Genomic DNA, 115,343 nt, shown 5'->3' on the forward strand with positions numbered 1-115,343 from the left:
AGCCTGCTGTCGATCACGCGTCACTCCCCGGGATGCCGGTGCCCGTGGCCCAGACCGTAGTACACCGCGGCGGCGCGCACACGGCCCGGCACGGCCCGCCCCGCTAGCCGCAGTGGGACCAGCCGCTCTTCCAGGACGCCCCGCCGTACCCGCCGCCCCAGATCACGCACACCTTCTTGGCGGCCTGGCGCACCGGGCCGGCGTAGGCGGTGAAGCTCCCGGCGTCGGTCACGGCCGTGCCGCCCTTCACCTGGAGGGTCGCGCTCATCTTCACCTTCTGCGCCACCACGTACTTGGACAGGGTGACCACGCAGTTCTTCGCCGCGGTCGCGTTGTAGAGCAGGTAGGTGGTCGCCGCGCCGTAGGAGTGCGAGTCGATGACCTTGTACCCCGACCCGCACACCTGGGCCGCGGTGTACGGGTTCGGCTTGGGCGTGGCGGTGGGCTTCGGGGTGGGCTTCGGGGTGGGCTTGGCGGTCGGCTTCACCGTGGGCGTCGGCTTGACGGTGGGCGTGGGGGACGGCGCGGGCGTGCGGGTGGGGGAGGGTGTGGCGGTCGGGGTCGGCTTCGGGGTGCGCGACGGGCGCGCCGCCGGGGTCGGGACCGGCGTGGGCGTGCGCGCGGGCCGCGCCGCCGGGGTCGTGGCCCGCCGGCCGGGCGTCCTGGCCGGGCGCGAGGGCTCGTCCGGGGAGGGCACGGCCGACCAGGTGCCCTCGACCTGCCCGGACGGGCTCTGCGTCACCGGCGGGGCGGCCGAGGAGGACGAGGAGCCGAGCGACTGGGCCAGCACGACCGTGCCGCCGCCCAGCACGGCGGCGGCGACGCCCGCCGCGACCGGCAGCAGGACCGCGCGCCGGGCGCGCGACGCCCCCCGCGTGTCCTCAGGAGCCGGGGGCGGGGCGTGGGGACGGCCCATCAGGTGGGTGACCACGTCGTCGGCCGTGGGGCGCGCGGCCGGGTCCTTGGACAGGCACGCGGCCACGATGTCGCGCAGCGGCGGCTCCAGCGCGCCCAGGTACGGCGGCTCGTTGAGGATGCGGTTGATCACCGCGGGGATCGAGTCCGATCCGAAGGCCGCCCGTCCGGTGGCGGCGAAGACCATCGTGACGCCCCAGGCGAACAGGTCCACCGCCGGGGTGACGGCCCCGCCCCTGAGCTGCTCGGGGGCCAGGTAGGACGGGGTGCCGAGGGTGTCGTGGGTGACGGTCGCGCCGGGGGAGTCCAGCGCCTTGGCGATGCCGAAGTCGATGACGACCGGCCCCTCGGGGCCCATGAGCACGTTGGCGGGCTTGAGGTCGCGGTGCAGGACGCCCGCGCGGTGGATCGCGGCGAGCGCGGTCGCGGTGCTGATCGCGAGCCGGTCCAGGGCGGCGCCCTGGCGCGGGCCCTCGCGCTCGACGAGCTCGCGCAGCGAGGGGCCGGGCACGTACTCGCTGACGATGTACGGCCGGTCGCCGGCCAGGTCGGCGTGCAGCACCGAGGCCGTGCAGAACCGGGCGACCCGCTGCGCGACCGACACCTCGCGCAGGAACCGGCCGCGGGCCTCGGGGTCGCCGGAGAGCCGCGCGTGCAGCAGCTTGATCGCGACGTGCCGCCCGTCCGGGGTCCGGCCCAGGTAGACCACGCCCTGCCCGCCCTCGCCGAGGCGTCCGGTGAGGTCGTGGACGCCGAGGCGGCGCGGATCGTCGTCCCTGAGCGCCTGTACCACCTCGACCCCCGATATCGCCCTTTTCACGCCTTGTGGGATAGAACGCTACCAGCGGGACGACTGAGAGCGCGGGGTCGCGGTCAGATGGCCTTGCCGGGATTCAGGATGTTCAGAGGGTCGAAGACCTGCTTGATGCCCCGCTGCACCTCGTCGGTGACCGGCCCGCTCTCCAGGCCGAGCCAGCGCCGCTTCAGCAGCCCGACGCCGTGCTCGCCCGTGAGGGTGCCGCCGAGGTCCAGGGCGGCACGGAAGACCTCGTCGGCCGCGGCCCAGACGTTCTCCGGCGGCTCGGGCAGCCCCCGGTCGAAGATGAACACCGGGTGCAGGTTGCCGTCGCCGGCGTGGGCGACTGTGCAGATCAGCACGTCGTGCCGGGCGGCGCTCCGCTCGATCTCACTGATCATGTCGGGCAGCGCCGAGCGGGGCACGCAGACGTCCTCGACCAGGCACGCGCCGAGCCGCTCCTTGGCGGTGTAGGCCAGGCGGCGGATGCCGATCAGCTCCTCGGTCTCCTCGGGCGTGGAGGACACCGCGACGAAGCCCGCGCCGTTCTCCTCGCACAGGCGCGCCATCGCGCTCGCGTCGCCGGGCGCGTCGCCCTCGGCCTGCGCGATCAGCATCGCCTGCACGCCGTCCTCGAGGCCGATGTTCTTCCAGTCGTCGATGGCCTTGAGCGTGCCCCGGTCCATCAGCTCCAGCAGCGACGGGCGGCACCCGGCGGCGACGATGGCCGCGACGGCGTCCCCGGCGGCGCGCAGCGAGGGGAACTCGGCGGCGATCGTGACCGGCGGCAGGGCGGGAGCGCGGCGCAGGCGCAGCGTGGCCGCGGTGATGACGCCGAGCGTGCCCTCCGAGCCGACGAACAGGCCGGTGAGGTCGTAGCCCGTCACGCCCTTGATCGTGCGGCGGCCGGTGTTCAGCACCCTGCCGTCGGCCAGCACGACCTCGAGGCCCAGCGTGGAGTCGCGCGTGACGCCGTACTTCACGCAGCGCAGCCCGCCCGCGTTGGTGGCGAGGTTGCCGCCGATGGTGGAGATCTCATGCGACGAGGGGTCCGGCGCGTACATCAGGCCGTGCTCGCGCGCGGCGCGGTCCAGGTCGGCGGTGATCACGCCCGGCTCGGCGACGGCGATCTCGTCGGCGGGGGACAGCTCGCGGATGGCGGTCATGCGGGCGAGCGAGAGCGTCACGCAGCCGTCCACGGCCGTCGCGCCGCCCGCCAGGCCGGTGCCCGCTCCCCGCGGGACGACGGGCACGCGGTGCTCGGTGGCCCAGCGCAGGGTGGTCACGACGTCGTCACGGGTCTGCGCCGCCACGACGCACAGCGGCGTCCCCGGCCGGAGGAACGTCTGGTCGCGCGCGTAGGAATCGGTCACGTCGGGATCCGTCAGGACCCGTCCGTCCGGAAGGGCGTCGACCAGGGCAGGGAGAGCGTTCACGCCTGCGACTGTACGTGCTGTCCCGGCGTGCCGCCGACCCGGGCACGGGGGGATTCGCCCGGACGTATGCGCCGGTCAGGCGAGGTCATCGGTGTTCCGCAAGTACCGAAAATTCGGGCTTTTCCGGGATCATGATGACGATTTCGCAACATCCTTGGTTGGCTTTACTCTACCTTTACTTTTTCCTCTAACGTCCGCTTTGCCGATTCTTGGGGGTTCCGACGGAGCGCTCCAAGTCTCCACGTTGGCGCGTCCATCCCGGCGCGTCTAGGACGTCGCCCGGCGAACCCGGGTGAAGCCCGGTAAGGGCGGAGGAGGAAACCCTGTTGTCACGCAAAATCAGGCGGCTCATCGCTGTGCTGCCGGTCGTGGGGCTGGCGGTGGCCGGGCTCTCGGTAACGGCGGCAGCGGCACCGGGGGACACCACGGTCGCGCGGTACCAGCCGAAGCCGAGCGATTACTACATCAATTACGCCTCGCCTCGGGTGCAGAGCGACGTCGCGGCGAAGTCCACCGAGAAGGTGCAGACCAACGCCAGGCTGCGCGGCGCCCCGAACGCCCAGGAGTTCGACCGTAAGTTCGCCGAGGGCAACCCGGTCGCGGCGCGCGTGCTCGCCAAGCGCGAGCAGGAGGCCGTCCGCACGGGCAAGAACCCTTACGAGTGGCTGTACAAGAAGGCGAAGACCACGACGAAGGCCAAGCTGCTCACGCTGCTGGTCGAGTTCAACGAGAACGCCAACGACGACTTCTCCGGGTTCAGCCACCCGAAGACGATCAACGACGCGAACGACTGTGTCACCGAGCCCCCGGGCACCAAGATCAGCGGGCCGCTGCACAACCAGATCCCCGACCCCGCCAAGGCCGCGGGGGGTGGCAAGGACAACAACGCGATGTGGGTGAAGGACTTCAACAACGCCCACTACAACGACATGCTCTACTCCAGCAAGGGCATCACCAAGCGCGTCCGCACGGACCTGCGCGACCCTCGTGACGGCAAGCCGGGCATCGACATCGCCGGCTACACCATGAAGAACATGTACGAGGAGATGTCCAAGGGCGCCTACACCGTCAGCGGTGAGGCCCTCGGCTGGATCAAGGTCCCGCACTCCGAGGCGTGGTACGGCGCCGGCGCCTGCGGCGCGGCCGTCCAGGACACCTCCGGCCACCCCGACAACCCGCGGGGCGCCGCGCAGCTCGGCATCGACGCGGTGAACGAGCTGGTCAAGTCGAACCCCGGCTTCAACTGGGCCGACTACGACCAGGAGGACACCTCCGACGCCGACGGCGACGGCAACTTCAAGGAGCCGGACGGCGTCATCGACCACCTGGTGCTGGTCCACGCCGGTGAGGACAAGTCCGGCGGCGGCGGCGCGCAGGGCACCTTCGCGATCTGGGCCCACTCCAGCGCGATCCCCGGCGGCTACACCATCCCGGGCACCAACGTCAAGATCTCCAACTACATCGTGCAGCCGGAGAACTCGGGCGTCGGCGTGTTCGCCCACGAGTACGGCCACGACCTCGGCCTGCCGGACCTCTACGACGCGACCGGCGCCGGCGACAGCGACGTGGAGTTCTGGGACCTCATGTCCTCCGGCTCCCACGCCGGCCCGATCTTCCAGTCCATGCCGACCCACATGGGTCTGTGGGACAAGTGGGTGCTCGGCTGGGCCAACCCGAAGGTGCTCAAGCCGGGTGACGGCAGCAAGCTCGTCACCGTGGGCCAGACCTCGCGCACGCCCAAGCTGACCGAGGACGGCGTCCGCATCAGCCTGCCCGACAAGGACGTCACGCTCACCACGCCGCACAGCGGCGCCAAGGTGTGGTGGTCGGGCAACGACCAGGACTGGGCCGACGTCAAGCTCACCCGTGACATCGCCGTGCCCGCCGGGAACGACAGCAAGTTCTGGTTCTGGAACGACTACACGATCGAGGCCGACTGGGACTACGGCTTCGTCGAGGTCTCGGCCGACGGCGGGACCACCTGGTCGGAGCAGAAGGTCTACGGCGCGGGCGGCGAGCTCGTCTCCACCGACGACGGCTACGCCGACCCGAACAAGCGCATGAAGGACTACGGCAACAAGAAGTACGGCCTGACCGGCGACTCCGGCGGCTGGCAGCACTACTACGTCGACCTGGCGCCGTTCGCCGGCAAGAGCGTCAAGCTCCGCCTGCGGTACGCCACCGACGCCGCCGCCGAGGAGCGCGGCTGGTTCGCCGACGACTTCTCGGTCGTCAGCGGCGGCTCCACGGTGTGGAGCGACGACGTCGAGTCCGGCGCCAACGGCTGGACCGCCGTCAAGGGCACCTTCACCGACACCTCCGGCGTGGGCTGGACGCAGCACAGCGGCTCGCTGAAGAGCGCCCAGTACTACCTGGCCGAGTGGCGCAACCTGGACGGCTTCGACCAGGGCCTCAAGTACACCTACGACACCACCTGGAACCGCCAGGGCGCCTGGAAGGTCGAGAAGGTCCCCTACAACGCTCCGGGCCTGCTGGTCTGGCTGCGTGACGAGGCGATCCCGCTCAACAACCCGGCCTCCAACATCTGGACGCTCCCGTCGCCCGGTTCCAAGGGCAAGCTGCTCCTGGTGGACTCCCACTTCGACCCGCTGCGCCGCTCCGGCGAGGCGGCCACGGTGGACACCAGCGTGCTGAAGAACATCCCGTCCCGCCCGCAGGCCTCCAACGCGGCCTTCGGCTTCATCAAGACGTACTCCTTCAAGGAGTGCATCGAGGGCGCGGCGTTCACCGAGTACTGCACCCAGTTCAAGCCGCAGAACCCGGTGACGGCCTTCACCGACGCCAAGGGCTGGTACCCCGGCCTGGAGAACCGTGAGGACGGGCTGTACTACCGCTTCCGCGACGGCTCCGTGGTCGTCCCCTCCAAGGGCAACCAGCAGTACTCCCTCCGCGTGGTCAACCCCGACGGCACGCCGGCGACCGACCTGTACGGAGAGAGCGTCAACGGCTTCACCCTCGGCTCCGGCAACCCCGGCGACGAGGGCAAGGCGGTCGGCGCCAAGATCCAGCTCATCGCGCCTCTGCCGGGCAACCTCGGCGTGATCGCGCAGTTCACCGCACCGCCCGCCAAGTGATCGTGAGCCCGGCCGGCCCGTGACGGGGCGGCCGGGACACGCACCGCCGGAGCCCGCAGAGGCTCCGGCGGGGCACCGCGGGACTCCGGGACGGGTACGGCATGGCCGTGCCCGTCCCGTACGCTGTGCACGACCGTTGCGGCGAGCGCACGGCATGTCCCCCGCGACTTTCGAAGGACGGCAGATCGGTGAGCGAGCTGCGGAGCAAGGCGGAGCACACGGCGGCGATCCGCGAGCTGCGCCGCGCCGTCCTCGTCGTGAACACCCGGTCCCGCAAGGGCCGCCACAGCTACTTCGAGGCGCTGCGCCTGCTCGAGGCGGAGGGGTTCCGGCCGCTGCGGTCCTACGCCGTCATGGACCCGACCAGGCTCCCCCAGACCATCAAGGACGCCCTGGACCTCCAGCCGGACCTTCTGGTGGTCGGCGGCGGCGACGGGAGCCTCAGCGAGGCCGTCAAGCACGTCGCCCACCGCGACGTCGCCCTCGGCGTGCTCCCGCTCGGCACCACCAACAACTTCGCGCGCAGCCTCGGACTCCCGCTCGACCTGGCGCTGGCCGTCAAGGTGTTCAGCCGCGGCAAGGTCGCAGACATCGACCTCGGCATGGCGGGGGACCGCCCGTTCGCCAACCTGGCGAGCTTCGGGGTGTCGGTCGAGGTCGCGGGCCGGGTCAAGCCCTGGCTCAAGCGGGCCCTCGGCCGCGCGGCCTACCCCCTCACCGCGCTGGCCCTGCTCCCCGGGCACAAGCCGTTCCGCGCCTTCATCACCGTGGACGGCCGCCGCCACGAGCTGCTGACCCACCAGCTCAACATCGCCAACGGGCGCTACCACGGCGGCTGGCAGATCGCCAAGGACATCAGCATCGACAACCGCCGCCTCGTCGCCTACCAGCTCGGCTCGGGCAAGCGGCTGCGGCTGATCGCCGAGACCATGGTGCGGGCGACCAGCGGCCGGTGGCGCAGCCTCGCGGGCGGCCCGTTCGTGACCGGCGGCGAGATGCTGCTGGAGACCGAGCCGCCCATCGCCGCCGACGTCGACGGCGAGGTCCGGCTGCGCACCCCCATGACCATCCGCACCATCCCCAACGGCCTCCGCGTCATGGTCCCCCCACGCTTCGTCGACACCTGATCCCCCATCGCGCCGACGCCTGATCTCACGCCCGCGTTCCTCGTGGAGAGCTGATCGGCGCATGGCTTCCCGTCCCGCGTCCGGACCTGGGCCGGAGGCTGCGCCGGTAAGCCGTCGGTGATTTTTCATGATCTTGGGGGATGTGTAGGCGTTCGGGCCATCGCCCAGACTTATGCATTCATTTATGACCATCCGGTGAACGGCGCCCGCACACTCGGGCTGCGCGTCGCCGCACGGATGAGCGACGCGGGGCCGTCAAGGCCGGACGCCCCGCCAGAACGAGTTCCCCGGGGCGATCCCTTCCGGTCCGCGTGCCCGACCTCACGCCTGTTCCTCGAACACCCCCCGGAGGTTGTACGTGAGAATCACGAGTTTCCGCCGTCGGGCGGGCGGTCGCCTGCCCGCGACGGCCGCCGCCTGCCTGAGCCTGGGGCTCGCGCTCCAGGTGCTGGCGGGCACCCCGGCCGGCGCCGCGGAACCCCCGCCGTCCCCCGCCGCCCGCACCGCCACCCAGCCCCCGCCGGTCTCGCCGGGCTTCGTCAACGACGGCGCCGACCACGTCCGGCGCACCCCGAAGGCCGCCAAGGACCGCGCGCCGCTGCCCGCCGCCAGGGACGCGCTGCGCCAGGACTACGACCGCGCGCCGATCTCCGCCGAACACCCGCGGCCCTCGATGAGGGGCCCCGCCCTGGCCGGCGCGGCGGCGTGCGCGCCCGCCGACTTCGCGGGCGGCACGGCGGCCGCTCTGGCGGACCGGGTCAGGGCCGCCACCACCGACTGCGTCACCTCGCTGTTCTCGCTGAGCGGCGCCGACGCCCGCGGCGCGTTCGCCGAGCCCCGGATGGCCGCCGTCGCCGCCGCGCTGCGCGGCGACGCCACCGCCTACACCGGGGACGACGGCGCCGGCGCCGTCCGGCTCCTGCGCTACCTGCAGGCCGGTTACGCGGCGCAGCGCGCCCACCCCTCCGACGTCGGCGCCTACGGTGCCACGCTGCGGACCGCGACCCGCGCCGCGCTCGACGCCTTCTTCGCCAACCCGCGTTCCACGACGGTCGGCGACGCCGCCGGCGAGGTACTCTCCGAGGCGGTCACGCTGATCGACGCCGCCCGGGAGAACGCCCGCTACCTGCGTGTCCTCCAGCGCCTGCTCGACGGCTACGACGCCTCCTACGACGCGCACTGGTGGATGGTCAACGCCGTCAACAACGTCTACAACGTGCTGTTCGGCGGGCACTCCGCTCCGGGCTTCGCCGCCGCGGTCCAGGCCGACCCGGCCATCCTCGGCACCCTGCGGGGCTTCGCGGTCGAGCACCTCGGCCTGCTCGGCACCGACCGCGGCTTCCTGACCGCCAACGCCGGACGCGAGCTCGCCCGGTTCCTCCAGTACCCCGCGCTCCGGGACGCCGTCCGCCCGATGGCCAAGGACCTGCTCGGCCGCACCCGCCTCACCGGGCCGACCGCGGCCCTGTCGGTCGGCGTGGCGGAGATGGCGTCGTCCCTGGACAAGGCGTCGTGCGGCTACTACGGGGTGTGCGACCTGCGACAACGGCTCGCGGTGGACGTCCTCACGGTCACCTACACCTGTAGCTCGTCGCTGCGGATCCGCGCGCAGCAGATGACCTCCGCCCAGCTCAGCGGCACCTGTGCCAGCCTGGCCAACCAGGACGCCTACTTCCACTCCATCGCCAAGGACGGCAACCGCCCGGTCGCCTACGACTACAACACCACGCTGGAGGTCTGCGTCTTCGACTCCAGCACCGACTACCAGACCTACGCCGGGGCGATGTTCGGCATCGACACCAACAACGGCGGCATGTACCTGGAAGGCGACCCGTCGGCGTCCGGCAACCAGCCCCGCTTCATCGCCTACGAGGCCGAATGGGTGCGCCCCACCTTCGAGATCTGGAACCTCAACCACGAGTACACCCACTACCTCGACGGCCGGTTCAACATGTACGGCGACTTCACCGCCGGGGTGAGCACGCCGACCATCTGGTGGATCGAGGGCTTCGCCGAGTACATCTCCTACCACTACCGCGGCGTCCGCTACGACGCCGCCATGACCGAGGCCGGCTACCGGACGTACGCGCTCAGCACGCTGTTCGGCACCACCTACTCGCACGACACCACGCGCATCTACCGCTGGGGCTACCTGGCCGTCCGGTACATGATCGAGCAGCGTCCCGCCGACGTCGCCACCGTCCTCGGCTACTACCGGTCGGGAAGCTGGAGCACGGCCAGGTCGTTCCTGACCGGTAGCATCGGCACCCGCTACGACAGCGCGTGGTGGACCTGGCTGGCCGCGTGCGCGGCGGGCACCTGCCCGGGCGGCGGCGGCGACCAGGCGCCGACGGCCGGCTTCACCTACACCGCCAGCGGCCTGACGGCGAACTTCACCGACACCTCCACCGACGACGGCACGATCGCCGCGCGCCAGTGGGACTTCGGCGACGCCACCTCCTCGACCGCGGCCAACCCGTCGCACACCTACGCCGCGGCCGGCGCCTACACGGTGAAGCTGACCGTCACCGACAACAGCGGCAAGACCGGCACCGTCAGCAAGCAGGTGACGGTGAGCACCGGCGGGACGTCCCTGCCGGAGTGCGCCGCGGCCAGGACCGACGAACTCGGCCGCAACTGCCAGCGGGGCAACCTGTCGGCCACCACCGGGAACTACAAGTACTTCTACCTGTACGTCCCCGCCGGGGTGTCCCGGCTGACCATCACCTCCTCCGGCGGCACCGGCAACGCCGACCTGTACTACAGCTCCAGCTCCTGGGCCACCACGTCCGCCTACAGCCAGCGCTCGGCGAACGCCGGCAACGGCGAGAGCCTGGTCGTCGGCAACCCGGTGTCCGGCTACCACTACATCAGCCTGTACGCGACGCAGGGCTTCGGCGGCGCGGCCGTCCAGGTCCAGTACTGAGAGGAGACCGTGGGGGAAGACCGACGCCCTGACCGGGGATGATCGGAGAAGCCGGGGCCGGACCATGAGTCCGGCCCCGGCCTTGTGCCCGGTGCGGAGCCCGTCAGACCTCCGGGTAGTGACAGGCGACCTGCCGGCCCCGGACCGGTGTCAGCACCGGGGCCTCGGCACGGCACCGGTCCCGCGCCTTGTGGCACCGGGGCGAGAAGGCGCATCCCGGGGGCGGCGCCGCCGGGCTGGGCGGGTCGCCGCGCAGCACGATGCGCTCCCTCGTGGCCTCGGTGTCGGGGTCCGGCACGGGGATCGCCGATAGCAGCGCCTTGGTGTAGGGATGCGCGGGATCGCGGTAGATCGGCCCGCGGTCGCCGATCTCCACGATCCGGCCGAGGTACATGACCGCGATGCGCGCGCAGACGTGCCGCACCACCGCCAGGTCGTGGGCGATGAACAGGTAGGCGAGGCCGAGCTCCCGCTGGAGGTCCTTCAGGAGGTTGACGATCTGGGCCTGGATGGACACGTCCAGCGCCGAGACGGGCTCGTCGCAGACGATGAGCCTGGGCTTGGAGGCGAGCGCGCGGGCGATGCCGATGCGCTGCGCCTGCCCGCCGGAGAACTCGTGCGGGTAGCGGTCCACGTGCTCGGGGGACAGGCCGACCAGCTCCAGCATGTCGATCACCCCCGCGCGGTCCAGCAGCCGCAGGGGGCCGGAGACGATCTGCCGGACGGTCTGGCGCGGGTTCAGCGACGCGAACGGGTCCTGGAAGATCATCTGAAGGTCGCGGCGCAGCGGCAGCATCTCGCGCGGCCCGAGGTGGGTGACGTCCCGGCCGGCGAAGGTGACGGTCCCGCCGGTCGGCTCCAGCAGGCGCACGATCATGCGCCCGGTGGTGGACTTGCCGCACCCCGACTCGCCGACCATGCCGAGCGTCTCCCCGTGCCCGAGCCCGAAGCCGACGCCGTCCACGGCCCTGACGCGCGTCCCGCGCCGTCCAGGGAAGGTCATCCGCAGGTCGCGGACGGTGAGGAGAGCGTCGTCCGCGGCCTGCTCCCCGCGTTCGGTGGTGGTTCTCACTGGGCTCCTTCGGGGAAGTGGCAGGCGACCTTGTGCCCGGCGCCGCTCAGGCCGGGACGTTCGGTCGCGCAGACGGCCGGGCGCCGGGCGTCGGCGAACCGCGAGCAGCGCGGGTGGAACCGGCAGCCGGGCGGAGGGGTCATCGGGGACGGCGGCGCGCCCGCGATGGCCGGGAGCCGCTCGCCGCCGTCCGCGTCCACCCAGGCGGTGCCGGGGACCGAGGCGAGCAGCCCCTGGGTGTAGGGGTGGCGCGGCGTCTTGAAGAGGGCCCGCGCCCCGGCGTACTCGGCGGTGCGCCCCCCGTACATCACCAGGACGTCGTCGGCGACCTGCGCCACCACCCCGAGGTCGTGGGTGATCATGATGACGGCGAGCCCGCGCTCCTCCTGGATGCGGGCGATGAGCTCCAGGATCTGCGCCTGGACGGTCACGTCCAGCGCGGTGGTCGGCTCGTCGGCGATGAGCAGGTTCGGCTCGCACGCCAGCGCCATCGCGATCATGACGCGCTGGCGCATGCCTCCGGAGAACCGGTGGGGGTACTCGCGGGCGCGGCGGCGCGGCTCGGGAATGCCCACCTCGGCGAGCATCTCCACCGCGCGCTCCCGCGCCGCCCTGCGCGAGGCGCGGCGGTGCAGCCGGTAGGACTCGGCGATCTGCTCGCCCACGGTGTAGCAGGGATGCAGGGACGACAGCGGATCCTGGAAGATCATCGACATCCTGCTGCCCCGCAGCGTCCGCAGCCGCTCGGCCGGCGCGCCGACCAGCTCCTCGCCGTCGAAGACGATGGAGCCGGTGACGGACGCCGTGCGGTGCAGTCCGAGCACGGCCAGCGAGGACACCGACTTGCCCGATCCGGACTCGCCGACGATGCCCAGCGTGCGCCCCTGACGCACGCCGAACGACACTCCGTCGACGACCCGGACCGCGCCGAAGGAGACGCACAGGCCGGTCACCTCCAGCAGCGGGGCCGCGGCCTCCCTGGCGTGCGCGTGCGGCCGGGACGCGCCGGCCGGCGGGACATGGGCGTTCACGAGTACCTCACCCGGGGGTCGATCAGGACGTAGAGGAGGTCCACGACGAGGTTGGCGAACACGATGAAGAACGCCGCCAGCAGCGTCGTGCCGAGGATCACCGGCTGGTCGGACTTGACGATGCCGTCGTAGGCGAGCCGCCCGATGCCCGGCAGGCCGAACACGGTCTCGGTGATCATGGCCCCGGCGAGCAGCCCGCCCAGGTCCATGCCGAAGATCGTCACGATCGGGGTCATCGCCGCGCGCATGCCGTGCTTGACGACGACGGTCCGCTCGGGCAGGCCCTTGGCGCGGGCGGTGCGGATGTACGGCTCGGCCAGCGTCTCGATCATCTGCGCGCGGCTGAGCCTGGCGTACAGCGCCGCGTACAGGGCGGCGAGCGTCACCCACGGCAGCACGAGGTTGCTCGCCCACGCCGCCAGGTCCTCCCCGGGCGGGACGTAGGCGGGATAAGGCAGGATCCCGGTCACCCGGACGGCGACGAGCAGCAGGAGCATCGCCACGAAGTACACCGGCAGCGATGCCGAGGTGAGCGTGGCGACCATCAGGGAGCGGTCCAGCCGGGTACCCTGCCGCAGCGCCGACAGCACCCCGATGGCCAGGCCGGTGACCAGCCAGAGCAGGGCCGCGCCGATCGCGAGCGAGACGCTGGCGCCGAGCCGGTCGACCAGCAGGTCCCAGACCGGCAGCGAGTTCTGGTAGGAGAAGCCGAAGCACGGGAACCCGCACTCGACGCCGGACCCGAGCGTGCGGCCGGCGAAGACGCCTACCACGTACGCGCCGAACTGCTCGTGGATCGGCCGGTCCAGCCCCATCTGGGCGCGGACGTCGGCGACCCGCTCCGGCGTGCACGTCTTGCCGCACGCCTGCAGCGCCGGGTCGGCGGGGATCACGTAGAAGATGAGGAAGGTGACGGCGCAGATCACCAGCAGGATCCCCGCGGCGGCGAGGAGGCGCCGGGCGAGATAGACGATCACCGCGGTCCTCCGTACGACATCCCGGCCATCGCGCGGGCCTGGCCGGCGGTCATGCCCGGCCGCCCTTCGGGTCGATCGCGTCCCGCAGCGAGTCGCCGAGCAGCGTGAAGGCGAGCACGGTCAGGAACAGGCAGGCGCCGGGGACGATGAAGTACATCGGGTCGACCTCGTACCACATCATCGACTCCTGGATCATCTGCCCCCAGGAGGCCGTCGGCGGGCGCACCCCGACGCCGAGGAACGACAGCGCCGCCTCGGTGCCGATGTTGGCGGGGATCGCCAGCGTCGCGTAGACCAGGATCGGCGCGGTGATGTTCGGCAGCATCTCGCGGAACAGGATCGAGGCGCCCATCGCGCCGCCCACGCGGGCGGCGTCCACGTACTCGCGGTGCCTGACGGCCATGGCCTGGCCGCGGACGATCCGGCCCACGTACGGCCAGCCGAACCCGCCCATGACGGCGACCAGCAGCAGCACCCGGTCGCCCTCCGGCATGACCGAGATCAGGGCGATCATGAAGATCAGGGCGGGGAAGGACATGAGCAGGTCCATGAGCCTGCTGACGGCCGCGTCCGCCCAGCCGCCGAGGTATCCGGCGAGCAGGCCGAGCACCGTGCCGATCAGCACCGAGACGACCGTGGCGAGCACGGAGATGAGCAGCGAGATCCGCGCGCCGTACACGATCCGGCTGAAGACGTCGCGCCCGCTCACCGGCTCCACGCCGAGCCAGTGCTCGGCGCCGACGCCGCCGAGGGCGCCCTTGGGCACCCCGGCGAGCCTCTGGTCGACGGCGGAGGCGTCGAACTCGTAGGGCGACCAGCCGTTCAGCGCGGTGAGCAGCGGCGCCGTGACCGCGACCAGCACGAACACCGCGATGATCACCAAGCCGGTCATGGCCGTGCGGTCACGGCGCACCCGGTCCCAGACCAGCCGCGAGGGGGAGCGCCCGGCGGCGGCGTGGCCCGGTGGCCGTGCCGCCGCCGGGGCGGTGACCGAGGTCATCCCTGCTTCACCCCGAGCGCGGAGAAGTCGAGCTGCCCCGACCAGACGGGGTGGCCGAACGCCCCGGTCACGCCGGTGCCGACGAGCAGCGGCTTCTTGTCCCACAGGGTCGGCACGGCGGGGGAGGACCGCATGATCCGCCGGTCCAGCTCCGCCCACGCCGTGGCGGCGGCGCCGGTGTCGGTCATGGCCTGGATCTCGTCGATCCTCGCCTCGACCGCCTTGTCCTTGAACTGCCAGACGTTGCCGGAGTTGCCCTTCTCGACGATCGTGCGGCCGTCGAAGAGCATCGGCAGGAACGTCGCGCCCGAGGGGTAGTCGGGGCACCAGCCGTAGGTGAACATCTCGGGGCTCTTGGCGGTGTCGCCGATCGTGTCGTAGTAGACCGACGGGTCGACGGGGTTGAGCGTGACGTTGATCCCGGCCCGCTTGAGCGAGGACTGCACGGCCTCGCCGAGCGACTTCTCTCCCGTGGAGACGGTCATGGCGACGTCCAGCGTCCTGCCGCCGAGCAGGGCCTTGGCCTTCTCCACGTCGCCGGTGGGCGGCAGGCCGTAGACGTCCTGCGCCCGGCCGCCGGACAGGGCGGGCGGCAGGTAGGAGGTGGCGATCTCCGCCATGTCGGGCCCGCCCTGCGCGGTCTGCAGGGCCTGCTTGTCCAGCGCGAAATGGACCGCCTGCCGCATGCGCGGGTCGTCGAATGGCGCCTTGGCCGTGTTGAAGCCGATCATGTCGGTGCAGCCGGAGATCTCGCCGACCATGCGCGCCTTCACCTCCGGCCGGGGCAGCACCTTGGCGAGGCTGGCGGCGGTCACGTCCGAGTAGGTGACGGCCGTGGCGTCCTCGCCCCTGCTGTCGATGAGCCGGTCGTCGATCACGCTCTGCCGCAGGCCCTGCTTCATCACGATCTTGTCCGGGTAGGCCTTGCGCACCGGGTCGGTGGCCGGGTCCCAGTTGGCGTTGCGGACCAGCACCAGCTCCTTGCCCCGGTCGTAGCTCTGGATCTTGTAAGGGCCGGAGGAGAACGGCCGGTTGTCGTACTGCTCGCCCGCCTCCTTGGTCTTGGGCACGGGGGCGAACGTGGGGAGGGTGACGGTGTAGGAGAACTCGGCGACCGGCCGCTTCAGCCGGAAGACGATCGTCTTCTCGTCGGGGGTCTCGATGGACTTCAGCCGCTCGCCCTTGAGCGGGCCCTTGTAACCCTCGGCGTCCGCCAGGTAGAGCTGCGCGTAGTTGGGGCCGCCGGGCAGCTCGGGCGCGAAGGACCGCTCGACGTTGTACTTGACGTCGTCGGCGACGATCGGCGTGCCGTCCTCGTACTTCAGCCCGCTCTTGAGGGTGAAGGTCCACACCTTGCCGCCCTGGCTCGGCGTGCCGAGGTCGGTGGCGAGGTCGGGGACGATCCGCGTCCCGCCCGCGCCGGGCTCCGCCTTGAAGGTCGTGAGGGTGCGGTAGAGCAGGCGGATGCCGAAGTCCATGTGCGGCATCGTCCAGTTGCGGGCGGGGTCGAGGTGGGAGAAGTCCTGGTTGGACAGGATCGTCAGCGTTCCGCCCTTGCCGGCCGCGCCGGTCGCCGCCGTGCCACCGGAGGACGCCGGGGCGCCGCCCCCGCCGCACGCGCTCACCGCGATCGCCAAGGCGGCGGCGGACAGCAGGCCGCCGGCGGCCGTGAATTTTCCAGACATCATTCTCTCCCGCTTTTTGGGGCCGTGATGCCATGCAACTTAATTGTGTGCAATATTACCCACAAGAGGGTTTTCGCACGTGTTTCCATTCCGAGACTTGATGACGGTTAAAGGGCATGGCGGCGCCCGGAAAAGGGGAAAAGAATGGCCGGTGTGAATGCCGGTGAATCCATGGCGCGGCGCTTCGCCGGTCAGGGGTGATCGCCGTCCCGGCTTGTCAGGGATGTGCCGGGACGGCGTCGGACGGCGCTCGAACCACCCCAAGGCTCGGCGCGCCCCCCGGGCGTCGCGTCACCGGGCGGCCGGCGGGCTCGGCCGGCGGATCACCGGATCGGCGAGGCTGAATCACCATTCTGGAGGCGCGGCCCGCCGGTGGCGATAAAAGAAGTCATAAGTTTGGTTTATGCCCGGCGGAGGTCAGTGCGAGGCGGCGGCGCGGGGCCCGCCGGTCAGCGAGGCGGCCATCCGCTCGACCGCCTCGGTCACCCGGTCGCCGGAGGTGGCGAAGTTGAAGCGGGCGAACCCCCGCCCGGGCGCGCCGAACCTCGGCCCCGGGTACAGCGCGGTCCCGCCCCGCCGCAGGAACCACTCCGCGGGGTCGTCGCCGAGCCCGAGCGCGCGCAGGTCCAGCCACGCCAGGTAGGTCGCCTGCGGCGGCTGGTAGCCCACCTCCGGCAGCCGCCCGGCCAGCAGGCGGCCGAGCAGCGCCCGGTTGGCGTCCAGCCCGGCCAGCAGCTCTTCCAGCCAGGGCTCGCCGGAGGTGAACGCCACCTCGGAGGCGATCACGCCGAGCAGCCCCGCGCCCTCGCTGACCTCGGGATGGATGCGGGCGACGTCCGCGCGGGCCTCCTCGCCGGGGACGGCCAGCGCCGCCTTCAGCCCGGCGAGGTTCCACGCCTTGGACGCCGAGGCCAGCGTGATCGACCGGGCCGCGGCCGGGGCGTCCAGCCCGGCGAACGGCACGTGGCGGGCGCCGGGGAAGACCAGCGGCGCGTGGATCTCGTCCGTGACCACCCGCACGCCGTACCGGCCGGCCAGGGCGGCGACCGCCAGCAGGTCCTCCTCGCCGAAGACCACGCCCGTGGGGTTGTGCGGGTTGCAGAGCAGGAACGCCGCGGCCCCCGCGGCGAAGTCGCGCTCCAGCGCCGCGAGGTCGAGGCGGTGGCCGCCCGGGGTGAGCAGCAGAGGGTTCTCGACCAGCTCGCGCCCGATGCGAGGGATCCAGTAGAAGTAGGGCGGATAGGCGGGGGTGTTGACCACGACGCGGTCGCCCGGCTCGGTGACCAGGCTCAGCACCTCGACGATGCCCGCCATCACGTCCGGGACCAGGCGGATGGCCGCCGGGTCGGTCCGCCAGCCGAACCGCCGCGCGGCGAAGGCGGCGAAGGCGTCCGGCAGCCCTCCGGCGACGGCGTACCCGGTGTCGCCCCGGCCGACGGCCTCGACCAGCGCCGCCGCGATCGGCTCGGCCAGCGGCGTGTCCATCTCCGCCACCCACACCGGGAGCACGTCCTGCGGGTACTCGCGCCATTTGGAGCTGTGCCGGGCCCGCAGCTCGCCGAGGTCGAAGGCGTCCAGCGGGCCGCCGGTGCGGCCGTGCGTCGTGCCGGTCAAGCTACCCCCTCCAGTGGCCGGAACCTCCGGCGCCACCGCTTTACCTCGTCAATCACGTCATAGCACATCATTTCCGGCGTAACCGATTTCATCCAACCGAATCCGTCCGGAGCGGGCCAGGCCGGCCCTACCCGATCGGGTGATGTGGAAGATCACCGGGTGCGCCAGCATGGTCTGGACGGGTACGTGGCCCAGTGCCGTGGCCGGGGAGGGGGCCTGGAGATGACCGAGCAGCGGCCGGAGCTCGCGCGGGACCGATGGCACGACTTCTTCGACGAGATGACCCGCGACTACGAGGGCGCCGAGGTGACCATCGAGGAGTTGCGCGCCGACTTCGGCGACCTCCTGCAGGTGGAGAGGATCCCGCTGGCCTACCTGGAGTACGACCCCAAGGGCGACCAGTTCTCGGTCGGCGTCGGCGGGCGCGACGCGCGCTACCCGGTGATCCTGCGCCACGCGGTCGACCACCCGCGGGCGATCCTCGCCGACATCGTCGGCGAGGGAGGACGGTGGGCGTTCGACATCGTCGGCGCCGACGGCGGGGAGACGATCGTCACCGTCTACTTCGAGGACGTCCCGGAGGCCGCCACCGCCTGACCGCACCGCCGCGCGGACGTGGCACCATGGGCGCGGCGGGGGCCGCGCACGGCCGCCGCGGCGGCGAAAGGCGAGCAGAACGGACGGCCCCATGCGCTTCCCACCCGACCGGCACCGGCGGGCCCTCCGGCCCGTCCCGCACCGCGCCGTGCGGGCGGACCGGTGACGGCCCCGGCCGGGACCGAGCCCGGCTGCCCGTTCTGCGAGATCGCCGCCGGGCTGCTGCCCGCCCACGTCGTGTACGCCGACGACGTCGTGGCCGCGTTCCTCGACGCCCGCCCGGTGTTCAAGGGGCACGTCCTGGTCGTGCCGAAGACCCACGTCGAGACCCTCACCGACCTGCCCGTGGCGGCGGTCGGCCCGTTCTTCGCCCGGGTGCGGGCGCTGGCCGGGGCCGTCGAGGCGGGGCTCGGGGCGGCGGGCACGTTCGTGGCGATGAACAACCGGGTCAGCCAGAGCGTCCCTCACCTGCACGCCCACGTCGTCCCCCGCAACCGCAAGGACGGCCTGCGCGGCTTCTTCTGGCCGCGCGTCAAGTACGCCGACGACGCCGAGGCCGCCGCCTTCGCCGCCAAGATAGGCGCGGCGCTCGACCTTCCGGCGGACGTCCCGGCGGACGTCCCGGCGGACGTCCCGGCGGACGTCCCGGTGGACGTCTCGGTGGACGTCTCGGTGAACAGGGTGGCCGGCGAGGACGTGGAGTAGGCTGCGGCCGCGTGGAACCGCTGCTGGCCGTCCCCGTCCTGCTGGTCCTGCTGGGCGTTCCCTCGGTGGTGCTCTGGCGCCTGCTGCGCGGCCGCCGCGACCTCGGCACCGGCCCCGCCGAGCGCGCCACGTTCGAGACGCTGCACACCGCCTCCCTGGCGGCGCCGCCGCTGCGCGCCGGGCTCACCGCGGCCGGCGCGCTCAAGGCGTCCCGCTACCTACGCGAACTGCTCGGCTCGCCCGCCCTGGCGGTCACCAGCGGCGAGGAACTGCTCGTGTACGACGGCGCGGGGGACCACCACGCGCGCCAGGCGTTCGCCCACGCCGCCGAGACCCTGCGCGACGGCCGCATCCAGGTGCTCGGCCCCGAGGCCGTCGCCTGCGACGCGCCCGAATGCCCGATCCGTTACGCCGTGGTGGTGCCGCTGACCACCGACGAGCGCGTGGTCGGCTCGCTCGCCGCCTACGGCGACCACGCCTCCGCCGGTCTGGTGCGCGCCACCCAGGAGGTCGCCACCTGGGTGGACTCCCAGCTCGAACTCGCCGAGCTGGACCGCTCGCGCACGCTGCTCATGGAGGCCGAGGTCCGGGCGCTGCGCGCGCAGATCTCCCCGCACTTCATCTACAACTCGCTGACCACGATCGCCTCGTTCGTCCGCACCGACCCCGAGCGCGCCCGCGAGCTGCTGCTGGACTTCGCCGACTTCACCCGCTACTCCTTCCGCCGCCACGGCGAGTTCACGACGCTGGCCGAGGAACTGCGCTCCATCGACCGCTACCTCACGCTGGAGCGCGCCCGCTTCGGCGACCACCTGCTGGTCACGCTGCGCATCGCGCCGGAGGTCCTGCCGGTGGCCGTCCCGTTCCTGTGCCTGCAGCCGCTGGTCGAGAACGCCGTGCGGCACGGCCTGGAGGGCAAGCCCGGCGTCGGCCACATCACGATCATCGCCGAGGACGCCGGCGCCGAGTGCATGATCAGCGTGGAGGACGACGGCATCGGCATGGACCCCGAGCGGCTGCGGCGCATCCTGGCCGGCGCCCCCGACGAGCGCTCCGGCACCAGCGGCGTCGGGCTGGCCAACGTGGACGAGCGGCTACGCCAGGTCTACGGCGACGAGTACGGTCTGGTCGTGGAGACCGCGCTCGGCGCGGGCGCCAAGGTCAGCGTGCGGCTCCCCAAGTACCGCCAAGGCGTGTCCGCGCAGGCCGCGGGCGGGTGGTACTGACCACCGTCTCCGTATAGTTATCGAATAGGCGCAGGTCCGCGCGCCGATCGGTTGACTTCCGCTGCCTGATTCATCACGCTCAAGAACATTCCTCAGTTTGAACGGCGAATGGAAGTGACGTGACCGCGCTGCGCGTTCTGGCGGTGGACGACGAGCAGCCGGCGCTTGAGGACCTGGCGTATCTGCTGCGTGCCGATCCGCGAATCGGCGACGTGGCGACCGCGCGGGACGGCGCCTCGGCGCTGAAGATCCTCGACCGCGCCATGGCCGACGGCCGGCCGATCGAGGCCGTGTTCCTGGACATCCGTATGCGCGGGCTGGACGGCGTCGTGCTCGGCCGGCTGCTCACCCAGTTCGCCCGCCCGCCCCGCGTCGTCTTCGTCACGGCCTACGAGGACCACGCCGTGGACGCCTTCGAGATCAAGGCGGAGGACTACCTGCTCAAACCCGTGCGCCCCGAACGCCTCGCCGAGGCGATACGCCGGGTCTGCGCGGCCGTCCCCGACGCCGCGCCCGGCCTCCCGCAGGACGACCCCGCCCGGGCCGTCCCCGACGCCGACACGATCCCCGTCGAGCTGGCCGGCGTCACCCGGTTCGTCGCCAGCTCCGACGTCCGCTTCGTCGAGGCCCAGGGCGACTACGCCCGGCTGCACACCCCGACCGGCAGCCACCTGGTGCGCATCCCGCTCGCCGCCCTGGAGGAACGCTGGGCGGGCGCCGGATTCGTCCGCGTGCACCGCAGCCACCTGGTCGCCGTCAAGCACATCGACGAACTGCACATCGACTCGGGCCGCTGCACGGTCCGCATCGGCGAGACCGAGATCCCGGTCAGCCGCAGGCACACGCGCGAGCTGCGCGACCTGCTCGTGCGGCGCGCCAGGAAGGGCCGGCCCGAATGACCCCCTCCAGCGGCCGCGGGCGCGGCGGGCGGACGAGGAGCGAGACGCCGCGGGCCCAGGCACGCGAGCCCGCCCCCCCGCCGCCGCCGCGCCGCGAGGTCGTGACCAGCCCCCGCACCCGGGCCGCCCGCAGGCCCCGCTACCCGGTCACGATGGAGATCGACCAGCAGACCAGCCTCGGCGAGGTCTACATGCGCTCGCTGATCCGCACCCAGTTCCGCCTCGCGCTGTTCGTCTGCACCGTGCTCGGCTGCCTGGTCGGCGGCATCCCGATGCTGTTCATGCTGGTCCCCGCGCTGCGCGAGACCCCCGTGTTCGGGCTCCCGCTGCCCTGGGTGGTGCTGGCCGGGCTCGTCTACCCCGCGTTCGTGGCCGGCGCCTGGCTGTACGTGCGCGGCGCCGAACGCAACGAGCGCCACTTCGCCGAACTCGTCGAGCGCCGGTGAGGCCGGCGGCCGCGCGGTGACCGCCGGGCTCGGCCTCACCGCGGTGCTGGTCGTGGTGGTCGCCGCGATCCTCATCGGCGCCTTCGGGCTACGGCTCTCGCGCACGACCTCCGACTTCTACGTCGCCTCGCGCACGGTCTCGCCGCTGTGGAACGCCTCGGCGATCGGCGGCGAGTACCTGTCGGCCGCGTCCTTCCTCGGCATCGCCGGGCTGATCCTCGCCTACGGGGCCGACATGCTGTGGCTGCCGGTCGGCTGGACCGGCGGCTACCTGGTGCTGCTCGTGCTGGTCTCGGCCCCGCTGCGCCGCTCCGGCGCCTACACGCTGCCCGACTTCGCCGAGGCCCGGCTGGAGTCGATGGCCGTGCGCAGGACGGCCAGCGTGCTGGTCGTCCTCATCGGCTGGCTCTACCTGATGCCCCAGTTCCAGAGCGCGGGCCTGGTGTTCCGCGAGATCACCGGCGCGCCGCCGTGGGTGGGCGGCCTGCTGGTCGGCGTCGTCGTCGGCGTCAACGTGCTGTCGGGCGGCATGCGGTCCATCACCTTCGTCCAGGCGTTCCAGTACTGGCTCAAGCTGACCGCGCTGGCCCTGCCCGTGGCGTTCCTGCTGTTCGCCTGGCACCACGACGGGCGCCCGGCCCCGCACGGCGAGGTCCCGCCGTACTTCACCGCCCCGGTGACGGTGGCCGTCGGCACGGACGTCACCGTGCGCGTCCAGTGGCCGGTGACGGTCACCGCCACCGGGCGCGTGGACGGCCGCCCCGCGCGCGGCGAGCCGCTCACCCTGTCCGCCGGCCCGCACACCATCGCCCACGACACGACGATCATCTTCCCCGCCGGCGCGCCGGTCCCGCACGTGGAGAGCCTGCCCGTGCTCACCGACCACGAGTGGGCGCTGCCGCTGCACGGCCGCGAACACCCCGTCTACGCGACGTACTCGCTGATCCTGGCCACCTTCCTCGGCACCATGGGCCTGCCGCACGTGCTCGTCCGCTTCTACACCAACCCCGACGGGCGCGCCGCGCGCAGGACCACCCTGGTCGTGCTGACCCTGCTCGGCGCGTTCTACCTGCTGCCGGCCCTCTACGGCTTCCTCGGCCGCGTCTACACCCCCGAGTTGCTGATGACCGGCCGCACCGACGCCGTGGTGCTCACCCTGCCGGGACGGCTGGTCGGCGGCACGGCGGGGGACCTGCTCAGCGCGCTGGTCACCGCGGGCGCGTTCGCCGCGTTCCTGTCCACCTCCTCCGGCCTCGCGGTGTCGGTCGCCGGCGTCATCGGGCAGGACATCCTGCGCGGGGGAGTGCCGTCGTTCCGCGCCGCCACCATCATGGCGATCAGCGTGCCGCTCGTGCTCGCCGCCGTCGCGCGCTCGCTGGCCGTCGCCGACGTCGTGGGGCTCGCCTTCGCCGTGGCCGCCTCCTCGTTCTGCCCGCTGCTGGTGCTCGGCATCTGGTGGCGCAGGCTGACCACCACCGGCGCCATGGCCGGACTGCTCGTCGGCGGCGGGCTGGCCGGCGGCGCCGGCTTCGCGGTCATCGTGGGCGGCCCGGCCGGGGGATGGGCCGGGGCGCTGCTCGCCCAGCCGGCCGCCTGGACGGTGCCGATCGCGTTCCTGGTGATGATCGTGGTCTCGCTGCTCACACCGGGCCGCGTCCCGCGCGGGATCGCCCGCACGATGGTGCGGCTCCACACCCCCGAGACCCTGGACGTCAACCGGGGAGACTGGCGTCCCCGCTCCACCTGACGTGCGCGCGCGACCGCTCGTCGCATGGAACGCGCCTTTCGTCGCAGGCCATCCCCTGTGAGCGATGGGTCGGGGCGGCTTGGCGACAATGCCGGCCGGCCCCCTCCGCAAGCGCGCGCGGTCCTCCTACGGTGAGCGTGATCCAAGTCACCATGTGGGAGGTCACGTGACCACAAGACAAGACGAATCATCGGGATTCGAACAGTTGCAGGCCAGCGCCGAGTTCCAGGAGCTGCGCCGGCGCTACCGCTCCTGGGCCTTCCCGGTGACCGTCGCCTTCCTCGCGTGGTACCTGCTGTACGTAGTGCTGTCGGGCTGGGCGCGCGGCTTCATGGGCACCAAGGTCATCGGCGACATCAACGTGGCGCTCATCTTCGGGGTGCTGCAGTTCGTCTCGACGTTCCTGATCGCCTGGCTGTATTCGCGGCACGCCGGCCGGAAGCTCGACCCGCTGGCCGACAAGCTGCGCGGTGAGATCGAGGGGGGCGCGCGATGAGCAATCACGCCCTCTCCATCACCCTGTTCCTCATCTTCGTCGCCGCGACCCTCGGCATCACGTTCTGGGCCAGCCGCCAGAACAAGAGCGCCAGCGACTTCTACGCCGGCGGCCGGTCCTTCAGCGGCTTCCAGAACGGCATGGCCATCGGCGGCGACTACATGTCGGCGGCCTCGTTCCTCGGCATCGCGGGCATCATCGCCCTGTCCGGCTACGACGGATTCCTGTACTCGATCGGCTTCCTGGTGGCCTGGCTGGTGGCGCTGCTGCTGGTGGCCGAGCTGATGCGCAACTCCGGCAAGTACACGATGGCCGACGTGCTGGCCTTCCGCATGCGTCCCCGCCCGGTCCGCACCGCCGCCGGCGTCTCCACCATCGTCGTCAGCATCTTCTACCTGCTGGCCCAGATGGTCGGCGCGGGCGCGCTGGTCGGCCTGCTGTTCGGCATCACCTCCGACGCGGGCAAGGCCCTCACGATCGTGGTCGTCGGCCTCCTGATGATCGTCTACGTGGTCGTCGGCGGCATGAAGGGCACCACCTGGGTCCAGATCGTCAAGGCCGTGCTGCTGATGGTCGGCGCCGCGCTGGTGACCCTGCTCGTGCTCGGCCACTTCGGCTTCAACCTGTCCAACCTGCTCGGCACGGCCGCCCAGCAGAGCGGCAAGGGCGACGCCTTCCTCAACCCCGGCCTGAAGTACGGCGTCGAGGCCAAGGGGCTGGCGAGCAAGCTGGACCTGATCAGCCTCGGACTGGCGCTCGTCCTCGGCACGGCCGGCCTGCCGCACATCCTCATCCGCTTCTACACCGTGCCCACCGCCAAGGACGCCCGCAAGTCCGTCCTGTGGGGCATCGGCATCATCGGCGTGTTCTACCTGCTCACCCTCGTCCTCGGCTTCGGCGCGGCGGCGCTGGTCGGCAGCGGCGCCATCGCCAAGCAGAACAAGGCGGGCAACACCGCGGCGCCACAGCTCGCCCAGAAGATCGGCGAGCTGATCTTCGGCGACGTCGGGGGGACGATCCTGCTCGCCGTCATCGCCGCGGTCGCCTTCGCCACGATCCTCGCCGTGGTGGCGGGGCTGACGCTCGCGTCCTCCTCCAGCTTCGCCCACGACCTGTACGCGCACGTCTTCAAGCGCGGCACCGCGACCGAGCGTCAGGAGATCGCGGTGGCGCGGGTGTCGGCCCTGGTGATCGGCGCCGTCTCCATCGCGCTCGGCATCCTCGCCCAAAGCCTGAACGTGGCGTTCCTGGTCGCGCTGGCCTTCGCCGTCGCCGCCTCGGGCAACCTGCCGGCCATCCTCTACAGCCTGTTCTGGAAGCGGTTCAACACGGCCGGGGCGGTCTCGGCGATCTACGGCGGCCTCGCCTCCGCCGTGATCCTGGTGATCTTCTCCCCGGTGGTGTCGGGCTCGCCGACGGCGATGTTCCCCGACGCCGACTTCCACTGGTTCCCCCTGGAGAACCCGGGCCTGGTCTCGATCCCGCTCGGCTTCCTCGCCGGGTACCTGGGCACGGTCCTGAGCAAGCGGCAGGACACGGCCAAGTACGCCGAGATGGAGGTGCGGTCCCTCACCGGCGCGGGAGCCGAGAAGGCCGCCGGCCACTGACGTCTCCCTCGCCACGCGGCGGCGGCGGGCCCTGCGGGCCGCCGCCGGTCCGCGGCGGCCCGGTCGCGGCCCCCGCCCCGCCCCTCGGCGGGCGCCGCGACCGGGCCCCTTCGCCTCAGACCACCGTCACCGGGTGCCGCACCACGCCGCCGAACTGGTACCCCAGCGTGTTGAACGCCGCCGCGTCCGGCTGGCGCGCCCCGGTCTCGTCGGTGGCGCGGGCCATCAGCACGTAGGCCCCCGGGCCGGGCGGCGTCCAGGCGAACTCCCACCGGGTCCAGACGCCGGGCCGCCGGGGCACGCGGGCGCGGGCGCGCGCCCAGGTGCCGCCGCCGTCCGCGCTGACCTCGACCTCGACGACGCGGCCCCGCCCCGACCACGACCGGCCGTGCAGCACCTGCCGCCCCGCCGGCAGCGTCGCCTCCCACGGCAGCTCGAAGGCGCTCCTGACCCCCTGCACGGTGAGCGGGTCGCCGCCCTCGGCGTGGCCGGGGCCGAACAGGCGGTAGAACCGGGTGTTCCACGGCGAGGTGAGGGGAGTCGTGGACACCTCGATGTCGCCGAGCCACTTGATCGAGGCGATGCCGCTCCAGCCGGGCACCACCAGCCGGGCGGGGAAGCCGTGGTCGGGCGGCAGCGTCCTGCCGTTCATCTCGAAGGCGATCAGCACGTCGTCCATCGCCTTGGCCACCGGCAGCGGGCGCCGCACCCGCCCGTGGTCCACGCCGTCCTCGACGTAGGGGGCGTCGAGGCCGCGCGGCATGACGTCCACCGCGTCCTCGGTCACCCCGGCCAGCTCCAGGACGGTGCGCAGCGGGACGCCGTGCCAGCGGGCGACGCCGACGCCGCCGAGCCGCCACGGCACGCCCGGCGCGGGCGTGCCCTGCTGCGACGCGAACAACGACCGCCCGTTCCCGGCGCACTCGATGGCGACGTCCGCGGTCGCCGAGCCCAGGGACAGCAGGTCGCCGTAGGTCAGGGCCAGCGGTTCGCGCAGGCCGGAGCCGTGCAGGCGCAGCCGCCAGCGTTCGGCGTCGATCAGCGGGGTCCCGGTGTGGTTCCTGACGAAGAAGCGGTCGTTGGGGGTGTGGAGGCCCTGCCCGCGCATGGACTCCCACCGCGTCTCGGCCGTGGAGCCGTGTACGACGAACAGGTCCGGGGGTAGGGGTTTGACGATGGGGGTCAGCGGCTGCCGGCCGGTGGGCACGGCGTACTTGTCCTGGCGGAGGGGCTCGCCCTCCCGTGGGGCGGGAGTGTCGTGGCGGGAGCCGGGGCTCGCGGCTGGATCAGTGGCGGGTTCGGTCCTGGTCGGGTCGTCGAGGTCCATGGGGCCACCCCAGGCTTTAATCAGATATTACCTACCAGATTTACAGGCTATACCCGCCAGTCTACCCTTCGGGCCCGCCGGCCGCCCCCGGTCCCCGGACCGCCGGCGGCGTCAGGCGCGGCCGAGGAAGGCCAGCAGACGGTCCAGCGGCCAGGTGTTCACGACGTCCTCGCCGGTCAGCCAGGCGCGCTGGGCCAGGCCCACCCCGTAGCGCAGGTTGCCCAGGTGCGGCACGGCGTGCGAGTCGCTGTCGATGGAGAACTTCACGCCGTGGTGGCGCGCGAGCCGGATCAGGGGGGACGGCAGGTCCGCCCGGTCGGGGTAGGCGTCGATCTCCATCACCGTGCCCGTGCGCCCGGCGGCGGCGAAGACGGCCTCCCAGTCGGCGTCCACCGGCGGGCGCTTGCCGATCTTGCGCGTGGTCGGATGGCCGATGATCTGCACGCCCGGGTTCTCGCAGGCGGCGATCAGACGGCGGGTCATCTCGTCCCGCGACTGGGTGAAGTGGGAGTGCACCGACGCCACGCGCACGTCGAACCCCTCCAGGACCTCCAGCGGCCAGTCGACCGAGCCGTCCGGGCCGATGTTGAGCTCGGTGCCGTGCAGCAGCCGCATGCCGGGGTAGGCGGCCTGGAGCTCGCGCAGCCGCCCCCGCTGCTCCAGCGCCTTGTCCAGCGTCATGCGCTGCATGACCAGGTCCGGCGCGTGGTCGGTCACCGCGTAGTAGGCGTACCCGCGCGCGGCGGCGGCATCCAGCATCTGCTCCAGCGGCGCGATGCCGTCGGTCAGGTCGGTGTGGGTGTGGAGATCGCCCTTGATGTCCGCGAGCGTCACCAGCTCGGGCAGCGTCCCGCGCAGCGCCGCCTCGACCTCGCCGCCGTCCTCCCGCAGCGGCGGCGGCACCCACGGCATGCCCAGCGCGGCGTAGATCTCCTCCTCGGTCTCGGAGGCGATGACCTTCTCGCCCTCGAACAGGCCGTACTCGGAGAGCTTCCACCCGCGCTTCACGCACATCTCGCGCAGCCGCACGTTGTGCTCCTTGGAGCCGGTGAAGTATTGCATCGCCGCGCCCCAGGAGGCGGCGGGCACCACCCGCAGGTCCACCTGGAGGCCCACGGTGGTGCGCACCGAGGTCTTGTGCTCGCCGCTCGCGATGACCTCCGCGACGTACGGCTGCTCCTTGAACGTCTCCATCAGGCTCACCGGCCCGACGGCGAGGATGTCGATGTCGCCGATCGTGTCCTTCATGCGGCGCAGCGACCCGGCGTAGGCGATCTTCTCGGCCGGGAGGGAGGCGATGACCCGCTCGGCCAGGTCCATGGCGACGCCCAGATGCACCCGCTCGCCCGAGGTGCGCAACTGCTCGATGCCCTTGAGCAGGTTCTCCTCGGTCTTGGCCCCGAACCCCCTGACGCCGGTCAGCCGGCCCTGGTGGATCGCCTCGGCCAGGGCGTCGGGGGAGTCGATGCCGAGCTCGTGGAACAGGAACACCGCCTTCTTGGGGCCGAGCGAGGCGATGCGCGTCATCGCGCGCACCCCCTCGGGAACCTGGGCCCGCAGATCGTCGAGCTGGCGGAACGAGCCCCGCAGCAGGAACTCCTCGACCTTCTTCGCGATGGCCTCGCCGACCCCCGGCACCCGGCGGACGTCGCCGCCGGAGATGTCCTCGGGGAAGCCCGCTATCGCCTTGGCCGCCTTCTGGTAGCTGCGCACCCGGAAGGCGTCGCCGCCCGTCATCGCGAAGAGATCGGCGTACTCTTCGAGCGCCGCCGCCGCCTCGTCGTTCGCCCGTCCCATGAGGGCCAGCTTACGGAAGGCCCCCGACAATCCCGGGCCGAGGTGAGCCCGGGGATCGGAGGCCGACGGGCCGGGGCGGGTACGGCTCGGCGGGGCGGGCCGGCTCCTCGCCGGTCAGGACCGGCGCCTCAGGAGCAAGCGGCTTCGAGTAGGTGTGGCCATTGTTGTTAATATCAACACTCGGAGGTCAGTCGCTTCTCCAGCAGCACACCGGTCCAGCGGGGGCTGAACGTCCGTAGTCCGACCTCCAGGAACCCGAGGTCCGCGTAGTAACGGCGCAGTCGTGTGTTGTGCTCCACGCAGTCCAGGCGCACCAGATCGGTCCCGGCCCCCCGGGCCCGGTCCTCCACCCAGGCCAGCATGGCCGCGCCGACACCGCCCCCGGCGTGCCCACGGTCGATCATGAGGCCGTGCACGTACGCGGCGAGCGTGTCGCGTCCCTCCCAGACCCCCGGGTCCGACCACAGCAGGCGGAAGGCTCCGCACGGCACTTCCCCCGACCTGGCCATGTACCACTCGGACCTGTCGATCTGCTCCGCGATCCGCTCGGGCGCCACGTGGCCCTGCGGCCACTGCCGGATCCCCTGCGCGGCCAGCCAGTCCTCGGCATCCCTGCGCATGCGCGCGAGGGCCGGCACGTCCTGCGGCGTGGCCGGAAATATCACCATCTCCATGGCGAAAAACCGTAGCGTGTCCGTTAGGTGCCGCCGGTTGCAACACTGTGCATGCGGCGGCGAGCGCGCCGCCCAGTACATTCGACTGTTGATACTCACAACAGGTCGGCTGGTTGGGGGGGCTCTCCGCGGCGAGTTCCGTCCGCTGGTCAGGGGGCCATGCCGTCGGCGATCGTCCAGGTGGCCGCGAACGCGGGGCAGCCGGACGCGCCGGAGGTCTCCAGGTGGAACTCGGCCGAATACTCGCTGATCCGCCAGCGCCGGTCGCCCGCGTCGAACGCGGCGGCCAGGGGCTCCATCGTGAACCGCCACGTCATCTCGTCGCTGACGTCCTCGCCCGCGCACGTGAACTGCACCCCCGCGGGGGTGCCCGTCGCGGACCACGACCACGCGGGCTGGTCGGTGCCTTGGGAGAGGGGTGCGGGGCCGGTCAGCCACGTCTGCGTCAGGCACCGCGGGGCGCCGTCGCACGGCTCGACCTTCGCCGAGATGGTCGTGAAGTCCGAGCACGTCCAGTTGTCGAAGTCCGACACGCAGCTCGTCTGGCGCAGGGGGACGCTCAGCCCGCCCTCCGGGACGTCCGCCTCCAGCAGGTCCTTGCCGGACAGCCTGAGCCCGTCCCTGAAGATCTGCGTCACGTCCTTCAGCGACGTGCCGGCCTCCTTCTCCAGCGCGGCGATGTCCTTCCTCGCGGCGTCGCGCTCGCGACGGAGCTGGTCGGTCTCCTTGCCGACCGTGCTCACCTGGCTCTGCAGGGTCTGTAACCGGTCGGCCTGCGTGCGCGCCTCGTCCCGCAGCGCGGTGATCTTCATGCCCGCGAGCACGCCGCCGACGGCCGCGAGGATGAAGGTGAGCAGGAAGAGAACGGCGAAGAGGCGGACGCGCCCCGGCCCGGCTCGTGGCACGTGATCGGCCCCCTAGCGTCACCGACGGATGGTCCATGTGAGGGAAACGACGGGCAGCGCAATCATCACACGCCGGACCCCGTCAGGTCCCCTGTCCGGCACCGGTCCGTGCGGAGGCCGTCCCGATCAGAGCGCCGGATCCGTCACCGAGCGCAGCAGCCCGCGAAGGGCCTCCAGGTCGCCGGTCGCGGTGACGCGGCCGGACGACAGGGCGGCGTCCAGGCCGGTCGGCGCCGCGAGCAGGGCGTTCAGCGTCGCCGGGTCGGTGCGCAGGGCGGCGTCGGCCGCGGCGGGCTCCCCGGGCCGCACGGTCACGCTCCCGGCGGACGATTCGACCGTCCACACGTGGTCGTCCAGCTGCACGCGGAACACGGCCGGGGGAGCGCCGGGGGAGGGGCGCGCGGCGCCGCGCAGGTAGAGCAGGACGGCGGTCGCGCTCAGCGTGACCGCCCCCGGCGGCATCGGCGCGCGCAGGCCCCAGCCGCCCAGGGCGAGCACGATCGGCTCCAGCTCCCGTCCCCACGCGGTGAGCTCGTACACCCGCGAGCCCGCCGGGGGCGCCAGCTCGCGGCGCGCGACCACGCCGCGGGCCTCCAGCTCGCGCAGCCGGTCGCTGACCATGTTGGAGCTCGCGCCCGGCAGCGCGCGGCGCAGGTCGATGAAGCGCCGCGGGCCGAGCAGCAGCTCCCGCACCACCAGCAGGGCCCAGCGTTCCCCGGCGACGTCCAGGGCCCGGGCGATCCCGCACGCGTCCTGGTAGCTGCGGCTCGTCGGCATGTCGTCCGCCTCCTTCGCTCGAATGGCAATTTACAACCACGAGGTTGTTAATAACAATCAACGTGGCTACGGTGGGCTCTCCAGGCGGCTCCGCCGGGAAGGGGCTCTCCAGGGGCTCCACCCGAGCGGGGTCGCGGTGCGCACGGACGGGCGCGGGGAGCGCCGGAAGGGGACCGCCATGGGACGGCCAGTCGTGCACTTCGAGATCATCGGACGCGATCCCGCGGCACTGCGCCGCTTCTACGCCGCGCTGTTCGGCTGGGACTTCGACACGTCGGGCCCGGTGTCCGCGCGGATCTCCGACGCGGGCGACTACGGCTTCGTCGCCCCTCGCGAGGACGGCCCCGGCTCCCCGCCCGCGACCGCCGCGCCGGACGGACCCCGGACGTGGGAGGGGATCTCCTTTCCGGGAGGAATACCGGGCGGCGTGGGCGGCGGCCCGGGTTTCGAGCCGCACGTCCTGTTCTACGTCGGCGTCCCCGACGTGGAGGCCACGCTCCGCAAGGCGGAGAGCCTCGGCGGCACCCGGCGCCTCGGCCCCGACCCGCTGCCGGGAGGAGCCCTCGTCGTCGGCCACCTCGCCGACCCCGAGAACAACCTGATCGGCCTGGCCGCCCTCCCGTCCGGCGACGGCGACGAAGGGACCCTTCACTGACGCACCCCCCGCGACCGAACGTCGTCGCTGTCGTTGACGAAGTTAGGCGTGCCCGCTAATGTCGTCTACGTAAGAGACGATGTTCTGTGCATCTCGGGGCGCGCCCGGGCGTGGTAGTAATGACATCCGCGGAGGAGGCAGGGAAGACAAGAGGGTGCGCGCCATGACCGAGTCCTACCTCGGCGTTCTCGGTATCGCCCAGGTGCTCGGAGTGAGCCGGCACGCGGTGCACAAGTGGCGGGCCCGGTATCCGGCCGGTTCCGGCCACCCGTTCCCCGAACCCGACGTCGACGTCGACGGAACGCCGGGCTGGCGGCGCGACCGCCTGGAGGAGATCGTGCGCTGGCGTGCCAGCCTCCCCGGTCGCGGCGCGGGCGGAGGGCGTCCCACCGTCGCGCGTCAGGAATACCTCAAAGCGGCGACGGCGCGCGGCCTCGATCGCGACGAGGCGCTGCGGGCGCTCGCCGTGTTCGGCGAGGAGTTCCCCGAGATGACCGAACCGGAGATCTGCGCCTGGCTCGTCGAGCGCTGGCGCAGGTAGCCGATCACTGCCCCGGCTCTCGAAAGGCGATGACGCATGTCCGAAATCCACGGGGACACCGCACCGGGATTCGAAGCGGTACGGGAGGCGTTCGCGGCCTCCCGGGCCGCCGGCCCGCAGGGAGGCGCCGCGGTCAGCGCCTACCTGCACGGCCGGAAGGTCGTCGACCTGTGGGGCGGGACCGCCGACCCCCGGGACGGCCGTCCCTGGGACCGGGACACCGTGCAGGTCGTCTACTCCACCACCAAGGCCGTCACCGCGGCCTGCGCCCATCTGCTCGCGCAGCGGGGAGAGCTGGACCTCGACGCGCCCGTCGCCGAGTACTGGCCGGAGTTCGCCGCGCACGGCAAGGACCGCGTCCGGGTCCGCTGGCTGCTCACCCACCAGGCCGGGCTTCCCGTGCTCGACCGGCCCCTCACCCCGGCGGACGCGATCGCCTGGGAGCCGGTCGTGGCCGCGCTGGCCGCCCAGCGTCCCGCCTGGGAGCCGGGCACCGCCCACGGCTACCACGCGCACACGTACGGCTGGCTGGTCGGGGAGGTCGTCCGCCGGGTCTCCGGCCGAAGCATCGGAAGGTTCCTCGCGGACGAGATCGCCGCCCCCCTCGGACTGGACCTGTGGATCGGGCTCCCCGAGAGCGAACGGCACCGGGTCAGCCGGATCATCGCCCCTCCGCTGGACGCGCCGGCCGTGACCGACCTCGACGCCCTGCCGGAATCCGTACGCGAGGTGATGGCGGCCTACGCGGACCCGACGTCGACGACCGTACGGTCGATGATGCTCTTCACCCCGCCGCTGGACCACAACGACCCCGCCGAGCAGTCCGCCGAGATGCCCTCGACGGGCGGCATCTGCACCGCCCGTTCCCTGGCCCGGTTCTACGCCGCCCTCATCGGCGAGGTCGACGGGCACCGCGTCCTCACCCCGGAGACCTTGGCCGCCGCGACCAAGGAACAGACCAGAGGCGTCGACCGCGTCCTGCGCGTCCCCGTCCGCATCGCCACCGGCTTCGGCCTGCCGACCCCCGACGCCTTCTGGTACGGCCCGGCCGCCTTCGGACACCCCGGCTACGGCGGATCCCTCGGCTTCGCCGACCCGGCCACCGGCCTCGCCTTCGGCTACGTCATGAACCACCTCCAGGACGGCACACGCGACCGCAGAGCCGCCGTCCTCGTCGACGCCGTCCGGTCCGCGGCGCGCTGACGTCCCACGCGCGGGCCCCAGGCGATCAGGAGCGGTGCGGGCTGATCAGCCCGGACTCGTAGGCGATGATCACAAGCTGGGCCCGGTCGCGGGCGTGGAGCTTCGCCAGCAACCGTCCGATGTAGGTCTTCACCGTGGCCGGTGAGAGCCGGAGCCGCTCGGCGAGCTCGCTGTTGGACAGACCGCGCGCTGTCAAGGTGAGGACCTCGCGTTCCCTGTCGGTCAGGTGCCGCAGCTCGCGGGCCGGCGTGGGGGGCCGCTCGGGAAGGCGGGCGAACTCGGCGATCAACCGGCGGGTGACGGCCGGCGCGAGAAGTCCCTCTCCCCGGGCGACGAGGCGGATCGCGTCGCACAGCTCGGCGGGCCGGGTGTCCTTCAGCAGGAACCCGCCCGCCCCCGCGCGCAGTGCGGCGTACACGTGGGAGTCCAGGTCGCACATGGTCAGGATCAGGACCCGCACTCCCTGTGTCCCCGGCGTTCCGCAGATCAGCCGGGTGGCCTCGATGCCGTCCATGGCCGGCATGCGCACGTCCATGAGCACGATGTCGGGCAGGTGCGCGCGGGCGAGTTCGACCGCCTCCCCGCCGGTGCCCGCCTCGGCGACGACGGTCATGTCGGGCTCGTTCTCGATCAGCGCCCGGAAGCTGCCCCGCAGCAGGGCCTGGTCGTCGGCGATGAGCACCTGGATGGGTCCGCTCACGGCGCCTCACCCCCGACGGGCTGATAGGGCAGGGTCGCGCTCACCCGGAATCCTCCCTCCGGCAGCGGTCCGACGGCGAACCGCCCCTCGTACAGCGCGACCCGCTCCCGCATGCCGATGATGCCGTGTCCCGGGGAGCTCGCGGCGGAACGGGAACCGCGGCCGTCGTCGGTCCCCAGGTATGACGCGGGCCCGCCGGCGCCGGGCGCCGGGCGACCCTGGGCGGACCGGAAAGTGTCCACGGGAGGCCGATCCGTCCATGGCGGGCGCGGTGGAATCGTCGGGCCATGCCAACCGACCACAGCTTCCCCGGCCGCTGGACCAGCGCGGCCTCCATGATCGGCGGTCCTCTGCTCATGCTCGCGGGGACGTTGATGCGGGCGCCGTTCCCGTTCTTCTTCCCCGAGCAGCTGGCGGCCGTCCAACGGGCTCCCGGCCTGGTGATCGGCGGCTACACCGCCTTCCTGGCCGGCAACGTGCTGATGTGGCCCGCCGTCGTCACGCTGGCCCGCAGGATCGGGCGGACCCATCGCCTGTGGGCCGCGTGGGGCGGGGTCTTCGTCGTCGTCGGGCTCTTCGAGCGCACCTTCCACGCCGGGATGAACCAGACCGCGTTCCGTCTGGTGCTGCGGCGCGGCCTGGACTCGGCGACGGCCTTCGTCCAGGACTCCTACGCGGACGCACACCTGTTCAGCTATCTCTCCTTCACCATCATGTTCGGCTGGTACATCCTGGCCGTCGGCGCCTACCGCAGCCGGGTGCTCGGCCTGACCGGCTCGATCGCGCTCGCCGCGATGGGCCTGGTGCCGCTGGGGGTGCTCAAGGGGACGGACGTGTTCACGATCGCCGGCGCCCTGGGGGCGTGCGTCGCGTTCCTGCCGCCGGGGGTCAGGCTCCTGCGTGAGGGGCCGGCGCCGAGCCGCCGCTCGATCCTGCTCAGCCTGCTCGCGGCCCTGCTGGTCGCCCTGCTCGCCTACGCGAGCACCCTCGGCTGAGCACGCGGTTGTGTGCTCCGGGCGGGAAATCCGAGCAACAACGAGCAACATTGTTGCTGCGGGGGCCGTCGGATTTCTACCTTTCATGGTCATGAGGGTTGCTTTGCAGCCGTGGGGGGAGCGCCGTGACCGCTGATGAGCGGTCACGGCGACACCCCGCCGCGCTCGCCGCCCACCGGCTGAGCCATGCCTTGGAACGGCACGGGATCAACGGGCAGGTCCACGAAGGGCGCGGTCTCGCGCTGGTGAGCGTGTGGACGGACCTGGTAGCCTGGACGGACGGCTCGTGCTTCTGGTGGTCGGGCGCGGTGTCGGACTCCAACCGGAGGACCTACAGCTACAGCCCGGCCGACGATCCGGTGACCACGGCCCGCCGCGTGGCCGAGCGGTACGCCGAACTGCGTCGCCGGCCGCTGCCCCCGCCCGGCCCCGGCCCGTCCCCCGCGCCGTCCCTGACGGACGAGTGACCCCCGGGCGGCGTTCGAGCCGGCCGCGGGCGCGTCAGATCCAGTCCTTGAGGCGGAAGACGACGTAGAGGATCGCCGAGGCGAAAAGGATCAGCAGGGTGGAGGTCCAGAACCCCGCCGCGTGCGCGAACCCGGGGTAGGGGATGTTCTGCCCGTAGAAGCCGGTGATCATGGTGGGGACCGCGATGATGGCCGCCCAGCTCGTCACCCGCTTCATGATGTCGTTCATGTGGTAGCCCTGCAGGTTCAGGTGGGTCTCGTGGACGTTGCCCACCAGCTCGCGCAGCGACTCGGTCCACTCCGACACGCGCAGCACGTGGTCGTAGACGTCCTGGTAGTACGGCGCCATGTCCGCGTGGACCACGCGCAGGTCGGGCCGCATCAGGCCGTTCACCACCTCGCGCATCGGCACCACGACCCGCCGGAAGCGCACGGTCGTCCTGCGCAGGTCGAACACGCGGCGCTGGAGGGCCCGGCCGTTGCCGGGCCGGTCGGCGAAGAGCACGTCCTCCAGCGCCTCGACCCGGTCGTTCAGGGCCTGGGCGATGTCGTAGTGGCCGTCCACGATGCGGTCGAGCAGGGTGTACAGCAGGTAGGACACGCCGTGCTTGGCGAGGCCGGGGCTTTTGTCCCACTGCGCCGCCACCTGGTCAATGTCGAACCCCTCGCTGGAACGCACGGTGACGAGCGCGTTCCTCGTCACGAAGATCGCCAGCTCGCAGAAGTCCAGGTCGCCGGGCTCGTGCCCGAGGCGCGCGGAGTAGGCCACGATGAACAGATGGCTCTCGTAGACGTCGAGCTTGGGCCGCTGGTGCGGGTGCAGGACGTCCTCGACGGCGAGCGGGTGCAGGCCGAGTTCCTCGCTGATGACGTTGAGATGCTCGGGCGGCGGCGAGCACAGGTCGAACCATACGGTGGCCGAGGGGTCCTGCAAGTGATCGGATACCTCGGCGATCGGGAAACCCTCTGCCGCGAGGACACCATCGCGATAGAGCCGGGTGCGTACCATGTCCGCCAAGACTAGCCCGTGGTCAGGGGCGCGGGAACGCGCACGGCCGGGCGCCGGTCTCAGCCTGTGGCGAGGGTGGGGCGGCGGCCGTAGACGAAGTCGTGGTCGATCTGCTGGAGCAGGTCCTGGCCGGTGGCGCGGTTGGCCCAGGCGTGGGCGTTGCGGGTGTGGAACTCGATGGTCTGGCGGCCGAACTTGGCCCAGTCCTTGGGGGTGGCGTCCAGGTGGTCCTTCAGGATCGCCAGGGCGTGGTGGCCTTGGGGTTCCAGGTCGTCCAGGGTGAAGGGGTGGCCTTGTTCCATGGCGCGGATGGCGGGGGAGTGGGGGAGGGTGACCAGCAGGGCGTCGCCGACGTGGCGGCGTAGGAAGTCCACGTCTTCGGGGGTGTGGATCTTGTTGCCGATGACGGCGAGGGGGACCTGGTAGTCGCGGGCGTGTTCGGCGTATTGGTGGTAGACGCCGATGCCTTGGCGGGTGGGTTCGGCGACCAGGTAGGTCATGTCGAAGCGGGTGAACATGCCGGAGGCGAAGGAGTCGCCGCCGGCGGTCATGTCGACGATGACGTGTTCGCCGGGGCCGTCGATGAGGTGGTTGAGGTAGAGCTCCACGGCGCCGACCTTGGAGTGGTAGCAGGCCACGCCGAGGTCGTCTTCGTTGAAGGGGCCGGTGATCATCAGGGCGAGGCCGCCGAGTTCGGGCAGGGTGGTGGTGTGGTGGCGGGTGAAGTAGGGGTCGTCGATGGTGATCAGGCGGGAGCCGGAGCCGGGTGGGGTGGTCTTGACCATGGCGGCGGCGGAGGGGATGCGGGGGTTGTCGCCGCGCAGGTAGTCCTTGATCGCGGTGATGCCCGCGCCCAGGGGGGCGGGCAGCCGGGCGGGGCTCAGTCCAAGGGCCAGGCCCAGGTGCTGGTTGATGTCGGCGTCGATGGCCACCACCGGACCGCCGGCGCGCGCGGTGTACCGGGCGAACAGCGAGGACAGGGTGGTCTTACCGCTGCCGCCCTTGCCGACGAACGCTACCCGCACGGGTATCACTCCCTTTATTGATTATGAAAACCGTTGCTAGCATACTGAGGGCACGACGCCCCTGGGGTGGGAAGGCCCACCTGTCCCCAGGGGCGTCGTGCTGTCGTGCCGTGGTGCGACGGTGCCGGGCGGAGTCCGCTCAGACGGTGATGCTCCAGCTGTCCAGGAGACCGGTGTCCTGCGAGTACATGTCCGTCACCTGCAGCGTCCAGGTTCCGGAGGCCTGCTGGGTGACCGGGACCGAGTAGTTGCGGGTGCCGAGGTTGGTGCAGGACGTGCCACCGGCGTTCTTGAGGGTGTAGCTCGTCCCGCTGGGGCCGAGCAGGCGGATCCGCAGGTCCTCGGAGCAGGTGTGCGTGCCCTTGACGGTGACCTGGACCGGCGAGGCGGCGCTGCCGGAGGCGGTCGAGGTGATCGCGCTGTTGACGGTCACGTAGTCGTTGAGCGGGTAGTCGGTGTCGTTGGTGAACGACCGGTTGGTGCTCGTGCCGCCGACCGACAGCGTGTACGTCGCGTTGTGGCTCGCGGTCTCACCGGCTCCGGCGACGGTCACGGTGTAGGTGCCGTCGGGCGTCGTCGCGGAGGTGGCGATGCTCAGGGTCGAGGAGCTCCCCGAGTTGACCGAGGTCGGGTTGAAGGTCGCGGTCGCGCCGGACGGCAGGCCGGAGGCCACCGACAGGTTCACGCGCTGCGCGGTGCCCGAGGTCGTCGTGGTGCCGATCGTGGTCGTGGCCGTCCCGCCCGCCTGCACCGTGCCGGAGCCCGGGCTGGCGTTGATCGAGAAGTCACGCTGGGTGGTGCCGCCCACGGCCTGGGTCCAGATGGCGTACGCCAGGGCGTCGCCCGACCGGTCCAGGTGGGTGTCGCTGATGTTGGACGTCGTGTCGCACGAGGAGTGGTAGCACGAGTCGTACGCGCGTCCGGCCGTGCCGCCCCACTTCTGGGCCTGCGCGGTGGTCTTGGTCGCGCTCGCGCCGGCCGCCACGCCGGAGGTGGCGATGCCCGCGTTGCGGAACGAGGCGTCGTCGGAGCGGTTGGCGCCCTCGACGTTCTCCTCGGTCTGCACGTTGATGGAGGTGTAGTACGCCCTCAGGTCGGCGGCGGCCGCGGTGCTGATGTTGTTGATGAAGTAGCCGCCGTTGGTCGAGCCGACCATGTCGAAGTTCAGGTACTGCTTGATCTTGCTACGCTCGGTCGAGCTGAGCCCGCTGACGTAGGCGCGCGAGCCGAGGAGGCCCTGCTCCTCGTCGCTCCACCAGCCGAAGCGCACGTGCTTGGTCATCGTCGGCCGCTGCGCCGCCAGGGTCAGCGCGGTCTCCAGGATCATCGCGGAACCCGAGCCGTTGTCGTTGATGCCCGGGCCGGCCGAGACGCTGTCCAGGTGGGCGCCGGCCATGATGACCTGGTTCTCGTCACCGCCGGGCCAGTCGGCGATCAGGTTCGGCCCCGCGCCGCTGCTGCAGCCGGGCGTGCAGGCGACGCGCCGGGTGGTGTAGCCCGCGGCCTGCAGCTTCTGCTCGACGTAGGAGACCGAGGCGGTGTACCCGGCGCCGGTCGACCTGCGGGTGCCGCCGTTCTGGCTGGCGATGCTCTGGAACTGGCTCAGGTGCCCTCTGATGTTCGTCACGCTGACGTCCGGGGGCGCCAGGGCGGTGCGGGCGACGGCCTTCGCGCCGTGCCCGGCTCCCGGCGGTGCCTGGGCGATAACGGGGGTCGCGGCCGCCACCAGGCCCATAAGGGCCATGGCGGCGGTGGCCGCGAGCACAGCTGTGCGCCTCATGCGTGTTTTCCTTTCTCGGCGTCCCGCCGCCGCATTGTCCGACGTGAACGCGGGCAGCGCTCATCGCGCCGTCGCGAAACGCCGGACGGCGCGATGAGTGGGACTGGGGGGTGTGGAGAAATGAATGCTCACAGGCCGGATATGCGGCCGAGGGCCGAGGCGGGCCGTGGCTCATCCGGCACCGACATAACTCCCGTAGTGGGAGTCACGTTATACCTTTAGTACGGGTACGACATGATATGGCGCTCCTCGCTGCGTCGTGACGGTCGATCCGACTTGTGCGTGACGGTAGGGCCACGAGAAGGTGTCGTACATCCGTAGCGACATCCGTATATGTACGGAAAAGCTACGCGGTGGGGTTGGATACCGTGTATCCGGCATGTCAACCTCCACGCGCTTCCGAGCGAACTCGGTTTATGGACCGTTCCGCCACCAAGTGAGATCGGATTTCATTTGCGTCCCCGGCGGAAGACGCCACCGGCCGTGCCGGTCAGCCACAGATGACGGGGTTGCATCCCAAGCCATCACAGCAGTAGGCGGTGCACGGGGCGCCACCGCACTGCCAGCAGGAGGGGTAGCGGTTCCAGGCGCACGCGCCGGCGAGGCCCGCTGCGCGAATATTCGGGACGAACAGAGCGAGAAGGCCGGCTCCGAGCCGTTCGAGATTCCGGTGCATTAGCCACTCCGCGTTAGTCGGGAAGGCCCAACGCTACTTCCCGGCAAACCCGAAAGGCAGAGGGAGAGATGGGGATGCGCAAATGTGTGTAGCGCCGTGCGCCCCCGGCGTACACCATGGGGCGCATTTCGCCCGGGAGAGGTTTCGGTCAGCGGCGGCGGAGGTGGCGGGCGATCAGGATGAGGGCCAGGCCGAGGAGGAGCTGGCCGCCGAGAACGAGGCGGTTGACGTCCAGCGCGGGCTCCCACCGCACCTCGCCGTCCTTGATGACGTAGGCGCCCGCCGGGCGGGCGATCGCGCCGCCGCCGCCACCCGAGCCGCCGTCCTCCTTGCCCTGCTCCAGCCCGCGGCGCTCCCCGCGGCCGAAGCCGCCGCCCGCGGAGACGGACACGGCGGGGATCACGGTCACACCGTCCTTCTCGTACGGCTCGCCGTACACGCGCCGCGTCCCGGACAGATGCTCGAAGAACTCCCGCAGTTCCATGTGCCCGCCTCCGCGTGTGATGATCCGCCTTATGACGCAATCATGCCCCCCCGTGACCGCCCCGCGCGGGCCCGGCGGTACAACGGAAGGCGTGAACGCGCCCCCCGACTCCGGCGGCCTCCTCGGGTACGACGTCCGCCGCCCCTCCGCGCGCGACGTGCCCGCCCTCCACCGGCTGGTCGCCGCCTGTGACGCCGAGGTCCTCGGCCACCCCGACATGACCGAGGACGACGTGGCCGACGTGGTCGCCGACCCCGCGCTCGACGCCGCCCGCGACGCCTGGCTGGTCGGCGCCCCCGGCGGCGAGGTCGCGGGCTGGGGCTACGTCCTGCGCCAGGGCTCCGGCGTGGAGGTCGAGGTGTACGCCAGGGACGCCGCGGTCGCCGAGTGGCTGTGGGGCGCCGTGCTCGGCCGGGCCCGCGAGCTGGCCGCCGAACGGGAGCCGTCCCCGCTCACCGTCGACATCGGCGTCTACCGCCAGGACGCCGCCAAGCAGGCGTCGGCCGAGCGGCACGGGTTCGCGCCCGCGACGAGCTTCCACCGGCTCCACATCGCCCACGCCGTGACCGACCCCGGCGACCTGCCCGGCGTCACCGTCCACCAGGCCGGCGGCTCCGAGGAGCTCATGCGGGCCGCCCACCGGATCCACCAGGAGGGCTTCGCCGAGCACTTCGGCTTCGTGCCCAAGGGGTTCGACCGCTGGAAGCAGGACTTCGAGGCGTCCAGCACCCACGACTGGTCCCAGCTCCTGCTGGCCGAGGCGGACGGGCGCCCGGCGGGGATGCTGCTCGGCAGCGACATGTTCGCCGCCGACGAGAACCACGGGTACGTGCGCATCCTCGCCGTCCTCCCCGAGTTCCGCGGGCGCGGCATCGGCCGCCTGCTGCTGAAGCGGGCCTTCGCCGCCGACGCCCGCCGGGGGAGGGCCGGGACGTACCTGCACGTGGACTCCGGCAACACCACCCCGGCCCTGGACCTGTACCTGTCGGCGGGCATGCGGCCCGTCCTCGCCATCGACGTCTGGCGCCGCACCCTCTGACCCCGGCTCAGCCGCCTCGGCGCAGCAGAGGCAGCGCGCACGCCCCGGCCGCCACGGCGGTGACGGCCAGGCCGGTCGCGGTGACGTTCACCGCGTGCGCCGAGGGCGCCAGGCCGAGGAACAGCGACCCGAACGTCGCCACGCCCACGACCTGCCCGAGTTGCAGCATCGTGGCCATCAATCCGCTGGCGTCCGCCGCGTCACGGGGGGCGACGTTCTGCAGGGCCATGGTCATCAGCGGGCTGTAGGCCAGGCCGAGCCCGGCGCCCGCCACGGTGAAGGCCACCATGAACCACGGCATGCCGTCCCCGCCGGACGCCAGCGACCAGCCGACGCCCAGGTATCCGGCCGCCGACGCCGCGAAGCCCACGAGGATCATGGGCCGGTGCAGGCGGGCGGGGACGCGCCGCCAGTTGAGCCCGGCGATCGCGAACCCGGCCGCGCCCGGCACGAACGACACCCCGGCGGCCAGCGGGCCGTGCCCGAGGCCCGCCTGCAGGTGCAGGGCCACGCTGAACAGGAACCCGCCCCACGTCACCATCGCCCCGAACACGCCCAGCGTGGACGGCACCAGGCCGGGGGCCCGCAGCAGCCGCCCCGGGATCAGAGGGTGCCGCGCGCGCCGTTCCACCAGCACGAACACCACGGCGAGCACGGCGCTCGCCGCCATCGACCACCGGCCCCAGGCCGGCCAGCCCTGCTCGCGCCCGAGCACCAGCGGGACCACCAGCAGCGTGACCGCCAGCGACAGCGTGACCAGACCGGCCGGGTCCAGCCCCCGCTCGCCTGGGGTGTGCGCCCGCGGCAGGGTCAGGAGGCCGACGGCGAGCAGGGCCGCGCCGATCGGGACGTTGACCAGGAACACCGGGCGCCACGCCATGCCGAGCAGGTCCGCGCTCACCAGCGCGCCGCCCGCCACCTGGCCGGCGACCACGCCTCCGGCGAGGACGGCCGAGTAGGCGCCGATGGCCTTGACCCGCGCGGCGCCGGTGAAGTGGAGCTGGATGATGCTGAGCACCTGGGGGACCATGAAGGCCGACCCCACGCCCTGCGCGAGGCGGAAGGCGATCAGCGCGGCCTCCGAGCCCGCCAGGCCGCAGGCCAGCGAGGCCGCGGTGAACACGGCGAGGCCGATCAGGAACATGCGGCGCGGCCCGGCCAGGCCGCCGAGGCGGGCGCCGGTGATGAGCAGCATGGCGTACGCGATGGTGTAGCCGGAGATCACGAGCTGGAGCCCGGAGCCCGAGGCGCCGAGGTCGGCGCGGATCGTCGGGGCCGCCACGTTGACGATCGAGACGTCGAGGATCGCCATGAACTGGCCGGTCAGCACGATGCCCAGCAGCCACGCGGCCCCCCGCCCCGCGCTGGGGGCCGCCATGCCCGGCGCGGTGGGAGAGGATGTCGTCACAGAGGTCATGGCGACGATCGTCGTCGCGGCCGGATACCGGTAACGAGAGCCTGCCGATCCTGGTACCGGCACCACCTGGCAACCGCGCCGCGGACCGTCCAGGATGGAGTGCGGGTTCGAGACCTGGGAGGAGGGCGGGGACGTGACGCGGGACGTTGGGACGACGCGGCGGACAGCGCGCGAGCCGGCGGCAGGCCGGCCGGACGAGCCGGAAGCGTCCCGTCCGGGCGGCGGCGGCGACGTACGGCCGAGGCCGGGCGGGTCGCGGCGGTCGGAGCTGGCGGCGTTCCTGCGCAGCCGCCGCGCGCGCCTGTCACCCGCCGACGTGGGTCTGCCGCCCGGGCTGCGCCGCCGCACGCCGGGCCTGCGGCGCGAGGAGGTCGCGCAGCTCGCCGGGGTCGGGGTGACCTGGTACACGTGGCTGGAGCAGGGCCGCAGGATCAACGCCAGCGTGCAGGTCCTCGACGCCGTGGCGCGCACGCTCCGTCTCGACACCGCCGAGCGCGAGCACCTGTACCGGCTCGCCGACGTGCCCGAGGTGCGGCCGCTCCCCGGATGCGACGCGCTGGAGCCGGAGATCCACGAGATCCTCGCCAACCTGGACCCGCTGCCCGCGGCGGTCTACAACACCCGCTACGACCTGCTGGCCTGGAACGTCCCCTACGCCGCGCTGTTCCCCGGCCTGGTCCGCGGCGAGCCGCCCGGGCGGAACGCGATCTGGCAGTGCTTCACCTGCCCCACCTGCTGCAACCCCTTCGTGGACGCCGTGGACGAAAGGGCGCTCATGGTGGCCACGCTGCGCGCCGGGTTCGTCCGCCACCTCGGCGAGCCGTCGTGGGAGGACTTCGTGCGACGGCTGTCGAAGGAGAGCCCCACCTTCGCCGCGATGTGGGCCGACCACGAGGTGGCGCGGCCGGGCACCCGGATGAAGATCTTCCAGCATTCGGTGGTCGGCACGGTGCGCGCCAGATCCACGAGCATGGCCCTGGCGACGCCCCCGGAGACCCGCATGGTCGTCTACACCCCGATGGACGAGGAGAGCCGCGCCCGCATCACCTGGCTCATGGACCACCCCGAGGCCCGCCCCGACCACACCCACTGACCGCACCCACTGACCGCACGGCGAACGCCTCTCCGGTGACCGCCGGCTCTCTGTCCATGGCGATCTCCGCCAGGTACCGTCTTGGTCGACGATGACCGAGGGAGACCCCTGGGAGCCGACATGTCACCGCACGAGCTGCTGGGACGCCTCCTGCAACCGGCCTTCGCCCTCGGCGGCACGCCCACCACATGGGCGGAGCTGCTCGGTTTCGCGACCGGCGTGGTCACCGTGTGGCTCGTGGTCAGGCAGAACATCTGGAACTGGCCCATCGGCATCGCCAACGTGGTCCTCCTCGGAATGATCTTCCTGGACGGAGGGCTGTACGCCGACGCCGGTCTCCAGGTCGTGTACGTGGCGCTCCAGCTCTGGGGCTGGTGGTCGTGGCTCCACGGCGGTCAGGGCCGCGCTCACCTGGTCCCACGGCGCACCTCCCGGGCCGAGTGGCGCCGGCTGTCCCTCGCGGGGATCGCGGTCACCGGCCTGCTGACCTGGGCCCTCACCGTCCGGACCGACTCCGACGTGTCGTTCTGGGACGCGGTGACGACGACCCTCTCGCTCATGGCGACCTACGGCCAGAGCCGCAAGCTGCTGGAATCCTGGTGGCTGTGGATCGCCGCCGATCTGGTGTACATCCCCCTGTACGCCTACAAGGGGCTGTACCTGACGAGCGGCCTGTACGTCCTGTTCCTCGCGTTGTGCGTCGCGGGCCTGGTGACGTGGCGGCGTGACGTGCCCGTCCGGCCGGTGGTCGTTCCCGTGGAGGCCACGGGATGAGGCATCGGCATGGCCTGGTCGTCGGCAAGTTCTACCCCCCGCACGCGGGGCACCACCACCTGATCGACACCGCCGCCGCGGCCTGTGAGCGGCTGACGGTCGTCGCCGCCGGCTCCTCCGTGGAGAGCATCCCGATCGCGCTGCGCGCCGCCTGGCTGCGCGAACGGCATCCGCAGCCGGACGTGGAGATCGTCCCGGTGGTCGACGACGCCGAGATCGACCTGCACTCCGACGCGGTGTGGGAGGAGCACGTGAGCGCCTTCCGCGCCGGTCTCGCGCTGCTGTCGGGAGACGGCGCCGGCATGCGGGAGCTTCCGGCCGTGGACGCGGTCTTCAGCTCCGAGGACTACGGCGCCGAGCTGGCCCGCCGCCTCTCGGCCGTCCACGTTCCCGTCGACCCGCGGCGCCTGCGTCACCCGGTGAGCGGCACGGCCGTGCGGCTCGATCCCGTAGCGTGCTGGCAGTGGCTGTCCCCGCCGGTCCGGGCCCACCTGGCGCGGCGGGTGGTCGTGGTCGGCGCCGAGTCCACGGGGACCACGACGCTCGCCCGCGCCCTCGCCGCGCACTACGCGGGCCGCGGCGGCGTGTGGGCGGCGACCCGGTGGGTGCCGGAGTACGGACGGCTGTACTGCGAGGAGAAGGTGGCCGCGGCCCGCCGCGCGGACCGCGGCCGCGACCTGTGGATCGGCGACCTCGCCTGGTCGCCGGAGGAGTTCACCCTCATCGCCGAACGGCACCTGGCGCTGGAGGACGCCGCCGCCCGCGCCGGTTCGCCGCTGCTGATCTGCGACACCGACGCCTTCGCCACGTGCCTGTGGCACGAGCGCTACCTCGGCGCCCCGGCCCCCGACGTCGAGCGCGTCCACGCCCGCGCCCGGCACGACCTGTGGATTCTCACGGATCCGGAGGGGGTGCCGTTCCACCAGGACGGGTGGCGGGACGGGGAGCGGGTCCGGCGCCACATGTCCGGCCGCTTCCGGGAGGAGCTCGACCGGCGGGCTCTCCCGCACATCGTGGTGGCCGGCTCACACGAGCACCGCCTCGCGCGGGCCGTCGACGCCGTGGACGCGCTGCTGGCCGAAGGCTGGACGTTCACCGATCCGCTGTGATCGCGCGCGCCGTCCGGGAGGGGCGTCACCAGTTCGGCTGGCTCGGCACGGCCGGGGGCGGAAGCCTGCGGCCGGGTGGGTGGATGATGTAGACGACGCCGCCGCTGCCGGTGCTGCGGAGCCAGACCTTCTCGAAGGCGGCGCGTGGGTAGACGTGGCGTACCGCGTCGTCGGAGGGTGAGGCCGGGTCGTTGGCGATCACGTCGCCGGTCGGGGTGAAGCCGGCGACGACCATGAGGTGCCCGTTGGTGCTGTAGCCCGACCCGGGCAGTTCCTCCTCCTGGAACGACTGCGAGGTGACCACCGGGATGCCCGCGGCTACCAGACGCTCCAGCTCGGCCAGCGACCGTAGCCGGGTGACGAACCCGTCCATCCCGTACCGGCCGGCGTAGGCGGTGTTGAACGGCCAGTTGCCCGCGCCCTCGTAGTCGTGGTCGTAGGTGTAGCGGGCCGCGTAGTCCACCTCGGGATCGGGGTCGGCGGGGTCCACCCACGCGGTGTCGCGCGCGCTCGGCCACCTGCCCCAGTAGCCGAGCACCATCGTCGTCGAGGTCGGGCTGCACCACGCCTCGCCGCCGCCGTCCCACTCGGGATAGTGGCCCTCGTGGACGTTCTGGGAGCGCCGCGGCACGGGCAGCTCGACGCCCCACGCCCCGCCGGGCGGGCTGACCGGGATGGTCGTGCGCGCCGGGACGGCCGAGGACATCGCGCCGAGCGTCCTGACCGAGGGGCGCGCCGCGGAGCCGGGCGCGCGGTACAGGGTGAGGCGGAGCTGGTAGGCGGAGACGGGCCTGCCGGTCGCGGCGGCGAAGGTGTCCACGTAGACGGTGCCGTCGGCGTCGCGCTGGCCGGGCACCGAGGTACGGCGGATGTCCCCCTCGCCGTACGCCCAGCGGCCGAGCACGTACCACTTGGTCAGCCCGTCCGCGTTCCGCCCGCGCATCTCGACCTGGAGCCAGCTCCCGGCCGGGGTGTCGGCGTTCCAGGAGGCGACCAGCTCGGTGGCGGCGAAGCCGATCCGATGCTCCTTGCCGGTCCAGCGCGCGTACTCCCAGGTCTTGGTGCCGAGCGCGTCGGTGTAGGTGGTGGTCCCGGCGGGGGAGCGGAACGTCAGGCCCTCGCCGGTGGACACGCCCTCGGCCGTGCCGGTCCTGAACGCCTCGCGCTCGTAGACGACGTCGACGGCGGGGCCGGGGCGGGGCCGCCCCTCCACGGGACTCGGGACGGGGTCAGCGGCGGCGGGAGCGGTGAGGAGTGCGGTGGACAGGACGGCGAAGAGGAATACGGCCGGGACGCGCATGGGCTCCACCTTGCCTCGGGGGGCTTCGGATGCCGCCGACCGTAGGGCCGCGACACGGTTCGCGCATCGGCAGGTTTACGTATCACGCCCGCCCTGGTGAGAACCGCATGTCAGACGGCCGGCGACGAAGGGTGCGATAAGCGATCTCGTCACCTTTGGTAAACCTTGCGCTAAACAGGCGGATCATCACGGTTGAGAGTATCTGCGGCGTCTTGCTCCACTTACCGGAAGAGATCCCCATGTCTGACGGACCCTCCCGCCGCGGGTTCCTGGCGCTCGGCGCCGGGGCCGTGGGCGGCGCCGCCGTGGCCTCCCTCCTTCCTCCCTCCGTGCAGGCGGCCCTCGCCCAGCCGGCGCCCCGCGGCGGCCTCTCCGCCATCAAGCACGTCGTGTTCCTCATGCAGGAGAACCGGTCGTTCGACCACTACTTCGGCACGCTGCGCGGCGTGCGCGGGTTCGGCGACAGGAACGCCGTCGCGCTGCGCGGCGGCCGCACGGTGTTCGAGCAGCCCGGCGGCCAGGGAAGCGTGCTGCCGTTCCCCGTCAAGGAGGCCGCCGACCTGGTCGGCAAGGACCTGCAGTGGGTGAGCGCGCTGGCGCACGGCTGGAACGACGGGCAGGCGGCCGCGGCGGGCGGCTGGCACGACGGGTGGATCGCCGCCAAGACCCCGGCCACCATGGCGTACTACGACCGCGACGACATCCCCTTCCAGTACGAGCTGGCCGAGACGTTCACGATCTGCGACCACTACCACTGCTCGGTGCTGTCCTCCACGAGCCCGAACCGCAACTACCACGTCAGCGGCCACACCGGGTACGAGCCGGGCACCACCAAGCGTGCCATCGACAACGCCGCCTACTCCGAGGACACCCACGCCGGGTACGCGTGGTCCAACGCCGGGGAGATCCTGGAGGCGGCCGGCCACTCCTGGAAGGTGTACCAGGAGATGGACAACTACCAGGACAACAACCTGGAGTTCTTCGCGCGCTTCCGCGAGGTCGCCCGCGCCGCGCTCCAGGGCGACCACAAGAGCCTCGACTCCTTCTACTCCGCGCTCGGCGACGCCGCCCCCGGCGAACAGCGGCGGATGCTCGCCCGCCTGGAGGAGGGCGTGGCCCGGCTGAGCCCCGCCGACCGGTCCCTGTACGAGCGGGCGCTGCGCCGCGCGCTGCCGGACACGCTGGCCGCCACCTTCCGCGCCGACGTCGCGGCGGGACGCCTGCCCAAGGTCAGCTACATCGTCCCCTCGGCCGCCGACTCCGAGCACCCGAGCGCGTCCTCGCCGATCCAGAGCGCCAACCTGACCTACGACATCCTCGACGCCCTGGCCTCCAGCCCGGAGGTGTGGAACTCCACGGCGCTGTTCCTCACCTTCGACGAGAACGACGGCTTCTTCGACCACGTGCCGCCGCCGCTGCCGCCCACCGCGAGGACCGAGGACTACTACACCGGCCGCCCGATCGGCCTCGGCATCCGCGTGCCGATGATCGTCATCTCGCCGTGGACCGTGGGCGGGTACGTGTGCTCGCAGACCTTCGACCACACCGCGACCGTCCGCTTCCTGGAGACCTGGCTCCGGGTGCGCTTCCCCGACATCACCCCGTGGCGCAGGACCGTCTCCGGCGACCTGACCTCGGCCTTCGACTTCAGAACCGCCGGCGCCCGCCCCACGCCGGCCCGGCCGGGGCCGGTGCCGCCGTTCACCGGCCGCTGGCGGCCCGCGCCCCCCGCCGGGCAGAAGATGCCGGTCCAGGAGGAGGGCACCCGCCCGGCCAGGCCCCTGCCGTACCAGCCGGACGCCTGGGGACGCGTCGCCGGGGAGACGGTGCGCCTGACGCTGGCCAACACGGGGACCGAGAGCGTCCACCTGGCGCTGTACCCGTACGCGGGCGAGTTCGCCGCGCCCGTCCACGTGGACGTCCTCGGGAGCGCCGCGCTGGAGGTGCCGGTCAGGAACGGCGCCTACGACTTCACGCTGACCGGCCCGAACGGGTTCCGCCGCGAGTTCGCGGGCACCCTGGCGGGCGCGGCGTCCGGCGTCGTCGTCGAGCCGGAGATCCGGGGCGCGCAGCGCGCCCTGCGGCTGACGTTCACCAACACCAGCACGGCGGCCGTGGACCTGAAGGTCACCCCGCTGGCCTACGCCGGCCCCGGCGAGGAGCGGACGATCAGCCTCAAGCCCGGCCACCACAAGCAGGCCCAGTGGCACTGCGACGCCCGGGAGGGCTGGTACGACCTGCGCGTCACCTGCGCCCAGGACGCCACCTACACCCGCCGCCTGATGGGCCACATCGAGAACGGCAGGCCCAGCGTCAGCGGCTGAACCCCCGCGGGCGCCGTCCGGCGACGGACGGCGCCCGTCATGGGCCGGGGTCAGTCGCGCTCCGCGGTGTCCTCCAGGACGACGCGGCCGATGATCTCGAACTTCGCGGGGTTCCTCGCCCGCAGGTAGAGGGCGACGCCGGCGCCGAGCGCGGCCAGGGCGAGCACGATCCAGGGGATCAGGCGGAACAGCGGCGTCCTGGCGGCCTCGCCCGCGGCGGCCTCCTGGTTCTGGAAGAGCAGGAGGACGACGTACAGCATCGCCACCCCTCCGGCCAGCGGCGCGACCAGCGTGCGCCACACGTTCGCGGTCTCCGGATGCTTCTTCCTGACGTGGAAGTAGCCGATCACCGCGAACGAGCACAGCGACTGCACGATCAGGATGGCCAGCGTGCCGAGGACGGCGAGCAGCGTGTACATGTGGACGTAGGGGTCCATGCCGGTGAGGAAGAACGCCAGCACCAGCGCCACCGAGACGGCGGTCTGCGCGAACCCGGCGACGTGCGGGGAGCCGTGCCGGGGGTGGGTGCGCCCGAGGGTGCGGGCGGTGCCGGGCACCAGGCCCTCGCGGCCGAGGGCGTACAGGTAGCGGGAGGCGCAGTTGTGGAACGCCATCGCGCAGGCGAACGACCCGGTGAGGATCAGGACCTTGAACACGTCCACCGCCCACGTGCCCACGAACCGCTCGGTGGGGTCGAAGAACACGCCGATGAACTCCTCGGCCGCGATGGCGGGGGATTCCGCCCCGTTGGCCGCGACGGTCATCCAGGAGACGAAGACGTAGAACAGGCCGATGCCGACCACCGCGACCAGCGTGGCCCGGGGCACGATGCGCTTGGGGTCGCGTGACTCCTCGCCGTACATGGCGGTGGACTCGAAGCCCACCCACGACCAGAAGCACATGAACAGCCCGAGCCCGACCGCGCCGCCGGCCGCGCCGTTGGCGCCGAAGGCGTTGGCCGGGTTCAGCGAGCCGGCCATCAGCCCGTCGGGGCCGCCGCCGTGGAACAGGGTCACGACGGAGGTGAGGCCGAGCATGACGATCTCGCTCACCAGGAACACGCCGAGGACCTTGGCGGTGAGGTTGATGTCGAAGTAGGTGAGGATCGCGTTCAGCGCGAGCCCGAGGAAGGCGAACCACAGCCAGTGGACGTCCACGTGGGCGAGCGAGCCGAAGGTGTCGTGCGCCTGGTAGGCGAAGAACCCGATGATCGACGCCTCGAACACCACGTACGCCATCGTGGCCAGCAGCCCCGCGATCATGCCCGCGACCCGGCCGAGGCCGTGGGAGATGTAGCCGTAGAAGGCGCCGGCGGCGGTGATGTGCTTGGCCATCGCGACGTAGCCGACCGAGAAGACGGTGAGCACGAGGGTGGCGACGAGGTAGCCGGCGGGGACGCCGGTGCCGATGCCCGAGCCTAGGGCGATCGGGACGTTGCCCGTCATGGCGGTGATGGGGGCGGCGGTGGCGACCGCCATGAAGATGACGCCCGTCAGGCCGACGGCGTTGCTGCGCAGGCGGTGGACCTCCGCGCGCCGGGGAGTCGTCGTCGCGGGTCGGTCGGTGGTGCTCACCGAGACCTCCGGAGGAAGCCCGCGCCTTCGGGGCCGGGAGGAATCCGGCCCCCGCCAGGGGTTGCCCGGCGACGCCGGGACGGCCCAGAGTGCGTAGCGCCCAAGACTCTCTCTCCTTCGCCGGACGCGCGAAGCACCCACGCTACAAGTCCCGCCACGGCCGCCGGTCGGCGACCTGCGCCCGGTGGTCGTTTCCACCGGTTTCCCATGGTTTGCTCGGGTTTCGGGAGTCCGCTTGGAAGGGCGGCGCCGGAACCGTGATCATGGTGCCGGGCCCGCCGGAGCCGGGGGACGGCGCCGCGGCGGGAGAAGTCACGAGCATGAGGAGGGGTGATGGACGTACACGACCTGTCAGGCGGCGGCGACGTTCTGTCCCGGATCGAGAGGGCCGCCCGCCGGGCGCTGCCCGCCTACGGCCTGACGCCGCAGGCGCGGCTCGCGCTCATCAACGTGTCCGAGAACGCCACCTTCCTGGTGGAGGACGCGGGCGTCCGCACGATCCTGCGCGTCCACCGGCTCGGCTACCACCCGCCCGAGGCGATCCTGTCCGAGCTCGACTGGCTGTCCGCGCTGCGCGACGAGGCCGGCGTGCGCACCCCCGCGGTGATCCCCGCCCGCGACGGCTCCCGCGTCGTCACCGTCGAGGACCCCGGCGCCGCGCCCCGCGACTGCGTGATGTTCGAATGGGCGCCCGGCGCCGAGCCTCCCGAGGACCGGCTCGTCGAGCACTTCGAATCCCTCGGCGCCATCACCGCCCGCATGCACCGGCACGCCCGCTCCTGGGCCAGGCCCGCCGCGTTCACCCGGTTCCGCTGGGACGAGGACGCCGCCTTCGGCCCCGCCCCGCGGTGGGGCCGGTGGCAGGACGGCGCGGGCGTCGACCGCGCGGCCCGCGAGGTGCTCGGCCGGCTGGAGAGCACCCTGCGCGACCGGCTCGCCCGCTACGGCAAGGGCCCCGAGCGGTTCGGGCTCATCCACGCCGACCTGCGGCTGGCCAACCTGCTCGTCCACGGCGCCGACGCCGCCGCGGGCACCACCGTCATCGACTTCGACGACTGCGGCCTCGGCTGGTACATGTACGACCTCGGCGCCGCGGTCAGCTTCATCGAGCACCACCCCGAGGTCCCCGCGATGATCGACGCGTGGGTGCGCGGCTACCGCACCGTCCTCCACCTCCCCGAGGAGGACGAGCGCGAGATCTGGACCTTCGTCATGTTCCGCCGGCTGCTGCTCGTCGCCTGGATCGGCTCCCACCCCGCGGTCGACATCGCGCGGGAGCTCGGCGCCGGCTACACCCTCGGCAGCTGCGAGCTGGCCGAACGCTATCTCACCTGATCCGGGGTACCGGGCGCCGGGGGATCAGCCCGGCGGTGCGGGGGCCGGCGGCGGGCCGGTGGACTCGCAGGCGGCCGGTTCCGGCCCCGCCGCCGCGCAGGTCGCCGTGCCCGAGGGCGTCACGAGCTGGACCCGCACGCTCGCCGGCGCGGTCAGGGTGTACGTCGCGTGGCACGGCGCCGCCGTCCCGCGGGCGGGGCGCGGGCAGCCCAGGCGGACGTCCAGCGTCGTGCCGTCGCGCCACGACTCCTGGAACTCGCGCTCGCCCTCCTCCCAGGACATCTCACGCCGGACCGCGAGCCTGCCCGCGGGGCCCCGGGCCACCAACACCCGCACCGGCCCGGCCGTGTTCACGACGACCACCGGGGTCGTGATCGCGTAGGTCACCGTCGAGACCTCGGTGGTCCGCCGCCCGAGGTCCGCGCTGTCGTAGGACCCGAGCGCGAAGTCGTAGTCGTGCGGCAGGCGCACGGCCAGCCACACCGCCAGCGCCACCCCGAGCACGGCCGAGGCCGACAACAGCCCGCCCGCCGCGATCCACCCCGCCCGCACGTTCCTTCGCATCCCGTCGCGCCCCCGTCCTTTCAGATCTTCAGAAAGCGCAGGACGGCCAGCACCCGGCGGTGGTCCTTGTCCGCGCCGGAGAGTTCGAGCTTGGCGAAGATGTTGTTGATGTGCTTGCCCACCGCCCCCTCACTGACGACCAGGGCGTCGGCGATGCCGGTGTTGGACCGGCCCTCGGCGATCAGCGCGAGCACCTCGTGCTCGCGCGGGGTGAGCCGGTCCAGCGGGTCGCTGTGCCTGCGGACGAGGAGCTGCGCCACCACCTCGGGGTCCAGCGCCGTGCCGCCCGCCGCCACCCGGCGCAGCGCGTCCAGGAACTCCGCGACGTCGGCGACGCGGTCCTTCAGCAGGTAGCCGATGCCGCGGGTCTCCGTCGACAGCAACTGGGTGGCGTACCGCTCCTCCACGTACTGCGACAGCACCACGATCGGCAGGCCCGCCCACCGGCGGCGCAGCGCGAGCGCCGCGCGAAGCCCCTCGTCGCTGTGCCCCGGCGGCATGCGCACGTCGGTGACGACCAGGTCGGGGGCGTGCTCGTCGCAGGCGCGCAGCAGCTCCTCGGCGTCGCCCACGGCCGCCACGACCTCCATGCCCGCCGAGCCGAGCATCCAGACGAGCCCCTCCCGCAGCAGCACCGAATCCTCGGCGAGCACTACACGCACGGCATCTCCACGCTGATCGTCGTCGGCCCGCCCGGCGGGCTGTCGAGCTTCAGTGTGCCGTCGACCGAGCCCACCCGCTGCGCCAGCCCGCGCAGGCCCGTCCCGCCGCCGGGGTCGGCGCCGCCGCGGCCGTCGTCGTGCACCACCACCCGCAGCAGGTCCCCTTCCCTGACCACGACCACCTCGGCGGCGGTGGCGCGGGCGTGCTTGGCGACGTTCGCCAGCGCCTCCGACACCACGAAGAACGCCACCGCCTCGATCGTGGAGGCGACGCGCCGGGGCACGTCCACCCGCAGCCGCACCGGCAGCGCCGCCCGCGCGGCCAGGCCGGACAGCGCGGCGTCCAGCCCTTCGTCGGTGAGCACGGCCGGGTGCAGGCCCCGCACCAGGTCGCGCAGCTCCTTCAACGCCTGCTTGGCCTCCTCGTGCGCCTGGGAGATCATCTCCTTGGCCGGGAGGGGCAGGTCGCTGAACGTGGCGCGCGCCATGCCGAGCTTCATCGCCAGCGACACCAGCCGCTGCTGCGTCCCGTCGTGCAGGTCGCGCTCGATGCGCCGGCGCTCGGCGTCCGCCGCGTCGATCACCTCGGCCCGGCTCTCGCGCAGCGACTCCACCCGCTCGGCGAGCTGGTCGCTGATGCTCGGCCCGAGCAGCGCCTCACCCGCGATCACGTCCAGGGACGACACCCCCTGCGCCAGCCACGGGCCCGCCACGAGCAGCGCCGCGCAGAGCAGCGCGAACGGCAGGCCGCGCCAGCCGCCGCCGAGCACCCAGAACTGCGCGGCCAGCGCGCCCGTCACCAGGGCTCCCGACCACGTCACGATCACCCCGGCGCACCCGATCACGCTGATCAGCGGGGACACCAGGTGGTAGGCGGCCTGGCGCCACAGCGACGCCGAGCGGGTCCTGCGCAGCAGGCGCATCGCGACGTTGCCCTTCAGGGCGCGCCGGGGCACCGGCGGGATCCGCACGTCCAGGAACGCCTCGAACCTCAGGCGCTGCAGGCGCGTGAGCAGCGGCACGACCCAGAACAGCAGCAGCGCGCCCGCCACCGGCACCGCCACCGTCCAGACGAAGATCACCGACAGGGTGGTGATCCCGAGGATCAGCGCGCCCGCCACCAGCCCCAGCGGAACGCCGGTCACGACGTGGAACATGCGCAGCCAGCTCCGCGCGGACCAGTGCGCGCGGATCCGGTCCCAGGGGCTCCTCACCTCGGCGACGGTCATGCTCCAACCGTAGGGATAACCCCACCACCACCGACATGGTCGTAACCCCCCTCCCCAAGGTGAGGAAAACCCCCGCCCCGGCCTTCCGCCAAGCCCCGGCCGTGAGGCGAATCCCTTCGGCGGCGGCGTCCTCCGCTGCGGATTCCATCGGTTTTATGCGGATTCCGCTGCGCTAGGTGTGGGGGTTGCTACGGAAAGTTAGGCACATCTCCGCGATCGCCATCCGAAGTCACTACGTAATGTGATAGCCATGTGACGGCATGCGATCGGCAAACGGGCGGAACGTCCCTGTCAGAAAGTGGTCGTACACATGATGATCCTGGTCAGCGTACTCGCGGTCGTCTGCGCGGTCGGCGTGGTGGCCGTGGCCGCGTTCCTCTTCCGCCGGTTCGTCAGAGGCACGGACGACCTCCTCCCCAACGGCCCGTCGGCCGGGCACGCCGGATCCATGCTGTCCTCGCTCTTCCTCCTGGTGTTCGCCATCGCGATCGTCGTGCCGTGGAGCACGGCCGACGCCGCGCGGCACAACACCTACGCGGAAAGCCAGGCCGCCGTCGAGAGCTATTGGTCGGCCGCCCGCATTCCCGCGCCCGCCGGCCCCGAGCTACGCCGGCAGGTGCGCGACTACGTCGACTTCGTGGTGCGCACGGAATGGCCGCTCATGGCGTCGGGCGGCCTCAGTCAGGAGGGGGCCTCGCGCCTCGAGACACTGCGCACCCAGGTGACGGGCCTGGTGCTCGGCGACGAGGACGCCAAGGCGGCGAGAGGCGATCTCCTCGATGAGATGCGCGAGCTGTCGTCGGCCCGCCGCCAGCGCGCGGCGGACGCCGGGGCCAAGCCCCCGGCGGGCGTGCTGCCGCTGGCCATCGTCACCGGGGTGATCGTCATCATCTTCCCGTTCCTGGCGGGGGCGCGTCCCCGGGGCAAGACGCTGGTGCCGCTGTCCCTCATGGCGGGGCTGCTCGGGCTCGGCATCTTCCTGGCCTGGCAGATCTCGCACGTCTTCGCCAGCGGCCTGTCGGTCGGGCCGGAGGCCTACGAGGCCGCGCTGACCGAGATGCGACGACTGCCCTGGAGCGGGTGACCGTGCCGACCTCCCGCGTGACCGCGCTGGTCACGGCCCTTTCCCTGGCCCCTGTGGTCCCCTTGCAGGCCGAGCCGTCCCCGCCGGAGGACAGGATCGCCGAGGTGGCCGTGGCCGGCGGCCACGACGACGGCGCGGCCGGGCCGAGGCGCCGGCGGGCCTCCGTGGTCGACCTCGACGCCTCCGCCGGCGGGCTCCTCTCGGTGTGCCTGGAGGTCGACCTGCTGGTCAGCCTGCGCGCCGGGCTGAGTGTCGGGGGCCCGCCCGTCTGCCACGAGGCCCGTCCCCCCGCCGAGCCGGCCCCCGTCCCGCCCCCTGACCCGCCGCCGCCCGCGCCCCAGCCGCCCGCGCCCGCCCCGCCCCAGCCGGTGCCCGTCCCGTCCCAGCCGCCCGTGCCACCTCCGACCGCTCCGCCGGCCCCGACGAGGCCCCCCGTGTCTCCCACCCGTCCGCCCACAAGGCCGCCCACCCGCCCGCCCGTGCCGCCCACGAGGCCACCGGCCGCGGACCCCGGCGTCACGCGCGGCCCGGTGCCGCCCCCGGCGCCCGCCTGGGCGGGACGGCCGCCGCTCGCGCGGGATCCGGTCTTCCCGCCGCCGCCCGGCCCCACGGCCGGGCCGACCCTGCCTGCCGCGCGGCCCGTGCCCACCCCGTCGCCGGCCTCGCCCACGTCCGAGGCGCGCAGGGCGCGGGCGTACCTCCGGGAGCAGCGCCCCCGGCCGCTGGCCACGCTCATGGTCGTGATCGTCCTGTCGCTGATCATCGCCGTGGTGGCGGGCGCGGCGTTCGCCGCGATCCGCTAGGCCGAACGCGCGAAAGACGGCTGCGGGGCGCGCCACCCCGCAGCCGACCTCCGCTCATTCGGGCAGGTCGCCTCCCTTCGCCGGAAGAGGTCAGGACGCGTCAGTAGGAGTGGGAGTCGCCGGTCGGTGACGCCGGCGCGGACGGCGAGGGGGAGGCGCTCGGCGAGGCCGTCGGGCCGGGGGAGCCGTTCGCGGCGCCGGCGGGCATGATCAGGCCGACCAGCCCGTGCCGGGCCTTCTGGATCCCGGCGGAGTACCACACGGCGTTCTCGCCGCCGCTGGCCGCGGTGCCGGGCTCCAGGTCCCACAGGCCCTCGATCGCGATGGGCCTGCCGTCGGCCTTGCGCAGCGGCCCGAGGAAGCGCCCGTCACGGTAGGCGTTGATCCGGCCGTCGCCGAAGTTGCCCACGAGCAGCGCCCCGGCGTAGGCGCCGAAGGTCCGCGGGGCCTTGATCATGGCCCACGGCGCGTTCAGCGCGCCCCGGGCGGCGACGCGGCCGAGGAACCGGCCCGTCGCGGAGAAGCGGCCGACGAACCCGAGACCCCTGCCGGCGACGGACTTCCCGGTCGCGGGATCCCGCTCGGCGAACGCGACGTAGACGGCGTCGCCGACGATCTCCACGTTGAACGCCGAGTACGACGACGGCAGGCCCCGGTCGCGGAACGCCCACCTCGGCAGCCGCACCCGGCGGAAGTCGCCGTCGAACACGTCGACGCGGTTGCGGGCGAAGTCGGCGGCCAGCAGGAAGTTGCCCCGGTCGGTCGGCATCAGCGCCAGGCCCTTGTAGTCGGCGTGCCTGGTGAAGGCCGCGATGATCGCGCTGCCCGGGCTGACCTCGGCGTTCCACCCGGTGATGGCGCCGCTCGGGCTGGCGAAGACGAACGTGGCGGGGCCGCTCGCGCCCTTGCCGCCGATCCGGAAGTCCCCGGTGGGGTTGAAGATCTGCCCGGTCGGCGATCCGCCCGGGATGGCGACCTCGGTCTTCTCCTTGGTGAGCAGACCCGCCCCGCCCGAGTACACGGTGGCGGAACCGGTTCCGGCGTTGGACACCCACAGGGTCTTGCCCATGGCCAGGCCCCAAGGGTTCACCAGCTTGGGGTCGGTGACGTCCGCCTTGCCGGCGAGGTCGGAGATCAAGGGAAGGTCGGTGAACCGGGTGGCGTGCGCGGTGGTGGTCTTGACGGACTCCTTCGACGAGGCGGACCGCGCGGAGGACGCGGGTGTGGCGTGCGCGGGGATCGTGCCGGCGGACAGGCCAAGGACGAGCGCCGCAGCGCAGAGTGTGACGATGCGTGGCCGCATCGGGGCCTCCTATGTCGTCTGCGTGTGCGTACGGACGGAGGTACGCGGTCCCCGCGGGGCCGGTTCAGGTGATTTCTCGCGGCGGGGCCGGGGGAGGAGGGAAGAGATGAGGCATGAAACGCGCCTGCCGGGACAGTGAGGGGGCGACCGGGGACCTTCATCAGTGGGGGACGAGACGATGGGACAGCAGGTGGCCAAGGAGCGGTTCTCCGAGGACGAGTACGCGCGCTTCGGCCGTCGCCTCGAAGACTGCCTGCTCGCGCTGCGCGAGCTGCTCAGCAGGCCCGGGTTCGGCGCGGGCCCGGCCAGCGTGGGCGCCGAGCTGGAGCTCTTCCTGATCGACGAGGGCGGCCGGCCGCTGCGCCGCAACAAGGAGGTGCGCGAGGCGGCCGCCGACGAGCGGGTGGTGCTGGAGCTCGGCAGCTTCAACCTGGAGGTCAACCTGACCCCGCTGCCGCTGGCCGGGCGCCCGTTCTCGGCGATGGAGGACGAGGCGCGCCTGCTGATCGGCCTGGTGGACCAGGCGGCCCGGACGCACGGCGGGCGGGTGGTGCCGATCGGCATCCTGCCGACGCTGAGCGAGTTCGACTTCACCCGCGACGCCATCAGCGACGAGGTGCGCTACCGGGCGCTCAGCCGGGGCATGCGGCGGGTCAGGGACGAGCCGTACCGGGTGCGGATCGATGGGGCCGAGCGCCTCGACCTGGAGGTCGAGGACGTCATCCTCGAGAGCGCCAACACCTCCTGGCAGGTGCACCTGCGCACCTCTCCCGGGGACTTCGCCCGCGTGCACAACGCCGCGCAGCTCGCGATCGGCCCGGTGCTGGCGGTGAGCGGCAACTCCCCGTCCTTCCTCGGCCGCGAGCTGTGGGAGGAGACGCGGATCGCGCTGTTCGAGGCCTCGGCCGACGACCGGGACGCCGAGCGGCCCTGGCGCGTGGCGGGCCGGGTCAGCTTCGGCTCCGGGTGGGTGCGCAGCGGCGCCGAGGAGCTGTTCGAGCAGAGCGTGCGCGAGTACGAGCCGGTCATGCCGGTCACGAGCGACGAGGACCCGCTGGCGGTCGTCCGCGCCGGCGGCGTGCCCGGCCTGGCCGAGCTGCGGCTGCACCAGGGCACGGTGTGGCAGTGGAACCGTCCGGTCTACGACCCGGCGGACGGCGGCCACCTGCGCGTCGAGCTGCGCGCGCTGCCGGCCGGGCCGACGTGCGCGGACATGGCGGCCAACGCGGCGTTCCTGCTCGGCCTGGTCGCGGCGTCGGCGGCGAACCCGGGGTGGATCGAGGACTTCCCGTTCGCCGACGCCTACCGCAACTTCTACCGCGCGGCGCGTGGCGGCCTGGACGCCGTGCTCGCCTGGCCGGGCCGGCCCGAGTCCGTCCCGGCGTCCGAGCTGGTGCTCGACCTGCTTCCGGTGGCCCACGACGGGCTGCTCGGGGTCGGGGTGGCGGAGGACGAGGCGCGCGAGCGCCTGGCGGTGATCCGCGAGCGCGTGCGCGCGGGCCGCACCGGGGCGGTCTGGCAGCGGCGCGCGCTGGCCGCGCTGGGGGAGGAGCCGAACGCGCGGGCGGCCATGCTGGCGCGCTACCGCGAGCTGGCCCACGGCGGCGAGCCCGTGCACACCTGGCCGGACATGGAGCCCCTGAGCATGGTCGCCGCGGAGACGGCGCGGCCTGCCCTCTAAGGGCGGTCCGGCCGGAACGCCGACGGAACAGGTGTCCAGGCGCCCCTGGACGGCCCCCAGGTGGTGGGAACCGGTCGGAGACGGTCCCGCGGTCGCGGCGCCTAGTCGGGGTCGACGCCGGTGAGGGAGCTTCCGTAGCTGAGCGCGACGAGCTGGGCGACCGCGCTGTGCGCGCCGATCGGGTCCGAGCAGCCCGCGCCCACGGACTCCGCCGCCTTGGTGATCTTGTGCGGGTCGACCTCCGGGCCGATCAGGAACGGGGCGAGCGCCAGGCGGGAGGCGCCGATGTTGCGCAGCCGCTGGGCGGCGTCCCCGACGCCGGGGGAGGCGTCCAGCGAGGCGGCCACCACGGGCAGCGTGAGCCGCGCCGCCAGCAGGACCACCGTGGCGTCGGCGGCGCGGACGGCCTCGGGACCGCCGACCGTGGCCACGATGATGCCGTCCACCGGGGCGGCGATGTTGAACAGGCGCATACGGTCGGCCCTAGCCAGCCCGCTCTCGGAGAGCTTGACGTGCAGCGCCTCGGCGAGCAGCGGGTGCGGCCCGAGCGGGTCGGCGATCGTCGTGACGACGTCGCTCTCGGCGACCGCCTCGCGCACGGCGCGGTAGACCTGCTGGTGGGGGCCGGTCACCAGGGGGACGACGATGGCGGCCGGGGCTCCGGCGGGCCGTTTGGCGGCGCACTCGGTGAGCGTCTCGGCCAGGCTGGCCTTGGAGTCGCCCAGGTTGACCAGGCGCACGTCGAGCTGCGGGTGATCGACGCTGACGATGGTCTTGACGGCCGTCGCGACGTCGCCGCCGGTGCCGGGCGCGGCCAGCACCAGGGCGGGCGCGTCCGGAGGCAGGTGCGCGGGCACCGGGCGCCGGTGCCTGCCGGAGCTGGTCCGGAACGAGCGTTCGCGGACCGGGAGCTCCTGTGGGACGTGGTGGCCATCGTTCACATCGGCGGATTTTACGGGGTATGCGGCAAAAGTTAAGTCTGATTCGCGCCGACGCGCGGGAGACAGTCGATCTTTCTGCGACGAGATCACTGACATATTAGGTCTCGATCGTCCGGACGGTACCAACGGACCGTAATCATTCGAGATCATCGCGGGGGTGGAGGACCCGTCCCCGCGTGGCGCGGCGTGCCGTACCACTGACACGGCCTCGCGCGGGCCCGGGAACATTTCGCCCCCGGGGGCGTCGCGCCCGGCGGGCGCCTCAGTGCACGGGATGCGCCGCCCTGAGAAGCCCGATCACCTCGATCCCGGCCACGAGCAGGGCCGAGGCGCCGATCAGCGCGTAGAGCCGGCGCGGGCGCCACGACGAGGGGGAGAGGCGCCGTCCGGACCGGCGCGGGACCGGCCCCGGAACCGCGGGTTCGTCTCCCGGATCGGACGCCGGCACGGCGGGCTCCGGTCCGGCCGCGGGCGGCGGCACGGCGCTCGTGGCCGCCGGCGCGGCCCGGGACGGGCGCGTGACGCGCAGCTCGGGATGTCGCGAGAGGTACCCACGGGGAAAGATCTTGACATCGGTGTCGCCGCAGGCCGGGCAGTACACGCCCGACCACGGTGGCTGGACCCGCACGCCGTCCAGCGACCAGACCTCCACCTCGGCGCCGCGAAGGCCGGTGAGGTGCCGGACGGTGTAATCCTCTTCCCAGATCATCAGGCAGCGGACGCACTCGAACGGCCAGGTCTCGCGAGTGCTGTAGGCATCGTGCACGAGGACCACCCCCAGGGCATGCCTTGCCTAGGCTCGCCCGTTCTCGAGTGTGTGCGTCACCGCGGTTGATCGCAAGAGCCGGCGCCGATACGTCCGGTTTCCAGATCCTCGCGCCGCGTCACGTCCAGCACTCCCCGCATCGCCGCCACGACCGCCAGGGCCACCAGGAGGCAGCCCGTCATGAGCAGCGCCATGGGCCGCGCGTCCCGGCCGCCGCCGAGCCCGGCCAGCGCGGCCGCGATCGCCCCGGCCGTGAACTGCGCGGCGCCGAGCGTGCCCGCGGCGCGCGGGGCACGGGCCAGCGCCAGGCCGCAGGCGCCGCCCAGCACCAGCCCGAGGGTGGAGACGGCGGCGAAGAGCAGGACCAGGAAGGCGGCCAGGGGAAGCGCGCCGGCCAGCGCGAGCCCGCACAGCGCCGCGGACGCCGCCAGCGTCACCGCCAGCCCCGCCTCCAGCAGCCGGTGCGGCGGGACCGCGTTCACCAGGTGGCCGCCCGCGATACCCGCGAGGACGAGCCCGGACGCGTTGACGGCCAGCACGAGCGCCAGCGCCTCGGCCGACAGGCCGAACAGGTCGCGCAGGAGGAACGGGAAGGCCGCCAGGTACGCGGCGAGCGCGCCGAACGCCAGGACGAACGCGAGCGCGTACCCGAGGAACGGCCGGTCCGGCGCCTCGGCCGCGGGCCGGCGCCTGAGCCCGGCGGGCGCGCGGGGCACGGCGGCCATGGCGGCGGGGATCATCGCCGCGAACAGCACCGCGAGCGCCCAGAAGACCGCGCGCCAGCCCACGGCCGCCACCAGGACCCCGCCCGCGAGCGGGGCGAGGATCAGGGCGACGCCGAGACCGGCCATGAGCAGCCCGTAGAGATGGGCCGCCTGCCGTCCCCGCCGGTCCGCCACGACGGCGCGGCCGACGAGCAGGCACGCCGACGCGGCGAACCCCTGGACGAGCCGGGCGCCGGCCAGCGTCGCCACGCCGGTGGCCAGCGCGCAGGCCACGCAGGCCAGGGCGGACACGGCCAGGCAGGCGAGCAGCGGCGCGCGGCGGCCGTGGCGGGCGGCGATCGGCCCGAGCAGCACGTGACCCGCGGCCATGCCGAGGAAGAAGGTGGTGAGCGTGAGCTGGACGCCCGTGGCGTTCGTGCCGAGGTCCCCGGCGATGGCGGGGAGGCCGGGCAGGTAGGCGTCGGCGGCCAGCGGCGGCAGCGCCGACATCAGGACCAGGACGGTCGCCGGCCCAGGGCCGGTGGCGGTCGTGGCGCGGGCTGTGGTGGTGGCGGCGGACATGGCGACTCCATCGGGCGGCGCGCCACGGTGACCGCGGCGCCTTCCGGTCTCCCTGACCTGGTGCGATGCCGTGTACCGCCACAGTACGCCCCCGGTCGCGGCCCGGCGGAGCGGGGCCGTCCGTGCGGGGGACGGGGCCGGGCGGCTCAGACGGGTGGCGCCGTGCCCGGCGGGGTCACTGGCAGACTTCCAGGTGCCGGGCGGCGGGGGTCGTCCGCTTGCCCAGGCCGAAGGCGGCCCACACGGCCTTGCCGGGGGAGCGCAGCGGCGACCATCCCCAGCGGTCGCTGATGGCCTCGACCACCTGCAGGCCGCGCCCGCCCTCCGCGCCGAAGTCGGGGTCGCGCGGGGTCGGCACCTCCTCGCCGTCGTCGATGACCACGCAGACCAGCGAGACGTCGTTGAGGGCCAGGATGACGCGCACCGGGTGGCCGGACACGACGGCCGCGCGGCCTCTGAGGCCGTGGTGCAGGGCGTTGATCACCAGCTCGCCGATGACCAGCTCGGCGTCGTCGAGGAGCTCGGTGACCCCCCACGCGCGCAAGGTGCTGGTGGTGAAGGTGCGCGCGGTGCGGGCCGCGTAGGGGTCGTGGCGTAGCTCGCAGAGGGCGAGGCTCAGCCGGTCCGCGTCCGTCTCGCCGCCGGACGTCCATGGACCCCCGGGCGACAGGACACGGTCGAGAGCGGCCAGCCAGTCTTCCCACTCATGGTCTGGCACCAGGGCGGGTTTAGTACGTTGTGTCCTGTACGCAGTCATAAGCGTGCCTTGGGGGGTTAGTTCGGTTGTAGCGAGCTGCTTAGCGCGTAGCCATATTGCTCCCTCTCGGTGTGCATGTGCAAGTACCGATGCACGTGCAAACGCACAGAGGTATGCTGACACTTGAGGGTCGATGCACCTATCTGGGGCCCTCGCGGCAAAGAAGGGGCCTACGGGACGGATGTCAGATCTGTCGGGGTTCCGGGGGACATGAAGAAGGCAACATGGACGAGATCTCCAACGGCATGGCCGCCACGGAGCTGACCGCGCGCCTCGGGCAGGACGGCGTGCGGTGGCGCAAGAGCGCGTACAGTAACCCGAGCGGCAATTGCGTCGAACTGGCCCCGCTGCCGGACGGCGGGGTCGCGGTGCGCAACTCCCGGCATCCGGGCGGTCCCGCGCTGATTTACAGCCGGGGAGAAATGGCGGCCTTCATCCTGGGCGCGAAGCGCGGGGACTTCGATGACCTGGCCTTTTAACGGAACTGATGGCTACTGAGCGTTGAAAATCGTGGCCTAAGGGTGATGTTGGGGTATATCCGGATTGGGACCTGGGGGGTATCGTGAACTCCTCTATGCCCGTGCGAAGTGAGACGTCGGCCTGCTGTCCTAAGGAAGAGATATGATCACTGCCCGAGCCGAAGGGGACGAGACCCCGCTCACCATGATGGCTCGGGAACGCGGCAGCTCCACGGTGCTGCGCATCCTTCTCGGGTCTCAGCTTCGCCGGCTCCGTGAAGGCCGCAACATCACCCTGGAGGCCGCGGGCCACTCCATCCGCGCCTCACACTCCAAGATCAGCCGTATGGAGCTGGGACGCGTCAGCTTCCGCACCCGCGACGTCGCCGACCTGCTCACCTTCTACGGCGTCACCGAGGAGAGCGAGCGCGAGGCGCTGCTGTCGCTGGTCACCCAGGCCAACCGCCCCGGCTGGTGGCACAACTACGACGACGTGCTGCCGAACTGGTTCGAGGCGTACGTCGGCCTGGAGGAGGCGGCCACCCGCATCCGCTGCTACGAGGTGCAGTTCATCCCCGGCCTGCTCCAGACCGAGGGCTACGCCCGCGCCGTCGTCATGCTCGGCCACCCCGAGGGGACCGAGGAGGAGATCCAGCGGCGCGTGGACCTCAGGATGGCCCGGCAGAGGCTGCTGGAACGCAACAGCCCGCCCCACCTGTGGGCCGTGATCGACGAGGCGGCGCTACGGCGCCCGCTCGGCGGTCCCGACGTCATGCGCGGCCAGATCAAGCACCTGATCGAGGCGGTCAGCTCCCCGACCGTCACCGTGCAGGTCATGCCGTTCAGCGCCGGCGGCCACGCCGCGGCGGGCGGCCCGTTCAGCATCCTGCGCTTCGCCGAGCGCGACCTGCCCGACGTGGTGTACCTGGAGCAGCTCACCAGCGCCATCTACCTCGACAAGCGCGAGGACCTCGACCGCTACCAGGCGGTCATGGAGCGCCTGTGCCTGGACGCCGTCCCGGTGTCGGAGACCAAGAAGATCCTCCAGGGCATCCTCGACGACATCTGATCCCGTGCCGGCCCCGCGCCGGGCGAAGACCTGCGACGACGCGCCTCCGGCGACGGGGGCGCGTCGTCATGTCAGGGCCGCCTCGGGCAGTTCCTCGGGGGTGCGGCTCACCGGGATCCCCTGGTCGCGGGCCAGCGCCGCGAACCGCGCCGCGTTGCGCACGGCGGCGCCCCCCGGGTCGTTGTTGAAGTAGACGTACAGATCGTGGTCCGCCGGGTCCCACTGCCCGGCCAGCCGGTGCAGCCACGACCGCAGCGACGCCTCGCCGTACGACGGCCAGGGGTCGGCGCGGCCCTGGTGGAGGCGCAGGTAGCCCCAGCCCGCGGTGCGCCACAGCGGGGTCACCGGCCTGCCGAGCACGTCGGCCCAGCACAGGGCCGCGCCGTGCCGGGCCAGCACGTCGCGGACCTCGCCGGACCACCACGAGCGGTGGCGGGGCTCGACGGCCACGCGGGTGCCCGCGGGGAAGCGGCGCAGGCAGGCGTCCAGGCGGCCCGGGTCGGCGCGCAGGGTGGGCGGGAGCTGGAGCAGCACCGGGCCGAGCTTGCGGCCGAGACCGCCCGCGGCCTCCATGAGCCGCTCGACCGGCTCCTCGGGGTCCTTCAGCCGCTTGATGTGGGTGAGGAAGCGGCTGGCCTTGACCGCCATGACGAAGCCGGCGGGCGTGCGGTCCCGCCACGCCTCGAACGTCTCCCGCGGCGGCAGCCGGTAGAAGGCGTTGTTGTTCTCGACGGTGGCGAAGCACTCGGCGTACCGCTCCAGCCACAGCCGCTGCGGCAGCCCGGCCGGGTACAGCACGTCCCGCCAGTGCTTGTACTGCCATCCCGATGTCCCGACGAGCACCATGGCGAGCTCCGTCCCTCCGGGGTCCGCGGGGCGCGTGTCCACGCGGGCCCTGCCGGCGGTACCGGTCCTGTCCGGCCTATATGGCCAGCATGCCCGCCCCGGCGCCGTCCGTTCACACCGGGCTCGCGTGGCCGTGCGGGACGGAACTGTCGCAGGCGGGCGCTAGTCTCCTGCGCAGAGGTGCCCGCATGTGATCCGGGGAGCGTGGTGGCCGTGCTCGCGACGCCGTCTCCATCCGAGGTCGAGGCCTCCGTGGAGCGGCTGGTGTACGTCCGTGAGGACGAGTACACCGTCGCCCGCATGAGCGCCGAGTCGCTTCCCGCCTTCGTCGCCTCGGGCCGCGCGCTGGCCGGGGTGCAACCGGGGGAGACGCTGCGGCTGGCCGGCGACTGGGAGGACCATCCCCGCCACGGCGGGCGCCTGGTGGTCGCCCGCTGCGAGCGCGTCGTGCCCTCCACCGTGCCCGCCATCGCGCTCTACCTGGGCTCCGGCCTGATCCGGGGCATCGGGCCGCGCCTGGCCCAGGCCATCGTCGGCCACTTCGGCGAGCGCACGCTCACGGTCATCGACACCGAGCCCGAGCGCCTGACCGAGGTCGTCAACATCGGAGCGGCGCGGCAGGCGCAGATCGTCGAGGCGTGGGCCGAGCAGAAGGCCGTGGCCGCGCTGATGGTCGTCCTGCAGGGGTTCGGGGTGAGCCCCCTGCTCGCCGCCAAGATCTACCAGGTGTACGGCGAGGAGTCCGCCGAGATCCTCGCCCGCGACCCGTACCGGCTGATCGGCCGGGTGCGGGGCGTCGCCTTCCACACCGCCGACCGCATCGCGCTGCGCTCCGGGGTGCCGGAGACCAGCCCGCAGCGCCTCAAGGCCGCGGTCGTGGACAGGCTGGACGCCGCGGCCGCCCGCGACGGCCACTGCTACCTGCCCCTGCCGGCCCTCGTCGCCGCGGCCGTCGCCCTGGTCGAGCAGGACGAGGAGCCGATCCGCCGCGCCGTCGACGCGCTCGCCGCCGAGCGCAGGGTCGTCGTCGAGGCCTCGCCCGCCGGGCACGGCCAGGTCGTGGTGTACTCCAAGGAGCACCACGTCCGCGAGGTCACGCTGGCCGCCAACGTGGCGAGGCTGCTGCGCGCCCGTTCGACCATGCCCCGCCGCCCCTACGCCGAGGACCAAGGGCTGCACGAGGACCAGCGCGTCGCGGTGAACCTGGCCCTGACCAGCACGGTCGCGATCCTCACCGGCGGCCCCGGCTGCGGCAAGAGCCACACGCTGAAGGTGATCGCGGCGACCGTCCGGGCGATGGGCGGCCGGGTGACGCTGACCGCGCCGACCGGCAAGGCCGCCAAGCGCCTGTCGGAGCTCACCGGCCTGCCCGCCATGACCGTCCACCGCATGCTCGCCCGGCAGGCGGAACGCGACGAGGGCGCGCTGTTCCAGCAGTCCCCGGCCGACGCCGACCTCGTCGTGGTGGACGAGGCGTCCATGCTGGACCTCCAGCTCGCCACCCGCCTCACCTCGGTGATCCCCGAGGGCGCCCACCTGCTGCTGGTCGGGGACGGCGACCAGCTTCCCAGCATCGGCCCGGGCAGCGTCCTCGCCGACCTGCTGAGCGTCGAGGAGGTCCCGCGCATCCGCCTGACCAAGGTGTTCCGCCAGGCGCAGGACAGCGGCATCGTCCGGGCCGCGCACAGCATCCGCGCCGGCGAGGTGCCCCCGCTGCCCGGCCGCGCCGGCTTCTGGTTCGAGGAGCTCGACGACCCCGGACAGGTGGCCGACCGTGTGGTCCACCTGGCCACCGAGGCCATCCCGCGCAAGCAGAACATCGCCAAGGACCAGGTGCAGGTGCTGTGCCCCATGCGCAAGGGGCCCACGGGCACCGCCGAGCTGGGCCGCAGGCTCCAGGAGCGCCTCAACCCGGCCCGCGACGGCGCGGACGAGCACTGGTCGGGCCCGGCGGTCTTCCGTGTCGGCGACCGTGTCATGCCGATCCGCAACAACTACGACAAGGGCGTGTTCAACGGCGAGACCGCGACGGTCACGGCGGTGAACGTCCAGGAGCGCCTGATCGAGATCCGCACCGACGACGGCGAGACCGTCCGGTACACCTTCGGCGAGCTGGACGAGCTCACCCACGCGTACGCGATCAGCGTGCACCGCTCCCAGGGCAGCGAGTACCCGTTCGTCGTCGCGCCGATCGTCGCCGACGCCGGGGGCGTGATGCTGCGCCGCAGGCTGCTCTACACCCTCGTCACCCGCGCGAAGACCTGGGTGGTCCTGGTGGGCGGGCGCGACGCGCTGGAGGCCGCCGTCCACCGTCTCGGCCACCGCAGGAACACCGGCCTGGCCGCCCGTCTCGCCCTCAACCTGACCGGCTGACCTCCTGCGTGCCTGCTCTTGATCTCAACCGCGGTTGAGGTTGCACGATGGGCGCGGCCCTCGCCGCCCGAGCGTGAAGGAGCAGCACGCATGAGCCAGGATCCAGGCTTCTACTCGATCATCGACTACACCGTCGACGGCCACGAGACCCAGCGGGAGTTCGTGGCGGCGTTCGCCGAGATCCAGGAGCGCTGGGTGCGCTTCCACCCCGGCTACCGGTCGGCCCGGTTCCACGTCAGCACCGACGGCACCCGCGTGTACAACATCGTCCACTGGGCGAGCGAGGCCGACTACCGCCACTTCGTGGAGACCTCCGACACCGAGGGACGCGCGGCCGCCATCCGGGCGGCGCTGGAGAGCCTGGACGGCAGGGCCGAGCCGCGCATGAGCGGCATCCCCACCTACACGGTCGTCCGCGAGATCGGCCCGGGCCCCCGGCGGGCCGGCTGATCCGCCGCGACGACCCCGACGAGAGGAACGGCACCGACGATGGACATCGGCATCGGGCTGCCCGGCCACGCCCCGTGGTCCGACGGCAGGGTCCTGGTGGAATGGGCGCGCCGCGCGGAGGCGCGCGGCTTCGGCACCCTCAGCGTCAGCGACCGCCTGGTGTGGTCCACGCCCGAGCCGCTGGTCACGCTGGCCGCCGCGGCGGGCGCCACCTCGCGGATCCGGCTGCTCACCAGCGTGCTCCTCGGGCCGCTGCGCGCCAACCACGCGCTGTTCGCCAAGGAGGTCGCCACGCTGGACCAGCTCGCCGGCCCCGGACGGCTGCGCCTCGGCCTGGCCCCCGGGCTCAGGCCGGACGACTTCGCGGCCGGCGGCTCCGACTACACCACCCGCGGCAAGGACCTGGACCGCCTGCTCGAACGCCTGGCCGCCGCGGGGGACGACCAGGTCGGCCCGCGGCCGGCCACCCCGGGCGGGCCGCCGCTGCTGTTCGGCGGGCACTCCGAGGCCGCCCTGCGCCGCGTCACCACCTACGGCGCCGGGTGGATCGCCGGGGACGCCACCGTTCCCGGCGTCCGGGAGTTCACGCCCCGGCTCGCCGAGGCGTGGACCCGGGCGGGCAGGACCGGGTCGCCGCGCGTGGTCGCGTCGGTGATGTACGCGCTCGGGCCGGACGCGGAGGCCGCCGTGTCCCGCGCGATCGCCCCGTACTACGCCTTCGCCGGGGAGGACTACGCGCGGTACGGCGTCTCCCTCGCCCACACCACGCCCGAGGCGGTCAGGACCGCGGTCGAGGAGTTCGCGGCGATCGGCTGCGACGAGCTGATCTTCATGGGCAACGACCCCGACCCCGGCCAGGTCGACCTGCTCGCCGACGCCGTCGGCCTGTGACACCCGCCGGGCGGGCCCGGCGACCGTGACGGCGGTGTCAGAGCCCGGCGAGAAGGTCCAGCACCTCCGCGGCCGCGTCGGCGTCCGCGCCGAGAGGACGGTCCTCGGTCGCCGGGTCCAGCCGCCAGGCCGCGTCGGCGAACGCCGCGCCCACCGGCGTGGACGGATCGGGCACGACGCCGCGCATCCGCAGCGCCCGCACCGCCGTGACCAGTTCGCACGCCAGCACCAGCCGGTAGGCCGACGCCGCCCGCAGGGTGTGGCGCGCCGACTGGGGGGCGAAGCTCGCGTGGTCCTCGACGCCCAGGGACAGGACGGCGTGGCCGAGCGAGGCCGGGTGCGCGGCCTCGCGCAGCCCGGCCAGCGCGGAGGTGGCCGTGTACTCCAGGATCATCGCGCCGGACGCGCCCGGCGCGCCGTCGGCCAGGAACGGCCGCAGCCCCGTGTAGGCGGGATCCATCAGCGTGGCCAGGCGCGCCGCCGACAGGTGCGCGGACTGCAGCAGGGCCAGGCGCAGGTGGTCCAGGGCGAGGCCGAGCGCGGCCTGGTGGAAGCCGCCGTGGTGGTGCGCCGTGCCGCCCGCGGCCGGCAGCAGCGGGTTCTCCGCGGCGGCGTTGATCTCCACTGTGAGCACGCGCTCCAGCTCGCCCGCCGCCTCCACCGCCGGGCCGTGCACCTGCGGCAGGCACCGGTACCCGAAGGGGTCCTGCACGCGCGCCCGCGTCCCGCCGAGGCCCTGCGCCGCGGAGGTCTCCCGGTCCGCGGCCTGCCCGGGAACGCGCAGCAGGCGGCGCATCTCGGCGGCGACCCGGGCGGCCCCCCGGTGCGGGCGCGCGGCGTGCACCTCCGCGTCGTACGGCTCGGTGCTCCCGTCCACGGCGACCAGGGACAGCGCGGCCACCACCTGCGCCGCCCGCAGCAGGGGCGCGATCCGTGCCCACGCGAGCGCGGCCTGCCCGATGGTCATCGCTCCGCTGCTGCAGAAGGCGAGGGCGTCCCCGGCCTCCAGGACCAGGGGAGGCGGGTCCTCGCCGCCGCCCGCCCAGGGGCGCTCGCCGACCAGGGTGAGCCCGGTCTCGGCGAGCGCGGTGAGGTCCCCGGTGCCGATGGCCCCGACCTGCCGCACCTCCGGCAGGCGGCCGGCGTTCAACGCCTCGGCCAGCGCCTCGGCGAAGGCGGGCCGCAGGCCGGAGCCTCCGGCGAGGATCTGGTTGGCGCGCACGGCGAGCATCGCCCGCACGTGGACGTCCGGCTCCCGCGGCCCGGCGCCCCCGGCGTGGCTGCGCAGCAGGCGCAGGCCGTGCAGGTCGAGTTCGGCGATGGGGACGGCCTCGGTGCGGTTGGCCCCGACCCCGGTCGTACGCCCGTACACCGGGCGCCGCGCCGCGATCTCCCGGGCCGCCGCGTGCGAGGCCCGTGCCCGGTCGAGCCCGGGCCCGGCCAGGGCGACGCGGGCCCCGGCGCACGCGATCTCGGCGATGTCGCCCGGGCGCGCCCGGACCCCGTCCAGGACGATCGGCGACGCCATCGGAAAGAGCCCCTCAGCGCCCACGCTACTCGTGTCACGGACGGCCCATAAACCTGGCGGTGCGCCGCGGCAATCCTGACTTTCCTCCCCATTTCCCGCAAGTGCCGGTGACGTCCTAAGAAATCCGTCGAGTCGATCAGTCCGCCAGGGAGAGCTCCAGCCGGTCCAGGGCGGCCGGGGCGGTGACGACGTCGATCGCGACGACACGCCCGCCGATGATCGTGAGCAGGAGTACGACGCGCAGGCGGCCGCCCGGGGCGACGGCCGCCCCGAGGGCACCGTTCACCAGGATGGGACGGGCGAAACGGGCGTGGGCCGCGTTGCCCCGCGTCTCCTCGGCGACGCGCCGGGCCCCGCGCAGCACGGGGACGGCGCCCGGCAGGTCGGTGCGGCGCACGACGTCCGGGTCCAGCACCGCGACCAGGGCCTCCAGGTCCCCGGCGCGGGAGGCGGCCAGGAACGCCTCCACGACCTTCCGCCGCCCGGCGAGGTCGGCGGCGGGCAGGGGCGTGGCGCCGTGCACCCGCGCGCGGGCGCGGCTGGCGAGCTTCTTGGCCGCGACGGGGGAGCGCTCGACGATCGCGGCGATCTGCTCGAAGGGCACCGCGAACATGTCGTGCAGCACGAACGCGACCCGTTCCGCGGGCCCGAGCCTGTCCAGCACCACCAGCAGGGCGAGGCCCACGGACTCGGCCAGCACCGCCTCCTCCTCCGGGCCGGTCCCGCCGGGCGTGGCGGCCGCGGGTTCGGCGAGCAGCCCGGTGAGGTCCTCGGGCCTGCGACGCCGCGCGCGCAGCATGTCCAGGCAGACGCGGCCGAGGATCGTGGTCAGCCACCCCGTCACGTTCTCCACGCCGTCGGCCCCGGCGCGGCCGGCCCGCAGCCAGGTCTCCTGCACCGCGTCCTGCGCCTCGTCCGCCGACCCCAGCATGCGGTGGGCGACCCCGTGCAGATGCCGGCGATCGCGCTCGAACCGCTCGGCCAGCGCGACGGCTCCCTCTTGTGGACGCTCCATCGGTCACCTCTCGTCTTCAGCGTTCGTCATAAGGCTGGTGAGGCCGACGACAGCAGGCGACGAAGGTGATGAATCCGTAGAGGAACCAGTATCGGTCCAGTGCCGGCAGGGGGACCGGCGTGACCGTACCACAGGCGCCGCGAGCCCTCGGATCTCCCCATGCTTTCCCCATAATCCGGGCAAAATGAGCTTCGACCCGCGAGGAGGAAAGGAGTGGTCGTGGCAGGTGACCAGCCCGTGCCCGAGGTGGCCCCCGACGAGCGTCTCGCCCGGCTCGGCGAGGAGTTCTACGAGGTCAAGCACACCGCCGACCCGTTCGGCGCCACGCTGCTCGGCGTCGCGGGCTTCGACGGACTGGTGCCCGACGTCAGCAGGGACGGCTCCCGCGCCGCCGCGGCGAAGTTCGCCGGCCTTGAGCGGCGGCTGGCCGAGATCGACCCCGCCGGGCTGAACGAGGCCGACCGGATCGACCACGCGGTCCTCGGCCGGCTCGCCTGGTCCATGCGGGCCGACCTGGAGCACGCGCTGTGGGAGACCACCCCCTCCGCGAGCATCGGCTCCGCGCCGCAGGCGATCATGTTCATGGCCGTCCCCGCCATGTCCCTGACCGGCGCCCCCGCCGTCGACGCCTACCTCCGGCGGCTGACCGCCCTGCCGTCGTTCCTGGACGCCCTGCTGGACCGCTTCCGCGCGGCGAAGGCGGACGGCCGCCTCCCGGCCCGGGTCGGCGTCGCCCAGGCCGTCGACCAGCTCACCGGCCACCTCGGGCTGAGCCTGGAGGACGACACGCTGCTCGGTCCCCGGCTGCCCGCGGACGTCGACGCCGGCCGGGTGCGGGCGCGCGCCGCCGAGATCGTCAAGGAGTCCGTCCGGCCCGCGCTGCGGCGCCTGCTGGCCGGCCTCGAGGAGGAGCTGCTGCCCGTCGCCCGTCCCGACGACCGGGTGGGCGCGCGGTTCGTCCCCGGCGGCGAGGAGGGGTACCGCGCGGCCGTGCGGCGGCACACCACCACCGATCTCGGCCCCGAGGAGGTCCACCGGATCGGCCTGGACTGCCTGGCGGCGCTGCGCGCGGAGTGGGCGGAGGCGGGCGGGGCGGCGCTCGGCACCGGCGACTTCGACGAGATCCGCGCACGGCTGCGCGAGGACCGGTCGCTGCGGTTCGGCACCACCGCGCAGATCGTCGACACCGTCGCCGGGGCGCTGCGCCGCGCCGAGGAGGCCCGCGACGACTGGTTCCCGCACTACGACATCGGCGACTGCGTGATCGAGGAGATCAACCCGATCGAGGCGGGCAACGCCGCCCTCGCCTACTACCGCCCGCCCACCGCCGACGGGTCGCGCCCGGGCGCCCACTGCGTGCTCACCGCCGATCCGCGGGAACGGTTCGTGTACGAGTACGAGGCGCTGGCCTTCCACGAGAGCGTCCCCGGCCACCACCTGCAGATCGCCTCCGCGCAGAAGCTGGCCGGCATTCCCCGGTACCGGCGGTTCCTCGACGCCGAGGTGTGCGGGTACCTCGAGGGCTGGGGACTGTACAGCGAGCGGCTGGCCGACGAGATGGGCCTGTACACCTCCGGCCTCGCCCGGCTCGGCATGCTCTCCTTCGACGCGATACGCGCCTGCCGCCTGGTCGTCGACACCGGCCTGCACCACTTCGGCTGGTCGCGGCGCAAGGCCGTCGAGTTCATGTGGGACAACACCGCCACCACACGGGCCAACGTCCGCAACGAGGTCGACCGCTACATCGCCTGGCCCGGTCAGGCGCTGGCCTACATGATCGGGCGACGCGAGATCGACCGCCTGCGCGCGCTCGCCGAGACCCGGCTCGGGCCGCGCTTCGACATCCGCGCCTTCCACGGCGTGGTGCTCGGCAGCGCCGCCGTCCCCCTGGACGTCCTCGACGCGATGGTCACGACCTGGGCCGACGCCTTCCCCGGCTGACCCGCGGGACGTCCCGTCCCTGGACTTCCTGGGACGCCAGGCGGTGATTTCCGCGCGCCAACCGTTGACATGGCTTCATGCGGGGTGGATGCTGCATGAAAGTATTCATTCGGATGGTGGGGGGAACGTGGTGCGCGGCGTCACGAGCACGGCCGCCGGCGGCGGGGAGCGGGCGGACGCCCCGGCGCGCCTGCCCGAGGGGTCCGAGGACGCCTCGCGGGTGGCGGCCCGGCTCAGAGAGCTGATCGAGGGGCACCGGCTGTCCCCGGCCCAGCGGCGCATCGCCCGCCACCTGCTGGGGCGTCCCCACGAGGCCGTCTTCCTCAGCAGCGTGGACATCGCCGTGGCGACCGGCACCAGCCAGCCCTCCGTCACCCGGTTCGCCTTCGCCCTCGGGTTCTCCGGCTTCCCGGAGTTCCGCGACGACCTGCGCGCGGCGATGCACGACGGGCCGGTGGCCGCGGCCACCGAGCTCGGCCCGGTGCAGGCCATGGTCGACTCCGAGATTCGCAACCTCGAACTGCTGCGCGACTCCCTCGGCGACACCCGCAGGCTCCACGAGCTGGCGGGGGCGCTGGCCGCGTCCAGACCGCTGCCCGTGGTCGGGCTACGGGTGTCCGCGCCGCTCGCCCACCTGTTCGGGTACCTCGCCGCCAAGGCGCACCCGGACGTCAGGGTCTTCGACGCGCCCGGCTCCGCGCTGGAGGACGGGCTGAGCAGGGCCAGGGACGCCGGGGCGCGATGGGTGCTCGCCTTCGGCCTGCCCCGGTACCCGCGCGAGCTGCGCGACGGCCTCGTCTGGGCGCGCAAGGCCGGGCTGCGGGTCGGGCTCGTCACCGACAACGCCGCGGGAGCGCTCGCCGAGCACGCGGACGCCGTGCTCACCGCGCCGGTCAGCTCCCGGTTCGCCTTCGACTCCCAGGCCGCGCCGAGCGTGCTGTGCGCGGTGCTGGTGCACGCCATGGTCGACGCGCTGCCCGTCAGGGAACAGGCGGCGATCGAACACTTCGAGTCCAGCGCGGGGGAGCGGCGGTTGTTCCTGCCCGACTGAACTCAGGCCGGCGGCCCGAGCGCACCCGGGGAAGAACAGGGATGAGCACGAGGGCACGACCGGTCACGACCAACGGACCGACGAGGACGATCACGACGATCGAACAGGAGATGACCAGCGATGAGTGAGGACGTCCGGCGGCTGATCCGCTCGCCACGGGGCACCGAGCTGTCCTGCCAGGGATGGCAGCAGGAGGCCGCGTTCCGCATGCTGCACAACAACCTCGACCCCGAGGTCGCCGAACACCCGGACAAGCTCGTCGTCTACGGCGGCACCGGCAAGGCCGCGCGCGACTGGCCGTCCTTCGACGCCATCGCCCGCACGCTGCGCGGGCTGAAGCAGGACGAGACGCTGCTCGTCCAGTCCGGCCGCCCGGTCGGCGTCATGCGCACCCACGAGTGGGCGCCCCGCGTGCTCATCGCCAACTCCAACCTGGTCCCCGACTGGGCCAACTGGGAGGAGTTCCGGCGGCTCGAGGCGGCGGGCCTGACGATGTACGGCCAGATGACCGCCGGGTCGTGGATCTACATCGGCACCCAGGGCATCCTGCAGGGCACCTACGAGACCTTCGCCGCGGTGGCCGCCAAGCGCTTCGGCGGCAGCCTCGCCGGCACCATCACCCTCACCGCCGGACTCGGCGGCATGGGCGGCGCCCAGCCCCTCGCCGTCACCATGAACGACGGCGTGGCGATCTGCGTCGATTGCGACCCCTCGCGCATCGCCCGCCGCATCGAGCACCGCTACCTCGACGTCGAGGCCAAGGACCTCGACGACGCGCTCCGGCTCGCCGTCGAGGCCAGGGACGCCCGCCGCCCGCTGTCCATCGGCCTGCTCGGCAACGCCGCCGAGGTCCTGCCCCGGCTGCTCGCCATGGACGCGCCCATCGACGTCGTCACCGACCAGACCTCCGCGCACGACCCCCTGTCCTACCTGCCGCTCGGCACCGCGTTCGAGGACATGCGCGACGAGGCCGCCAAGGACCCGTCCGGCTTCACCACGCGCGCCCGCGAGTCCATGGCCCGGCACGTCGAGGCCATGGTCGGCTTCCAGGACAAGGGCGCGGAGGTCTTCGACTACGGCAACTCCATCCGCGGCGAGGCCATGCTCGCCGGGTACGCGCGCGCGTTCGACTTCCCCGGGTTCGTGCCCGCCTACATCCGCCCCCTGTTCTGCGAGGGCAAGGGCCCGTTCCGCTGGGCCGCGCTGTCGGGCGACCCGCGGGACATCGCCGCGACCGACCGCGCCATCCTGGACCTCTTCCCCGAGAACGCCTCCCTCGCCCGCTGGATCAAGCTCGCCGGCGAGCGGGTCGCCTTCCAGGGCCTGCCCGCGCGCATCTGCTGGCTCGGGTACGGCGAGCGCGACAAGGCGGGCGTCCGCTTCAACGAGATGGTCGCCTCCGGGGAGCTGAGCGCGCCGATCGTCATCGGCCGCGACCACCTCGACTGCGGGTCGGTCGCCTCGCCGTACCGCGAGACCGAGGCGATGCTCGACGGCTCCGACGCGATCGCCGACTGGCCGCTGCTCAACGCGATGGTCAACGTCGCCTCCGGCGCGTCCTGGGTGTCGATCCACCACGGCGGCGGCGTCGGCATGGGCCGGTCCATCCACGCCGGCCAGGTCGCGGTCGCCGACGGCACCGAGCTCGCGTCCCGCAAGCTGGAGCGCGTCCTGACCAACGATCCCGGCATGGGCGTCATCCGCCACGTCGACGCCGGCTATGACAAGGCCACCGAAACCGCCACCACCCACGGCGTCCCCATCCCCATGACCCCCGGCCAAGTCCCATGACCTGCCACCCCGCTGCCGGCGCCGCACCCACGCATCACCTGTCTTCGCCCATCGGCCAGGCACCGTGATCGGCCACCCGGTGCCGCACGGCACCCACCCGGCTCCGGCCGTCGGGGAGGCCCTCGTGCCCTCCAGCCCGAGCCGGCGTGGGTGCCACCCACCCCTGACCGTTGGCGAGGTGCCGTGACGCACCGTTCCACTCCGTGCGGATCACATCCGCCCCTGATCATTGGTGAGGTGTCGTGAGCTCCCGTCCTGCTTCGCCCGGTTCACACCCGTCCCTTCCACCCGTCGCGCGAGGTCGTGCCGGGGAGGAGACGGGCGTGGGCCCGGCGTCGAGCGACCGGCCCGTGTACCTCCGGGAGGCCGAGGAGCGTGGCCGCCCGCCGGTCGTGCGCGCGGGCTTCGAGCGGGAATGGGCCGCGCTGGCCGGCATCGGCGGTGGGGCGGCGGAGGGGTACCACCGCTTCGCCTGGACGCCCGTCGACCTGGCGCTGCGCGCGTGGTTCCGCGAGCAGGCGGCGCGGCGGGACATGGCCTGCGAGCAGGATCGCAACGGCAACCTCTGGGCCTGGTGGGGAACGCCGGGCCCGGGCGCGGTCGTCACGGGCAGCCACCTCGACAGCGTGCCCGGCGGCGGCGCCTTCGACGGGCCGCTCGGCGTCGTCTCCGCCTTCCTCGCGGTGGATGAGCTGCGCGCCCGGGGCATCGTCCCGGACCGGCCGATCGCGGTCGTGAACTTCGCCGACGAGGAGGGGGCGCGCTTCGGCGTGGCGTGCGTCGGCAGCCGCCTGCTCACCGGCGTGCTGGCGGCGCACACCGCCCGCGAGCTGCGCGACGGCGACGGGGTGACGCTGGCGGAGGCGATGCGCGAGGCCGGGGCCGACCCGGGCGCGCTCGGACGGGACGAGGAGGCCCTGGCCCGCGTCGGCGCCTTCGTCGAACTGCACATCGAACAGGGACGCGGCCTGGTGGACCTCGGCGCGCCCGTCGGCGTGGCGAGCGCGATCTGGCCGCACGGCCGCTGGCGCTGCACCTTCCACGGCGAAGGCGACCACGCGGGCACCACCCGGCTCGCCGACCGGCACGACCCCATGCTGCCGTTCGCCGCCACCGTCCTCGCGGCCCGCCAGGCCGCCGAGGGGCTCGGCGCGCTGGCGACGTTCGGCAAGGTCCGCGTCGTGCCCGGCGGCACCAACGCCATCCCCTCGCGCGTCGACGCCTGGCTGGACGGCCGCGCCCCCGACGAGGCCACGGTCGACCGGCTGGTGGAGGACGTCACCGCCGCCGCCCGCGCCGCCGCGGTCCCGCACGGCGTCCGCGTCGAGGTCGCGGCCGAGTCCTCCACCCCGCTCGTCGAGTTCGGCAGCGCGTTGCGCGACCGGGTGGCCACCGCCCTCGGCGGCGTCCCCGCCCTGCCCACCGGCGCCGGTCACGACGCCGGCATCCTGTCGGCCCACGCCCCGACCGCGATGCTCTTCGTCCGCAACCCCACCGGCACCAGCCACAGCCCGGCTGAGCACGCCACCACCCCCGACTGCGTCACCGGCGTCCTGGCCCTGACCACCGTCCTGGAGAACCTGGCATGCCGGTAGCCGTTCACCACGCCCAGCACATCGAGACCACCCATCCCGTCACAGGCGTCTCGCCCTCAGGCACACCGGCGCCGACGGCGCCGAGGGCTTGCCGTGTCCGGTGTGTTGAGGGCGCTGATAGTGGTGTGGAGGGCTCGGCCTTGAGCTCGGTGGAGGGGCTGACATGGCGGTGACCGTCTATTACGCGGATCACGCGTGGCTGAACGCTTCCCCCGCACCCGTGGGCACGGGTGGGCCGCGAAGCGATCAAGGGGCCGGAGCGGGAGCGGGCTCTGACCCGGGTGCCCTCGGAGAGTCGGGGCCGGGTGCCTTGGGGCGGTCGGGGGCCGCGGCGTTCGGGGGAATTCCGGAGGTCGTGCGCGGGGTCGTCGTGGAGGTGTCGGGAGGGCGGATCACCGCCGTGCGTCACGGTGTCGACGCGCCTCCGCCCGGGGCGGTCCACCTGCGCGGCGTCACCCTGCCCGGGCTCGCCAACGCCCACAGCCATGCCTTCCACCGGGCCCTGCGCGGGCGCACCCAGCGCGAGCGCGGCACCTTCTGGACCTGGCGCCGCCAGATGTACGAGGTCGCCGCGCGCCTCACGCCCGACACCTACCACGCGCTCGCCCGCGCGGCGTACGCCGAGATGGCGCTCGCGGGCATCACCTGCGTGGGCGAGTTCCACTACGTGCACCACCAGCCCGGCGGCCGGCCGTACGACGCGCCGAGCGCGATGGGCGAGGCGCTCATCGCGGCGGCGGCCGACGCCGGCATCAGGATCACCCTGCTCGACACCTGCTACCTGCGCGGCGGGTTCGCGGCGCCGCTGGAAGGCCCGCAACTGCGCTTCGGCGACCGTGACGCGCACGCCTGGGCCGACAGGGCCGCCTCGCTCAAGTCCGGCGGGCACGCGCGCGTCGGCGCGGCCGTCCACTCGGTCCGCGCCGTCCCCGAGGGCGAGATCGGCGTCGTGAGCGGCTGGGCGCGCGAGCGGGGCGCACCTCTGCACTTCCACCTGTCCGAGCAGGTCGCCGAGAACGAAGGGTGCCTCGCCGCGTACGGCCGCACCCCGGCCGCGCTGCTGGAGTCCCACGGCGCGCTCGGCCCCTTCGCGACCGCCGTCCACGCCACCCATCTCACTCCCGAGGACATCACGCTGCTCGGTGGGTCCGGGACGGGCGTGTGCATGTGCCCGACCACCGAACGCGACCTCGCCGACGGCATCGGCCCGGCCCGTGCCCTCGCCGGCGCCGGCGCGCCGCTCTCGCTCGGCAGCGACAGCAACGCCGTCGTGGACCTGTTCGAGGAGGCGCGCGGCGTCGAACTGGACGAGCGGCTCGCCACCCGCGAGCGCGGCCACTGGCTCGCCGCCGAGCTGCTGCGCGGCGCGACCTCCGGCGGACATGCCGCGCTGGGGTGGCCCGAGGCGGGTCGCATCGCCGTCGGCGCTCCCGCGGACCTGGTCACGGTCACGCTCGACTCGGTGCGCACGGCGGGCGCCCCCCTCGACGCGCTGGTGGAGACGATCGTCTTCGCCGCGACCGCCGCCGACGTCCGCGAGGTCGTCTGCGAAGGCCGGCACATCGTCCACGAGGGCCGCCACACCCTGGTCGGCGACGTCCCCTCCACCCTCACCACAGCGATCAACCGTCTGACATGATCCCGCCCCGGCCCAGAACCGGCGTGCACGGCATGCGCTGCTCAGCACTCGGATGGCAGACAGGCGCTCGGCGCTCGCGTGTGGTGCTCCACGCGCGGGTTCCCGTCCTCCACCATGTGCCTGCAGATCGGCGGCGTACGCCACTCCTACGCGCGCCGTTCAACGGGTGGTCCATGGAGACCAGATCGGTCGGGCGCCGCGGCACTCCGGCTCACTCCGGCTGGCAGGGGCAGGCTCCGCCTCGCCTCCTCATCCCCCTCCATCCGCTTGGCGGGGCAGACGGGTAGCCGCTTGGGGTGACGTTGGGCTGGAGGCGCCGAGGGTGCCGTGAAGTGGCGCTGGGGTCTTGAGGTGTATGTGATGAAGCAGGGTGAGGAGGGGCGGATGACGTCCGTTTTGGTGGATAACGTTGGGGCGTTGGTGACGAACGCGCCGGAGGGCGGCGGCGGAGTGCTCGGGGTCGTCGAGGACGCTGCGGTCGTCGTGGAGAACGGCGTCGTGGCGTGGGTGGGGCCGCGGGGGAGGGCGCCCCAGGGGGCGGAGGAACGGTTCGACGCCGAGGGCCGGGCGCTCGTGCCCGGATTCGTCGACAGCCACGCGCATCTGGTGTTCGCCGGGGAGCGGGCACGGGAGTTCGAGGCTCGCATGTCGGGCCTCCCGTACACGGCGGGCGGCATCCGCACCACCGTCGCCGCCACCCGGGCGGCGAGCGACGACGAGCTGCGGGGCACCCTGCGGCGGCTGGTCGCCGAGGCGTCGCGCTCCGGCACGACGACGATCGAGTGCAAGTCCGGGTACGGCCTCACGGTCGAGGACGAGGCCCGTGCGCTGCGCCTGGCCGGTGAGCACACCTCCGAGGTCACCTACCTCGGCGCGCACGTCGTCCCGCCCGAGTACGCCGACCGGCCGGACGCCTACGTGGACCTGGTGCGCGGCCCGATGCTGGAGGCCTGTGCGCCGCACGCGCGGTGGATCGACGTGTTCTGCGAGCGCGGCGCGTTCGACGGCGACCAGACCAGGGAGATCCTGACCGCGGGCATGGCGCGCGGGCTCGTGCCCCGGGTGCACGCCGGGCAGCTCGGCCCCGGTCCGGGGGTGGCGATCGCCGTCGAGCTGGGCGCCGCCTCGGCCGACCACGTCACCCACCTGACCGACGCCGACGTGGACGCGCTCGCCTCCGGCACGACCGTCGCCACGCTGCTGCCCGGAGCCGAGTTCTCCACCCGCTCGCCCTACCCCGACGCGCGGCGCCTGCTCGACGCCGGGGTCACGGTGGCGCTGGCCGCCGACTGCAACCCCGGCTCCAGCTACACCACCAACATCCCGTTCTGCATCGCCGTGGCCGTCCGCGACATGCGCATGACCCCCGCCGAGGCCCTGTGGGCGGCCACCATGGGCGGCGCGAAGGCCCTGCGCCGCCCCGACATCGGCCACCTCGCGCCGGGCGCCCGCGCCGACATGGTCCTGCTCGACGCCCCGTCCTACATCCACCTGGCCTACCGCCCCGGCGTCCCCCTGATCGCCAAGGTCTGGCAGGCCGGCGAGCCCGTCACCTGACGGTTCTCGCGCACCCGCCGCTCGGGCGGCGGGACCCGCGCCTTCGCCGGGTCCGCGGGCGTGCCCAGGAAGTGCGGGACTCGCGGACGACGAAGGGCCGTCCGCCGCTCAGCCGCCCGACCAGGTCGTCGATGGCCGCGGGGTGGTCCGGCGGTCCCGCCGTGGCGGCCACCTGGTCGGCCGCATGAACGCCGTATGTCAATCCGCTCCTGTCCGTCCCTTCTCCGGCCATGCCAGCTCGCCGTCGTCGATGCGCGCGATCAGGTCGCGGATCCATTCCGCTTCGGCGCGCAGCTGGTGCATGACGAAGTCGACCTCGATCATGGTGATCTCCGGCAGGTCGGCGTCACCGGCCTGTGCCAGCTCCGCGATCCGTTCCACCAGTGACTCCTGCCGCTCGCGCAGGACGCGCGGGGCCTCGTCCCGGTCGAGGGCGCCGAGATAGGCCAGGGCGTCCACGAACGCCGAGGTGGTCACCTTGGCCTCGCGGATCTGCCGCCGCACCCGTTCCTTGAAGACCTCCCAGCCCTGATCGGTCAGGGCGTAGACGGTACGCGCGGGGCGGTTGCCCATCTGCTCGACCCCGGTCGAGGCCACCCATCCGGCCGCCTCCAACGACCGGACGAGCGTGTAGACGGAGCCGCTCTTGGCGTTCAGGTACGGATAGCGCTCGTTGAGCGCGATCGCCAGCGCGTACTGGTGCTTCGGCTGCTCCACCAGGAGGCCGAGCAGTCGCAGGATCAGTGGATTGTCCACTGCGGTTGATGGCATACCCGAATACTATCATTCGTATACGGCTATTGCTGCGGGTTCGCGGTAGCGAGATCCCGTCCGTGGTTCGTCCAGGCTCTTCTCCCGCGTGCCGTCCATCGACCAGCGGCGATGCCGGTCATGGACGGTCTTTCGGTTCCCGTGGCAGGGTGGCGGGTCCCGCGCAGAACAATTGACAACTTAATTTGTCTATTGGACGATGTGGCCGTGCGGCGAATGGAGTTGCTGGAGGAGCCGGGGCAGGTTCGCGGGGCACTGGCGCCTGTACGCCGACGGTTGCTGGTGCGGCTGCGCACACCGGCCTCGGCGAGCGAGTTGGCCCGCGAGTTCGGCCTGACCAGGCAGAAGGTCAACTACCACCTGCGCAGGCTGGAGGACGCCGGCCTGATCGAACTGGCCGAGGAACGCCGCCGCCGGGGCTTCGTCGAGCGGGTCATGCGCGCGACCGCGGGCTCCTACGTCGTGGACCCCTCGCTCCTCGCCGCCGCCGGCGATCCCGCCGCGCGGCCGGTAGGGGAAGCCGAGAAGGCGGACGATGCCACACAGGACCCCGGCGAACCTCAGAAGGCCGACGATCTCGCCCAGGCGCCGCCCGGCGACCGAGCCGAGGCCGGAATCGGGGACCAGGACGAGGAGCCCCTCCCGCCCCTGCCCGCCGAATACGTCCGCGCCGCGGACCGGCACTCGGCCACCCGCCTGGTCGCGGTCGCCTCCGCCGCCGTGCGCGACGTCACGCGCATGCAGGCCGCCGCCGACCGCGCGGACAGGCGCCTGCTGACCTTCACGCTGGAGAGCGAGGTCCGCCTGGCCGAACCCGCCGACCTGCACCGCTTCACCGAGGCGCTGGCGGGCGCGGTGGCCGACGTGATCGCCCGCTTCCACGCCGAAACCGGCCGCCTCTACCGCGTCATCGGCGCGGGCCACCCCGCCCCCGCCACCCAGGACCCGACACCTGCCGCACAAGCTCCCGCGCCGGACGCGCAGGCCGACCCACCACCAGGAGGACCGTCATGAGCGAACCCACTCCGCCGCCGCGCGTCGAGGTCACCGTCGCCGCGCCTGTCGAGGAGGTCTGGGCGGCGCTGCGGGATCCGGAGCTGCTGCGGCGGTGGCACGGCTGGCACTACGAGGGTCTCGATGACGAGATCCGGCAGATCTACCTCGCCGACGTCACCGAGGACGCCGGCGCCCGCGTCCTGCGGCTGGGCGACGGTGATCGGTTCAGCCTGCACGGCGGGGAGGGCGGCACGGTGGTCCGCCTCACCCGTGGTCCGATCGGCGTCAACCCCGACTGGGACGCCTACTACGACGACGTCACCCAGGGCTGGCGGGTGTTCCTGTGGCAGCTCCGCTTCGCCGTCGAACGGCACGGGCTCGCCCCGCGGCGCACCCTCCACCTGGAGGGCTCCCTGGACGTGCCGGGGTCCCCGGCCGAGGCGCTCGGGCTGGGGGAGGCCGCCGCTCTGCCGCCCGGCTCGTCGTACAAGGCGGAGAGCGCGGCGGGCGGCACGCTGAGCGGCGAGGTGTGGGCGTCGGGGGCGGACGGGCTGCTGATCACGGTGGACCAGTTCGGCGACGGCCTCGCCGTCCTGGCCCCCCAGCCTCGCACCACGTACCGCCCGGACGGCGGCACGCTGCTCCTGCTGACCGCCTATGACATGGGCGACGCCGCGTTCGCCGCCCTGGAGACGCGCTGGACGTCCTGGTGGGACGCGCACCGCCGCCCGGAGCCGACCCGCGGCTAGCACGGCCCGGGCCGGTGGGCGTGAGATGGGTCAGATCAGCCCGAGGGACAGCATCGCGTCGGCGACACGGGTGAAGCCGGCGATGTTGGCGCCCGCCACGTAGTCGCCGGGCCTGCCATAGGCGTCCGCCGTGGTCAGGCAGCGGTCGTGCATGTCGCGCATGATCTCGTGCAGGCGGGCCTCGGAGTACTCGAAGGTCCAGGAGTCGCGGGCGGCGTTCTGCTGCATCTCCAGCGCGCTGGTCGCGACCCCTCCCGCGTTCGCCGCCTTGCCCGGGCCGAACGCGATGCCCGCCTCCTGGAAGACCCGGATGCCGCCGGGCGTGGTCGGCATGTTGGCGCCCTCGCCGACGGCCACGCACCCGGACCGGACCAGGCGCGCCGCGTCGTCGTCGCCGATCTCGTTCTGGGTCGCGGACGGCAGCGCCACCTCGCAGGGGACCTCCCACACCGCGCGCCCGGGCACGAACACCGCGTCGGTCCCGCGCCGCTCGGCGTAGAGGCTCAGCCCGGCACGCTCGACCTCCTTGACCTGCCTGAGCAGGCCCAGGTCGATGCCCTTCTCGTCCAGCACGTACCCGGAGGAGTCGGAGCAGGCGACGGTCACGCCGCCGAGGGCCTGGGCCTTCTCGATCGAGTGGATGGCGACGTTGCCGGAGCCGGAGACGACCACCCGCTTGCCGTCCAGCGAGGTGCCGCGCGCGTTGAGCATCTCTTCGACGAAGTAGACGCAGCCGTACCCGGTGGCCTCGGCCCGCACCCGCGCGCCGCCGTACTCCAGGCCCTTGCCGGTGATGACGCCGGACTCGTACCGGTTGGTGATGCGCTTGAACTGGCCGAACAGGTAGCCGATCTCGCGCTGCCCGACGCCGATGTCCCCGGCCGGGACGTCGGTGTACTCGCCGATGTGGCGGTACAGCTCGGTCATGAAGCTCTGGCAGAACCGCATGACCTCACGGTTCGAGCGCCCCTTGGGGTCGAAGTCGGAGCCGCCCTTGCCCGCCCCGATCGGCAGGCCTGTCAGGCTGTTCTTGAAGATCTGCTCGAAGGCGAGGAACTTGACGACGCCCAGGTAGACCGACGGATGGAAGCGCAGGCCGCCCTTGTACGGCCCGAGCGCGCTGTTGAACTCCACGCGGAAGCCACGGTTGATGTGCACCTCGCCGCGGTCGTCCTCCCAGGGCACCCGGAAGATGATCTGCCGCTCGGGCTCGCAGATCCGTTCGATCAGCTTCCAGTCCGCGTACTCGGGACGCCGCTCGATGACGGGCGCGATGCTCTCCAGCACCTCGCGCACGGCCTGGTGGAACTCCGGCTCCCCGGGATTGCGGCGGACGACCTGTTCGTAGATCGCGGACGACTTCTGGTGCGGCATCACGGCTCCCCTCGGTGTCAGGCCGCCTTGGCCCTGTTCAGGGTGCGTGGCAGGCCGGTACGGTGGCGCTCTGCCACGCCGCCGAGGATACCGGCCGGTTTCAGATGCAGGCGCGGTCGGCCACCGATCTTGCCTCCTCGGGGGCGAGCGCGCCGCCGCGGGCGAACTCGGCGGCGAAGCGGTCCTCGCCGAGGGTGTGCCGCGCCCGCGCCTCGATACGGTCGACGTCGCCGCGTTCGGCCGGGGCGAGCGGCAGCGCGCTGGAGGCCCGGGCCGCGGCGGCCGCGCCGAGGAGCTGGGCGGCGGGCGCCGCGCACTCCGACAGCGCGAGCGCCCCGGCCAGACCCTCCAGCGCCAGCGCCTTCTCGCGCGGCGCGCCGAGCCGGTCGGCGACCGCGAACGCCTCCAGGTGCAGCGCCCTGGCCGCCGGGGCGTCCCCGCGCTGCTCGGCGACGAAGCCCAGCTCGGCGAGCACCATGGCCAGGTGCGGGGGCTCCTGCGCGGCCTCCTGGCGCGGCGCGGAATCCAGGACCTCGCGCAGGTGCCGTTCGGCGGTGTCCAGGCACCCGTCCTTGCGCGCGGCGAAGGCGAGCCCCATCTCGGCGAAGATCTGCAGCGGGCGGAACCCCTGCTCCCTGGCGAGGCGCACGGCCTCCTCGCAGAACTCCCTGGCCCGCTTGTAGTCGCCGAGCTGCAGGGCGATCCAGCCGAGCCAGGCCAGCCGCCCGGACACCTCCGGCCACAGGGCGAGCTCCCGGGCCATGCGCAGCCCCTCGGTGTGCAGGTGGCGGGCCCGCTCGTAGTCGCCGGTCATCTCGGCCAGCGCGCCGAGCCAGCCCGACGCCTGCAGCTCGCCCCAGCGGTCGCCGAGCACCTCGAACAGCTCGGCGCTGCGCTCCCCGTCGCGCCGCAGCGCCTCCAGGTCGCCTCTGAGGTGCGCGAGCTTGGTGCGGGTCACCAGCGCCGCGGCCACGCCCCAGTCGTCCCCGATGGCGCGGAACCCCGTCAGCGCCCGGTCCAGCAGCTCCTCGCCGGCGACCAGGTCCCCGGCGTCCAGGCCCGCGTAGCCGAGGAACCACTCCGACCTGGCCCGCCCGGCCGGATCTTCGACGCCGTCGTACGCGCGCAGCGCGGCGTCGCGCCCGGCGGTGTGGTCGGGCGCGCCGCCCTGCAGCAGGACGATGCCGGCGTGCCAGGCGGTGGCGCGGGCGCGCAGCGCGGCGGGCGCGTCGCCGTCGAGGGCCAGCGCCGCCTCCAGGGACCGGCGCGCCTCGGTGAGCCTGCCGCGCAGGAACCAGTACCAGGCGAGCGCGTTGACGATGCGCAGCGCGCACGCGGCGTGACGGTCGGCGACCGCGCCGTCCAGCGCGGCCCGCAGGTTGGGGGTGGCGGCGTCCAGGCGGGCCAGCCACCGCCGCTGCTCCCGCCCGTACAGGCAGGGCTCGGCCTTCTCGGCCAGGTCGGCGTAGTGCTCGTGGTGGCGGCGGCGCACGCGTTCGAACTCGCCGGCCTCGTGCATGCGCTCCAGGCAGTACACCGCCACCGATTCCAGCAGCCGGTAGCGGGGCCCGTCCACGCCGTGGACGGCCACCACCAGCGACCGGCCGACGAGGCGGGCCAGCAGGTCGAGGACGGCCGGGGCGGGCAGGTCCTCGCCCGAGCACACCGCCTCGGCGGCCTCCAGCGTGCACCCGTCGGCGTGGACGGCCAGGCGGCGCAGCACGATGCGCTCGGGCGCGGTGAGCAGCTCCCAGCTCCAGTCGATCATCGCGGTCAGGGTCTGCTGGCGCGGCGGCGCGCCGCGGTGGCCGGTGGCCAGCAGCCGGAAGCGGTCGTCGAGCCGGGCGACCAGCCCGTGCACGCCGAGCGTCGGCACCTTGGTGGCGGCCAGCTCCAGCGCCAGCGGGATCCCGTCCAGGCGTCGGCACAGCACTGCGACGTCCCCGGCGGTGCCGGCGTCCAGGGTGAAGCCGCGCGCCGCCGCCGAGGCCCGCGTGACGAACAGGCGGACCGCGCTCGACTGCTCCAGCGCGGCCGGGTCCCCGCCGGCCGCGCGCTCGGGCACCTCCAAGGGAGGCACGTTCCAGACGACCTCTCCGGCGAGGGCGAGAGGCTCCTGGCTGGTGGCGAGGATCCGCAGACCTGGGACGGCCCGCAGCAGGGCCTCGGTCATCTCGGCGACCTGGTCCACCACGTGCTCGCAGTTGTCCAGCACGAGCAGCGCCCGCCGGGGGCGCAGCGCGGTGATCAGCCGGTCCAGCGGTGTCAGCGGGTGCCCCGCCGTCCCGCCGTCCCGCAGGTCCAGCGCGGACATCACCGCGTCGATCAGCGAGCCGAGCACGTCGGGGGTGCCGAGGCGGTCAAGGACGGCCAGCTCGACGAGCCACACCCCGTCGGCGTAGGACTCGGCGAGGCCGGCGGCGATCTCCAGGGCCAGCCGGGTCTTGCCGACGCCGCCGGGCCCGGTCAGCGTGACCAGGCGCGCGGAGTCGAGCTGGGCGCGGACCTCGGTGACCGCGTCCTCCCTGCCGATCAGGGCGGTGATCGGGGCCGGGAGGTTGGTGAGCGGGCGCGCGGCCGTGGCCCGGGCCTCGGGGGCGTCCAGCGAGGGGTCCTGGGTGAGGATCGCCCGGTGCAGGGCCACCAGCTCGGCCCCCGGGTCCAGGCCGAGCTCCTCGGCCAGGCGCGCGCGCAGCTCCTCGTAGCCGTCCAGCGCCTCGCTCTGCCGCCCGGCCCGGTACAGGGCCCGCAGGTGCGCGGCGCGCAGCCGCTCCCGCAGCGGGTACTCCCGGACCACCTCGGCCAGCTCGTCGGCGAGCAGGGTGTGCTCGCCGAGCGCGAGCCGCGCCTCGGCGTGGTCCTCGCGCGCGGTCAGCCGCTGCTCCTCCAGGCGGGCGATGGCCGGGCGGGCGAAGGCGTCGTCGGCGAAGTCGGCGAACGCCGGGCCCCGCCACAGGGTCAGCGCGTCCGACAGCAGCGCCGCCCGGACGCGGGGATCTTCACGGTCGCGGGCCTCGGTGACCAGGGCCTGGAAGCGGCGCGCGTCCACGGCGGCGGCCTCGACGCCGAGCTGATATCCGGCGGGGCGGGCGGCCAGCAGCTCGCGCGCGCCCGGCTCGGCGTCCTCCAGCGCCCGGCGGAGCTGGGAGACCTTGGCCGACAGCGCGCCCGCGGGGTTGCCGGGCGGCCGGTCCCCCCACAGGTCGTCGATGAGGCGGTCGGCGGGCACCGGGCGCCCGTCGTGCAGCAGGAGATCGGCGAGCAGCGCGCGGACCTTGACCCCGGGGATCGTCACAGGATCGCCGTTCGCCGTCCAGACTGCGAGCGGTCCCAGGACCCCGAAACGCATGAACGCCACGATATCGCCACACCTCACGGAATCACGACCCCTTACGGCGGCTGCGCAGGAGCCCGTAAGCGAGACAGCAAGATGCCGTAAACCCTCTGCTCCAGAGTGAAACACAATAGGCCGCACATACGCGCGAAGGAGCCGCAGATGGCCCTGCACGACGCCCGTCCTTCACGGCGGCGGGCTCCGTCCGCGCCGTACGGGCGCCCGGCGGGCCGTCCCGGCACGACCTTCCGCTCCGGCCGTAGAGAACGGCCCGCCTGCTCCGACTTCTCCGGTGAGGGCCGCCCGCACGCAGGACGCTCTTCGATGGAACAGGGAAGGTTTTGAGATGACCCAGCACGTACAGGAGCAGACGTACGGATACCCCGGGCTCGACGGCGCGGGCGCCGCCGCCCGGCTGCGGGGCCTCGGCTTCGAGGGCGCCGTGCACCTTCCAGGGGAGGACCCCTACGAGGAGAGGCGGCAGCCCCTGTTCGACACGATCGACCCCTATCCCGCGATCGTGGCCGAGCCCTCGGGGCCCGCCGACGTCCGCGCCGCCGTGCTGACCGCCCGCGAGCACGACCTGCCGCTCGCCGTGCAGGCCACCGGGCACGGCACCCACGTCCCCGCGGACGGGGGCGTCCTGCTGCGGACCGACGGGCTCTCCTCCGTCGTGGTGGACCCGGCGGAGCGCGTCGCCCGGGTCGGCCCCGGCGCGCTGTGGGGCGACGTCATCGCCGCCGCCGCGCCGTTCGGCCTGGCGCCGCTCGCCGGCTCCTCGCCCGACGTCGGCGTGGTCGGGTACACCCTGGGCGGCGGCCTCGGGTGGCTCGGCCGCGCCTACGGCTTCGCCGCCGACAGCGTGGTGCGCGCCGAGGTCGTCACCGCCGACGGGGGGTTCGTCGCCGCGAGCCCCGACAGCCACGCGTCGCTGTTCTGGGCGCTGCGCGGCGGCGGCGCCAACTTCGGCGTCGTCACCCGGCTGGAGTTCCGCCTGTACCCGGCCGCCCAGGTCCACGCGGGCTTCGCCTACTACCCGATCGAGCGCGCGGCCGACGTCCTCACCCGCTACCGCGAGTGGATCGCCGACGCGCCGGACGCGCTCAGCACCGCCGTCGTGCTGCGGCGCGTCCCCGACACCGACCTGTTCCCCGAGGCGGTCCGCGGCAGGCGCGTGGTCGTGCTCAAGGCGATGTACGCCGGCGCCTCCGAGGACGCCGAGCAGCACCTGCGCCCGCTGCGCGAGGCCGCCGGCCCGGCCCTGGTGGACGACATCCGGCCCACCACCTTCGCGGCGGCGGCCATGGGCGGCCAGCCCGCCCGCTTCCTCGACCTGTACCACGGGCTGCCCGACCCGGTCCTGCACGCGCTCGCGAACGCCGTCGAGGAGGACCCCGACTCGCCCGTGTCCGCCGTGGAGATCCGGCACTGGGGCGGCGCGATGGCCGACCCCGGCCCCGGCGCCGGTCCGGTGGGCCACCGCTCGGTCCCGCTGTCGGTCATCATCGACGCCGACGTGCCCGAGCTCACCGCCACGCTCCGCCCGTACGGCACCGGCGGCTCGTTCCTGAACTTCCTCGACGACCCCGGCAACGTCCCCGCCGCCTACACCACGGCGGACTACCGGCGGCTGGCCGAGGTGAAGAGGGAGTACGACCCCGCCAACCTGTTCCGCCTGAACCACAACATCGCGCCGGCGCTGCCGGTGCGCGCCGGCTGACCCGCCGCACACCAGGGGCCCGGGCGACACCGCCCGGGCCCCTCTTCGCGTGCCGCCCCGGCCTGCGGGGCGGTTCTCGTGCCTTCCCGGTCGTGCCCGTTCCCGGTGTGCCCCGGAACGGCGCACGGCCTCCGGGGCGCACCGGCGATCAGGGAGGGTGCGCCCCGGAGGCCGTGCGCCGGGAGCGGCGCCGTGATCTCCGGAAGGGGGGGACGACGGAGCCAGGCCGGGTCCGGATTCAGGTCGGACCCGGCCTGGCGGCTCGGGGGAGGGGAACGGGGCCGGCCAGGCCCGGGTTCAGGACGGGCCTGGCCGGCCGGCTCAGGGCCCGGTCAGGTGAGGTGCTTGGTGACCAGGGCGGAGATCGGGGCGATGTTGGTGTAGTCGCCGGGGGTGAAGCGGGTCTTGGTGACGGCGAAGGCGATGTCGTTGGTCAGGTCGACGTCGGCGACGCTGCCGCCGGCGCCGGGCCAGCCGATGATGGTGGCCTCGGCGGGGGCGTCGGGGACGGGGCGGCCGATGGAGTAGCCCAGGGCGTATTGGGTGGGCATGCCGAAGATCTGGTCGGTGTCGGCGACGGCGACCTGGGAGATCTCCTTGAGGCGCTGGTCGGAGACCAGGGTGGTGCCTTCGATGTGGCCGGCCAGGGCGGCATACACCTTGGCGACGCCGCGGGCGGTCATGGTGCCGCCGGCGGGGATGTCGGCGGCCAGGTAGTCGTCGCGGTTGCACAGTTCGGCCGACAGTTGGACGGCGGGGGGTGCGATCTTGAAGAAGGTGGGCATCATGGCGCGCAGTTGTTCGAGGTCCATCTGGGGGCCGACCTGCTCCAGGCGGGCGACGCGGGAGAGTTCTTCGGTGGGGACGCCGAGGTAGATCTCGCGCTGGAGGCCCAGGGGGGTGGCGATCTTGTCGTGCAGGACTTTGGAGATGGGGTCGCCGGTGGCGCGGCGGACGATCTCGCCGAGGATGTAGCCGAAGGTCTGGGGGTGGTAGCCGACCTTGGTGCCGGGTTCCCACCAGGGCTGGGTGTCGGCGATGGCGGCGGTGATCTTGTCCCAGTCGAGCAGGTCTTCGGCGGTGGAGTCCTCCGGGACGCCGGGGACGCCGACGGTGAAGGCCAGGGCGTGGCGGATGGTGGCGTCCTGCTTGCCGTGGGCGGCGAACTCGGGCCAGATCTGGGCGATGGGGGTGTCGTAGTCCAGGACGCCTTGTTCGGCCAGGACGTGGATGAGGGTGCTGGTGAGGGACTTGCCGGTGGAGGCGACGTAGACGGGGGTGTCGCTGGTGAGGGGGCGGTCGGTGGCGGGGTCGGTGCCGGCCACGGCGTCCACGACCAGGTCGCCGTCCTTGTACACGGCGACCTGCAGGCCCCGCTCGGCTCCGGACTCGACCAGCTCGTCGATGGTCTTCTGCACTTCCTGCTGGAGATCGCTCATATCCGCTTCCTGTCGCTCTCGATGTGCTCTCAGGTGGTGTACGGACGCGCGGCCCGCGCGTCGCGCAGGGCGTGCGCCCACCACGCCAGCTGGTCGAGCGTGGTCTTGATGGCGCTGTTGCACTCGGCGCCGGGCCTCGGCCAGCTCCCGTCCGCGGCGAACAGCTCCCAGTAGCAGGGCAGGCTGATCACGTTGCGGATCGGGACGGCGTGCAGCTCGGTGAAGACCTGGCGCAACTGGGCGACGGCGTGCAGGCCGCCCGATTCCCTGCCGTAGGAGACGAAGGTGACGGGCTTGGCCTTCCACTCCTCGTAGTACCAGTCGATGGCGGTCTTCAACGGCGCCGGGAAACTCTGGTTGTACTCGGGGGTGACGATGACGAACGCGTCGGCGGCGGCGAGGCGCGGCGCCAGGGCGCGCACCTGCGGGGGCAGGGGCTCGTCCTGGTCGGTGAGGACCTCCGGCAGCCGGGTCTCCGCCAGGTCGATCAGGTCGACGTCCAGGTCGCCCCGCCGGACGGCCCGGGCGCTGAACCAGCGGGCCACGGTGGGGCCGAACCTGCCGTTACGGGTGCTGCCGATGATGACGGCCACCCGCAACCTGTGGCTCTCCGGCATCTCCGCCTCCTGATCGTTCGCGTTCGCGTCGACGTCCTCACTGTGCCGGGCCGCGTTTACGGTTTGTTGCTCACCGGCTTACGGCCGCCTGCGCGCACCGCGCCACGGCCGCCGCGTCAAGGCCGCGTCGGTTCTTCCTCCGCGGGCGTCAGGGGCGCGTCAAGGGCGCGGTTCACCCCGCTTTTCCCGGCATAACGTGACGTCGCAGGCGGTCCGCGCCGCCTCGTGAAGCCCGTTTCCTGGGAGGAAGATCGTGAGAAGCGAGACCGATCCGCTGCTGGTGGTCCCGGTCCGGGGGAGCTCCGTCGTGTCGCTGCGCCTGTTCCGCACCGCGGCGGGGAAGAAGACGGCGGTCGCGTTCTCCTCGCCCTTGGCGCTGGCGAAGGTGCTCGGCGCCGGCCACGGCTGGATACGCATCAGCGAGCCCGCCCTGCGGCGCATGCTCGCCGACCTGGACGTCACCGGCATCGTGCTCGACCCGGCGGGCACCCTGCCCGCCCGCACGCCCGCCCGCGCGCCCGAGCGGCGCCCCGCCGTCCGTCGCGTGAGGGCCGCCTGATGTGCGTCCTCGCCCAGAGCCTCGCCGCCGAGCCCGGCGAGCCCGCCGAGCCCGGCGACGGCGCGCCGGGGTCAGGCCGGGGAGGCGACCTTGAGGATCTTGAGGAACTCGCGCATCCACGCGGGGTGGTCCGGCCAGGCCCTGCCGGTGACCAGGTTGCGGTCGATGTGCGCCTCGCTGTCCACCCACGTCCCGCCGGCCACCTCGACGTCGGGGGCGCAGGCCGGGTAGGCGCTGGACGACCTGCCGCGCAGCACGTCCGCGGCGGCGAGGATCAGGGGGCCGTGGCACAGCGCGGCGATGGGCAGGTCCCGCTCGGCGAAGTGCCGCACGATGCGGCGCACGTCGGCGTCGTTCCTGATGTACTCCGGCGCCCGCCCGCCGGGGATCACCAGCGCCGTGTAGCCCGACGGATCGACGTCGGCGAAGGCGAGGTCGGCGGGCCATGAGTGGCCGGGCTTCTCGGTATAGGTGTCGAAGCCGTCCTCGAAGTCGTGCACCACGAACCTGAGCTTCTTGACGCTCGGCGCCGCGATGTCGACCTCGTACCCTTCCTCCAGCAGTCGCTGGTAGGGGTACATGACCTCCAAGTCCTCGGCCGCGTCCCCGGTGATGATCAGCACCTTCGCCATCACGAACCCCCTCGCCCGGCACGTGCGTCCTTCACCCCGATCGTGCTGGGCGGCACCTGCGAGGTCAAGCGTCCGCGCTCCGGTAGCGCCCCCGGCCGGGCGTCCTCCGGCCTCCGCGGGAAGCATCCACGCGGAACCTATCGGGAATCTACTGCGAGACCCGCGATATACGCGCGTTCGCGACTCGTCGAACAATGGGGCGGCGTGGTGAGAGCCGTTTCGGCAAGCACTCCGCGTAATGAGGCTTCCAGGTCATTCGCCAGGCCTGGCCGTCCACGTCGTGAATGCGATCACCAGCTCCGCGGTCTCGGAATTCCGCGCGACCACACGTACCAGGGAGAGGCGCTTCTCGTCGGTGGTGACGCAGAACCGGGAGCCGGGACCGAGGCGGTCAAGAGGGATCTCCGTGAGGTGGTCCCCTTCGCGGGCCAGGGCCGCGGCGCACGCGGCATAGGTGGTGGCGCGGGTGAGCGTGTAGCTCACCTTGGGGTCGGCGCCGTGGATCGAGTCGTCCTCCAGGATGATCTCGGCCGGTCCGCCGTCCCGGGCCGGGCCGACCTGGAGGGACGCACGGCCATGCCCCGGGTGGCCGGTGTCCAGGTCCACCTTGTCGCGGTCGTTGGTGGAGATCCATGAGGAAGCGTGCAACGTGTAGGAATTGCGGCTCACCTTGACGGCGGGCGACGGTGACGGGCCGGCGGAGGAGGCGTTCGGGGCCGCCGCCGGCTCGGAGAGATCCCGCGCGAGCGTCACGCCCGCGAAGACGGTACTGATCAGGCCCGCGAGCCAGCCGATTCGTTCGATCCAGGTCCACACCGCGGTCGAGTCCGGCATTTTCCGCCGGCGGAGCATTCTGATCAGCAAAGTACCTATAAAAGCGACAACCGTCACGAGTCCGGATATCCATATCGTGAGCATGAGTCCCTCGCAATGCACGGCGAACTGGGCAGCTCATCATGCCGAATCGATCATGCGAAAGTGCGCGTCTCGGAGGAATATCGCTGCAGTAGGCCGACTGTCGCTTTTCCGGCTTGATGGAGGGAATGGGTGGTCTGTGGAGCGGCGTCCAAGGTCGGCCGTGACGCCGGTCGGGCGTGCCGAGGGAAAGAAAAACCCCCAGGTCCATGACCTGGGGGTTGAGATGGTGGGCGATACTGGGATTGAACCAGTGGCCTCTACCGTGTCAAGGTAGCGCTCTCCCACTGAGCTAATCGCCCTCGAATGAGGATTCAGAGCGGACGACGGGATTCGAACCCGCGACCCTCACCTTGGCAAGGTGATGCTCTACCAGCTGAGCCACGTCCGCGCGATCACCAGGGCCTTGTGGGCCCCTGCGACGCCTGTCTCACTTTACCGGATCCCGGCGGTGCGAGATCCCGTCGAGGTGGAGACGGGATTTGAACCCGTGTACGCGGCTTTGCAGGCCGCTGCCTCGCCTCTCGGCCACTCCACCAGGATCTTCCGAGCGGACGACGGGATTCGAACCCGCGACCCTCACCTTGGCAAGGTGATGCTCTACCAGCTGAGCCACGTCCGCGTGGGCCCGGGGTGACCCCGGCCACGCGAAAACTCTAGCGCGTCCGGAGACCTGGTGTGCGCAGTCCGGCGGGCGAGCCGCCGCGGAAGGGCGGAAGATCGGGTTCCGTCCGGGCGTCGCGGGGCGTCATCCGGGCGCGTGGCACGTGTGAGGGGTGAAGTTCGGGGAAGGGGCGGTCCGGGCGCGTGGTCACGCGGCTGCCGGGTACTGGGCGTCCATGGTGACGCCGGAAGAAGACCGCTCTCCCTGTCCATTGCCTGTCCCATGCCGGAGGGCGAGCGCTTCTAGTGCGTATCCTTGCCCGAAATCGGGCAGAAATCTTGGCGTGTCATCTCTTTCCTGCGTAAAGTCCTGGCCTATGTCCACGGCCCGGTACTCCCACGAGGACCTGATCGCCCATCTGACGCGGACGACGTCCCTTGGCCGGGGTGAGGCCGCGCGGGTGGTGGCGGAGGTCGTGGCCTACTTCTCCGAATCCGTGGAGGAGTACGTCCGGCGCCGCCATGGCGAGATGAAGTCCCGAGGTCTGACCAACGACCAGATCTTCCCGGGGATCGCCGCCGAGCTGTCGGACCGCCGCGTCGCGGCGCCCGAGCTGTCGCTGCGCCAACTGCGCCGCATCGTGTACGGCTAGCGCAAGGAGATTGGTATGTGCGGAATCGTCGCTTATATCGGGCCGAAGGACGCGGCGCCGATCCTGTTGGAAGGGCTGCAGCGCCTGGAGTACCGCGGCTACGACTCGGCCGGGCTGGTGGTGAACAACAAGGGACTGAAGGTACGCAAGGTCAAGGGCAGGGTCGCCGACCTGGCGGCGGCCGTGCCCGCCCGGTTCAGGGGCGGCCTCGGCATCGGGCACACCCGCTGGGCCACGCACGGCGTGCCGAACGACGTCAACGCCCACCCCCACCTCGACACCAAGGAACGCGTGGCGGTCGTCCACAACGGCATCATCGAGAACGCCGACGAGCTGCGCGCCAAGCTCGTCGCCGACGGCGCGGTCTTCGTCTCCGAGACCGACACCGAGGTGCTCGCCCACCTCGTCGCCCGCACCGTCCAGGACACCGACTCCCTCGAGGAGGCCGTCAGGCGGGCGCTGAAGAGCGTCGTCGGCACCTATGGCATCGCCGTCGTGGACGCCGAGCGCCCCGGGGAGATCGTCGTCGCCCGCAACGGCAGCCCGATCGTGCTCGGCATAGGCGAGAAGGAGATGTTCTGCGCCTCCGACGTCGCCGCGCTCGTCCGCTACACCCGCCAGGTGGTGCACCTGGAGGACGGCGAGCTGGCCGTGCTGCGGGCCGACGGCTTCCGCACCCTCACCATGGACGCCCGGGTCACCTCCAAGGAGCCGCTGACCGTCGACTGGGACGCCGGCCACTACGACACCGGCGGGTACGAGCACTACCTGCTCAAGGAGATCTCCGACCAGCCCGAGTCGGTGGCCCGCACGCTGCGCGGGCGCCTCGACGACCGCTTCCACATCGCCCACCTGGGCGGGCTCAACCTCGACCCCCGCGAGACCCGCGCCTTCCGCCGCGTGAAGATCATCGGCTGCGGGTCCGCCTACTACGCCGGCCAGATCGGCGCCCAGCTCATCGAGGAGCTCGCCCGCATCCCCGCCGACGCCGAGCCCGCCTCGGAGTTCCGCTACCGCAGCCCCGTCGTCGAGCACGACACCCTCTACGTCGCGGTGAGCCAGTCGGGGGAGACCTACGACACGCTCGCCGCCGTGCAGGAGCTCAAGCGCAAGGGCGGCCGGGTGCTCGGCGTCGTCAACGCGGTCGGCAGCGCCATCGCCCGCGAGGTGGACGGCGGTGTCTACCTGCACGCCGGCCCGGAGGTCTCGGTGGCGTCCACCAAGGCGTTCACCTCCACGGCCGTCGCGTTCGCCCTGATCGCCCTGCACTTCGGCCGCGTGCACGACCTTTCCCCCGCCGACGGGCGGCGCATCGTCGAAGGGCTGCGCAAGCTCCCCGAGCAGATCCAGGCCATCGTCGACCAGGGCGACGCCATCGCCGAGCTGGCCCGCAAGTACGCGCCGCACCCGAGCATGATGTTCGTGGGCCGGGTGCGCGGCTACCCGGTCGCCCGCGAGGGCGCCCAGAAGCTCAAGGAGATCTCCTACGTGCACGCCGAGGCGTACCCGGCGAGCGAGCTCAAGCACGGGCCGCTGGCCCTGATCGGCCCGGACATGCCCACCGTCGCGATCGTCCCCGACGACGAGCTGCTCGACAAGAACCTCACCACGCTCGGCGAGATCCGCGCCCGGGGCGGCAAGGTGCTCATGATCGGGCACCGCGAGCCGGACGCCAGGCTCGCCGAGGACGTCATCGTGGTGCCGAAGAACGAGGTCGAGCTGGACCCGATCCTGCTGAGCATCCCCCTCCAGCTCTTCGCCTACCACGCGGCGGTCGCCCTCGCCCGCGACGTGGACAAGCCCCGCAACCTGGCCAAGAGCGTCACGGTCGAGTGACCTCGGCGTGGCGGCGCGCCGCTGCACCGACGCGCCGCCCGCGGGCGCCCGCCGGGCGCGAGCGGGGGAGTCGTACAGTCGTCGGGTGAGCAACCTGGAACGCGAACCGCGCGAAACGGTGTGCGAGGGCTCGGCCGAGGGGCCCGCGCGCGAGCTGCTGGCCGGGCGCGACGTCGTCCTCGGCGGCCCGCGCGGCATGAAGGTCACCCGCACGCTGCCGAACCGCGACCGCCGCATGGTCGGGGCCTGGTGCTTCGTCGACCAGTACGGCCCCGAGCCCGCGGTCATGCGGGTCGCCCCCCACCCGCACACCGGCCTCCAGACGGTGACCTGGCTGCTCGAGGGCGAGGTCCTGCACCGCGACAGCCTCGGCAGCGCCCAGGTGATCACGCCGGGCGGGCTGAACCTCATGACGGCCGGGCGCGGGATCTCGCACTCCGAGGAGTCCACCCGCGAGGGCGTGCTGCACGGCGTGCAGCTCTGGGTGGCGCTGCCCGACGGCGCGCGGCACACCGACCCGGCCTTCGACCACCACCCCGACCTGCCCGTGCTGACCGCCCCCGGCGTGCGGGCCACCGTCATCGTCGGCGAGCTCGGCGGGGCCGTCTCACCCGCCCGGGCCTACACCCCGCTGGTCGGCGCCGAGCTGGCCTTCGACGACGGCGCGGCGGTCACCCTGCCCGCGCGGCCGGACTTCGAGTACGCGGCGATGGCGCTCGGCGGGACGGCCGAGGTGGACGGCGTGCTCCTCGAACCCGGGCCGCTGCTGTACCTGGGGTCGGGCCGCGCCGAGCTGGCCTTCGCCGCCGGGAACGGCGGCCGGGTGCTCCTGCTCGGCGGGGAGCCGTTCGAGGAACGGCTCGTCATGTGGTGGAACTTCGTCGGCCGCGGCCACGAGGAGATCGAGCGCTTCCGCAAGGAATGGTCGGAGGGCACGGCGTTCGGCACCGTGCACGGCTACGACGGCGCCCCGCTGCCCGCGCCGGTCCTGCCCGCCACCCCGCTCAAGCCGCGCTCCCGCCACCGTTGAGCCCCGCTGGGCGCTTCCCGGCTCAGGCCGCCCTACCGTGGAAAGGACGGGTGCGGGGCAGGCCGAACGTCTCGAACAGGCGGGGCCCCATGAAGTTGGCCACGTGGCTCACCCCCGCCGGGGTGACGGTCAGCACCTGGAGCGCGAAGCCGGTGTAGTCTCCCGCGCCGTCGCGCAGGTACAGCCCGAACGCGGCCTGCCCGTTGGCCGAGGCCGGCACGAGCAGCGTGCGGCCCGGACGGGCCGGGCACACCGACTCCAGATGGCGGGCGATGCGCTCGGGGCCCTGGTACCACGCGGTGTACGGCGGCATCTCCCACACCACGTCGTCGGTGAACAGCGCGACGATCGCGCCGACGTCCTTGCGCTCGAACGCCGCGACGTACCGGTCGAGCAGCTCGCGCTCGCGCGCCTCCGTCGGCTCGGCGACCGACTCCTCGCTCGGGGACACCCGGGCGAGCTGCGCGCGGGCGCGCTGCAGGAGGCTGTTCACCGCCGTGGTCGTGACGCCGAGCATGGACGCGACCTCGGCCGCCCGCCACCGCATCACGTCCCGCAGGATCAGCACGGCGCGCTGGCGCGGCGGGAGGTGCTGCAACGCGGCGACGAACGCCAGCCGCACGCTCTCGCGCGTGGCGACGATCGCCGCCGGGTCGTCGCCCTCGCCCACGCCGGACAGGGCGTCGGGCAGGGGCTCCAGCCAGGGGACCTCGGGCCGGGAAACCAGGACGTCCGAGGGGTCGGACCCGGGCAGGCCGAGACCGGCCGGCAGCAGGCGCCGGCTCCGGCCCTCCAGCGCGGAGAGGCAAGCCGAGGTCGCGATGCGGTGCAGCCAGGTGCGCAGCGAGGAGCGGCCCTCGAACCCGTCGTAGGCCCGCCACGCGCGCAGGTACGTCTCCTGCACGAGGTCTTCCGCGTCGTGCGCGGACCCCATCATGCGGTAGCAGTGCGCCAGCAGCTCGCGCCGGAACGGGTCGGCCAGGCGCGGGAAGTCGTCGCGGGCGCGGGTCGGTTCGTTCGTGGTTTCCGGCATGACGCGGCCTTTCATCCCCCGGAGTCCGGTCCGGCGGGCGGGCGGGCCGCCCGCCTCGCCGGTGTCCGTCCTGTATACCGGCCGCCTCCGACGAAAACCGTCAGCGCGGCGGTCCCCAGTTGGCGACCGAGGAGATGCGGTCGTTCCAGCCGATCGCGGTGAGGTCGGCCCAGGCGTGCCCGCCCCAGGGGTCTCCGGTGTAGGCGGGGGAGAAGAAGGAGCTTCCGCCCCCGTTGACGTGCTCGTAGTAGGTCACGTTGCAGTCGGTCGCCGACATGGAGCTGATCGTGTCGTTCCAGTCGCTACGCGACCAGATCGGCCCGTGGTGCACGCGGGTGAGGTCCGGCCACCAGAACCCGGCCTCCAGCCAGAACCAGTCACCGTCGAAGTTGTGGTGCTCGAACATCTGGACCGTCCCCCGCGTGAAGGGCGCCCCGGCGGCGCTCCGCACACCGTCCGAGGCGGAGGTCCGCACACCGTCCGAGGCGGAGGTCCGCACACCGTCCGAGGCGGAGGTCCGCACACCGTCCGAGGCGGAGGTCTGCGCGCGGGTCAGCGAGGCGACCCACAGCGCGGTCCGCAGCGGCCGGTCGTCGGTGAACGCCAGCAGCCGCGGCTCGCCGTTCGCGTGGCTCGCCACGAAATGCAGGGGCCGGCCGTCGAAGCGGACCAGGTCGGCGGGGTCGTGCTCGACGCCGTCCACGACCACGGCCATGCTCGGCGGCCGGTGCGTGACGCGCCCGTTCGGGGCCGCGGGCCCGCCGGACGCCTCGCCGGGCCCGAGCGGCGCGGACGCGCCCACCGGCTCCGGCGACGCCGAGCGCGGGGCGCTCAGGCCGCGCCGGACCAACCCCTCCAGGGTGGTGATGCCGTTCTCCCGCAGAACCTCCAGCACGTCCTCCTCCCGCAGGCCGCCGACGTGCTCGGAGAACTGGAGAAGCCGTTCGACGCCGCGGCGCGTGTCATCGCCGAGCTGCTGAGTCGTCATGGGTGATTGAACCTCCGGTCCGCGCGTGGACCCCGGCACCCCGCCGGGACCCGCCTTGTGACCAGGCACGACAGGCGTCACCTGGGGGGACGCTCGGACGGTATCACGCGCGTGACCGGTCAACTGCGGAGCGTGGTGGCCGGACCGGGACATCGCGCTCTCCCGGACGCCGCGTTCCGTATATTTCCCTGATGTCTCCACGCGGGGGCGAGCGGAGAAGTCTGGGAGGATCGGCGGGTGGGCGTTCGCGGGGTGGCCGGGCCGCTGTTCAGCGCCACGACCTATCGGCGTGCGGTGCATCTGCTGCTCGGTGGGGTGCTGCTGTTGCCGTACCTGTTGCTCGGGTGGGCGTTCGCGCGCATGTACGCCGTTCCCGGCGCGCCGCAGGTGCTCCTCGCCGTCGTGCTGGCGGTGACCGCGCTCGTCGGGCTGGTGCCGCCGTTCCTGCGCGGCACCCGGGCCCTGGAGATCGCGGCGGCCCGCTCGCTGCTCGGCGTGGCCCTGCCCGACCCTCCCGCGACCGCCGAGCGGGGCCGGGCCGCGCGCGAGACGCGGCTGCGCGCGGCCCTGTGGTTCGCCGTCCACCTCTGCGCGGGCGGAGTCGTCGCCCTGCTCCTGTTCGTGCCCGTGGCGATGGGCCTGGCGTTCACGCTCCAGTGGCTGGACCTCGCGGGCGGCGCGCTGGCCGGGCTGCGGCTCGGGCCGCTGGACGAGCACGACACCGGGTGGCTCGCCCTGCTCGGCGCGGTCTTGCTGGTCGGCGCGCTGTACGCCGTCGCGGGGCTCGGCGGGCTCGCGGCCGTGATGGCCCCGGTGCTGCTCGGACCCTCGCCCGCCGAGCGCATCGCCGCGCTGGAGGCCCGCGCCGCCCGGCTCGCCGAGCGCAACCGGCTGGCCCGCGAGCTGCACGACTCCATCGGCCACGCGCTGACCGTGACCACGCTGCAGGCGGCGGCGGCGCGGGAGGTCCTGGAGAAGGACCCGGCGTTCGCCGCCCGCGCGCTCGCCGCGATCGAGGAGACCGGCAGGGCCGCCGCGGAGGACCTGGACCGCGTCCTCGGCATGCTCCGCGAGCCGGACGACGCCCACGGCCCGCCGGAGCCGCACGGCCGGCTGGCCGACCTGGACCGTCTCGTGGCGCACGCGCGCGGCGCCGGCGTCGAGGTCGGCGCGCGCGTCGAGGGGCCGGTGGACGGGCTTCCCGCCGCGGTGTCGCGCGAGGGGTACCGCATCGTCCAGGAAAGCCTCACCAACGCGCTGCGGCACGCCGGCCGGGTGCCCGTGGCGCTGCGCGTCCGCGCCGACGCGCGCACGCTCGCCATCGAGGTGACCAACCCGGTCACCGGCGTCCCCGGCCGCCGCCAGGGCGGGCACGGGCTCTCCGGCATGCGGGAGCGGGTCGCCATGCTCGGCGGCTCCATGACCGCCGGGGTGCGGGACGGGCAGTGGCGGGTCTCGGTACGGCTGCCGGTGGGGGAACCGTGATCACGGCCGGGGCGCGCCGGCCCCAGGCGGAGGGGGCGCGATGACGGTCATCCGGGTGGCGCTCGTCGACGACGAGGAGCTGATCCGGGTGGGGCTGCGCGTCATCATCGACGCCCAGCCCGACCTGGAGGTGGTCGGCGAGGCCGCCGACGGCGCCGAGGTGATGCCGATGGTGGCGCGCGGCCGTCCCGACGTGGTCCTCATGGACGTGCGGATGCCGGCCATCGACGGCATCGAGGCCACGCGCCGCCTGCTGGCCGCCTCCGGCGAGCCGCCCCGGGTGCTCGTCGTCACCACGTTCGAGAACGACGACCACGTGTACGACGCGCTGCGGGCGGGCGCGAGCGGGTTCCTGCTGAAGCGGGCGCGCCCGGCCGAGGTCGTGCAGGCGGTGCGCGTGGTCGCCCGCGGGGAGTCGCTGGTGTTCCCGGCCGCGATCCGCCGCCTGGCCGGCGCCCACGGGCGCGGCCCCGCCACCGGCCCGGCGGCCGACCGGCTCCGCCGCGCCCGGCTCACCGAGCGCGAGGAGGAGGTCCTGCGGCTCATGGCCGCCGGGCTGTCCAACGCCGAGATCGCCGCGCGCCTGGTCGTGGGCGCCGAGACCGTCAAGACGCACGTCGGCAACGTCCTGGCCAAGCTCGCCGCCCGCGACCGCACGCAGGCCGTGATCGTCGCCTACGAGTCCGGGTTCGTCAGCCCCGAGGGGTGAGGCCCCATGCCGTTCCGGCACGGGGCCGGGGCCCGGTGGAGGCGTCAGCCGGTCCCGGAGGCGCGGGCGGCGAGGTGGGCGCACATGGCGATCAGTTCGGCGCGCGCCGGAGAGCCGGGCAGGGCGTCCAGGGCGTGGCGGGCGCGGCCGGCGTGCCGGGCGACCTCGGCGCGGGCCTCGGCGAGGCCGGGGGAGCGCCGCAGCAGGCGCGTGGCGGCGGCCAGGCGTCCCGGGTCGGTGACGGGACCGCGGGCGAGCAGCCCGCGCAGCCGCGCCGGTGTCCGGCCCCGCCCCCGCAGGGCCCGGAGCACCGGCAGCGTCGCCACCCCTTGGCGCAGGTCCGCGCCCGCGGGCTTGCCCGCGCGCCCGTCCGGGCCCGCGATGTCGAGCACGTCGTCGCACAGCTGGTAGGCGACGCCGTACGCCTCCCCGAACGCCCCCAGCGCCTCCCGCGCCTCGGGGCCCGCCCCCGCCGCCTGCGCCCCGAGGCGGGCGGCCAGCGCGAACAAGGCCGCCGTCTTGTCGGCGATGACGCGCATGTAGTACCGCTCGGGATCGGCGTCGCGCCCCGCGCCGACGGTCTCGCGGAGCTGCCCGGTCACGAGCCGGGTCATCATCCGCGCCTGCTCCTGCGCCGCCGCGGGCCCGAGCGGCGCGACCAGCTCGGCGGCCCTGGCCACCAGGTAGTCCCCGGCGAGGATGGCCACCCGGTTGCCCCACCTGGCGTTGACGCTCGGAACTCCCCGCCGCGTCGCCGCCTCGTCCATGACGTCGTCGTGGTACAGCGAGGCCACGTGGATCAGCTCCACGGCCGCCGCCGCGCGCGGCACCTCCGGCCGGTCGGGATCCCCGAACCGCGCGGCCAGCAGGGCGATCCTGGGACGCAGCCGCTTGCCGCCCGCGGCCAGCAGGTGCGTCGCGACCGTGGTCAGGAAGGGGTCGCCGGGGGCGCGCAGCGTGGCGGCCAGCAGCTCCTCCACCTCCGCCAGGGCGTGGCGGGTCCACTCCGCGAGGGGACGCTCGCCGTCCGAGAGGGCCAGGGGGCCCGGCACGCCCGTCATCCCCGCCTCCCGCACATCGGGCACGCGCCGCGCCGCCGCAGGTAGTAGCAGAAGGCGGCGAACGCCAGGGCCGGGCCCCACAGCAGCCAGAGCGCGTGCGTGCCGAGCAGCACCGGGCTGTAGCCGGTCAGCCGGCCGAGCTCGGGCGAGGTGACGATGCCGAGGCCCGCCGTGACGACGATGGGCGCCACGTACGCCGCCGGGATCACGGCGAGCGTGATGGGGACGCGGCGGCCCGCCAGGCCGGGCGTCCAGTGGGGGAACACCTCTCCCCAGCGCTGGACGAGACCCAGCGTGAGCGCCGCCCCCGCGACGGCGGCCGTCGCGAGCCCCGCGCCCGCCCAGACGCCGCCGCTGTCCCACAGCGAGCGCAGCAGCGCGTCGTCGATGCCGAGCGGGATGCCCGCGAGCCAGGCGTACCGGCTCGCCGCGTACAGCAGGGGGATCACGACGGCCGCGGCCGTCGCCCAGCGGCTCAGCGCGAGCAGGCGGCGCCGGTCCCGCGCCGAGCCGTCGTGGCGCCGGCCGCAGCGGGCGCAGGCCCCCCGGGCGCGCCGCTGCCAGGACAGCACCGTGAACGCCACCAGATAGCCGCCGGCCAGGCACCAGACCTGGTTCAGCAGCGACCAGTCGAACACGGCGGCGTAGTCCACGCCTCGCGGCCAGCCGAAGGGGGCGCCGAGGATCAGCATCGGCGCGTACCCGGTGAGCGCGAGGACGTCCTCGGTCGGCACGCCCACGAGCAGGACCGCCGCCACAGTCCAGCCGAAGCCGAGCAGGGCGGCGCGCGCCGGGCGGCCCGGCGACACCGCGTGCCGGCCCGCCATGGCCAGGGCCGCGACGGCGGTGACGAGCAGCACGGTCGCGAAGATCGGCGCCCCCGTCGAGGCGGGCGGCGACCGCAGCAGCGCGGGGGAGTCCTCCGCGTGTCCCGGCCCGAAGGGGTAGCCCTTCCCGGAGATCGTCCAGAACAACGCCACCACTCCGTACAGGGCGGCCCACACCGCCGCCGCGTATCCCGCCCATCCGGCCCACCCGGCTTTCCGGGGAGAGGTGGTGGTGGACGGTGTGGTGTCGGATCGGGTGTCGGACACGATGGCTCCCATTTCGACGGGCGAAAGACCAACGTGTCCACATTCGCCGCGCGCCGTTGACCGGCGACTCCCCCCGCATCGGGAACCGCCTCCCCCGTACGGGGGACCGCCTCTCCCGCGCGGTGAGCGGGACGTCGAGGTGGGTCAGGAGCGCGGAGGACGTCAAGGATCCGTTCTCGTGCCGTGTGCCGGGCCGCTGAAATGGGCATTTAGCCCGATATCGGGGGAAAGGGCGTGAACCATGCGTCGTCGCCAGGTTCTCGCGCTCGGCGCGGGGCTCGTCGCAATGGCCGCCGGGTGCGGCGGCGCCACCGGCACGCGCGGCCCCGCCACCACGCGGATCTCGATGGTGGTGCCGGGCCCGGCGGGCGGCGACGCCGACAGGGTCGCCCGGTCGCTGAAAGGAGTGGCCGAACGCGAGTCGCTGGCCAGGGCCGTCCACGTCGAGACCAGGCCCCTCGCGTCCTGCCTGGCCGAGTTCACCCGGGCGCCCCGCGCCGACCAGGTCCTGATGGCCGAACCCGAGCTGGTCGGCACGGTGCGCGCCGCCCGCCCGTCGGGCGCCTTCGCCGGCACGACCCCGGTGGCCCGGCTCTGCGGCGAGTGGGAGCTGATCGCCGTCCCCGCGTCCTCGCGCCTGGCCACGTTCGGCGCGTTCGCCGACGCCCTGCGCCGCGACCCCGGCCGGCTCGCCGTCGCGGGCAGGAACGAGGGCGGCGTGGACCACCTGCTGCTCGGCATGCTCGCCCAGAGCCTCGGCGTCGACGCCCGCCTGGTCCGGTACGCGGCCCACCCGACCTGCGACGACGCCGTCGCCGCGCTCAACGGCGGCGGCGCGGCCGCCGTCATCGCGGGGCAGGCGGCCGTGCGGGCGCGCGTGCGCTCGGGAGAGCTGCGCGTGCTCGCGGTGTCCTCGCCCGAGCGCATCCCCGGCCTGGAGGCCCCGACGCTGCTGGAGTCCGACGTCCACCTGTACTGCGCGAACTGGCGCGGCCTGCTCGGGCCGGGCCGCCTCGCCGACGACGACCGCGCCGCGCTGGCCCTGCTGTGCCGGGACGTGGCCGAGTCGCCGCGCTGGCAGGCGCTGTGCGGGCGCAACGGCTGGACCCCCTTGTACCTGGACGGCGAGGACTTCCGGCAGTGGCTCGGCGTGGAGTCGGCCCGCCTCGGCCGCGCGCTCGGCGAGCTGGGCGTGCGGGCCTGACGGTGACGCTCCGTACCCCTGCTCGACACAACTTATAGGGGTTGTTGCGCGCCGCGCCACTAGATGTAGGATCCATGCTCGTCGCTGGTTCGCTTCGGCGAGGTAAGAGGGAAGCCGGTGTGAGTCCGGCGCTGCCCCGCAGCGGTGAGCGGGAACGACCGCCGTCACAAGGCACTGGGCCGCAGGGCCCGGGAAGCGACGGCCAGTAGGGGTGTGCCGTGCGCCCGCGAGCCCGAAGACCTGCCCGTGACGTCGTCCAGGCCCCGAGGGAGGGCCGCGAGACGAGGTCGTCCCGGCATGCCCGCATGAGGGCCGCCGGGCCATGTCTTCGTGCGCTCCTTCCTCGCGGCACCCCGTTCGCACGAAGGAGACAGCAGGTGACCGTGACCGACGCGGTGACTCACCCGGCGAGTGACGCGGCGACCGTCCCGCCCCCGGCCTACCGGCGGGACGCGGCCGGCGAGCGACGGCGGCTCGCCATCGAGGAGGCCGCCGCCCGGGTCATCGCCGACCCGGAGAACTCCCGCCTCGCCGCCCGGCTGCTCGCCGAGGAGATCGCCGAGGAGGCGGCGGCGCACGGCGTGCGGAGGTTCTCGGAGTCGGTCGCGGCCACGCACGCCGCGGGCCTGGTCCACGACCGGCTCGCCGCGTTCGTCCGGGACCACGCCGCCGCGCTGGACGCTCTCACCGACCCGGAGGGGGACGGCCGCTTCGAGTACTTCGGGCTGCGCACCGTCTACGACCGCTACCTGCTGCGCCACCCCGTCACCCGGGGCGTCCTCGAGACCCCGCAGCACTTCTTCCTGCGCGTCGCCTGCGGCCTCGCGCGGACCGTCGCCGAGGCCGGCGAGCTGTACCGGCTGATCTCCACGCTGTCGTACCTGCCGAGCTCGCCCACGCTGTTCAACTCCGGCACCCGCAGGCCCCAGCTCTCCTCGTGCTTCCTGCTGGACTCCCCGCGCGACGAGCTGGACGGCATCTACCAGCGGTACGCCCAGGTGGCGCGCCTGTCGAAGTACGCGGGCGGCATCGGCATCGCCTGGACCAGGGTCCGCGCGCGCGGCTCGCTGATCCGGGGCACCAACGGGCTGTCCAACGGCATCGTCCCCTGGCTGCGCACGCTGGACGCCAGCGTCGCCGCCGTCAACCAGGGCGGGCGGCGCAAGGGCGCGGCCTGCGTCTACCTCGAACCCTGGCACGCCGACGTCGAGGAGTTCCTCGAACTGCGCGACAACACCGGCGAGGACGCCCGGCGCACCCACAACCTGAACCTGGCCAACTGGGTGCCCGACGAGTTCATGCGCAGGGTCGAGGCCGACGCCGAGTGGTCGCTGTTCGACCCCAAGGAGGTCCCGGAGCTGACCGACCTGTGGGGTGAGGCGTTCGAGACCGCCTACCGCGAGGCCGAGGCCGCCGGACGGCAGGTCCGCAAGGTGCCCGCCCGCGCGCTGTACGGCCGCATGATGCGCACGCTCGCCCAGACCGGCAACGGCTGGATGACGTTCAAGGACGCCGCCAACCGCGCGTCCAACCAGACGGCGCTGCCGGAGAACGTCATCCACCTGTCCAACCTCTGCACCGAGATCCTGGAGGTGACCAGCGACGCCGAGACCGCGGTGTGCAACCTCGGCTCGGTCAACCTGGCCGCCCACCTGACCGGCGGCGGGCTCGACTGGGCGCGGCTGCGCGCCACGGTGGCGACCGCCGTCCGGTTCCTGGACAGGTCCATCGACCTCGGCTACTACCCGACGCCCGAGGCCGAGGCCGCCAACAGGCGCTGGCGCCCGATCGGGCTCGGCGTGATGGGCCTGGCCGACGTGTTCTTCGCGCTGCGCCTGCCCTTCGACGCGCCCGAGGCGCTGGCCCTGTCCACGCGCGTCGCCGAGGAGATCGCGCTCGCCGCCTACCGGACGTCCTGCGACCTGGCCGAGGAGCTCGGCGCCCACCCGTCCTACGGCGACACGCGGGCGGCGCGCGGGACGCTGCACCCGGACCACTACGCCGACGCCCGGCCCGTCCACCCCGGCGAGTGGGCGGCGCTGCGCGAGCGCGTCGCCGCCACCGGCCTGCGCAACTCGCTGATGATCGCGATCGCTCCGACGGCGACCATCGCCTCGATCGCCGGATGCTACGAGTGCATCGAGCCGCAGGTGTCCAACGTCTTCAAGCGCGAGACCCTGTCGGGGGAGTTCCTGCAGGTCAACCGCTACCTGGTGCGCGACCTGCGGGAGCGCGGGCTGTGGACGCCCGAGGTCAGGGACGCGATCAAGCGGGCGGACGGCTCGGTCCAGGACATCGCGTCCATCCCCGAGGACCTGCGCGCGCTGTACCGCACCGCGTGGGAGCTGCCGCAGAAGGCGCTGATCGACATGGCCGCGGCGCGCCAGCCGTACGTCGACCAGTCGCAGTCGCTGAACCTGTTCATGGCGGCCCCGACCATCGGCAAGCTGTCCTCGATGTACGCCTACGCCTGGCGCGCGGGGCTGAAGACGACCTACTACCTGCGCTCCCGCCCGGCCACCCGCATCGCGCAGACCACCGTCGCCGTCCCCGCCACGGCGTCCGCGACGCCCTCGGAGCCCGAGGCCGTCGCCTGTTCCCTGGAGAACCCCGAGATCTGCGAGGCGTGCCAGTGATGCTGCTCGACCCCGGCATGAACCTGACCCTGCGTCCGATGCGCTACCCGGACTTCTACGAGCGCTACCGGGCCGCGATCCGCAACACCTGGACGGTCGAGGAGGTGGACCTGCAGTCCGACCTCGCCGACCTCGCCCGGCTCGGCCCGCAGGAGCGCCACCTGATCAACCGCCTGGTGGCCTTCTTCGCCACCGGTGACTCGATCGTCGCCAACAACCTCGTGCTCAACCTGTACCAGCACGTCAACGCGCCCGAGGCGCGGCTGTACCTGTCGCGGCAGCTCTTCGAGGAGGCCGTGCACGTGCAGTTCTACCTCACGCTGCTCGACACCTACCTGCCCGACCACGACGAGCGGGCCAAGGCGTTCGCGGCGATCGAGCACATCCCGTCCATCCGGGACAAGGCCGAGTTCTGCTTCCGCTGGATCGACTCCATCGAGGGGCTGGCCCGGCTGGAGACCCGCGACGACCGGCGGGCCTTCCTGCTCAACCTGATCTGCTTCGCCGCGTGCATCGAGGGGCTGTTCTTCTACGGTGCCTTCGCGTACGTGTACTGGCTGCGTTCGCGCGGCCTGCTCGGCGGGCTGGCCACCGGGACGAACTGGGTGTTCCGCGACGAGTCCATGCACATGGAGTTCGCGTTCGCGGTCGTGGACACCGTGCGGGCCGAGGAGCCCGAGCTGTTCGACGACGAGATGGGCGCCCAGGTGACCCGCATGATCGAGGAGGCGGTCGCCGCGGAGCTCGCGTTCGCCCGCGACCTCTGCGGCGAGGGCGTCGCCGGGATGACGGCCGAGGGCATGCGCGAGTACCTGGAGTACGTCGCCGACCGGCGTCTGGCCCGGCTGGGCCTGCCGCCGCGTTACGGGTCGGCCAACCCGTTCGCCTTCATGGAGCTCCAGGACGTGCAGGAGCTGGCGAACTTCTTCGAGCGGCGCGTGTCGGCCTACCAGGTGGCCGTGGAGGGCACGGTGCGCCTGGACGAGGCGTTCTGACCCGCCGTCCCCGCCGTGGCGTATGAGCCATGTCTCTCTTTTTCATGATTCGTAATTCGATGTCTGGTTAGAACTGCGCGAGAGCCGGCGCGTGGCCCTGGGGCCCGCGCCGGTGGCACGTCCGTGAGCGGTGCCGCTGGAGGCCGCTGAAGGCCGCGGGAGGAGGTGATCGATTCCACCCCGGACTCGTGTGAAATGCCTGGTTCTGTGATGATTCGTGGTGACCAGCCGCGGCCCCGGGGGCCGGCGGAGGCCACGATCCCCCGCCCTGACGGGAGCCGACGACGAAGGGGGCGCCGCCGGTGCCATCGCTAGGGAGCTGGACGCTGCTCGTGCTCACGGTCGTCGCGGCGATCGTCGCGGTCGAGCTGCTGCGGAGGCTGCTGAAGTCGCGCCGGGTCAACGGCAGGTTCTCCCTGGCCGGGCCGCTGGTCGAGCGCTGCACCTGGCCGGGCTTCGCCACCGCGGGCGTGGTCGCGTTCAACACGGTGTACGTCCCCGGCATGACGGGGAACACCGGCGCCGACGGCCGCCCCGTCCCGGGCCCGAGCGGCAACGCGATCGAGCAGGTCGTCACCCTCCTGCTCATCGCCTGCGTCGCCTGGCTGGTCATCCAGGCCGCCTACGCCGTCACCGACGTGGTGCTGGAACGGCTCGGCACGGTCGAGGGCGAGGGCAACCGCAGGGCGCGGCGCATCCGGACGCAGATCGCGCTGGTCCGCCGGGTCGCCGCCGCCGTGATCATCATCGTGGCCATGGGCGCCATGCTGTTCAGCTTCCCCGCCGTCCGCGCCCTCGGCGCGGGGCTGCTGGCCTCGGCGGGCATCGCGGGCGTGGTCGCGGGCATCGCGGCGCAGTCCACGCTCAGCAACCTCATCGCCGGGCTGCAGCTCGCCTTCAGCGACGCCATCCGCCTGGACGACGCGGTGGTGGTGGACGGCGAGTGGGGCCGCATCGAGGAGCTGACGCTGACCTACGTCGTCGTGCGCCTGTGGGACGAGCGGCGGCTGATCCTGCCGGTCTCCTACTTCACCACCAACCCGTTCGAGAACTGGACCCGCTACGAGAGCCGGGTCATCGGCCACGTCCTGCTGTACGTCGACTGGTCGGTCCCGGTGGACGAGCTCAGGACCGAGTTGTACCGGCGGCTGCGCGACCATCCGCTGTGGGACCAGAAGGACTGGTCGGTCCAGGTCACCGGCGTCCAGCCCAACGGCCTGGTGGAGCTGCGCGCGCTCATGAGCGCCTCCGACGCCCCGAGCGTGTGGGACCTGAAGTGCGACATGCGCGAGCACCTGGTCGCCTACGTCCGCGAGAAGTACCCCGAGGCCCTGCCGCGCCTGCGGGTCGAGGAGACCGCGTTCCCCGGCGGCCCCGAGCGCACGGGGACCCGGCCGGGCGCGGGCCTGCTCGGCGGGCCCCGCACGCCCTACCCCGACGACGTCGCCGGCTCCCAGCCGGACGGCGGCCCTCCTCCGAAGGCCGACGCCGACGCCGACGCGGGCCCGGCACGCTGACCGGACCGCGGCACGGCCCCGCGCGCGGCGGACGCGCGGCTCGGCCGGACGCGCGGCTCAGCCGGCCTGCGGCCGCAGCACCCGCGTGGCCCCCGCGATCAGCGCCGTCGCGAGGATCCACCCGGAGGCGATGAGCACGTTCGCCAGCCACTGCGTCCACCCCACCGGCTCCCACGCGGCGCGCTGCTCGAAGACGCTCACCGGCACCAGCAGGTCCAGCGTGTAGGGGAAGGCGTGGAAGACGCGCCGCTCGTCCAGGCCCACCTGGGAGGGCGGGTACAGCGTGAACACCACCGTGCCCGCGACGAGCAGCAGCCCGAACCACACCCCGGCCAGCCACGCGCGGTGCCCGTACCCGACGGCGACGTCCAGCACGTACCCGCCCGTCCGGCCCGCGACGCCGAGCGTGGCCCGCCGCGCCCGCTGCTTGGCCAGCAGGACGGCACGGGCCTCCTGGTCGTGGCCGATCCTGCGGTACCAGGTGGCGAGCTGCTCGTAGGGATGCGGACGGTAGCCCTCGGGGTCGCGCGCCAGCCAGGACAGGCGGTCGGCCAGCGTCATGCCGCCGCGCAGCGACTCGACGGTGAAGCCGTTGAGCCGCACGGCCGCGGGGTAGGAGCCGGCGGCGTCGAGCAGGACGCCGATCCGCGAGTATCCGAGGTTCACCTCCCCGCTCATCGACGTCGGCCGCAGGATCAGCTCGTCCACCTGCATGTGGCTGAGGTGCAGGCACCGCTCGCTCCCGGGCGCCGACAGCACCGCCTTGTCGAACGACAGCACCCCTCCCACCCGGGCGCCGCGGAGCCGGACCGTGCCCACGGCGGTGAAGCCGCCGCTGAACTCGATGCTGGACGCCTGCAGGTGGTCGGCGTACACGGCGTGCCCGCCCTCATTCTCGATCACGGCGCGCTGCAGGTACAGGCCGCTGTTGAAGCGTGCCCCGATCATGCGCAGGCCACCCTGCGCGCGCAGGTCGCGGCAGAACGCGCCGCCGTCCACGGTCAGGCCGCCCGCCCAGAGCGCCCACTGGTTCTGGTCCCAGCCGCGCTCGCGCTTCTCGGCGTCGGTGAACGGGCGGCGGGCGTTCTCCAGGTAGCTCTCGGAGGCTCCGCCATCGGGGTCGGGCGGGTGCAGGACGGTCCTGGCCAGGCGGAGCTGCCCGGTGATGTGCGCGTTGTCGAGCCGTAAGCCGGCGCGGATCGTGCAGTCGTCCAGCTCCAGCATCCCGTCGATCGTGCAGCGCGCCGCGCGCAGCCGGTAGATGTCGCAGCCGCGGAACCGCACACCCTTGGCGGTGGTGTCGGTCAGCGAGACGATGCCCGGCAGGTGGCAGTTCAGCAGGTGGAGCTTGGTGGTGAGCGCGGCGTCGGAGAGGTCGAGGTTCCCGGGGACGTGCGCCCCGGCCAGCCGCAGCCCCGCGACCTGCCCGGGTTCCGGCGGGTTGGCGCCCAGCATGAGCGCGGCGATCACCTCGGCCCGCACCGTGCGCGCCCGTCCCCAGGAGGCGCCCTTCGCGGGGTCGTCGGCGCCGGGGTCCCCGCTGCGCAGGTCCACCCACGCGCCGGAGGGGTAGGCGTCCCACACCCGTCGCTCCGCGGCGGTCAGCCGCCGGAACGGTCGTGATCTCCGCACACCTGGACTCTAGCGCGACGGCCCCGCCTCCGGCCGGTATGAAGTCCCATGGATCGGGGCAATCCAGTCCGGCCGTACGGCGTGGGTCAGTCGGGTTCGATGTGGATCGCCCGCTCCTCGGCCGACAGGTCGCCGTCGTCCGCTCCGAGGTCCTCGGCGTACTCCTCGGACTCTCTGTCCGGGCGGGCGCCCTCGTCGGGGGCCACCAGCCGGTGCTCCTCGCGCGGCGAACGGGCGCGGTCGGGGGCCTCCCGCCACAGGCGGCGATCGAGGTCGTCGCGCTGCCGCGGGTCGTCCGGGGTGATCTCGTAGCCGATGGGCAGGTTGTCGGTCCACTCCTCGATCTCGGTCAACTGCTCGTCGTCGCCCATGTCGGGCTCGCGTCTGGTCTCGCTCATACGCCGGGCCCTACCCCCGAACGGTCACATGTTGCCAAATCTCCGGCATGGGATCGGGCAACGGACGTGAGATCCTCGCCGGTCGCTACCGCTCGACGATCTCGTTCTTGCCGATCACCACCACGCCCCCGCGGGTCACCGCGAAGCGCGAGCGGTCGTAGTCGGCGTCCACGCCGATGCGCGCCCCGTCCGGGATCACCACGTTCTTGTCGATGATCGCGCGCCGCACCACCGCGCCCCGGCCGATCTTCACGCCGTGCATGAGCACCGAGTCCTCCACCTGGGAGTGGGAGTGCAGCACCACCCCTGGCGACAGGATCGACCGCCGCGCCGTGCCGCCGGAGACGATCACGCCGGGGGAGACCATCGAGTCCAGCGCGTGCCCCACCCGGTCGCCGTCCTCGTGGACGAACTTGGCGGGCGGCAGCGGGTCGTGGCCGGTGTAGATCGGCCAGCGGTCGTTGTAGAGGTTGAACACCGGCTGGGCGGACACCAGGTCCATGTGCGCGTCGTAATAGGCGTCCAGGGTGCCGACGTCCCGCCAGTAGCCGCGGTCGCGCTCGGTGGAGCCGGGCACCAGGTTGTGCGCGAAGTCGTACACCTCCGCGCCGCCGGACTTCACGAACATCGGGATCACGTCGCCGCCCAGGTCGTGCCTGCTGCTCGGGTCCAGCGCGTCCTCGCGCAGCGCGTCGATCATCGCCTGGGTCCTGAAGACGTAGTTGCCCATCGAGGCGTAGATCTGGTCGGGGGCGTCCGGCAGGCCGATGGCGTCCTTGGGCTTCTCGCGGAACGCGACGATCCTGCGCCCGGCGGGATCGGTCTCGATCACGCCGAACTGGTCGGCCAGCGACAGCGGCTGCCGGATGGCGGCGACCGTCACGTCCGCGCCGGAGTCGATGTGCTGGTCCACCATCTGGCGCGGGTCCATGCGGTAGATGTGGTCGGCGCCGAACACGATGCAGTGCTCGGGCAGCTCGTCGTAGATCAGGTTCAGGTTCTGGAACAACGCGTCGGCCGACCCGGCGAACCAGCGCGGGCCGAGCCGCTGCTGGGCGGGCACAGGGGTGACGTAGTTGCCGAGCATGGTCGACATCCGCCAGGTGCGCGAGACGTGCCGGTCCAGGCTGTGGCTCTTGTACTGGGTCAGCACGACCATGCGCAGGAAGCCGCCGTTGGCCAGGTTGGACAGCACGAAGTCGACCAGGCGGTAGATCCCGCCGAAGGGCACCGCGGGCTTGGCGCGGTCGGCCGTCAGCGGCATCAGGCGCTTCCCCTCGCCACCGGCCAGCACGATCGCGAGGATTCTCGTCGTCATGGCACCGACGTTACCCGCCTTTACCATGCCCAATCCGACGAAACACCGGCGAACGCTAAGGTCGTCCCATGCGAGTCGATCTCCTGAGCCGCGAGTACCCGCCCGAGGTCTACGGCGGGGCCGGAGTCCATGTGGAATACCTCGCCAGGGAGCTGAGGAAGCTGGCCGAGGTGCGCGTCCGCTGCTTCGGCGCGCCGCGGGCCGAGACCGGGGTGGACGCCTACCGGGTCCCGGACGGCCTCGGCGGCGCCAACGCGGCCCTGCAGGTCTTCGGCGTGGACCTGGAGATGGCCGCCGCCTGCGCCGGCGCGGACCTCGTGCACAGCCACACCTGGTACGCCAACCTCGCCGGCCACGTCGCCAAGATGCTGCACGGCGTCCCGCACGT

At 73.0% G+C, this 115,343-nt stretch carries 96 protein-coding genes, 4 tRNA genes and 1 riboswitch (1 of these 101 only partly in view); of the genes, 50 read left to right on the forward strand and 50 right to left on the reverse strand.

What is annotated here, in order from left to right:
- Positions 1-103: 103 nt before the first annotated feature.
- Positions 104-1,735: a serine/threonine-protein kinase gene (locus BJ981_RS31715; protein WP_239139243.1), complete on the reverse strand. Its 1,632-nt coding sequence runs from the start codon at positions 1,733-1,735 to the stop codon at positions 104-106.
- 53 nt (positions 1,736-1,788) lie between these two features.
- Positions 1,789-3,147 (reverse strand): FAD-binding oxidoreductase, encoded by a 1,359-nt coding sequence (locus BJ981_RS31720; RefSeq protein ID WP_184617059.1) that lies wholly within the window; start codon positions 3,145-3,147, stop codon positions 1,789-1,791.
- A 326-nt stretch (positions 3,148-3,473) separates the two neighbouring features.
- On the opposite strand from BJ981_RS31720, the gene BJ981_RS31725 reads away from it, so the two are divergent.
- The 3 genes from BJ981_RS31725 (at position 3,474) to BJ981_RS31735 (ending at position 10,295) form a co-directional block, all read left to right on the forward strand.
- A complete protein-coding gene (locus BJ981_RS31725) occupies positions 3,474-6,242 on the forward strand; it encodes an immune inhibitor A domain-containing protein (protein ID WP_184617060.1) in 2,769 nt (922 codons plus the stop codon).
- Between the two features lie 188 nt (positions 6,243-6,430).
- Positions 6,431-7,369, forward strand: a complete 939-nt coding sequence (locus BJ981_RS31730; protein ID WP_239139242.1) for a diacylglycerol/lipid kinase family protein — start codon at positions 6,431-6,433, stop codon at positions 7,367-7,369.
- A 358-nt stretch (positions 7,370-7,727) separates the two neighbouring features.
- Positions 7,728-10,295, forward strand: coding sequence for a collagenase (locus BJ981_RS31735; protein WP_311745884.1), 2,568 nt, complete (start codon positions 7,728-7,730; stop codon positions 10,293-10,295).
- Between the two features lie 103 nt (positions 10,296-10,398).
- Here BJ981_RS31735 and BJ981_RS31740 read toward each other — a convergent pair whose 3' ends face one another.
- The 6 genes from BJ981_RS31740 to BJ981_RS31765 all read right to left on the reverse strand — a co-directional run bounded on the left by BJ981_RS31740 (position 10,399) and on the right by BJ981_RS31765 (position 17,674).
- The gene (locus BJ981_RS31740) at positions 10,399-11,367 is read right to left on the reverse strand and encodes an ABC transporter ATP-binding protein (protein WP_372436906.1); all 969 of its coding nucleotides are present in this window, start codon (positions 11,365-11,367) and stop codon (positions 10,399-10,401) included.
- A complete protein-coding gene (locus BJ981_RS31745) occupies positions 11,364-12,398 on the reverse strand; it encodes an ABC transporter ATP-binding protein (protein WP_184617062.1) in 1,035 nt (344 codons plus the stop codon). The genes BJ981_RS31740 and BJ981_RS31745 overlap by 4 nt, the downstream gene beginning before the upstream one ends.
- Positions 12,395-13,375: an ABC transporter permease gene (locus BJ981_RS31750; RefSeq protein WP_184617063.1), complete on the reverse strand. Its 981-nt coding sequence runs from the start codon at positions 13,373-13,375 to the stop codon at positions 12,395-12,397. Before BJ981_RS31750 ends, BJ981_RS31745 begins: the two co-directional genes overlap by 4 nt.
- A 49-nt stretch (positions 13,376-13,424) precedes the next feature.
- Positions 13,425-14,375, reverse strand: a complete 951-nt coding sequence (locus BJ981_RS31755; RefSeq protein ID WP_184617064.1) for an ABC transporter permease — start codon at positions 14,373-14,375, stop codon at positions 13,425-13,427.
- Positions 14,372-16,060 (reverse strand): ABC transporter substrate-binding protein, encoded by a 1,689-nt coding sequence (locus BJ981_RS31760; RefSeq protein WP_184617065.1) that lies wholly within the window; start codon positions 16,058-16,060, stop codon positions 14,372-14,374. Before BJ981_RS31760 ends, BJ981_RS31755 begins: the two co-directional genes overlap by 4 nt.
- A 417-nt stretch (positions 16,061-16,477) precedes the next feature.
- Positions 16,478-17,674, reverse strand: a complete 1,197-nt coding sequence (locus BJ981_RS31765; RefSeq protein WP_239139241.1) for a MalY/PatB family protein — start codon at positions 17,672-17,674, stop codon at positions 16,478-16,480.
- Between the two features lie 159 nt (positions 17,675-17,833).
- On the opposite strand from BJ981_RS31765, the gene BJ981_RS31770 reads away from it, so the two are divergent.
- The 8 genes from BJ981_RS31770 to BJ981_RS31805 all read left to right on the forward strand — a co-directional run bounded on the left by BJ981_RS31770 (position 17,834) and on the right by BJ981_RS31805 (position 25,397).
- A complete protein-coding gene (locus BJ981_RS31770; protein WP_184617066.1) occupies positions 17,834-18,271 on the forward strand; it encodes a DUF5335 family protein in 438 nt (145 codons plus the stop codon).
- A gap of 162 nt (positions 18,272-18,433) precedes the next feature.
- Positions 18,434-18,976, forward strand: coding sequence for an HIT family protein (locus BJ981_RS31775; protein ID WP_184617067.1), 543 nt, complete (start codon positions 18,434-18,436; stop codon positions 18,974-18,976).
- 11 nt (positions 18,977-18,987) lie between these two features.
- Positions 18,988-20,202: a sensor histidine kinase gene (locus BJ981_RS31780; RefSeq protein WP_184617068.1), complete on the forward strand. Its 1,215-nt coding sequence runs from the start codon at positions 18,988-18,990 to the stop codon at positions 20,200-20,202.
- A 119-nt stretch (positions 20,203-20,321) separates the two neighbouring features.
- Complete coding sequence (locus BJ981_RS31785; protein ID WP_184617069.1) at positions 20,322-21,101, forward strand: LytR/AlgR family response regulator transcription factor; 780 nt, start codon at positions 20,322-20,324, stop codon at positions 21,099-21,101.
- Positions 21,098-21,547 (forward strand): hypothetical protein, encoded by a 450-nt coding sequence (locus tag BJ981_RS31790; RefSeq protein ID WP_204070268.1) that lies wholly within the window; start codon positions 21,098-21,100, stop codon positions 21,545-21,547. The genes BJ981_RS31785 and BJ981_RS31790 overlap by 4 nt, the downstream gene beginning before the upstream one ends.
- A gap of 16 nt (positions 21,548-21,563) precedes the next feature.
- Positions 21,564-23,294: a sodium/solute symporter gene (locus BJ981_RS31795; protein WP_184617070.1), complete on the forward strand. Its 1,731-nt coding sequence runs from the start codon at positions 21,564-21,566 to the stop codon at positions 23,292-23,294.
- Between the two features lie 166 nt (positions 23,295-23,460).
- Positions 23,461-23,790, forward strand: coding sequence for a DUF485 domain-containing protein (locus tag BJ981_RS31800; RefSeq protein ID WP_239139240.1), 330 nt, complete (start codon positions 23,461-23,463; stop codon positions 23,788-23,790).
- A complete protein-coding gene (locus tag BJ981_RS31805) occupies positions 23,787-25,397 on the forward strand; it encodes a monocarboxylic acid transporter (RefSeq protein ID WP_184617071.1) in 1,611 nt (536 codons plus the stop codon). The genes BJ981_RS31800 and BJ981_RS31805 overlap by 4 nt, the downstream gene beginning before the upstream one ends.
- Before the next feature lie 115 nt (positions 25,398-25,512).
- Here BJ981_RS31805 and BJ981_RS31810 read toward each other — a convergent pair whose 3' ends face one another.
- From BJ981_RS31810 to BJ981_RS31830, 5 genes are all read right to left on the reverse strand, one after another.
- Entirely contained in the window at positions 25,513-26,724 is a 1,212-nt protein-coding gene (locus tag BJ981_RS31810; protein ID WP_184617072.1) for a sulfite oxidase, read from the reverse strand.
- A 111-nt stretch (positions 26,725-26,835) separates the two neighbouring features.
- Positions 26,836-28,521, reverse strand: a complete 1,686-nt coding sequence (gene polX, locus BJ981_RS31815; protein WP_184617073.1) for a DNA polymerase/3'-5' exonuclease PolX — start codon at positions 28,519-28,521, stop codon at positions 26,836-26,838.
- A gap of 173 nt (positions 28,522-28,694) precedes the next feature.
- Positions 28,695-29,195, reverse strand: coding sequence for a GNAT family N-acetyltransferase (locus tag BJ981_RS31820; protein WP_204070267.1), 501 nt, complete (start codon positions 29,193-29,195; stop codon positions 28,695-28,697).
- Between the two features lie 149 nt (positions 29,196-29,344).
- Positions 29,345-30,100 carry a PilN family protein gene (locus BJ981_RS31825; protein WP_184617074.1) on the reverse strand — a complete coding sequence of 252 codons (756 nt, stop codon included), beginning with the start codon at positions 30,098-30,100 and terminating at the stop codon, positions 29,345-29,347.
- Between the two features lie 126 nt (positions 30,101-30,226).
- The gene (locus BJ981_RS31830) at positions 30,227-30,877 is read right to left on the reverse strand and encodes a winged helix-turn-helix transcriptional regulator (protein ID WP_184617075.1); all 651 of its coding nucleotides are present in this window, start codon (positions 30,875-30,877) and stop codon (positions 30,227-30,229) included.
- A 178-nt stretch (positions 30,878-31,055) separates the two neighbouring features.
- Here BJ981_RS31830 and BJ981_RS31835 point away from each other — a divergent pair, with 178 nt between their 5' ends.
- The 3 genes from BJ981_RS31835 to BJ981_RS31845 all read left to right on the forward strand — a co-directional run bounded on the left by BJ981_RS31835 (position 31,056) and on the right by BJ981_RS31845 (position 33,276).
- Positions 31,056-31,532, forward strand: coding sequence for a VOC family protein (locus tag BJ981_RS31835; RefSeq protein ID WP_184617076.1), 477 nt, complete (start codon positions 31,056-31,058; stop codon positions 31,530-31,532).
- Positions 31,533-31,695: 163 nt separating this feature from the next.
- A complete protein-coding gene (locus BJ981_RS31840; RefSeq protein ID WP_184617077.1) occupies positions 31,696-32,073 on the forward strand; it encodes a hypothetical protein in 378 nt (125 codons plus the stop codon).
- 36 nt (positions 32,074-32,109) lie between these two features.
- Complete coding sequence (locus tag BJ981_RS31845; protein ID WP_184617078.1) at positions 32,110-33,276, forward strand: serine hydrolase domain-containing protein; 1,167 nt, start codon at positions 32,110-32,112, stop codon at positions 33,274-33,276.
- Between the two features lie 25 nt (positions 33,277-33,301).
- Here BJ981_RS31845 and BJ981_RS31850 read toward each other — a convergent pair whose 3' ends face one another.
- Positions 33,302-33,976, reverse strand: a complete 675-nt coding sequence (locus tag BJ981_RS31850) for a response regulator (RefSeq protein ID WP_184617079.1) — start codon at positions 33,974-33,976, stop codon at positions 33,302-33,304.
- A gap of 287 nt (positions 33,977-34,263) precedes the next feature.
- On the opposite strand from BJ981_RS31850, the gene BJ981_RS31855 reads away from it, so the two are divergent.
- The gene (locus BJ981_RS31855; RefSeq protein WP_184617080.1) at positions 34,264-34,971 is read left to right on the forward strand and encodes a hypothetical protein; all 708 of its coding nucleotides are present in this window, start codon (positions 34,264-34,266) and stop codon (positions 34,969-34,971) included.
- Between the two features lie 125 nt (positions 34,972-35,096).
- Positions 35,097-35,438 (forward strand): hypothetical protein, encoded by a 342-nt coding sequence (locus BJ981_RS31860; RefSeq protein ID WP_184617081.1) that lies wholly within the window; start codon positions 35,097-35,099, stop codon positions 35,436-35,438.
- Positions 35,439-35,472: 34 nt separating this feature from the next.
- Here BJ981_RS31860 and BJ981_RS31865 read toward each other — a convergent pair whose 3' ends face one another.
- The 4 genes from BJ981_RS31865 to BJ981_RS31880 all read right to left on the reverse strand — a co-directional run bounded on the left by BJ981_RS31865 (position 35,473) and on the right by BJ981_RS31880 (position 40,412).
- On the reverse strand, positions 35,473-36,372 hold the full coding sequence (locus BJ981_RS31865; protein ID WP_239139239.1) for a magnesium transporter CorA family protein: 900 nt from the start codon (positions 36,370-36,372) through the stop codon (positions 35,473-35,475).
- A 134-nt stretch (positions 36,373-36,506) separates the two neighbouring features.
- Positions 36,507-37,472, reverse strand: a complete 966-nt coding sequence (locus BJ981_RS31870; protein WP_184610218.1) for an ATP-binding protein — start codon at positions 37,470-37,472, stop codon at positions 36,507-36,509.
- Positions 37,473-37,611: 139 nt separating this feature from the next.
- Entirely contained in the window at positions 37,612-39,252 is a 1,641-nt protein-coding gene (locus BJ981_RS31875; RefSeq protein ID WP_184617083.1) for a M28 family peptidase, read from the reverse strand.
- Positions 39,253-40,076: 824 nt separating this feature from the next.
- Complete coding sequence (locus BJ981_RS31880; RefSeq protein WP_184617084.1) at positions 40,077-40,412, reverse strand: spore germination protein GerW family protein; 336 nt, start codon at positions 40,410-40,412, stop codon at positions 40,077-40,079.
- Positions 40,413-40,503: 91 nt separating this feature from the next.
- On the opposite strand from BJ981_RS31880, the gene BJ981_RS31885 reads away from it, so the two are divergent.
- Complete coding sequence (locus BJ981_RS31885) at positions 40,504-41,451, forward strand: GNAT family N-acetyltransferase (RefSeq protein ID WP_239139810.1); 948 nt, start codon at positions 40,504-40,506, stop codon at positions 41,449-41,451.
- Between the two features lie 7 nt (positions 41,452-41,458).
- Here the strand turns inward: BJ981_RS31885 and BJ981_RS31890 are convergent, their stop codons facing one another.
- Positions 41,459-42,868 carry an MFS transporter gene (locus BJ981_RS31890; protein ID WP_184617086.1) on the reverse strand — a complete coding sequence of 470 codons (1,410 nt, stop codon included), beginning with the start codon at positions 42,866-42,868 and terminating at the stop codon, positions 41,459-41,461.
- A 133-nt stretch (positions 42,869-43,001) separates the two neighbouring features.
- Here BJ981_RS31890 and BJ981_RS31895 point away from each other — a divergent pair, with 133 nt between their 5' ends.
- The 3 genes from BJ981_RS31895 to BJ981_RS31905 all read left to right on the forward strand — a co-directional run bounded on the left by BJ981_RS31895 (position 43,002) and on the right by BJ981_RS31905 (position 45,844).
- Complete coding sequence (locus tag BJ981_RS31895; RefSeq protein ID WP_239139809.1) at positions 43,002-43,961, forward strand: helix-turn-helix transcriptional regulator; 960 nt, start codon at positions 43,002-43,004, stop codon at positions 43,959-43,961.
- A 120-nt stretch (positions 43,962-44,081) separates the two neighbouring features.
- Positions 44,082-44,735 carry a nicotinamide riboside transporter PnuC gene (gene pnuC / locus BJ981_RS31900; protein WP_184617088.1) on the forward strand — a complete coding sequence of 218 codons (654 nt, stop codon included), beginning with the start codon at positions 44,082-44,084 and terminating at the stop codon, positions 44,733-44,735.
- The gene (locus BJ981_RS31905) at positions 44,732-45,844 is read left to right on the forward strand and encodes an AAA family ATPase (RefSeq protein ID WP_184617089.1); all 1,113 of its coding nucleotides are present in this window, start codon (positions 44,732-44,734) and stop codon (positions 45,842-45,844) included. The genes pnuC and BJ981_RS31905 overlap by 4 nt, the downstream gene beginning before the upstream one ends.
- Before the next feature lie 25 nt (positions 45,845-45,869).
- On the opposite strand, the gene BJ981_RS31910 is transcribed toward BJ981_RS31905, so the two are convergent.
- Positions 45,870-47,144 (reverse strand): C39 family peptidase, encoded by a 1,275-nt coding sequence (locus BJ981_RS31910; RefSeq protein ID WP_184617090.1) that lies wholly within the window; start codon positions 47,142-47,144, stop codon positions 45,870-45,872.
- A gap of 239 nt (positions 47,145-47,383) precedes the next feature.
- Between BJ981_RS31910 and BJ981_RS31915 the strand changes: the two genes are divergently transcribed.
- Positions 47,384-49,468, forward strand: a complete 2,085-nt coding sequence (locus BJ981_RS31915) for a phosphocholine-specific phospholipase C (protein WP_184617091.1) — start codon at positions 47,384-47,386, stop codon at positions 49,466-49,468.
- A 50-nt stretch (positions 49,469-49,518) separates the two neighbouring features.
- On the opposite strand, the gene BJ981_RS31920 is transcribed toward BJ981_RS31915, so the two are convergent.
- Positions 49,519-51,042 carry an APC family permease gene (locus BJ981_RS31920; RefSeq protein WP_204070777.1) on the reverse strand — a complete coding sequence of 508 codons (1,524 nt, stop codon included), beginning with the start codon at positions 51,040-51,042 and terminating at the stop codon, positions 49,519-49,521.
- Between the two features lie 333 nt (positions 51,043-51,375).
- Between BJ981_RS31920 and BJ981_RS31925 the strand changes: the two genes are divergently transcribed.
- Positions 51,376-52,377 carry a phosphotransferase enzyme family protein gene (locus BJ981_RS31925; RefSeq protein ID WP_184617092.1) on the forward strand — a complete coding sequence of 334 codons (1,002 nt, stop codon included), beginning with the start codon at positions 51,376-51,378 and terminating at the stop codon, positions 52,375-52,377.
- Between the two features lie 24 nt (positions 52,378-52,401).
- On the opposite strand, the gene BJ981_RS31930 is transcribed toward BJ981_RS31925, so the two are convergent.
- Genes BJ981_RS31930 through BJ981_RS31940 form a run of 3 tightly spaced genes read right to left on the reverse strand, consistent with a single transcriptional unit; the run spans position 52,402 to position 54,832 of the window.
- Positions 52,402-52,941, reverse strand: a complete 540-nt coding sequence (locus BJ981_RS31930; protein WP_184617093.1) for a hypothetical protein — start codon at positions 52,939-52,941, stop codon at positions 52,402-52,404.
- A gap of 20 nt (positions 52,942-52,961) precedes the next feature.
- The gene (locus tag BJ981_RS31935) at positions 52,962-53,603 is read right to left on the reverse strand and encodes a response regulator transcription factor (protein ID WP_184617094.1); all 642 of its coding nucleotides are present in this window, start codon (positions 53,601-53,603) and stop codon (positions 52,962-52,964) included.
- Entirely contained in the window at positions 53,594-54,832 is a 1,239-nt protein-coding gene (locus BJ981_RS31940; RefSeq protein WP_184617095.1) for a sensor histidine kinase, read from the reverse strand. The genes BJ981_RS31935 and BJ981_RS31940 overlap by 10 nt, the downstream gene beginning before the upstream one ends.
- 310 nt (positions 54,833-55,142) lie before the next feature.
- On the opposite strand from BJ981_RS31940, the gene BJ981_RS31945 reads away from it, so the two are divergent.
- Positions 55,143-55,916 (forward strand): bestrophin-like domain, encoded by a 774-nt coding sequence (locus BJ981_RS31945; protein WP_184617096.1) that lies wholly within the window; start codon positions 55,143-55,145, stop codon positions 55,914-55,916.
- On the forward strand, positions 55,913-56,719 hold the full coding sequence (locus tag BJ981_RS39520; protein WP_184617097.1) for a hypothetical protein: 807 nt from the start codon (positions 55,913-55,915) through the stop codon (positions 56,717-56,719). Before BJ981_RS31945 ends, BJ981_RS39520 begins: the two co-directional genes overlap by 4 nt.
- Before the next feature lie 100 nt (positions 56,720-56,819).
- Here the strand turns inward: BJ981_RS39520 and BJ981_RS31955 are convergent, their stop codons facing one another.
- Positions 56,820-58,022: a TIGR03118 family protein gene (locus BJ981_RS31955; protein ID WP_184617098.1), complete on the reverse strand. Its 1,203-nt coding sequence runs from the start codon at positions 58,020-58,022 to the stop codon at positions 56,820-56,822.
- A 178-nt stretch (positions 58,023-58,200) separates the two neighbouring features.
- On the opposite strand from BJ981_RS31955, the gene BJ981_RS31960 reads away from it, so the two are divergent.
- The gene (locus BJ981_RS31960; RefSeq protein WP_184617099.1) at positions 58,201-59,703 is read left to right on the forward strand and encodes a glutamate-cysteine ligase family protein; all 1,503 of its coding nucleotides are present in this window, start codon (positions 58,201-58,203) and stop codon (positions 59,701-59,703) included.
- A 101-nt stretch (positions 59,704-59,804) separates the two neighbouring features.
- Here BJ981_RS31960 and BJ981_RS31965 read toward each other — a convergent pair whose 3' ends face one another.
- From BJ981_RS31965 to BJ981_RS31980, 4 genes are all read right to left on the reverse strand, one after another.
- Positions 59,805-60,644, reverse strand: a complete 840-nt coding sequence (locus BJ981_RS31965) for a sirohydrochlorin chelatase (RefSeq protein ID WP_239139807.1) — start codon at positions 60,642-60,644, stop codon at positions 59,805-59,807.
- Between the two features lie 262 nt (positions 60,645-60,906).
- On the reverse strand, positions 60,907-61,410 hold the full coding sequence (locus BJ981_RS31970) for a hypothetical protein (RefSeq protein ID WP_184617100.1): 504 nt from the start codon (positions 61,408-61,410) through the stop codon (positions 60,907-60,909).
- Between the two features lie 56 nt (positions 61,411-61,466).
- Positions 61,467-62,696, reverse strand: coding sequence for an MFS transporter (locus BJ981_RS31975; protein ID WP_184617101.1), 1,230 nt, complete (start codon positions 62,694-62,696; stop codon positions 61,467-61,469).
- Positions 62,697-62,871: 175 nt separating this feature from the next.
- Positions 62,872-63,414 carry an ATP-binding protein gene (locus BJ981_RS31980; RefSeq protein ID WP_204070776.1) on the reverse strand — a complete coding sequence of 181 codons (543 nt, stop codon included), beginning with the start codon at positions 63,412-63,414 and terminating at the stop codon, positions 62,872-62,874.
- A gap of 263 nt (positions 63,415-63,677) precedes the next feature.
- Between BJ981_RS31980 and BJ981_RS31985 the strand changes: the two genes are divergently transcribed.
- Together BJ981_RS31985 and BJ981_RS31990 are read left to right on the forward strand one after the other, a co-directional pair.
- Positions 63,678-63,932: a DUF397 domain-containing protein gene (locus tag BJ981_RS31985; RefSeq protein WP_184617103.1), complete on the forward strand. Its 255-nt coding sequence runs from the start codon at positions 63,678-63,680 to the stop codon at positions 63,930-63,932.
- Between the two features lie 142 nt (positions 63,933-64,074).
- Positions 64,075-64,980 (forward strand): Sco1979 family transcriptional regulator, encoded by a 906-nt coding sequence (locus BJ981_RS31990; RefSeq protein WP_184617104.1) that lies wholly within the window; start codon positions 64,075-64,077, stop codon positions 64,978-64,980.
- Between the two features lie 66 nt (positions 64,981-65,046).
- Here BJ981_RS31990 and BJ981_RS31995 read toward each other — a convergent pair whose 3' ends face one another.
- The gene (locus tag BJ981_RS31995) at positions 65,047-65,826 is read right to left on the reverse strand and encodes a DUF72 domain-containing protein (RefSeq protein WP_184617105.1); all 780 of its coding nucleotides are present in this window, start codon (positions 65,824-65,826) and stop codon (positions 65,047-65,049) included.
- A gap of 207 nt (positions 65,827-66,033) precedes the next feature.
- On the opposite strand from BJ981_RS31995, the gene recD2 reads away from it, so the two are divergent.
- From recD2 to BJ981_RS32010, 3 genes are all read left to right on the forward strand, one after another.
- Complete coding sequence (gene recD2, locus BJ981_RS32000) at positions 66,034-68,199, forward strand: SF1B family DNA helicase RecD2 (RefSeq protein ID WP_184617106.1); 2,166 nt, start codon at positions 66,034-66,036, stop codon at positions 68,197-68,199.
- Between the two features lie 90 nt (positions 68,200-68,289).
- Positions 68,290-68,649, forward strand: a complete 360-nt coding sequence (locus BJ981_RS32005; protein WP_184617107.1) for an antibiotic biosynthesis monooxygenase family protein — start codon at positions 68,290-68,292, stop codon at positions 68,647-68,649.
- A gap of 39 nt (positions 68,650-68,688) precedes the next feature.
- Positions 68,689-69,540, forward strand: a complete 852-nt coding sequence (locus BJ981_RS32010; RefSeq protein ID WP_184617108.1) for an LLM class flavin-dependent oxidoreductase — start codon at positions 68,689-68,691, stop codon at positions 69,538-69,540.
- Positions 69,541-69,577: 37 nt separating this feature from the next.
- On the opposite strand, the gene BJ981_RS32015 is transcribed toward BJ981_RS32010, so the two are convergent.
- Entirely contained in the window at positions 69,578-71,068 is a 1,491-nt protein-coding gene (locus BJ981_RS32015) for an aromatic amino acid ammonia-lyase (protein WP_184617109.1), read from the reverse strand.
- 136 nt (positions 71,069-71,204) lie between these two features.
- The gene (locus BJ981_RS32020) at positions 71,205-72,083 is read right to left on the reverse strand and encodes a sigma-70 family RNA polymerase sigma factor (protein WP_184617110.1); all 879 of its coding nucleotides are present in this window, start codon (positions 72,081-72,083) and stop codon (positions 71,205-71,207) included.
- A gap of 219 nt (positions 72,084-72,302) precedes the next feature.
- On the opposite strand from BJ981_RS32020, the gene BJ981_RS32025 reads away from it, so the two are divergent.
- The 6 genes from BJ981_RS32025 (at position 72,303) to hutI (ending at position 81,657) form a co-directional block, all read left to right on the forward strand.
- Positions 72,303-74,024 (forward strand): DUF885 domain-containing protein, encoded by a 1,722-nt coding sequence (locus BJ981_RS32025; RefSeq protein ID WP_184617111.1) that lies wholly within the window; start codon positions 72,303-72,305, stop codon positions 74,022-74,024.
- Positions 74,025-74,151: 127 nt separating this feature from the next.
- Complete coding sequence (locus tag BJ981_RS32030; protein WP_239139806.1) at positions 74,152-75,075, forward strand: MurR/RpiR family transcriptional regulator; 924 nt, start codon at positions 74,152-74,154, stop codon at positions 75,073-75,075.
- Between the two features lie 120 nt (positions 75,076-75,195).
- The gene (gene hutU / locus BJ981_RS32035; RefSeq protein WP_184617113.1) at positions 75,196-76,866 is read left to right on the forward strand and encodes a urocanate hydratase; all 1,671 of its coding nucleotides are present in this window, start codon (positions 75,196-75,198) and stop codon (positions 76,864-76,866) included.
- Between the two features lie 392 nt (positions 76,867-77,258).
- Positions 77,259-78,461: an allantoate amidohydrolase gene (locus BJ981_RS32040; RefSeq protein ID WP_311745967.1), complete on the forward strand. Its 1,203-nt coding sequence runs from the start codon at positions 77,259-77,261 to the stop codon at positions 78,459-78,461.
- Between the two features lie 355 nt (positions 78,462-78,816).
- The gene (locus tag BJ981_RS32045) at positions 78,817-80,100 is read left to right on the forward strand and encodes a formimidoylglutamate deiminase (RefSeq protein WP_239139805.1); all 1,284 of its coding nucleotides are present in this window, start codon (positions 78,817-78,819) and stop codon (positions 80,098-80,100) included.
- Positions 80,101-80,484: 384 nt separating this feature from the next.
- On the forward strand, positions 80,485-81,657 hold the full coding sequence (gene hutI, locus BJ981_RS32050; RefSeq protein ID WP_184617115.1) for an imidazolonepropionase: 1,173 nt from the start codon (positions 80,485-80,487) through the stop codon (positions 81,655-81,657).
- Between the two features lie 198 nt (positions 81,658-81,855).
- Here hutI and BJ981_RS32055 read toward each other — a convergent pair whose 3' ends face one another.
- Positions 81,856-82,428 carry a PadR family transcriptional regulator gene (locus tag BJ981_RS32055; protein ID WP_184617116.1) on the reverse strand — a complete coding sequence of 191 codons (573 nt, stop codon included), beginning with the start codon at positions 82,426-82,428 and terminating at the stop codon, positions 81,856-81,858.
- Positions 82,429-82,644: 216 nt separating this feature from the next.
- Here BJ981_RS32055 and BJ981_RS37605 point away from each other — a divergent pair, with 216 nt between their 5' ends.
- Both BJ981_RS37605 and BJ981_RS32070 read left to right on the forward strand, forming a co-directional pair.
- Positions 82,645-83,442: an ArsR/SmtB family transcription factor gene (locus tag BJ981_RS37605; protein ID WP_204070775.1), complete on the forward strand. Its 798-nt coding sequence runs from the start codon at positions 82,645-82,647 to the stop codon at positions 83,440-83,442.
- On the forward strand, positions 83,439-84,173 hold the full coding sequence (locus tag BJ981_RS32070; RefSeq protein ID WP_184617117.1) for an SRPBCC family protein: 735 nt from the start codon (positions 83,439-83,441) through the stop codon (positions 84,171-84,173). The genes BJ981_RS37605 and BJ981_RS32070 overlap by 4 nt, the downstream gene beginning before the upstream one ends.
- 30 nt (positions 84,174-84,203) lie before the next feature.
- On the opposite strand, the gene gdhA is transcribed toward BJ981_RS32070, so the two are convergent.
- Both gdhA and BJ981_RS32080 read right to left on the reverse strand, forming a co-directional pair.
- A complete protein-coding gene (gdhA, locus tag BJ981_RS32075; protein ID WP_184617118.1) occupies positions 84,204-85,547 on the reverse strand; it encodes an NADP-specific glutamate dehydrogenase in 1,344 nt (447 codons plus the stop codon).
- 100 nt (positions 85,548-85,647) lie between these two features.
- Entirely contained in the window at positions 85,648-88,896 is a 3,249-nt protein-coding gene (locus tag BJ981_RS32080) for an AfsR/SARP family transcriptional regulator (RefSeq protein WP_184617119.1), read from the reverse strand.
- Positions 88,897-89,227: 331 nt separating this feature from the next.
- Here BJ981_RS32080 and BJ981_RS32085 point away from each other — a divergent pair, with 331 nt between their 5' ends.
- Positions 89,228-90,601 carry an FAD-binding oxidoreductase gene (locus tag BJ981_RS32085; protein WP_184617120.1) on the forward strand — a complete coding sequence of 458 codons (1,374 nt, stop codon included), beginning with the start codon at positions 89,228-89,230 and terminating at the stop codon, positions 90,599-90,601.
- Between the two features lie 332 nt (positions 90,602-90,933).
- Here the strand turns inward: BJ981_RS32085 and BJ981_RS32090 are convergent, their stop codons facing one another.
- Positions 90,934-92,040 (reverse strand): serine hydrolase domain-containing protein, encoded by a 1,107-nt coding sequence (locus BJ981_RS32090; RefSeq protein ID WP_184616695.1) that lies wholly within the window; start codon positions 92,038-92,040, stop codon positions 90,934-90,936.
- 29 nt (positions 92,041-92,069) lie between these two features.
- A complete protein-coding gene (locus BJ981_RS32095; protein WP_184617121.1) occupies positions 92,070-92,657 on the reverse strand; it encodes an NADPH-dependent FMN reductase in 588 nt (195 codons plus the stop codon).
- A gap of 253 nt (positions 92,658-92,910) precedes the next feature.
- Between BJ981_RS32095 and BJ981_RS32100 the strand changes: the two genes are divergently transcribed.
- Positions 92,911-93,216 carry an SAV_915 family protein gene (locus BJ981_RS32100; protein ID WP_204070606.1) on the forward strand — a complete coding sequence of 102 codons (306 nt, stop codon included), beginning with the start codon at positions 92,911-92,913 and terminating at the stop codon, positions 93,214-93,216.
- Positions 93,217-93,287: 71 nt separating this feature from the next.
- Here the strand turns inward: BJ981_RS32100 and BJ981_RS32105 are convergent, their stop codons facing one another.
- The 6 genes from BJ981_RS32105 to BJ981_RS32130 form a co-directional block, all read right to left on the reverse strand.
- A complete protein-coding gene (locus BJ981_RS32105; RefSeq protein WP_184617122.1) occupies positions 93,288-93,848 on the reverse strand; it encodes a DJ-1/PfpI family protein in 561 nt (186 codons plus the stop codon).
- 252 nt (positions 93,849-94,100) lie between these two features.
- Positions 94,101-94,739 (reverse strand): hypothetical protein, encoded by a 639-nt coding sequence (locus tag BJ981_RS32110; protein ID WP_184617123.1) that lies wholly within the window; start codon positions 94,737-94,739, stop codon positions 94,101-94,103.
- Between the two features lie 251 nt (positions 94,740-94,990).
- Positions 94,991-95,065, reverse strand: a tRNA-Val gene (locus tag BJ981_RS32115).
- Between the two features lie 16 nt (positions 95,066-95,081).
- A tRNA-Gly gene (locus BJ981_RS32120) sits at positions 95,082-95,154 on the reverse strand.
- A gap of 76 nt (positions 95,155-95,230) precedes the next feature.
- Positions 95,231-95,301 (reverse strand) — tRNA-Cys (locus BJ981_RS32125).
- 11 nt (positions 95,302-95,312) lie between these two features.
- Positions 95,313-95,385: transfer RNA gene (locus tag BJ981_RS32130), tRNA-Gly, on the reverse strand.
- A gap of 358 nt (positions 95,386-95,743) precedes the next feature.
- Here BJ981_RS32130 and BJ981_RS32135 point away from each other — a divergent pair.
- From BJ981_RS32135 to BJ981_RS32145, 3 genes are all read left to right on the forward strand, one after another.
- Complete coding sequence (locus BJ981_RS32135; protein WP_184617124.1) at positions 95,744-96,019, forward strand: hypothetical protein; 276 nt, start codon at positions 95,744-95,746, stop codon at positions 96,017-96,019.
- A 15-nt stretch (positions 96,020-96,034) separates the two neighbouring features.
- Positions 96,035-97,855, forward strand: coding sequence for a glutamine--fructose-6-phosphate transaminase (isomerizing) (gene glmS / locus BJ981_RS32140; protein ID WP_184617125.1), 1,821 nt, complete (start codon positions 96,035-96,037; stop codon positions 97,853-97,855).
- 85 nt (positions 97,856-97,940) lie between these two features.
- Positions 97,941-98,885 (forward strand): pirin family protein, encoded by a 945-nt coding sequence (locus BJ981_RS32145; RefSeq protein ID WP_184617126.1) that lies wholly within the window; start codon positions 97,941-97,943, stop codon positions 98,883-98,885.
- A 22-nt stretch (positions 98,886-98,907) separates the two neighbouring features.
- Here the strand turns inward: BJ981_RS32145 and BJ981_RS32150 are convergent, their stop codons facing one another.
- Positions 98,908-99,918, reverse strand: coding sequence for a sigma-70 family RNA polymerase sigma factor (locus tag BJ981_RS32150; protein ID WP_184617127.1), 1,011 nt, complete (start codon positions 99,916-99,918; stop codon positions 98,908-98,910).
- 100 nt (positions 99,919-100,018) lie between these two features.
- Positions 100,019-100,906, reverse strand: coding sequence for a hypothetical protein (locus BJ981_RS32155; RefSeq protein WP_184617128.1), 888 nt, complete (start codon positions 100,904-100,906; stop codon positions 100,019-100,021).
- A gap of 237 nt (positions 100,907-101,143) precedes the next feature.
- Between BJ981_RS32155 and BJ981_RS32160 the strand changes: the two genes are divergently transcribed.
- Complete coding sequence (locus tag BJ981_RS32160; protein ID WP_184617129.1) at positions 101,144-102,391, forward strand: sensor histidine kinase; 1,248 nt, start codon at positions 101,144-101,146, stop codon at positions 102,389-102,391.
- A gap of 40 nt (positions 102,392-102,431) precedes the next feature.
- Positions 102,432-103,100 (forward strand): response regulator transcription factor, encoded by a 669-nt coding sequence (locus BJ981_RS32165; protein ID WP_184617130.1) that lies wholly within the window; start codon positions 102,432-102,434, stop codon positions 103,098-103,100.
- 44 nt (positions 103,101-103,144) lie between these two features.
- On the opposite strand, the gene BJ981_RS32170 is transcribed toward BJ981_RS32165, so the two are convergent.
- A complete protein-coding gene (locus BJ981_RS32170) occupies positions 103,145-104,161 on the reverse strand; it encodes a polyprenyl synthetase family protein (RefSeq protein ID WP_184617131.1) in 1,017 nt (338 codons plus the stop codon).
- Complete coding sequence (locus BJ981_RS32175; RefSeq protein WP_184617132.1) at positions 104,158-105,255, reverse strand: hypothetical protein; 1,098 nt, start codon at positions 105,253-105,255, stop codon at positions 104,158-104,160. Before BJ981_RS32175 ends, BJ981_RS32170 begins: the two co-directional genes overlap by 4 nt.
- 241 nt (positions 105,256-105,496) lie before the next feature.
- On the opposite strand from BJ981_RS32175, the gene BJ981_RS32180 reads away from it, so the two are divergent.
- The 4 genes from BJ981_RS32180 to BJ981_RS32195 all read left to right on the forward strand — a co-directional run bounded on the left by BJ981_RS32180 (position 105,497) and on the right by BJ981_RS32195 (position 111,607).
- A complete protein-coding gene (locus tag BJ981_RS32180; protein ID WP_184617133.1) occupies positions 105,497-106,459 on the forward strand; it encodes a Bug family tripartite tricarboxylate transporter substrate binding protein in 963 nt (320 codons plus the stop codon).
- Between the two features lie 68 nt (positions 106,460-106,527).
- A riboswitch (cobalamin riboswitch) is annotated at positions 106,528-106,721 on the forward strand.
- A 115-nt stretch (positions 106,722-106,836) separates the two neighbouring features.
- Positions 106,837-109,095, forward strand: a complete 2,259-nt coding sequence (locus tag BJ981_RS32185; protein WP_239139614.1) for a ribonucleoside-diphosphate reductase subunit alpha — start codon at positions 106,837-106,839, stop codon at positions 109,093-109,095.
- Positions 109,095-110,090, forward strand: coding sequence for a ribonucleotide-diphosphate reductase subunit beta (locus BJ981_RS32190; protein WP_184617135.1), 996 nt, complete (start codon positions 109,095-109,097; stop codon positions 110,088-110,090). Before BJ981_RS32185 ends, BJ981_RS32190 begins: the two co-directional genes overlap by 1 nt.
- A 302-nt stretch (positions 110,091-110,392) precedes the next feature.
- On the forward strand, positions 110,393-111,607 hold the full coding sequence (locus tag BJ981_RS32195; protein ID WP_184617136.1) for a mechanosensitive ion channel family protein: 1,215 nt from the start codon (positions 110,393-110,395) through the stop codon (positions 111,605-111,607).
- Positions 111,608-111,664: 57 nt separating this feature from the next.
- On the opposite strand, the gene BJ981_RS32200 is transcribed toward BJ981_RS32195, so the two are convergent.
- From BJ981_RS32200 to glgC, 3 genes are all read right to left on the reverse strand, one after another.
- Positions 111,665-113,239, reverse strand: coding sequence for a pentapeptide repeat-containing protein (locus tag BJ981_RS32200; RefSeq protein WP_184617137.1), 1,575 nt, complete (start codon positions 113,237-113,239; stop codon positions 111,665-111,667).
- An 86-nt stretch (positions 113,240-113,325) separates the two neighbouring features.
- Positions 113,326-113,637 (reverse strand): DUF5709 domain-containing protein, encoded by a 312-nt coding sequence (locus tag BJ981_RS32205; protein ID WP_184617138.1) that lies wholly within the window; start codon positions 113,635-113,637, stop codon positions 113,326-113,328.
- Positions 113,638-113,722: 85 nt separating this feature from the next.
- On the reverse strand, positions 113,723-114,955 hold the full coding sequence (gene glgC / locus BJ981_RS32210) for a glucose-1-phosphate adenylyltransferase (RefSeq protein ID WP_184617139.1): 1,233 nt from the start codon (positions 114,953-114,955) through the stop codon (positions 113,723-113,725).
- A 68-nt stretch (positions 114,956-115,023) separates the two neighbouring features.
- Between glgC and glgA the strand changes: the two genes are divergently transcribed.
- A protein-coding gene (glgA, locus tag BJ981_RS32215) for a glycogen synthase (RefSeq protein ID WP_184617140.1) crosses the window boundary here: on the forward strand, positions 115,024-115,343 show its beginning. 856 nt of this gene lie beyond the right edge of the window; 320 of the gene's 1,176 nt are visible here — the first part of the coding sequence; the start codon lies at positions 115,024-115,026; its stop codon lies off the right edge, out of view.

This window comes from Sphaerisporangium krabiense, assembly GCF_014200435.1.
GTDB lineage: Bacteria > Actinomycetota > Actinomycetes > Streptosporangiales > Streptosporangiaceae > Sphaerisporangium > Sphaerisporangium krabiense.

Coding starts and splice junctions, on each gene's coding strand:
- BJ981_RS31755 (WP_184617064.1), bottom strand. CDS start 14,375: ATGACCTCGGTCACCGCCCCGGCGGCGGCACGGCCACCGGGCCACGCC.
- BJ981_RS31760 (WP_184617065.1), bottom strand. CDS start 16,060: ATGTCTGGAAAATTCACGGCCGCCGGCGGCCTGCTGTCCGCCGCCGCC.
- BJ981_RS31790 (WP_204070268.1), top strand. CDS start 21,098: ATGACCCCCTCCAGCGGCCGCGGGCGCGGCGGGCGGACGAGGAGCGAG.
- BJ981_RS31805 (WP_184617071.1), top strand. CDS start 23,787: ATGAGCAATCACGCCCTCTCCATCACCCTGTTCCTCATCTTCGTCGCC.
- BJ981_RS31810 (WP_184617072.1), bottom strand. CDS start 26,724: ATGGACCTCGACGACCCGACCAGGACCGAACCCGCCACTGATCCAGCC.
- polX (WP_184617073.1), bottom strand. CDS start 28,521: ATGGGACGGGCGAACGACGAGGCGGCGGCGGCGCTCGAAGAGTACGCC.
- BJ981_RS31820 (WP_204070267.1), bottom strand. CDS start 29,195: ATGGAGATGGTGATATTTCCGGCCACGCCGCAGGACGTGCCGGCCCTC.
- BJ981_RS31830 (WP_184617075.1), bottom strand. CDS start 30,877: ATGCCGACGAGCCGCAGCTACCAGGACGCGTGCGGGATCGCCCGGGCC.
- BJ981_RS31835 (WP_184617076.1), top strand. CDS start 31,056: ATGGGACGGCCAGTCGTGCACTTCGAGATCATCGGACGCGATCCCGCG.
- BJ981_RS31840 (WP_184617077.1), top strand. CDS start 31,696: ATGACCGAGTCCTACCTCGGCGTTCTCGGTATCGCCCAGGTGCTCGGA.
- BJ981_RS31845 (WP_184617078.1), top strand. CDS start 32,110: ATGTCCGAAATCCACGGGGACACCGCACCGGGATTCGAAGCGGTACGG.
- BJ981_RS31855 (WP_184617080.1), top strand. CDS start 34,264: ATGCCAACCGACCACAGCTTCCCCGGCCGCTGGACCAGCGCGGCCTCC.
- BJ981_RS31875 (WP_184617083.1), bottom strand. CDS start 39,252: ATGAGGCGCACAGCTGTGCTCGCGGCCACCGCCGCCATGGCCCTTATG.
- BJ981_RS31880 (WP_184617084.1), bottom strand. CDS start 40,412: ATGGAACTGCGGGAGTTCTTCGAGCATCTGTCCGGGACGCGGCGCGTG.
- BJ981_RS31890 (WP_184617086.1), bottom strand. CDS start 42,868: ATGACCTCTGTGACGACATCCTCTCCCACCGCGCCGGGCATGGCGGCC.
- pnuC (WP_184617088.1), top strand. CDS start 44,082: ATGTCACCGCACGAGCTGCTGGGACGCCTCCTGCAACCGGCCTTCGCC.
- BJ981_RS31905 (WP_184617089.1), top strand. CDS start 44,732: ATGAGGCATCGGCATGGCCTGGTCGTCGGCAAGTTCTACCCCCCGCAC.
- BJ981_RS31910 (WP_184617090.1), bottom strand. CDS start 47,144: ATGCGCGTCCCGGCCGTATTCCTCTTCGCCGTCCTGTCCACCGCACTC.
- BJ981_RS31915 (WP_184617091.1), top strand. CDS start 47,384: ATGTCTGACGGACCCTCCCGCCGCGGGTTCCTGGCGCTCGGCGCCGGG.
- BJ981_RS31925 (WP_184617092.1), top strand. CDS start 51,376: ATGGACGTACACGACCTGTCAGGCGGCGGCGACGTTCTGTCCCGGATC.
- BJ981_RS31930 (WP_184617093.1), bottom strand. CDS start 52,941: ATGCGAAGGAACGTGCGGGCGGGGTGGATCGCGGCGGGCGGGCTGTTG.
- BJ981_RS31940 (WP_184617095.1), bottom strand. CDS start 54,832: ATGACCGTCGCCGAGGTGAGGAGCCCCTGGGACCGGATCCGCGCGCAC.
- BJ981_RS31945 (WP_184617096.1), top strand. CDS start 55,143: ATGATGATCCTGGTCAGCGTACTCGCGGTCGTCTGCGCGGTCGGCGTG.
- BJ981_RS31955 (WP_184617098.1), bottom strand. CDS start 58,022: ATGCGGCCACGCATCGTCACACTCTGCGCTGCGGCGCTCGTCCTTGGC.
- BJ981_RS31960 (WP_184617099.1), top strand. CDS start 58,201: ATGGGACAGCAGGTGGCCAAGGAGCGGTTCTCCGAGGACGAGTACGCG.
- BJ981_RS31975 (WP_184617101.1), bottom strand. CDS start 62,696: ATGTCCGCCGCCACCACCACAGCCCGCGCCACGACCGCCACCGGCCCT.
- BJ981_RS31985 (WP_184617103.1), top strand. CDS start 63,678: ATGGACGAGATCTCCAACGGCATGGCCGCCACGGAGCTGACCGCGCGC.
- BJ981_RS31990 (WP_184617104.1), top strand. CDS start 64,075: ATGATCACTGCCCGAGCCGAAGGGGACGAGACCCCGCTCACCATGATG.
- BJ981_RS31995 (WP_184617105.1), bottom strand. CDS start 65,826: ATGGTGCTCGTCGGGACATCGGGATGGCAGTACAAGCACTGGCGGGAC.
- BJ981_RS32005 (WP_184617107.1), top strand. CDS start 68,290: ATGAGCCAGGATCCAGGCTTCTACTCGATCATCGACTACACCGTCGAC.
- BJ981_RS32010 (WP_184617108.1), top strand. CDS start 68,689: ATGGACATCGGCATCGGGCTGCCCGGCCACGCCCCGTGGTCCGACGGC.
- BJ981_RS32015 (WP_184617109.1), bottom strand. CDS start 71,068: ATGGCGTCGCCGATCGTCCTGGACGGGGTCCGGGCGCGCCCGGGCGAC.
- BJ981_RS32020 (WP_184617110.1), bottom strand. CDS start 72,083: ATGGAGCGTCCACAAGAGGGAGCCGTCGCGCTGGCCGAGCGGTTCGAG.
- hutU (WP_184617113.1), top strand. CDS start 75,196: ATGAGTGAGGACGTCCGGCGGCTGATCCGCTCGCCACGGGGCACCGAG.
- hutI (WP_184617115.1), top strand. CDS start 80,485: ATGACGTCCGTTTTGGTGGATAACGTTGGGGCGTTGGTGACGAACGCG.
- BJ981_RS32055 (WP_184617116.1), bottom strand. CDS start 82,428: ATGCCATCAACCGCAGTGGACAATCCACTGATCCTGCGACTGCTCGGC.
- BJ981_RS37605 (WP_204070775.1), top strand. CDS start 82,645: ATGGAGTTGCTGGAGGAGCCGGGGCAGGTTCGCGGGGCACTGGCGCCT.
- BJ981_RS32070 (WP_184617117.1), top strand. CDS start 83,439: ATGAGCGAACCCACTCCGCCGCCGCGCGTCGAGGTCACCGTCGCCGCG.
- gdhA (WP_184617118.1), bottom strand. CDS start 85,547: ATGCCGCACCAGAAGTCGTCCGCGATCTACGAACAGGTCGTCCGCCGC.
- BJ981_RS32080 (WP_184617119.1), bottom strand. CDS start 88,896: ATGCGTTTCGGGGTCCTGGGACCGCTCGCAGTCTGGACGGCGAACGGC.
- BJ981_RS32085 (WP_184617120.1), top strand. CDS start 89,228: ATGACCCAGCACGTACAGGAGCAGACGTACGGATACCCCGGGCTCGAC.
- BJ981_RS32090 (WP_184616695.1), bottom strand. CDS start 92,040: ATGAGCGATCTCCAGCAGGAAGTGCAGAAGACCATCGACGAGCTGGTC.
- BJ981_RS32095 (WP_184617121.1), bottom strand. CDS start 92,657: ATGCCGGAGAGCCACAGGTTGCGGGTGGCCGTCATCATCGGCAGCACC.
- BJ981_RS32105 (WP_184617122.1), bottom strand. CDS start 93,848: ATGGCGAAGGTGCTGATCATCACCGGGGACGCGGCCGAGGACTTGGAG.
- BJ981_RS32135 (WP_184617124.1), top strand. CDS start 95,744: ATGTCCACGGCCCGGTACTCCCACGAGGACCTGATCGCCCATCTGACG.
- glmS (WP_184617125.1), top strand. CDS start 96,035: ATGTGCGGAATCGTCGCTTATATCGGGCCGAAGGACGCGGCGCCGATC.
- BJ981_RS32150 (WP_184617127.1), bottom strand. CDS start 99,918: ATGCCGGAAACCACGAACGAACCGACCCGCGCCCGCGACGACTTCCCG.
- BJ981_RS32155 (WP_184617128.1), bottom strand. CDS start 100,906: ATGACGACTCAGCAGCTCGGCGATGACACGCGCCGCGGCGTCGAACGG.
- BJ981_RS32165 (WP_184617130.1), top strand. CDS start 102,432: ATGACGGTCATCCGGGTGGCGCTCGTCGACGACGAGGAGCTGATCCGG.
- BJ981_RS32170 (WP_184617131.1), bottom strand. CDS start 104,161: ATGACGGGCGTGCCGGGCCCCCTGGCCCTCTCGGACGGCGAGCGTCCC.
- BJ981_RS32180 (WP_184617133.1), top strand. CDS start 105,497: ATGCGTCGTCGCCAGGTTCTCGCGCTCGGCGCGGGGCTCGTCGCAATG.
- BJ981_RS32190 (WP_184617135.1), top strand. CDS start 109,095: ATGCTGCTCGACCCCGGCATGAACCTGACCCTGCGTCCGATGCGCTAC.
- BJ981_RS32205 (WP_184617138.1), bottom strand. CDS start 113,637: ATGAGCGAGACCAGACGCGAGCCCGACATGGGCGACGACGAGCAGTTG.
- glgC (WP_184617139.1), bottom strand. CDS start 114,955: ATGACGACGAGAATCCTCGCGATCGTGCTGGCCGGTGGCGAGGGGAAG.